At 63.4% G+C, this 115,343-nt stretch carries 101 protein-coding genes, 3 tRNA genes and 1 pseudogene (1 of these 105 running past the window's edge); 75 read left to right on the forward strand and 30 right to left on the reverse strand.

Annotation, left to right across the window (positions count from 1 at the left end; translation table 11 throughout):
• A pseudogene (locus tag JJB74_RS05150) lies at window positions 1-122 on the forward strand (IS5/IS1182 family transposase); the annotation flags it as partial.
• A gap of 4 nt (window positions 123-126) precedes the next feature.
• On the opposite strand, the gene JJB74_RS05155 reads toward JJB74_RS05150, so the two are convergent.
• A complete protein-coding gene (locus tag JJB74_RS05155) occupies window positions 127-1,443 on the reverse strand; it encodes a chloride channel protein (protein ID WP_325170093.1) in 1,317 nt (438 codons plus the stop codon).
• Window positions 1,444-1,633: 190 nt separating this feature from the next.
• Between JJB74_RS05155 and JJB74_RS05160 the strand changes: the two genes are divergently transcribed.
• From JJB74_RS05160 to JJB74_RS05235, 16 genes are all read left to right on the forward strand, one after another.
• On the forward strand, window positions 1,634-2,122 hold the full coding sequence (locus JJB74_RS05160; protein ID WP_200590785.1) for a LapA family protein: 489 nt from the start codon (window positions 1,634-1,636) through the stop codon (window positions 2,120-2,122).
• A 66-nt stretch (window positions 2,123-2,188) separates the two neighbouring features.
• Window positions 2,189-2,701 carry a MarR family winged helix-turn-helix transcriptional regulator gene (locus JJB74_RS05165; protein WP_234483991.1) on the forward strand — a complete coding sequence of 171 codons (513 nt, stop codon included), beginning with the start codon at window positions 2,189-2,191 and terminating at the stop codon, window positions 2,699-2,701.
• 119 nt (window positions 2,702-2,820) lie between these two features.
• Window positions 2,821-3,006, forward strand: coding sequence for a DUF2188 domain-containing protein (locus JJB74_RS05170; protein ID WP_200590786.1), 186 nt, complete (start codon window positions 2,821-2,823; stop codon window positions 3,004-3,006).
• Between the two features lie 19 nt (window positions 3,007-3,025).
• On the forward strand, window positions 3,026-3,874 hold the full coding sequence (locus JJB74_RS05175; protein WP_200590787.1) for a YihY/virulence factor BrkB family protein: 849 nt from the start codon (window positions 3,026-3,028) through the stop codon (window positions 3,872-3,874).
• Between the two features lie 149 nt (window positions 3,875-4,023).
• A complete protein-coding gene (locus JJB74_RS05180; protein ID WP_200590788.1) occupies window positions 4,024-5,640 on the forward strand; it encodes a TolC family protein in 1,617 nt (538 codons plus the stop codon).
• The gene (locus JJB74_RS05185) at window positions 5,637-6,893 is read left to right on the forward strand and encodes an NHLP bacteriocin system secretion protein (RefSeq protein ID WP_200590789.1); all 1,257 of its coding nucleotides are present in this window, start codon (window positions 5,637-5,639) and stop codon (window positions 6,891-6,893) included. Before JJB74_RS05180 ends, JJB74_RS05185 begins: the two co-directional genes overlap by 4 nt.
• 1 nt (window position 6,894) lies before the next feature.
• Complete coding sequence (locus tag JJB74_RS05190; RefSeq protein ID WP_200590790.1) at window positions 6,895-9,096, forward strand: NHLP family bacteriocin export ABC transporter peptidase/permease/ATPase subunit; 2,202 nt, start codon at window positions 6,895-6,897, stop codon at window positions 9,094-9,096.
• Window positions 9,093-11,747 (forward strand): NHLP bacteriocin export ABC transporter permease/ATPase subunit, encoded by a 2,655-nt coding sequence (locus JJB74_RS05195; RefSeq protein ID WP_200590791.1) that lies wholly within the window; start codon window positions 9,093-9,095, stop codon window positions 11,745-11,747. Before JJB74_RS05190 ends, JJB74_RS05195 begins: the two co-directional genes overlap by 4 nt.
• Window positions 11,744-12,313, forward strand: coding sequence for a sigma-70 family RNA polymerase sigma factor (locus tag JJB74_RS05200; RefSeq protein WP_200590792.1), 570 nt, complete (start codon window positions 11,744-11,746; stop codon window positions 12,311-12,313). Before JJB74_RS05195 ends, JJB74_RS05200 begins: the two co-directional genes overlap by 4 nt.
• Before the next feature lie 119 nt (window positions 12,314-12,432).
• Window positions 12,433-12,648, forward strand: coding sequence for a hypothetical protein (locus JJB74_RS05205; protein WP_200590793.1), 216 nt, complete (start codon window positions 12,433-12,435; stop codon window positions 12,646-12,648).
• 222 nt (window positions 12,649-12,870) lie between these two features.
• On the forward strand, window positions 12,871-13,824 hold the full coding sequence (locus JJB74_RS05210; protein ID WP_200590794.1) for a beta-propeller fold lactonase family protein: 954 nt from the start codon (window positions 12,871-12,873) through the stop codon (window positions 13,822-13,824).
• Window positions 13,821-14,405, forward strand: a complete 585-nt coding sequence (locus JJB74_RS05215) for a cytochrome b (RefSeq protein ID WP_200590795.1) — start codon at window positions 13,821-13,823, stop codon at window positions 14,403-14,405. Before JJB74_RS05210 ends, JJB74_RS05215 begins: the two co-directional genes overlap by 4 nt.
• A 522-nt stretch (window positions 14,406-14,927) precedes the next feature.
• Entirely contained in the window at window positions 14,928-16,448 is a 1,521-nt protein-coding gene (gene adh / locus JJB74_RS05220; protein WP_200590796.1) for an aldehyde dehydrogenase, read from the forward strand.
• Between the two features lie 70 nt (window positions 16,449-16,518).
• Window positions 16,519-16,920, forward strand: coding sequence for a DUF779 domain-containing protein (locus JJB74_RS05225; RefSeq protein WP_200590797.1), 402 nt, complete (start codon window positions 16,519-16,521; stop codon window positions 16,918-16,920).
• A gap of 89 nt (window positions 16,921-17,009) precedes the next feature.
• The gene (locus JJB74_RS05230) at window positions 17,010-18,758 is read left to right on the forward strand and encodes a PQQ-dependent methanol/ethanol family dehydrogenase (protein WP_200590798.1); all 1,749 of its coding nucleotides are present in this window, start codon (window positions 17,010-17,012) and stop codon (window positions 18,756-18,758) included.
• A gap of 322 nt (window positions 18,759-19,080) precedes the next feature.
• A tRNA-Met gene (locus JJB74_RS05235) sits at window positions 19,081-19,157 on the forward strand.
• 177 nt (window positions 19,158-19,334) lie between these two features.
• On the opposite strand, the gene JJB74_RS05240 is transcribed toward JJB74_RS05235, so the two are convergent.
• From JJB74_RS05240 to JJB74_RS05260, 5 genes are all read right to left on the reverse strand, one after another.
• Entirely contained in the window at window positions 19,335-20,045 is a 711-nt protein-coding gene (locus JJB74_RS05240; RefSeq protein ID WP_200590799.1) for a hypothetical protein, read from the reverse strand.
• A gap of 2 nt (window positions 20,046-20,047) precedes the next feature.
• Window positions 20,048-20,560 (reverse strand): hypothetical protein, encoded by a 513-nt coding sequence (locus tag JJB74_RS05245; protein ID WP_200590800.1) that lies wholly within the window; start codon window positions 20,558-20,560, stop codon window positions 20,048-20,050.
• A complete protein-coding gene (locus JJB74_RS05250) occupies window positions 20,557-21,168 on the reverse strand; it encodes a hypothetical protein (RefSeq protein WP_200590801.1) in 612 nt (203 codons plus the stop codon). The genes JJB74_RS05245 and JJB74_RS05250 overlap by 4 nt, the downstream gene beginning before the upstream one ends.
• Window positions 21,168-21,869, reverse strand: a complete 702-nt coding sequence (locus tag JJB74_RS05255) for a MotA/TolQ/ExbB proton channel family protein (protein WP_234483992.1) — start codon at window positions 21,867-21,869, stop codon at window positions 21,168-21,170. Before JJB74_RS05255 ends, JJB74_RS05250 begins: the two co-directional genes overlap by 1 nt.
• A gap of 365 nt (window positions 21,870-22,234) precedes the next feature.
• A complete protein-coding gene (locus tag JJB74_RS05260; RefSeq protein WP_407672290.1) occupies window positions 22,235-24,136 on the reverse strand; it encodes a sigma-54-dependent Fis family transcriptional regulator in 1,902 nt (633 codons plus the stop codon).
• 281 nt (window positions 24,137-24,417) lie between these two features.
• Between JJB74_RS05260 and pedF the strand changes: the two genes are divergently transcribed.
• The 5 genes from pedF (at window position 24,418) to JJB74_RS05285 (ending at window position 29,836) form a co-directional block, all read left to right on the forward strand.
• On the forward strand, window positions 24,418-24,885 hold the full coding sequence (gene pedF, locus JJB74_RS05265; RefSeq protein ID WP_200590802.1) for a cytochrome c-550 PedF: 468 nt from the start codon (window positions 24,418-24,420) through the stop codon (window positions 24,883-24,885).
• A gap of 46 nt (window positions 24,886-24,931) precedes the next feature.
• The gene (locus JJB74_RS05270; protein ID WP_234483993.1) at window positions 24,932-25,762 is read left to right on the forward strand and encodes a substrate-binding periplasmic protein; all 831 of its coding nucleotides are present in this window, start codon (window positions 24,932-24,934) and stop codon (window positions 25,760-25,762) included.
• A 209-nt stretch (window positions 25,763-25,971) separates the two neighbouring features.
• A complete protein-coding gene (locus JJB74_RS05275) occupies window positions 25,972-28,092 on the forward strand; it encodes a 4Fe-4S binding protein (protein ID WP_200590803.1) in 2,121 nt (706 codons plus the stop codon).
• Window positions 28,093-28,100: 8 nt separating this feature from the next.
• Window positions 28,101-29,084: an FAD:protein FMN transferase gene (locus tag JJB74_RS05280; protein WP_200590804.1), complete on the forward strand. Its 984-nt coding sequence runs from the start codon at window positions 28,101-28,103 to the stop codon at window positions 29,082-29,084.
• Window positions 29,085-29,176: 92 nt separating this feature from the next.
• Complete coding sequence (locus JJB74_RS05285) at window positions 29,177-29,836, forward strand: MlaC/ttg2D family ABC transporter substrate-binding protein (RefSeq protein ID WP_234483994.1); 660 nt, start codon at window positions 29,177-29,179, stop codon at window positions 29,834-29,836.
• 275 nt (window positions 29,837-30,111) lie between these two features.
• Here the strand turns inward: JJB74_RS05285 and JJB74_RS05290 are convergent, their stop codons facing one another.
• Window positions 30,112-31,059 carry a GAF domain-containing protein gene (locus JJB74_RS05290; RefSeq protein WP_200590805.1) on the reverse strand — a complete coding sequence of 316 codons (948 nt, stop codon included), beginning with the start codon at window positions 31,057-31,059 and terminating at the stop codon, window positions 30,112-30,114.
• Between the two features lie 332 nt (window positions 31,060-31,391).
• Between JJB74_RS05290 and JJB74_RS05295 the strand changes: the two genes are divergently transcribed.
• From JJB74_RS05295 to JJB74_RS05315, 5 genes are all read left to right on the forward strand, one after another.
• A complete protein-coding gene (locus tag JJB74_RS05295) occupies window positions 31,392-32,636 on the forward strand; it encodes a GTP cyclohydrolase II (protein WP_200590806.1) in 1,245 nt (414 codons plus the stop codon).
• Window positions 32,633-33,838: a URC4/urg3 family protein gene (locus JJB74_RS05300; RefSeq protein ID WP_200590807.1), complete on the forward strand. Its 1,206-nt coding sequence runs from the start codon at window positions 32,633-32,635 to the stop codon at window positions 33,836-33,838. The genes JJB74_RS05295 and JJB74_RS05300 overlap by 4 nt, the downstream gene beginning before the upstream one ends.
• A 15-nt stretch (window positions 33,839-33,853) precedes the next feature.
• Entirely contained in the window at window positions 33,854-34,486 is a 633-nt protein-coding gene (gene upp / locus JJB74_RS05305) for a uracil phosphoribosyltransferase (protein WP_200590808.1), read from the forward strand.
• Between the two features lie 17 nt (window positions 34,487-34,503).
• Complete coding sequence (locus JJB74_RS05310) at window positions 34,504-35,166, forward strand: TetR/AcrR family transcriptional regulator (protein WP_200591353.1); 663 nt, start codon at window positions 34,504-34,506, stop codon at window positions 35,164-35,166.
• Window positions 35,167-35,362: 196 nt separating this feature from the next.
• Window positions 35,363-36,634: an amidohydrolase family protein gene (locus tag JJB74_RS05315; protein WP_200590809.1), complete on the forward strand. Its 1,272-nt coding sequence runs from the start codon at window positions 35,363-35,365 to the stop codon at window positions 36,632-36,634.
• A gap of 83 nt (window positions 36,635-36,717) precedes the next feature.
• Here JJB74_RS05315 and JJB74_RS05320 read toward each other — a convergent pair whose 3' ends face one another.
• The 4 genes from JJB74_RS05320 to JJB74_RS33080 form a co-directional block, all read right to left on the reverse strand.
• Entirely contained in the window at window positions 36,718-37,815 is a 1,098-nt protein-coding gene (locus tag JJB74_RS05320; RefSeq protein ID WP_200590810.1) for a PEP-CTERM sorting domain-containing protein, read from the reverse strand.
• 310 nt (window positions 37,816-38,125) lie between these two features.
• The gene (locus JJB74_RS05325) at window positions 38,126-39,610 is read right to left on the reverse strand and encodes a TIGR01777 family oxidoreductase (RefSeq protein ID WP_200590811.1); all 1,485 of its coding nucleotides are present in this window, start codon (window positions 39,608-39,610) and stop codon (window positions 38,126-38,128) included.
• Between the two features lie 60 nt (window positions 39,611-39,670).
• Complete coding sequence (locus JJB74_RS33075) at window positions 39,671-40,144, reverse strand: cell division protein (protein ID WP_234483995.1); 474 nt, start codon at window positions 40,142-40,144, stop codon at window positions 39,671-39,673.
• Window positions 40,141-40,584, reverse strand: coding sequence for a thiol-disulfide oxidoreductase DCC family protein (locus tag JJB74_RS33080; RefSeq protein ID WP_234483996.1), 444 nt, complete (start codon window positions 40,582-40,584; stop codon window positions 40,141-40,143). The genes JJB74_RS33075 and JJB74_RS33080 overlap by 4 nt, the downstream gene beginning before the upstream one ends.
• A gap of 256 nt (window positions 40,585-40,840) precedes the next feature.
• Between JJB74_RS33080 and JJB74_RS05335 the strand changes: the two genes are divergently transcribed.
• From JJB74_RS05335 to JJB74_RS05350, 4 genes are all read left to right on the forward strand, one after another.
• Window positions 40,841-42,073, forward strand: coding sequence for a putative DNA modification/repair radical SAM protein (locus JJB74_RS05335; protein ID WP_200590812.1), 1,233 nt, complete (start codon window positions 40,841-40,843; stop codon window positions 42,071-42,073).
• Entirely contained in the window at window positions 42,073-43,509 is a 1,437-nt protein-coding gene (locus JJB74_RS05340; RefSeq protein WP_200590813.1) for a UdgX family uracil-DNA binding protein, read from the forward strand. Before JJB74_RS05335 ends, JJB74_RS05340 begins: the two co-directional genes overlap by 1 nt.
• Before the next feature lie 219 nt (window positions 43,510-43,728).
• Window positions 43,729-45,945, forward strand: a complete 2,217-nt coding sequence (locus JJB74_RS05345) for a hybrid sensor histidine kinase/response regulator (protein WP_200590814.1) — start codon at window positions 43,729-43,731, stop codon at window positions 45,943-45,945.
• Between the two features lie 56 nt (window positions 45,946-46,001).
• Entirely contained in the window at window positions 46,002-46,202 is a 201-nt protein-coding gene (locus tag JJB74_RS05350) for a DUF1289 domain-containing protein (protein WP_200590815.1), read from the forward strand.
• On the opposite strand, the gene JJB74_RS05355 is transcribed toward JJB74_RS05350, so the two are convergent.
• Window positions 46,129-47,337: an ATP-binding response regulator gene (locus tag JJB74_RS05355; protein ID WP_200590816.1), complete on the reverse strand. Its 1,209-nt coding sequence runs from the start codon at window positions 47,335-47,337 to the stop codon at window positions 46,129-46,131. The genes JJB74_RS05350 and JJB74_RS05355 overlap by 74 nt on opposite strands.
• Between JJB74_RS05355 and JJB74_RS05360 the strand changes: the two genes are divergently transcribed.
• The 3 genes from JJB74_RS05360 (at window position 47,331) to JJB74_RS05370 (ending at window position 50,454) form a co-directional block, all read left to right on the forward strand.
• A complete protein-coding gene (locus tag JJB74_RS05360) occupies window positions 47,331-47,489 on the forward strand; it encodes a hypothetical protein (RefSeq protein ID WP_200590817.1) in 159 nt (52 codons plus the stop codon). The genes JJB74_RS05355 and JJB74_RS05360 overlap by 7 nt on opposite strands.
• Window positions 47,490-47,744: 255 nt before the next feature.
• Window positions 47,745-49,202: a Ppx/GppA phosphatase family protein gene (locus tag JJB74_RS05365; RefSeq protein ID WP_200591354.1), complete on the forward strand. Its 1,458-nt coding sequence runs from the start codon at window positions 47,745-47,747 to the stop codon at window positions 49,200-49,202.
• Window positions 49,203-49,221: 19 nt separating this feature from the next.
• Window positions 49,222-50,454, forward strand: coding sequence for a DUF445 domain-containing protein (locus JJB74_RS05370; protein WP_234483997.1), 1,233 nt, complete (start codon window positions 49,222-49,224; stop codon window positions 50,452-50,454).
• Window positions 50,455-50,585: 131 nt separating this feature from the next.
• On the opposite strand, the gene JJB74_RS05375 is transcribed toward JJB74_RS05370, so the two are convergent.
• From JJB74_RS05375 to ppk1, 4 genes are all read right to left on the reverse strand, one after another.
• Complete coding sequence (locus JJB74_RS05375) at window positions 50,586-53,069, reverse strand: GGDEF domain-containing response regulator (protein ID WP_200590818.1); 2,484 nt, start codon at window positions 53,067-53,069, stop codon at window positions 50,586-50,588.
• 21 nt (window positions 53,070-53,090) lie between these two features.
• Entirely contained in the window at window positions 53,091-56,003 is a 2,913-nt protein-coding gene (locus JJB74_RS05380; RefSeq protein WP_200590819.1) for a PAS domain S-box protein, read from the reverse strand.
• Between the two features lie 227 nt (window positions 56,004-56,230).
• Window positions 56,231-56,689, reverse strand: coding sequence for a SixA phosphatase family protein (locus tag JJB74_RS05385; protein WP_200590820.1), 459 nt, complete (start codon window positions 56,687-56,689; stop codon window positions 56,231-56,233).
• A gap of 31 nt (window positions 56,690-56,720) precedes the next feature.
• Window positions 56,721-58,823 (reverse strand): polyphosphate kinase 1, encoded by a 2,103-nt coding sequence (ppk1, locus tag JJB74_RS05390; protein ID WP_200590821.1) that lies wholly within the window; start codon window positions 58,821-58,823, stop codon window positions 56,721-56,723.
• 199 nt (window positions 58,824-59,022) lie between these two features.
• Here ppk1 and pstS point away from each other — a divergent pair, with 199 nt between their 5' ends.
• From pstS to JJB74_RS05430, 8 genes are all read left to right on the forward strand, one after another.
• Entirely contained in the window at window positions 59,023-60,066 is a 1,044-nt protein-coding gene (pstS, locus tag JJB74_RS05395) for a phosphate ABC transporter substrate-binding protein PstS (RefSeq protein ID WP_200590822.1), read from the forward strand.
• Window positions 60,067-60,123: 57 nt separating this feature from the next.
• Window positions 60,124-61,155: a phosphate ABC transporter permease subunit PstC gene (gene pstC, locus JJB74_RS05400; RefSeq protein ID WP_200590823.1), complete on the forward strand. Its 1,032-nt coding sequence runs from the start codon at window positions 60,124-60,126 to the stop codon at window positions 61,153-61,155.
• The gene (gene pstA, locus JJB74_RS05405) at window positions 61,152-62,009 is read left to right on the forward strand and encodes a phosphate ABC transporter permease PstA (protein WP_200590824.1); all 858 of its coding nucleotides are present in this window, start codon (window positions 61,152-61,154) and stop codon (window positions 62,007-62,009) included. Before pstC ends, pstA begins: the two co-directional genes overlap by 4 nt.
• 78 nt (window positions 62,010-62,087) lie before the next feature.
• Window positions 62,088-62,846, forward strand: coding sequence for a phosphate ABC transporter ATP-binding protein PstB (gene pstB / locus JJB74_RS05410; protein WP_200591356.1), 759 nt, complete (start codon window positions 62,088-62,090; stop codon window positions 62,844-62,846).
• Window positions 62,847-62,873: 27 nt separating this feature from the next.
• Window positions 62,874-63,575 carry a phosphate signaling complex protein PhoU gene (gene phoU / locus JJB74_RS05415; protein ID WP_200590825.1) on the forward strand — a complete coding sequence of 234 codons (702 nt, stop codon included), beginning with the start codon at window positions 62,874-62,876 and terminating at the stop codon, window positions 63,573-63,575.
• A gap of 7 nt (window positions 63,576-63,582) precedes the next feature.
• Window positions 63,583-64,272 carry a response regulator gene (locus JJB74_RS05420; RefSeq protein ID WP_200591357.1) on the forward strand — a complete coding sequence of 230 codons (690 nt, stop codon included), beginning with the start codon at window positions 63,583-63,585 and terminating at the stop codon, window positions 64,270-64,272.
• Between the two features lie 16 nt (window positions 64,273-64,288).
• A complete protein-coding gene (gene phoR / locus JJB74_RS05425) occupies window positions 64,289-65,605 on the forward strand; it encodes a phosphate regulon sensor histidine kinase PhoR (RefSeq protein WP_200590826.1) in 1,317 nt (438 codons plus the stop codon).
• A 130-nt stretch (window positions 65,606-65,735) separates the two neighbouring features.
• The gene (locus JJB74_RS05430; protein ID WP_200590827.1) at window positions 65,736-66,674 is read left to right on the forward strand and encodes a patatin-like phospholipase family protein; all 939 of its coding nucleotides are present in this window, start codon (window positions 65,736-65,738) and stop codon (window positions 66,672-66,674) included.
• On the opposite strand, the gene JJB74_RS05435 is transcribed toward JJB74_RS05430, so the two are convergent.
• Complete coding sequence (locus tag JJB74_RS05435; RefSeq protein WP_200590828.1) at window positions 66,652-67,206, reverse strand: C40 family peptidase; 555 nt, start codon at window positions 67,204-67,206, stop codon at window positions 66,652-66,654. The genes JJB74_RS05430 and JJB74_RS05435 overlap by 23 nt on opposite strands.
• Before the next feature lie 107 nt (window positions 67,207-67,313).
• On the opposite strand from JJB74_RS05435, the gene JJB74_RS05440 reads away from it, so the two are divergent.
• The 5 genes from JJB74_RS05440 to greA all read left to right on the forward strand — a co-directional run bounded on the left by JJB74_RS05440 (window position 67,314) and on the right by greA (window position 73,911).
• A complete protein-coding gene (locus JJB74_RS05440; RefSeq protein WP_200590829.1) occupies window positions 67,314-68,279 on the forward strand; it encodes a response regulator in 966 nt (321 codons plus the stop codon).
• A gap of 42 nt (window positions 68,280-68,321) precedes the next feature.
• Window positions 68,322-68,729 (forward strand): GlcG/HbpS family heme-binding protein, encoded by a 408-nt coding sequence (locus tag JJB74_RS05445; RefSeq protein WP_200590830.1) that lies wholly within the window; start codon window positions 68,322-68,324, stop codon window positions 68,727-68,729.
• Window positions 68,730-68,957: 228 nt separating this feature from the next.
• Window positions 68,958-70,112 carry a glutamine-hydrolyzing carbamoyl-phosphate synthase small subunit gene (gene carA / locus JJB74_RS05450; protein ID WP_200590831.1) on the forward strand — a complete coding sequence of 385 codons (1,155 nt, stop codon included), beginning with the start codon at window positions 68,958-68,960 and terminating at the stop codon, window positions 70,110-70,112.
• Complete coding sequence (carB, locus tag JJB74_RS05455) at window positions 70,105-73,335, forward strand: carbamoyl-phosphate synthase large subunit (RefSeq protein WP_200590832.1); 3,231 nt, start codon at window positions 70,105-70,107, stop codon at window positions 73,333-73,335. The genes carA and carB overlap by 8 nt, the downstream gene beginning before the upstream one ends.
• A gap of 99 nt (window positions 73,336-73,434) precedes the next feature.
• Window positions 73,435-73,911 (forward strand): transcription elongation factor GreA, encoded by a 477-nt coding sequence (gene greA, locus JJB74_RS05460; protein WP_200590833.1) that lies wholly within the window; start codon window positions 73,435-73,437, stop codon window positions 73,909-73,911.
• 125 nt (window positions 73,912-74,036) lie between these two features.
• Here the strand turns inward: greA and JJB74_RS05465 are convergent, their stop codons facing one another.
• Window positions 74,037-74,510 (reverse strand): YhbY family RNA-binding protein, encoded by a 474-nt coding sequence (locus JJB74_RS05465; RefSeq protein WP_200590834.1) that lies wholly within the window; start codon window positions 74,508-74,510, stop codon window positions 74,037-74,039.
• Window positions 74,511-74,541: 31 nt separating this feature from the next.
• Here JJB74_RS05465 and JJB74_RS05470 point away from each other — a divergent pair, with 31 nt between their 5' ends.
• The 7 genes from JJB74_RS05470 (at window position 74,542) to JJB74_RS05500 (ending at window position 80,559) form a co-directional block, all read left to right on the forward strand.
• The gene (locus JJB74_RS05470) at window positions 74,542-75,186 is read left to right on the forward strand and encodes an RlmE family RNA methyltransferase (protein ID WP_200590835.1); all 645 of its coding nucleotides are present in this window, start codon (window positions 74,542-74,544) and stop codon (window positions 75,184-75,186) included.
• Between the two features lie 132 nt (window positions 75,187-75,318).
• Window positions 75,319-77,202 (forward strand): ATP-dependent zinc metalloprotease FtsH, encoded by a 1,884-nt coding sequence (ftsH, locus tag JJB74_RS05475; protein ID WP_200590836.1) that lies wholly within the window; start codon window positions 75,319-75,321, stop codon window positions 77,200-77,202.
• 94 nt (window positions 77,203-77,296) lie between these two features.
• Window positions 77,297-78,136: a dihydropteroate synthase gene (folP, locus tag JJB74_RS05480; RefSeq protein ID WP_200590837.1), complete on the forward strand. Its 840-nt coding sequence runs from the start codon at window positions 77,297-77,299 to the stop codon at window positions 78,134-78,136.
• Between the two features lie 28 nt (window positions 78,137-78,164).
• Complete coding sequence (gene glmM, locus JJB74_RS05485; protein WP_200590838.1) at window positions 78,165-79,505, forward strand: phosphoglucosamine mutase; 1,341 nt, start codon at window positions 78,165-78,167, stop codon at window positions 79,503-79,505.
• A gap of 72 nt (window positions 79,506-79,577) precedes the next feature.
• A tRNA-Pro gene (locus tag JJB74_RS05490) sits at window positions 79,578-79,654 on the forward strand.
• A gap of 64 nt (window positions 79,655-79,718) precedes the next feature.
• Window positions 79,719-79,795: transfer RNA gene (locus tag JJB74_RS05495), tRNA-Arg, on the forward strand.
• Between the two features lie 221 nt (window positions 79,796-80,016).
• On the forward strand, window positions 80,017-80,559 hold the full coding sequence (locus JJB74_RS05500) for an SRPBCC family protein (RefSeq protein ID WP_234483998.1): 543 nt from the start codon (window positions 80,017-80,019) through the stop codon (window positions 80,557-80,559).
• 99 nt (window positions 80,560-80,658) lie between these two features.
• On the opposite strand, the gene JJB74_RS05505 is transcribed toward JJB74_RS05500, so the two are convergent.
• From JJB74_RS05505 to wrbA, 5 genes are all read right to left on the reverse strand, one after another.
• Window positions 80,659-81,921 (reverse strand): glutamate cyclase domain-containing protein, encoded by a 1,263-nt coding sequence (locus JJB74_RS05505; RefSeq protein ID WP_200590839.1) that lies wholly within the window; start codon window positions 81,919-81,921, stop codon window positions 80,659-80,661.
• An 82-nt stretch (window positions 81,922-82,003) separates the two neighbouring features.
• Window positions 82,004-82,450: a CesT family type III secretion system chaperone gene (locus JJB74_RS05510; protein ID WP_200590840.1), complete on the reverse strand. Its 447-nt coding sequence runs from the start codon at window positions 82,448-82,450 to the stop codon at window positions 82,004-82,006.
• Between the two features lie 203 nt (window positions 82,451-82,653).
• Window positions 82,654-84,066, reverse strand: coding sequence for an FAD-binding oxidoreductase (locus JJB74_RS05515; RefSeq protein ID WP_200590841.1), 1,413 nt, complete (start codon window positions 84,064-84,066; stop codon window positions 82,654-82,656).
• Window positions 84,059-84,451: a DUF2069 domain-containing protein gene (locus JJB74_RS05520; protein ID WP_234483999.1), complete on the reverse strand. Its 393-nt coding sequence runs from the start codon at window positions 84,449-84,451 to the stop codon at window positions 84,059-84,061. Before JJB74_RS05520 ends, JJB74_RS05515 begins: the two co-directional genes overlap by 8 nt.
• Window positions 84,452-84,462: 11 nt before the next feature.
• Complete coding sequence (wrbA, locus tag JJB74_RS05525) at window positions 84,463-85,071, reverse strand: NAD(P)H:quinone oxidoreductase (RefSeq protein WP_200590843.1); 609 nt, start codon at window positions 85,069-85,071, stop codon at window positions 84,463-84,465.
• Window positions 85,072-85,127: 56 nt separating this feature from the next.
• On the opposite strand from wrbA, the gene JJB74_RS05530 reads away from it, so the two are divergent.
• On the forward strand, window positions 85,128-86,420 hold the full coding sequence (locus JJB74_RS05530) for a YihY family inner membrane protein (RefSeq protein ID WP_200590844.1): 1,293 nt from the start codon (window positions 85,128-85,130) through the stop codon (window positions 86,418-86,420).
• Here the strand turns inward: JJB74_RS05530 and JJB74_RS05535 are convergent.
• Entirely contained in the window at window positions 86,394-87,203 is an 810-nt protein-coding gene (locus JJB74_RS05535; RefSeq protein WP_200591359.1) for an alpha/beta fold hydrolase, read from the reverse strand. The genes JJB74_RS05530 and JJB74_RS05535 overlap by 27 nt on opposite strands.
• A 2-nt stretch (window positions 87,204-87,205) precedes the next feature.
• On the reverse strand, window positions 87,206-88,516 hold the full coding sequence (locus tag JJB74_RS05540) for an O-acetylhomoserine aminocarboxypropyltransferase (protein ID WP_200590845.1): 1,311 nt from the start codon (window positions 88,514-88,516) through the stop codon (window positions 87,206-87,208).
• Between the two features lie 127 nt (window positions 88,517-88,643).
• Here JJB74_RS05540 and JJB74_RS05545 point away from each other — a divergent pair, with 127 nt between their 5' ends.
• The 20 genes from JJB74_RS05545 (at window position 88,644) to JJB74_RS05640 (ending at window position 112,157) form a co-directional block, all read left to right on the forward strand.
• The gene (locus tag JJB74_RS05545) at window positions 88,644-89,090 is read left to right on the forward strand and encodes a CBS domain-containing protein (protein ID WP_200590846.1); all 447 of its coding nucleotides are present in this window, start codon (window positions 88,644-88,646) and stop codon (window positions 89,088-89,090) included.
• A gap of 124 nt (window positions 89,091-89,214) precedes the next feature.
• A complete protein-coding gene (locus JJB74_RS05550) occupies window positions 89,215-90,210 on the forward strand; it encodes an NAD(P)/FAD-dependent oxidoreductase (RefSeq protein WP_200590847.1) in 996 nt (331 codons plus the stop codon).
• 66 nt (window positions 90,211-90,276) lie between these two features.
• Window positions 90,277-92,166: an MFS transporter gene (locus JJB74_RS05555; protein ID WP_200590848.1), complete on the forward strand. Its 1,890-nt coding sequence runs from the start codon at window positions 90,277-90,279 to the stop codon at window positions 92,164-92,166.
• Window positions 92,167-92,226: 60 nt separating this feature from the next.
• Window positions 92,227-93,333 carry a chorismate synthase gene (gene aroC / locus JJB74_RS05560; protein WP_200590849.1) on the forward strand — a complete coding sequence of 369 codons (1,107 nt, stop codon included), beginning with the start codon at window positions 92,227-92,229 and terminating at the stop codon, window positions 93,331-93,333.
• A gap of 67 nt (window positions 93,334-93,400) precedes the next feature.
• Window positions 93,401-94,234, forward strand: a complete 834-nt coding sequence (locus JJB74_RS05565; protein WP_200590850.1) for a M48 family metallopeptidase — start codon at window positions 93,401-93,403, stop codon at window positions 94,232-94,234.
• A 100-nt stretch (window positions 94,235-94,334) separates the two neighbouring features.
• Window positions 94,335-95,735: a 3-isopropylmalate dehydratase large subunit gene (gene leuC, locus JJB74_RS05570; RefSeq protein WP_200590851.1), complete on the forward strand. Its 1,401-nt coding sequence runs from the start codon at window positions 94,335-94,337 to the stop codon at window positions 95,733-95,735.
• Between the two features lie 16 nt (window positions 95,736-95,751).
• Window positions 95,752-96,399: a 3-isopropylmalate dehydratase small subunit gene (gene leuD, locus JJB74_RS05575; RefSeq protein WP_200590852.1), complete on the forward strand. Its 648-nt coding sequence runs from the start codon at window positions 95,752-95,754 to the stop codon at window positions 96,397-96,399.
• Window positions 96,400-96,418: 19 nt separating this feature from the next.
• On the forward strand, window positions 96,419-97,492 hold the full coding sequence (gene leuB, locus JJB74_RS05580) for a 3-isopropylmalate dehydrogenase (protein WP_200590853.1): 1,074 nt from the start codon (window positions 96,419-96,421) through the stop codon (window positions 97,490-97,492).
• Window positions 97,493-97,527: 35 nt separating this feature from the next.
• On the forward strand, window positions 97,528-98,664 hold the full coding sequence (gene asd / locus JJB74_RS05585; protein ID WP_200590854.1) for an aspartate-semialdehyde dehydrogenase: 1,137 nt from the start codon (window positions 97,528-97,530) through the stop codon (window positions 98,662-98,664).
• A 228-nt stretch (window positions 98,665-98,892) separates the two neighbouring features.
• Complete coding sequence (locus JJB74_RS05590) at window positions 98,893-101,709, forward strand: FimV/HubP family polar landmark protein (protein WP_325170094.1); 2,817 nt, start codon at window positions 98,893-98,895, stop codon at window positions 101,707-101,709.
• 73 nt (window positions 101,710-101,782) lie between these two features.
• The gene (gene truA, locus JJB74_RS05595) at window positions 101,783-102,583 is read left to right on the forward strand and encodes a tRNA pseudouridine(38-40) synthase TruA (RefSeq protein ID WP_200590856.1); all 801 of its coding nucleotides are present in this window, start codon (window positions 101,783-101,785) and stop codon (window positions 102,581-102,583) included.
• 10 nt (window positions 102,584-102,593) lie between these two features.
• Window positions 102,594-103,256 (forward strand): phosphoribosylanthranilate isomerase, encoded by a 663-nt coding sequence (locus JJB74_RS05600; RefSeq protein ID WP_200590857.1) that lies wholly within the window; start codon window positions 102,594-102,596, stop codon window positions 103,254-103,256.
• Window positions 103,257-103,276: 20 nt separating this feature from the next.
• Window positions 103,277-104,506, forward strand: a complete 1,230-nt coding sequence (gene trpB / locus JJB74_RS05605) for a tryptophan synthase subunit beta (RefSeq protein ID WP_200590858.1) — start codon at window positions 103,277-103,279, stop codon at window positions 104,504-104,506.
• A gap of 61 nt (window positions 104,507-104,567) precedes the next feature.
• Window positions 104,568-105,377 (forward strand): tryptophan synthase subunit alpha, encoded by an 810-nt coding sequence (gene trpA / locus JJB74_RS05610; RefSeq protein ID WP_200590859.1) that lies wholly within the window; start codon window positions 104,568-104,570, stop codon window positions 105,375-105,377.
• 127 nt (window positions 105,378-105,504) lie between these two features.
• A complete protein-coding gene (accD, locus tag JJB74_RS05615) occupies window positions 105,505-106,377 on the forward strand; it encodes an acetyl-CoA carboxylase, carboxyltransferase subunit beta (protein ID WP_200590860.1) in 873 nt (290 codons plus the stop codon).
• 82 nt (window positions 106,378-106,459) lie between these two features.
• The gene (gene folC / locus JJB74_RS05620; RefSeq protein ID WP_200590861.1) at window positions 106,460-107,761 is read left to right on the forward strand and encodes a bifunctional tetrahydrofolate synthase/dihydrofolate synthase; all 1,302 of its coding nucleotides are present in this window, start codon (window positions 106,460-106,462) and stop codon (window positions 107,759-107,761) included.
• An 18-nt stretch (window positions 107,762-107,779) separates the two neighbouring features.
• The gene (locus JJB74_RS05625) at window positions 107,780-108,757 is read left to right on the forward strand and encodes an SPOR domain-containing protein (protein WP_200590862.1); all 978 of its coding nucleotides are present in this window, start codon (window positions 107,780-107,782) and stop codon (window positions 108,755-108,757) included.
• A gap of 19 nt (window positions 108,758-108,776) precedes the next feature.
• Window positions 108,777-109,265, forward strand: a complete 489-nt coding sequence (locus tag JJB74_RS05630; protein WP_200590863.1) for a CvpA family protein — start codon at window positions 108,777-108,779, stop codon at window positions 109,263-109,265.
• A gap of 25 nt (window positions 109,266-109,290) precedes the next feature.
• Window positions 109,291-110,811 carry an amidophosphoribosyltransferase gene (gene purF, locus JJB74_RS05635; protein WP_200590864.1) on the forward strand — a complete coding sequence of 507 codons (1,521 nt, stop codon included), beginning with the start codon at window positions 109,291-109,293 and terminating at the stop codon, window positions 110,809-110,811.
• Window positions 110,812-110,918: 107 nt separating this feature from the next.
• A complete protein-coding gene (locus JJB74_RS05640; RefSeq protein WP_200590865.1) occupies window positions 110,919-112,157 on the forward strand; it encodes a cystathionine gamma-synthase family protein in 1,239 nt (412 codons plus the stop codon).
• A gap of 58 nt (window positions 112,158-112,215) precedes the next feature.
• On the opposite strand, the gene JJB74_RS05645 is transcribed toward JJB74_RS05640, so the two are convergent.
• The 5 genes from JJB74_RS05645 to JJB74_RS05665 all read right to left on the reverse strand — a co-directional run.
• A complete protein-coding gene (locus JJB74_RS05645) occupies window positions 112,216-112,812 on the reverse strand; it encodes an LOG family protein (RefSeq protein ID WP_200591360.1) in 597 nt (198 codons plus the stop codon).
• Window positions 112,813-112,817: 5 nt separating this feature from the next.
• Window positions 112,818-113,498, reverse strand: coding sequence for a TetR/AcrR family transcriptional regulator (locus JJB74_RS05650; RefSeq protein WP_200590866.1), 681 nt, complete (start codon window positions 113,496-113,498; stop codon window positions 112,818-112,820).
• A 137-nt stretch (window positions 113,499-113,635) separates the two neighbouring features.
• The gene (locus JJB74_RS05655) at window positions 113,636-114,592 is read right to left on the reverse strand and encodes an esterase/lipase family protein (protein WP_200590867.1); all 957 of its coding nucleotides are present in this window, start codon (window positions 114,590-114,592) and stop codon (window positions 113,636-113,638) included.
• Window positions 114,593-114,615: 23 nt separating this feature from the next.
• Window positions 114,616-115,134: an RDD family protein gene (locus tag JJB74_RS05660; protein WP_200590868.1), complete on the reverse strand. Its 519-nt coding sequence runs from the start codon at window positions 115,132-115,134 to the stop codon at window positions 114,616-114,618.
• A 3-nt stretch (window positions 115,135-115,137) separates the two neighbouring features.
• A protein-coding gene (locus tag JJB74_RS05665) for a DUF3106 domain-containing protein (protein ID WP_200590869.1) crosses the window boundary here: on the reverse strand, window positions 115,138-115,343 show its end. The gene runs 469 nt beyond the window's last position; 206 of the gene's 675 nt are visible here — the last part of the coding sequence; its start codon lies beyond the right edge, outside the window; it ends in the stop codon at window positions 115,138-115,140.

A 115,343-nucleotide genomic window follows, 5' to 3' on the forward strand; every position in this document is an offset into this window, starting at 1 on the left:
GCTGGATGAACCGATTCCGCCGCGTTCTGATTCGTTGGGAAAAGCTGGCGAAAACCTATCTTGCGTTTCTTCATTTGGCGTGCGCTGTTATTACCTGGCGTGCAATTGGCCTACTGGAATAGGCTCTTAGTGCCCCCGCTCCACATCACCCTTCGGCTCTTCCCCTGCGCCCGCACGCAGAAAGCGCGACGCCAGCACATGGTAGAGCGGCGTCGGCGATACGATCTTTGCCGCGCCGGCGGCGATCAGCGCTGTGGCCATCAGCGGCAGCAGCATCGGATGGCTGTCGGTCATCTCCATCATGATCAGGAAGGACGTCAGCGGCGCGCGGGTCACGCCGGCCAGGTACGCGGCCATCATCAGCAGGATGATCGCGCTATGCGGCGCCAGGCCGGGCAGCAGCGCCGACAGGTTGTCGCCCAGGCCGGCGCCGACCGCCAGCGACGGCGCGAAAAAGCCGCCGGCGATGCCCGAAGCCGCCGATAGCCAGGTCGCCGCGAATTTGGCGATGCCGAAGTGCCAGGGCAGGGCGGACACGTTCTGCAGCGTCATGCGCGTGGGGTCATAGCCGGTACCGAAGACGATACCGTCGGTGAACAGGCCGATGGTGGCGATGCCGAAGCCGCAGATCGCGGCCCAGGCGTGCGGCCGGCCGGTTACGAAGGCGGCCGCGCGTTTGGGCAACAACGTGCCAAACCCGATCAGCAGGCGGCTGAACAGGCCGCCGGAAAGACCGCCGATTACGCCGCACAGGAGCACCGCGCCGATGCCGAGCCGCCAGTCGAGGGTTTCGGCGGTTGAGCCGAAATAGGTGTAGTTGCCCAGGAGCGCCAGCGACACCAGGCCGGACAGCACCACGGTGATCATGGTCGAGCTGTTGCCGTTGAAGACGTGCCGGCTGGAGAGTTCTTCGATGGCGAACATGATGCCTGCCAGCGGCGTGTTGAAGGCGCCAGCGATGCCGGCCGCGCCGCCGGCAAGAATCAGCATGCGCCGCTGTCCGTCGCTCATCAGCGGTCCGCGGCCGTGGAAGGCATGCATGATCGATGCGCCGATCTGCACCGTCGGTCCTTCGCGGCCGATCGACGCGCCCGCCGCCAGGCCGCCCAGCGTGAGCAGGATCTTGCCGAACATGATGCGCAGCGACAGCAACGGATGCGGCTGCAGCGGCAGCGGGCCTTCCATCGCGGCGATGGTTTGCGGAATGCCGCTACCCTGTGCGCCCGGAAATACGGTCCGGCACAGCCAGGACAGCAGCGCGAAGGCGGCGGGCATCAGCAGGAAGGGTACGAAGGGCCGGCCGGCCCACAGCGCATGGTTGAAGCGGCCGATATGGTCGCTGGCCAGGGCCAGCCCGGCGGCGGCCAGGCCGACCAGCAGCGGTCCGGCCAGCCATGCCCAGCCGTGATGCCACCAGGTAACGGCATGACTGCGCAGTCTCACGCGGCGGCGAGGAAGGGGTTGCATGAAGGGGAAAGAGACAATGGGCGAAGGCTGAAGTATATTCCAACAAAACTAAAAGGCCGGCCGACTTTGCACTTACCATTCGAACACCGACAATGGTGTTCCCGGAGAAAATTGCTAGATTCTTTCAAAACCGCAGTTGAGCACTAGACCATGGATTGGAGGTTGCATGAGATTTCGCACACCCTTGCTTCTCATCGTGCTCATAGCGATCGCGTTGTTCGCGGCGCTGAACTGGGCAGCTTTCACCGCGCCGGCCGAGTTGAATCTGCTGGTGACGACGGTACAGGCGCCGCTGGGTTTGATCATGCTGGGCGCGGTGCTGCTGCTGACGGCGCTGTTCGTCGTCTTCGCCGCCTATCTGCAGACCACGGCGCTTTTGGCCTCGCGCCAGCATGCAAAGGAGATGGCAACGCAGCGCAAGCTGGCGGACCAGGCCGAGGCATCGCGCATCGCCGAACTGCAGCATCTGCTGACCAGCGGCCTGATGAAGCTCGAGCAGCAATCTCGTGAAGCGCGCGGGGCCACGACAGCGCGCATGGACCAGCTTGAACAAGAGTTGCGCACGGCGCTTACCCATGAATGCGCGGGGCTGGCTGCGCAGATCGGCGAACTTGAAGACCGGATCGGCCGGCAGGGAACGGCGCGCACGGGATAAGCTGCCGCACCCATCGGATGATGCATGAGCAACCTTGACATTCTTGGCTGAAACACGAACCCGACTATGAAAAACAACGAAAACCAGGAGCCGCAAGGCGGTGTGGACACGGACATGGCGGCGCGTCTGGCGTTGCTGCAGAAGTTCAGGATCGTGATACGCGCGGCGCAGCGACACTCGCAATGGGTGGAAAAGCAATGCGGCGTGTCCGGCGCGCAGTTGTGGGTGATGCAGGAGTTGCAGGAGCATCCCGGGCTGCGGGTCGGGGAACTCGCGCGGCGCATGGCGATCCACCAGACGACGGTCAGCAATTTGCTGTATGGGCTGGAAAAGCGCGGACTGATCGGCAAGGAGCGCGACCGCAGCGATCAACGCGTCGTGAAGCTGTCCCTGTCCGCGGATGGCCGCGCCTTGCTGGATGCGGCGCCAAAGCCGGCGCGCGGCCTGCTGCCCGAGGCAATGCGCAAGCTCGATCCGGCGGCAATGACACTGCTGGACCAGGGCCTGCAGGCGCTCATCGATGGCATCGGCCTTCTCGACGAGGATTTTTCCTCGCAGCCGCTGCCCTTCATGATGTAGCGACCCGTCGCCGCCGCGCGCAGGGCCTTTGTGCGCCAGACCACAGACGCGCGCATGGCATGGTCCTACCATGGGCAGTTCATATCTTGCCGGCGCATGCCGGCGCCAAGGAGATTGCAATGTCACAGGGTGCGGGAAGCGAAGCGCTGATCCAGATGCGGCAATGCGACGCCGGTCGCTGGCATGTTCATCAGGTCGGCGCCGACGATGCGCTGGCCTCTTTCGACGACATGGAAGACGCAGTCGACTATGCGAGCGATTACGCGCAAAACAACAACGGCAGGATCGTCCAGTTCGCGGAATGAGATGCCGGCCCGGCGTCGCATGACGGTCCGGGATTTCGCGCAGCTGCTGCGCACGGCGGCGGCAGACTGGCGCGCCGACTATGCGTCGAGCATGGGCGCGGCGCTGTCGTATTACGCTGTCTTCTCAGTGACACCGCTGCTGCTGATCCTGGTGTCGATCGCCGGCCTGGTGTATGGCGCGGACGCGGCCCGCGGTGAACTGTTCGAACAACTGCGCGGCATGATGGGTGACGCCGCAGCCGGCGCACTGCAGGGTTTGCTTGCCAATGCGCACAAGCCGGGGCAGGGCATCATCGCGGCGACTGTGGGCCTCCTGGTGTTGCTGGCTGGCGCTTCCTCGGTTTTCGGCGAATTGCAAAGCGCACTGGACCGCATCTGGCGCGTGCCGCAGACAGCGGGCGGCGTCAGGCTGCTGCTGCGCAATCGTCTGAAGGCTTTCGGTTTGATCCTTGGCGCAGGCGCACTGTTGCTGCTGTCCCTGGTGGCCAGTGCCGCGTTGGAAATCGTCACTACCTGGTGGAGCGGCTGGTTCGGCGGCTGGGAAGGGGCGGCGAAGGCCTTGAATGCGGCGCTGAGCTTTGTCCTGGTTGCCGTGCTGTTCGCCATGATCTACAAACTGCTGCCCCGGGTACGCATTGCATGGAGCGATGTGCGCATCGGCGCGATCGTTACAGCTTTGTTGTTTACCATCGGCAAACACCTGATCGCGCTCTATCTCGGCCGCACCGGCGTCACCTCGCCGTTCGGCGCTGCCGGCTCCCTGGTTGCGGTGCTGGTATGGGTCTACTACTCCGCGCAGATCTTTCTGTACGGCGCCGAATTCACCTGGGCTTACGCCCACCGTTTCGGATCGCTGCGCAAGACCTGAACTTCCGGCCCTCTGCCGTCCTGTTCCTTCTCCTCCGATTCTTTTCCTTGCCTGCCGGGAACTTCCTCCGTCCTTGGGTTACTCAGCGCCTGCTTGTGCGGAAAACATTGCACAAGACATAACAACCGCTGTTTTCAGCAGGAGAGGCGATGCCCGACCACGAGCTGTTTGCCAAGCCACCTGTCATCCGCAGTCTCGCAATTCCATGGAAAACATACCGTCTGACGTCTGAAGCGGCACAATGCGCCGCCGGCATGCTGCTGTGCTCGATATTGACCGGTCTGTTCTGGCCGGCGACCGCCCGGGCGCAGGATTACCACGGCGGTCTGCTCGAAGCGATCATGCTGGCGATCAATCGCGAGCCCGGCATTCTTGCCTCGCGCAGCCAGGTGGAGCTTGAAGCCGGTCTGGAACAGCAGGCGCGCGCGGAATTCGACACGTCGCTGCTCGCCGCCGTGCAGGCCGCCCGCGCACATACACCGCTCGCCGAATTCTCGCGCCGTCCCGGCTTTGAACAAGTCGACACCAGCAACCTGAGCTACAGCCTCGGCAGCGCCACGAAGCTGCGTTCCGGCATCAGCATCGCGCCGGTGCTGTCGGTGGACCGGGTGCGTGACAACGCCACCAACTTTTCCTCGCCCGCCGCCGGCAGCGTCGCGCTGCGGTTCACCGTTCCAGTGCTCAAGGGCAGTGGCCAGGCGGTCACCACCGCCGCCGAGCGCGCCGCGCGCAGCAGGCTCCAGGCCGCGGCCTATAGCTATCGGCATGCGATCGCCAGTGGCATCGCCCGCGTCACCAATGCCTACTGGGACTTGCTTGCCGCGAACCGGTCGCTGGCCCTCGCCTTCGAATCCGAAGAACGCTCACGTACGCTGGTTGAGGATGCGCGGCGCCTGGCCAAGGGCGATGAAATTCCGCCGTCGGACATTCTGCAGTACGAGGCGCAACTCGAGCGGGACCGCGCCACCAGCATCGCGGCGACCCAGGCTCGTGAAGCCGCACGGGCCGCATTTGTCGTAGCCGTCGGACTTGATGTCACTGCCATCGACGGCGCGGACCCGGTCGAAGACTTCCCCGAATGGAGCCGCGCCGCTGCGGCACGCCTACCCGACAAGCCGCCTTCCGGCACGCCGCAGGGCAGAAGCGATCTGCTGGCGCTGCAGCGACAGCTGGAAGCCGCCGACATTCTTTACGATGCCGCTCGCCGCGACAGCAACAGCCAGCTCGATCTCGCCTTCTCGGTGGGTTATAGCGGCCAGGTGGAAAACCGGACGCCTGGGGGAAGCGTGGCAGCGCTCGGCAGGCCGGCATCCGGTCTGAACATTTCGCTGGGGCTCAACTATGTGTTGCCGGTACAGGGCAATGCGCTGAGCGGTGTGCTGCGCCAGCGCGCGGCGCAGGCCGATCAGGCGCGCACTGGCGTCGAGGCGCTCAAGCGCAGTATTGCCGCCAACATCCGCGCTCAGCACGCGGCTCTCAGGAGCGCTGCGCAGCAACTCGAACTGGTGCGCTCCCAGCTGCGGCTGCAGACGCAGGTCTTCGCCAACGAGCGCAAGAAATATGCGCTGGGCCAGACGACTGTACTGGACGTGCTCAACGCCGAAGTGCAGCTCACCAATGATGGACAAAGGGAAATCGCCGCGCGCCAGGAACTGGCGCAGGCTTTGGTCAACTATCGATTCGAAACTGGCACGCTGCTGTCCACTGATGCTGATGTACAGCGACTGAACGTGGAGACGCTGACCACCGTTCCGGAGCCACAATGAGACCCGATTTGTTTCGCAAGACCGCGCTGGAAAGCCTGTCCACTCCCGAACAGCTCGATGCCGCGCTGCAGGTAACCAAGCCGCGCGCCTGGATAGCGCTTTCGGCCATTGCCCTGGTGCTGTTGGCGGTGCTGGTCTGGAGCATCTTCGGCACCCTGCCGGCCAATGTGCATGGCCAGGGCATCATCATGCGCGAAGGCGGTACCTTCAATGTCGTCGCCTTTGGCAATGGCGTCATCACCGAGATGAAGGATTTGCAGATCGGCGACATGGTGAAGAAGGGGCAGGTTCTGGGTCGCATCGCCCAGCCCGAGCTTGAACAGCAGATCGAGGCGCAGCGGACAGTGGTGCGCGAATTGCAGCAGGACGAGGCGCGCGTGGCGGAAAGCGTGCGACTGCTCGAGCCGGTCAGGGACAAATCGGCACGGCTGCAGCAGACTGCGCTGCAGCGCACGATTGCCTCCAAGCGCGACCAGCTGCGCTCGCTGCACCTGATCCAGCAGGGGCAGGAAGAATTGCTGCGCGACGGTCTGATCACCCGGCAGCGCTATGAGCAGACGCGACAGCAGGCGATGGCGGCGGAAAGTGACATCGACACGGCAATGACGCAAATGGAAAGGTTGTCGGTGGACCGCATCGAGACCGAAGCCGTGCAGCAGGCCCGGCTTGCCGAAGCGCGCTCGCGTTTATTACAGGCGCAAAACCGGCTCGAAGATCTGGTGGTGCAGCACCGGCTCGCGTCCACGATCGTCAGCACCTACGATGGCGCCGTCGTCGAAACCATGGCGATGAAGGGAGACGCATTGAGAAACGGTCAGCCGGTGCTGTCGGTTGAGGTCAACGAGGGTCACCTCGAGGCAGTGATCTATCTGCCGCCCGAATCGAATGCCAAGCTGCTCAAGCCCGGCATGCCGGCGCAGATTTCGCCGGCCACGGCGAAGAAGGAACGCTTCGGCTATCTGATCGGCAAGGTCACGGCGGTTTCGCAGTATCCGTCTACCGAGCAGGGCATGCTTTCTTTGTTCAACAATGCGACGCTGGTGCGCGAACTGACCCGAAACGGTCCGCCGCTGGCGGTTGCGGTTCAACTCGAGCGGGATCCGGCGACAAAAAGTGGCTACAAGTGGTCTTCCACCACCGGCACCCGCGTTGAACTCACCAGCGGCACGCTGGCTACCGGCACTTTCGTCGTCGAAAGCAAACGGCCGATCAGCCTGCTGATTCCGTTGCTGCGAGAAATGGTGGGAGTCTGAGATGGGCGCACTCCATGCTCTTCTTGCCTTCCTGCGCCGCGAACCGGCCCACCGCGTGGTCACGCCCACGGTGCTGCAAATGGAAGCGGTGGAATGCGGCGCCGCCGCGCTCGCAATCATCCTGGCCTGGCACGGCCGCCATGTGCCGCTCGAAGAATTGCGTTTGCGCTGCGGCGTCTCGCGCGACGGCAGCAAGGCCAGCAATGTCGTGCGCGCCGCGCGCTCCTATGGCCTGGAAGCGCAGGGCATGCGCCTGGAAATCGACATGCTGCGCGAGCATGGCTTTCCCATGATCCTGTTCTGGAATTTCAACCATTTCCTGGTGCTGGAAGGCCTGGACGAGCGGCGTGTCTGGCTGAACGATCCCGCCACCGGACCGCGCACGGTCAGCATGGAGGAATTCAATCGCAGCTTTACCGGCGTGGCCCTGCTGTTTGCACCCGGCCCGGAATTTACCAAGGGCGGCCGTTCGCCTTCGGTGCTTGCCGCGCTCAAGTCGCGGATGAAGGGCGCCGGCAATGGTCTGGCCTATGTGATCGCGGCCAGCCTGGCCCTGGTGGTGCCAGGCCTGGCGATCCCGGTGTTCTCGCAGGTCTTCATCGACAGTTATCTGATCAGCCGCCTCGATGGCTGGGTCAAGCCGCTGCTGTTTGGCATGGCTTTCACTGCGATCCTGCGCGCCTGCCTGGTGTGGCTGCAGCAAACCTACCTGATGCGCCTGGAAAGCCGGCTGTCGCTGGCGGCGTCGGCACAGTTCTTCTGGCATGTGCTGCGGCTGCCGGTGGAATTCTTCAATCAGCGCTACGCCGGCGACATTGCGCAGCGGGTCGCATCGAACGACAGCATCGCGCAACTGCTCTCGGGGCAGCTTGCCACCAATGCCGTTTCCCTGGTCACGCTGGTGTTCTACGCTACCGTCATGCTCGCCTACGATCCGTGGCTGGCCGCAGCCGGCATGTCGCTGACGACGCTCAACGCCTTTGTGCTGTTGCGCTTTTCGCGGGCGCGGCGCGACGGCTTCATGCTGCTGCAGCAGGATCGCGGCAAGCTGACCTCGGTGCTGCTGTCCGGCCTGCAGACGATGGAAACCATCAAGTCCAACGGCGGCGAAGACGACTTCTTCCAGCGCTGGGCCGGCTGGAAGGCGCGGGTCAATAACACCGAGCAGCGACTCGGCCTGATGCGTAGAAGCATGGCCGCGTTGCCGATGCTGATTTCCGCCGCCAACACCGCGCTCATCTTCGCTGTGGGCGGCCAGCGCGTCATTGCCGGCGACATGAGCGTTGGCATGCTGGTCGCTTTTCAAAGCCTGCTGTCTTCGTTCGCGCAGCCTGTCGACAATCTGATGGGCCTGGCATCCAACCTGCAGCAGGCGCAGGCTGACCTGCGGCGCCTGGACGATGTGCTGGCCTACCCATGCGAAAACGGTCGCGCTACCGGGCCTGACGTCGGCAATCACGCGCCAGCGGCGGACAAGCTCGAGGGTGCGCTCGACATCAGCGAAGTGAGCTTTGGCTACAGCCGCCTGGAACCGCCGCTCCTGGATGGCTTCAGCCTGAAGCTTGCGCCCGGCCAGCGCGTGGCCCTGGTCGGCGGATCGGGCAGCGGCAAATCGACGGTGGCGAAACTGATCATGGGCTTACATCAACCATGGTCCGGAGAGATCCTGTTCGATGGCAAGCCGCGCGAGGCTATCCCGCCCGCAGTGCTGCATGCCAGCCTTGCCAGCGTGGACCAGGATATTTACCTGTTTTCCGGCACCGTGCGCGACAACCTCACGCTCTGGGATGCCAGCCTGCCCGAGCCGGACATGGTCCGGGCCGCGCATGATGCTGCCATACACGGCGCCATCGTCAGCCGCAGCGGCGGCTATGACGCGGAAGTCAGCGAAGCCGGCGCGAACTTCTCCGGCGGCCAGCGACAGCGGCTCGAAATTGCCCGCGCGCTGGCGATCAATCCGCGCGTGCTGGTGCTGGACGAAGCAACCTCGGCGCTGGACCCGACCACCGAGCAGGAAATTGATCGCAACCTGCGCCGGCGCGGCTGCACCTGCGTGATCGTCGCGCACCGGCTGTCCACCATACGCGACTGCGATGAAATCGTCGTGATGGAGCGAGGCCGCATCGTCGAGCGTGGCAGCCACGATGCGCTGCTCAGCAAAGACGGCGCCTATGCGCGCCTGCTCGGGGAGATCGCCGCATGAGCGCGCAACTGCAGGACATCGTGGCCTTGCCGCAGGCGCTGGCCGAGCGCGCCGAACGGCAATTGCCTAAGGCATCGCGGCCGCAGCTGCTCGATGGCCAGGCCATACGCCTGGTGGAAAGCGGCTCGGTGGACCTGTTCCATGTTCTGTTGCGGGATGGGGTGCCATCGGGCGCGCGCGTGCATCTGTGCCGGCTCGAGCCCGGAGATGTGTGGTTCGAATTCCCCGCCGCATCCGACGGTGCATTGCTCGCGGTGGCGCTGCCGGACAGCGCCTGGCTATGCATCCCCGGCGATCCGGAAGCCTGGCTCGCCAGCGCGCAAACCGCGGCGTTGCTGCAGCCTTTGCTGGGGCGCTGGCATGGAACGCTTGAAGCTGCACTACCGGGCTTGCGGCTACGCGATGCTTCGCCTTCCGCCGCGCATGCGCTGATGCTGCAAACCCTGGTTGAGCGCCGCGGGCTAGCGCAGCAACGCGACCGAGTGCATCTGCGTGAGCGCTCAGAAGCGGATACGCAGGCCTTGCGCCGGGCGCTGCACGGCGTGGTGGAGGCCATGGACGGCAGTCTGCCGAAAGCCGGCGCAGGCGTCGGCCATGCGCTTGCCGACGCCTGCACGCTCGTGCTCAAGGCCAGCGGCATCCGTGCGCGGCGCGGTTTTATGGCGCCTGCCGCAAACGCCGATCTCGAAGACTGGCTCGACGCTTTCTGCCAGCGCGGCGCGATTGCCCGGCGCCGCGTTGCGCTGGAAGGCGTGGATTGGTGGCGTCAGGATTTCGGGCCGGTGCTGGCCTTTCGCAAAAGCGACAATGCGCCGCTGGCGCTGCTGCCGCATGCCGGCGGCTACCGCATGATCGATCCGGAGACGGCTGCGGAAAGGCAAGTCGATGCCGACGTGGCCGGCATCCTTGCGCGCAGCGCCGTGATGTTCTTCCGGCGTCTACCCGAACGCCCGATCCGCTTCGTCGACCTGCTGCGTTTCGGACTTGCCGGCACGATGGCGGACCGCATCCGCCTGTTCGCCTTCGGTCTGGCCGGCGGGCTGCTCGGCCTGAGCACGCCTTTCGTTACCGGCCTGCTGATCGATGCCGCGCTGCCGGCGGCGGACCGCGGCATGCTGATGCAGATCGTGACGATGCTCGTCATCACCGCGATTGCCATCACAGGCTTCACCTTCTGCCGCGGCCTGGCCGTGATGCGGCTGCAAACCCGGCTGGGCAACGCCGCGCAGGCGGCGGTGGTGGATCGCCTGCTGCATTTGCCGCCGCCATTCTTCCGTGACTATGAAGCCGGCGACCTGGCGCGTCGCGCGCTGGCCATCGACAGCATCCTGCTCATGCTGGGCAATACTGCAGAAAGCGCGGTGTTCAGCTGGCTGTTCGGTCTGTTCAGTTTCTTTTACCTGTTCTTCATCGACTTCCGGCTGGCCCTGCTCGCGATGGCACTGGTGGCACTGCAACTGACCTGGACGCTGGCTTTCGACTACCTGGCGCTGCTGCAGGAGCGACGCAACGCCAAGATCAGCGGCGAAGTCGCGAGCAAGGTATTGCAGCTCTTGTCCGGCATCGCCAAGCTGCGCGCCAATGGCGCGGAAAGCCGCGCATTCGCGTTGTGGGCCGGCCTGTTTTCGCGCCAGCGCAGCATTGTCCTCGGCGTGCGGCGCAACGGCATCGTGCTGGCCACCATCGAGGCCGCCTATGGTCTGGTATGCACCATTGCGCTGTTTGCCGCGGTCGCCTGGGCAGTGCCCGACATGGCCACCGGCCAGTTCATGGCCTTCTCCAGTGCCTTCGGCCAATTTCTCGGCGCCACGCTGGGTCTGACTTCCGCATTGACGTCGACGCTGTCCGTCATTCCGCAATACGAACGCGCCAAGCCGATCCTGCAGGCCACGCCCGAGATCAGCCGCGCCGGCGCAGCGGCGGGCCGTCTTTCCGGCGCAATCGATATCTGCAAAGTGTGCTTCCGCTACCAGCCGGACAGTCCGCTGATTCTGGACGATGTCTCCATCAATGTACGCGCCGGTGAATTCATTGCGCTGGTCGGGCCCTCGGGCAGCGGCAAGAGCACGCTGTGCCGGCTGCTGCTGGGCTTCGAGCATCCGCAGGCCGGCGCCATCCATTACGACGGCCAGGACCTTGCCGGCCTGGATCTGGTGGCAGTACGGCGCCAGCTCGGCGTGGTGCTGCAGAACGGCAGGCTGATGGCCGGCGACATCTTCACCAACATCGTGGGCAGTGCGCCGCTGTCGCTGCAGGATGCCTGGGAAGCGGCGCGCATGGCTGGACTGGACGCGGACATCGAGGCCATGCCGATGGGCATGCATACCATCATCGCGGAAGGCGCAGGCACGATTTCGGGCGGCCAGAAGCAACGCCTGCTGATCGCGCGCGCCGTCGTGAAGAAGCCGCGCATTCTGCTGTTCGACGAAGCCACCAGCGCACTGGACAACCATACGCAGGCCATCGTCGCGCAAAGTCTCGCGCGTTTGAACGCAACGCGCATTGTTGTTGCGCACCGACTGTCGACCGTCATCGACGCTGATCGCATTTACTACATGGAAGGAGGGCGCATTTTGGAACAGGGAAGCTATCAGGAATTGATGCAACTCGACGGCCGCTTCGCCGCGCTCGCAAAAAGGCAAATCGCATGAAAAAACTCGTAGCAATCGAAGGCGACCGGTGGGTGGAACGGGCGCAAAAAGGGGATCAGCAGGCCTTCTCGCTGCTGGTGGATGCCTACCACACCCGGGTATGGCGCTTCCTGCTCAAATGGGTCAGGAATCGTGACGACGCGGAAGAACTCGTGCAGGAAACCTTCCTGGCGGCCTGGCGCGCGCTGCCGAGCTTTCGCGCCGGCTCGCAGTTCTCGACATGGTTGTTGGGCATTGCGCTGAACCTGGCCCGCAATCATCACAACCGCACGGTAAAGAAGCTCAGCCGCAATGTGGAGCTCGACGAGACCATCTACATGGACACGCCATCCGGCAGCGACATCGAGCCGGACCGGCAGCTCGAGCGCTTGCAGACGATGGAAGCGCTGCAGCAGGCAATCGACAACTTGCCGGAGGACATGCGCCAGGTGCTGATCATGGTGCGGCTCGAAGGCATGCAGCTTGAGGAAGTCGCGGAGATACTCGGCATTCCTTCCGGCACGGTGAAGAGTCGGCTGTCACGCGCAAAAGGGCGGCTACTGGAGCAGATGGGCCACTACCTGTAGCATGCAGCCTGGCGCATCGCCCGGTTCCGGAACGGTTTGCGCTTCGCTGTTGCGTATGCACAGTCGCTGGAAATGACTCCAGCTCATCGAACCGCAGCATTTACCAAAGAGGAAACACCGTGAACGACAAGGAAGCAGGCCTGGACAAGCTCCTCGGCGATCTCGCCGCCCATTACAACAACCAGAACCCACCCGCCGGCGCGCTCGACCGACTGAAGCGCCGCCTGAAAACCGAAAGCCGCTCGCTGTCCGACAACGACCTCGACTGGCTGGCCGCCGCCGGAACGGCCGGCGAGTCACCGCCCCCGGAACCGGACGACGAATTCAAATCCTGATTGTCCTGCTCCGTTTCCTTCTTCGGGATCATCCATGGCTCCATGCTTCATGATCCGGACCGCGCTGGGCGCAGGTCCGGGTTCTGTTGACGCGACGAACCGCGACCATTCCTTCGCAAAGCTATACTGACCGCCCCGCAGCCCGGCATGCGGTTTGCATCAGGACCCCGTCAAGCATGCCGTCGCATGCGTCCCACGCCAAGCACAAGGAAGGAGACATCAATGATCCAGAGGCGCCAGTCCGCCACCCTACGCCGCTATTGCGCCTGCCTGCTGTTCATCCCAGGTATCGCATTGGCCGCACCATTTGCCTACGTGCCGAATGAGAAATCCGGCACGGTATCGGTCATCGACACCGCAAGCGACACCGTCGTTGCCACTGTTCCCGCCGGCTCCAAGCCGCGTGGCGTGGCGATCGCCAGGAACACGCTGTATGTCAGCGACCAGCCGGCCAATGCGCTGGTGATGATCGATCTTGCCACCCGCAAGACCAAGGGCAGCGTGGCGCTGGGCGAGTCGCCCGAGGGCGTGGAAGCCTCGCGCGACGGCAAGTGGATCGCCGCCGCCAGCGAGATCAGCAACGCGGTCAACTTCATCGATACCGCGAGCAACCAGAAGGCTTTCTCGGTGGCGACCCAGGGCAAGAACCCCGAGCATGCGGTGTTCAGTCCCGACGGCAAGCTCGTCATCGTCAGCGCGGAGGAAGCCGATACCGTGGACTTCGTCGATGTCGATGCGAAACGCGAGGTGGCTTCGGTACAGGTCGGCCGCCGGCCGCGCGGCATCGCTTTCACACCGGATGGCAAGATTGCCTATGTCGCCTGCGAGATGGAAAGCCGTGTCTATGCAATCGATGTGCCGAACCGCAAAGTCATCGCCAACATCCAGGCTGGCAACTTCTCCAACGGCGTGACGATGGCGCCGGACGGCAAGCGGGTGTATGTGTCCAACGGCAAGGATGGCTCGGTGTCGGTGATCGATACCGCCAGCAATGCCGTCATCGCCACCATCCCGGTGGGCAAGCGGCCGTGGAACATGGCCATTACGCCGGACGGCGCCAAGCTGTATGTGGCCAATGGCCGTTCCAATTCCGTCTCCGTGATCGACACTGCCGCCAAGCGCGTCAGCAAGGAAATCGAAGTGGGGGCATTGCCATGGGGAGTCGCAATCCAATGAACGCCAAGGATACCGGCGTGGCGCAGTCGCTCGCGCAAGGGCACGCCAGCGAACGCTATACCTGGCAGGCAATGGCGCTGCACTGGATGATCGCGGCGCTGATCCTGTTCATGCTCTGGCTCGGATGGTCTCTGGAAGACATACCGAAGAACACGCCGGCGCGCGGCTTCTACGTCAATCTGCACAAGTCGATCGGCGTGCTGGTGCTGACGCTGGTGGTGCTGCGCCTGCTGTGGCGCTTGCGCCATCGTCCGCCCGCGCTGCCGGCGAGCATGGCTGGCTGGGAGATGCGCGTGGCGCACATCACGCACTGGCTGCTGTACGCCTGCATCCTGATCCAGCCGCTGTCGGGCTATATCGCCTCGGCCTACAGCAAATATGGCGTGAAGTTTTTCGGCATCCCGGTATCACCGCCGGGGCTGCGGGGCGAGGCGGTGAGCGACTTCTTCGGCGAGGTCCATGACGTGAATGCGACCGTACTCGCGGTGCTGGTTGCCTTGCATGTGCTGGCCGCGTTCAAGCACCTGCTGATCGATCGCGACGAGGTGTTCCAGCGCATGCTGCCGCGGCATCGGCGCTGAATGCGCGCATCCGCATACCGGGCCGGCCCAGCGCCGGCCTTTTCTTTGACGGCGTCCGCTGCGATCTGCGGGTTGGGCTGCGTAGCTGCGTAGGTTGGGCTGCCAAGCCCAACATGAAGCCCGATTCCGTGCCGACCCCCGTTGGGCTTCCTGCGTCAGCCCAACCTACGCAAAACGGCCTTCTCGTGGATCAAGTGCGTAGGTTGGGCTGGCAAGCCCAACGACACCCCGATCCCATGCGGTCCCCCGTTGGGCTTGCTTCGTCAGCCCAACCTACGCACCTCCATCGAATCGCATGCCGACCGGCCCCCTGATCCGACGTCACGCTGTATCGCGACGAAACACAGGTGTGCAGAAATTGAGCAATGGCGCAGCCCGTTGCGCATATCGCGGCATGTGCATGGGGTGCGTTATAGCCAAAAGGCCAGTAGTAACGAGGTGGCACAGGGATTGCGTTACCAGGTAGGCGAATACGCGGCTTACACCCGAATAACCCCCAACCATCCTCAAGAGGAAGACACCATGAATCTGGCCGAAATCGATAAGCTGGGCGTCAAGAACCCGTTCAAGCAGCGCTACGACAACTTCATCGGCGGCAAATTCGTCGCTCCGGTGCGCGGCGAATACTTCGAGAACGTCAGCCCCGTGATAGGCAAGTCCTTCTGCGAAGTGGCGCGTTCCACCGCAGAAGACGTGGAGCTGGCGCTGGACGCCGCCCATGCCGCCAAGCGCGCCTGGGGCAAGACCTCGCCGGCCGAGCGCGCCGGCATCCTGAACCGCATTGCCGATCGCATGGAAGCCAACCTGCAATTGCTGGCCACGGCGGAAACCATCGACAACGGCAAGCCGATCCGCGAAACCATGGCCGCCGACATTCCGCTGGCCATCGACCACTTCCGCTACTTCGCCGGCTGCATCCGCGCGCAGGAAGGCTCGATCGCGCCGATCGATTCCGAGACCTATGCCTATCACTTCCATGAGCCGCTCGGCGTGGTCGGCCAGATCATTCCATGGAACTTCCCGATCCTGATGGCGGTGTGGAAGCTGGCGCCGGCGCTGGCCGCGGGCAACTGCGTGGTGCTGAAGCCGGCGGAACAAACCCCGGCCTCGATCATGGTGCTGATCGAATTGATCGCCGACCTGCTGCCGCCGGGCGTGGTCAACATCGTCAACGGCTTCGGCCTCGAAGCAGGCAAGCCGCTGGCTTCGAGCAAGCGCATCGCCAAGATCGCCTTCACCGGCGAAACCGGCACCGGCCGCCTGATCATGCAATACGCATCGCAGAACCTGATCCCGGTCACGCTGGAGCTGGGCGGCAAGTCGCCGAACATCTTCTTCGAAGACGTGATGGACAAGGACGACGCCTTCTTCGACAAGTGCCTCGAGGGCTTCGCGATGTTCGCGTTGAACCAGGGCGAGGTCTGCACCTGCCCGTCGCGCGCGCTGGTGCAGGAATCGATCTACGACCGCTTCATGGAGCGCGCAACCAAGCGCGTCGAGGCGATCCGCCAGGGCAATCCGCTCGACTCCAGCACCATGATCGGCGCGCAGGCCTCGCAGGAACAGCTCGAGAAGATCCTGTCCTATCTCGACATCGGTCGCCAGGAAGGCGCGACGGTGCGCACCGGCGGCGAGCGCAATCCGCTCGGCGGTGACCTCTCGGGCGGCTACTACATCAAGCCGACCATCTTCGAAGGCAACAACAAGATGCGCATCTTCCAGGAAGAGATCTTCGGCCCGGTGGTGTCGGTAGCGAAGTTCAAGGATGAAGCCGAAGCGCTGGAAATCGCCAACGACACGCTGTATGGCCTCGGCGCCGGCTTGTGGACCCGCGACAGCGCGCGCGCCTTCCGCATGGGCCGCGAGATCCAGGCCGGCCGCGTATGGACCAACTGCTACCACCTGTATCCGGCGCATGCGGCTTTCGGCGGCTACAAGCAATCCGGCATCGGTCGCGAGAACCACAAGATGATGCTGGACCACTATCAGCAAACCAAGAACCTGCTGGTGAGCTACAGCCCGAACGCGCTCGGCTTCTTCTGAAGTCGAAGCGGTAAGCAGGAAGCTCCGGCCACTCAGGGCCGGAGCGCAACACAACCGGGATGGATCAAGGATGCAAGCACTCGTACCACGCGTTACCGCAACAAAGGCTGCGCTGGCGCTGCTCGCCGAACTCAGGGACAGGCATGGTCCGCTGATGTTCTTCCAGTCCGGCGGCTGTTGCGACGGCAGCTCGCCGATGTGTTACGCGGCCGGCGACTTCCAGGTTGGCGAGGAAGACGTCTACCTCGGCAACCTCGATGGCGTGCCGTTCTACATCGGCGCCGAGCAATTCGCGTACTGGCAGCACACGCAATTGATCATCGATGTCGTGCCCGGCATGGGCGGCATGTTTTCGCTGGATAACGGCACAGGCAGGCGCTTTCTCACGCGCTCGCGCCTGTACACCGAGGAAGAAGCGGAGCGGCTGGAAGCGCGACGTCGCGCCGGTGACGTCGCAAGAGAAGGGTCCTGAAAGTTTTTCGGAGGAAGGCTGGCCGCGATGCGGATCATGGCCAGCCTGTGAACACACGTAGCCAACCATACCTATACGAGGAGGCAGCAATGCACAAGACAATACTGGCCACGCTGGTGGCGGGCGCGCTCGGCGCATCGACCCTGGCCGGCGCGGCCGGCGTCACCAACGCCATGATCGAATCCAGCGCCAGCAAGGGCGACAACGTCCTGACCTGGGGCGTCAACCAGGAAGGGCAGCGTTTCTCGCCCTTGAACCAGGTGAATACCAAGAACGTCGCCAAGCTGGTGCCGGCATGGTCGTTCTCCTTCGGCGGCGAGAAGCAGCGCGGCCAGGAATCGCAGCCGCTGATCTACAACGGCAAGATGTTCGTTACCGGCTCGTATTCGCGCATCTATGCGCTTGACGCGAAGACCGGCAAGAAGCTGTGGAAGTATGAACACCGCCTGCCCGAAGGCATCATGCCCTGCTGCGACGTGGTCAACCGCGGCGCGGCGCTGTATGACAACCTCGTGATCTTCAGCACGCTGGATGCGCAACTCGTTGCCCTGAACCAGGACACCGGCGAAGTCGTGTGGAAGGAAAAGGTGGATGACTATGCCGCCGGCTATTCCAACACCGCCGCGCCGCTGATCGCGGATGGCTTGCTGCTGACTGGCGTCTCCGGCGGCGAATTCGGCGTGGTCGGCCGCGTTGAAGCGCGCGATCCGAAGACGGGTCAGCTGGTATGGTCGCGTCCGACTGTCGAAGGCCACATGGGCTACAAGTACGATGCCGATGGCAAGGCTACCGATAACGGCATCTCCGGCACCACCAACAAGACCTGGCCGGGCGAACTGTGGAAGACCGGCGGCGCCGCGACCTGGCTGGGCGGCACCTATGATCCGAAGACCCATCTGGCTTACTTCGGCACCGGCAATCCGTCGCCATGGAACAGCCATCTGCGTCCCGGCGACAACCTGTTCTCCTCGTCCACCGTGGCCATCGATGTCAAGACCGGCCAGATCAAGTGGCACTACCAGACCACGCCGCACGACGGCTGGGACTTCGACGGCGTGAACGAGTTCGTTACCTTCGACATGAACGGCAAGCGCTACGGCGGCAAGGCCGACCGCAATGGCTTCTTCTATGTCGTCGACGCGAACAACGGCAAGCTCGAGAACGCTTTCCCATTCGTGAAGAAGATCACCTGGGCCACGGGCATCGACCTCAAGACCGGCCGCCCGAACTACACGCCGGAAGGCCGTCCGGGCGATCCGACCAAGGGCACGGACGGCAAGAAGGGCGAGTCGGTATTCGCTGCGCCGTCGTTCCTGGGTGGCAAGAACCAGATGCCGATGGCCTACAGCCCGAAGACCGGCATGTTCTACGTGCCGGCCAATGAATGGGGCATGGAGATCTGGAACGAGCCGATCAGCTACAAGAAGGGCGCTGCCTATCTCGGCGCGGGCTTCACCATCAAGCCGCTAAACGATGACTACATCGGCGCGTTGCGCGCCATCGACCCGAAGACCGGCAAGATCGCGTGGGAAGCGAAGAACAATGCGCCGCTGTGGGGCGGCGTGCTGACCACCGGCGGCGACCTGGTGTTCTACGGCACCCCGGAAGGCTATCTGAAGGCGCTGGACGCCAAGACCGGCAAGGAGCTGTGGAAGTTCCAGACCGGCTCGGGCGTGGTCGCGCCGCCGATCACCTGGAAGGACGGCAATACGCAGTACGTGGCTGTGGTCTCCGGCTGGGGCGGCGCGGTGCCGCTGTGGGGCGGAGAAGTGGCGAAGAAGGTCAACTTCCTCGAGCAGGGCGGCTCGGTGTGGGTGTTCAAGCTGGCGTCGAACTGAATCGATTGAAGCTGTAGTGTGAAGTTGTAGTGCGGTCTCTCGCTGCCATTGGCAGATTCGGCCGGGGCTTTCGGGCTCCGGCCTTCTTTTTATTACGGCACGAGGAAACGGCTGAAGAGAAGCGCGGGCTGCAGTCCGCGCGGATCCGTAGGGTGGGCGCCAGCCCACGCGGTGTTCATGGATCATCGAGATCAGTGCCGGCGGAATGGCCATTGCGCATCACCCGATGATGCGCAATGGCCATCCGATTCTTGGTCTTGCGCCGCATGCCGTGCTGCCCTTGTATCCCGCAGTCATGCCCTGTACAATGCGAGCCTTCAGACGCGGGGTGGAGCAGTCTGGCAGCTCGTCGGGCTCATAACCCGAAGGTCGTAGGTTCAAATCCTGCCCCCGCAACCAGACACATCGGGATGCCTTCAAGGCATCCCGATTTCATTTGTGGCGTCGGGTTCTTTGCCAAGGTCGTCAAGGCTTAGGTGCGTAGGTTGGGCTGCCAAGCCCAACATAAAGCCCGATCTCGCGCGAACTCCCGTTGGGCTTCCTGCGTCAGCCCAACCTACGCGTTGCTCGCCCCATTCAGCGCGGCGAAAAATCCGTCAATACCATGCTGACCTTGCCACCGCTGTAAAACGCGCCCGATACCTCTTCGCTGCGCTCGAGCTTCACCAGACCGATGCCGCGGCAATACCATTCGGTGCTGGTCACCGGTATCTTCGAGAAGCCGCGCACCGGGTCCACGAACAGCGTCATCTCGGCGCGGCCGACGATGCGCGCGCAATGCGCATAGCTGCCTGCGGGAACCTCGACCCGTTCATCAACGGCCTCTACCGTGTAATTCATCAGCATCCCGCGGCCGTACTTCAGCTCGCGCGGATATTCATGCTTCCTGGTCATCGTGTAGGCCACCGTCGGCACGCGCCAGCTCGTGCCCTGCGCCAAGGGGAACTTCAGCACGGTGCGCGGCTGCTCATCCAGCACCGCACGCTCCTGCAGATCGATGCGTTGCGCGATGCGCTGTATGCCCTGCGGTGTTTCACGCAGCCAGTATTCAATGCCGATGTTGTCGGGCGTTTCGCTGCGCCGGATGTACAGCGGCTTGCCGTCATGGCTGCGCTCGTCCAGCACCGTGATGGTCTGCTCGCCGTGCCTGGTCGCGCCATCCGATTCGGTGTCGACCGCATAGGTCCAGCGCGCGCCGGGCGTGAGCGGAAACCAGGAGTCGCCGATCTTCGCGCCGCAGCCGCACAGCAGCGCAACCAGGGTGATGAGGGCAGGGCGGATGCGCACGTTCATTTCTCCGGCAATTGCGGCGCCGGCGCATCGCTGATGCGGATCTTCACATTCGGGTCCGCCGCAAGCCGGAACCACGCGCCGCCCTTGCCGCCGGCCGGCGCCTCCAGCGTACCGATCTGGCTGATGCCCTGCCGGTTCTTCTTCATCGCCTCGCCCAAGAGCGCATGCAGGTCGCGCGCATACGGCAGGCGATATGCGCGCGGCTCAGCGGCGGGCTTCGTGCCCTGCATCGCATTGACCCAGACATACAGCGCGCCACGCGTGCCGCGTTCCTTGTCCGGCTCTTCCGCGACCACCGCGAGCAGCACGAATTTCTCCGGCGGCGACTTGGCCGCCGGCCAGCCGAGCATGCCCTGGAACGCCGATTGCGCGATGAAGTAGGACGCGGTGACCAGCGCGATCATGCCGATCTTGATCCATGCGCGCCAGCGCGTGGCCAGGCACAGGATCAACAGCAGGAAGGCCAGCGCTACATAAGCAATGGTCAGATGCAGGGAGTAATCGTTCATTCGGTCTTCACGAGGGTTTTCGGAATGGTGTTGATGTCGGAAAGCGCGCCGTCCGCGCTGACGGTGAAGCGCACCGCGGTGCGCTCCGCTCCCTTGGCTGGCAGCTTGACCGTGCCGTAATACGCTACCTCGGCTCGCGGATTGACCTTGACCAGCGACACCGTCACATCCACCGGCTGCCGGTTGCGGCTTTCGTAGTACTGCACGTTGACCGTGTATTCGCCGGGCGCGAAGCCGCGCAGCGTGACGACTTCCTGGTTCAAGGGGTTGACGATTTCGCGGCCGTTGACGATCAGCGTGTCGCCCACGCTGCCGCGGTCGTCGCGGTCCAGGTGCATCAGCCCGGACTCGCGCTCCTTGAACCAGACCAGGTTGCCGCCCGGGTCCTGCACCCAGGTGTCGATATCGTTCGGATCGTTGTCGGGCCAGGTGACGGTGATGATGAACTCGGCCTTGGCTGGCACGTCGCCGGCCTTCTTCGCCTGCGGATTCATTGCCAGCATCGCGATGATGAAGCAGAACACGAAGGCGATCAGGATGTTGAACAGCATGTCATAGAACGGATCGACTTCGGTCTCGCGCCGTCCCCGGCCGCGCCGCAGGGCCATCAGGCGTTCCGTCCATTGCCGCCGGTCTCGGCGAATTGCATCGCATCGGCGATCAGCCCATCGCAGCAGCGGTCGATGCGCGTGAGTTGCAGGCCGAGCAGCATGTTGGCCACCAGGCCGACCGCGGTGGTCAGCAGGGCAATGCCGAGGCCGCCGGTAAGTGTCTTGAGCAGATGCTGGGTCTGGGCCGGATCGAAATTCTCGATGCGCGAGAGCTGCATTGCCAGTATCGAAAAGCCGATCACCTTGCCCAGCAGGCCAAGCTTGATCTGTATGCCGTTGACCCACCACGCGGTGTCGCTCGGGCCGTGCAGGCGTTCGGCCAGTACTTCGGCCAGCGCGGTGCGCGAGGAGGCATCCGCATCGGGTGCGGCAAGGTCGCGCAGATAGGCATCGATGCTGCCGCCGTGCTCGGGCGCGATGGATGCGCGCCGCCAGGCATTGAGCTGCGCGCGTTCACGGCATAGCGCGCGGCAGCGCATGCCGCACCAGGCCGTGCTGCCGGTGAAGACGGCAATGATCAGCAAGGTGATGCCGGTCGGATCGGCATCGGCCAGCATGGCCCACACGCCGGTCTGCCACAGCAAAGCGGCTGCGAACAGCAGCACGCCAGCGAAGGCCAGCCATGCATGGAACAGGGTGTCGGGCGCGGCAGACGCCACGGGCATGGATGGATGCGACAGCGCGGCGGCGCGTCTCATCGCGGCGCCCTGCGGGGAATGGCTTGCGGCATCGTGTGGCGTCTCCGGTGCGTATGCATGTTGTAGACGCCGTTGACGCAAGTTCCATGCCGCGCATGGGCAAGCTGATTGCGCGTGTCGCGCTCCTGGCGCTGTTGCATTCGGCAACAAGGCTGCTCCATAACGCAACAGTGAGGCGGTTGAATGGCGAGGCCGGAGTCTATCTACCGCATGTGCATATGGGGCTGACCATGCGTAGGGTGGGTGCAACCCACGCGTTTCGTCGATCGGACGAAGACCGCGTGGGCTTTTCCCACCCTACGAGTCATCCATCACGCCATGGGTCTGCCGGAGCTCACACGCAAGGTACCGCGCACGAGCCCGAATCAGTGCTGCATCTTGCGATAGATCGTATTGCGCGATACGCCCAATGCGCGCGCGGTGGCGGAGACATTGCCGCCGTGCGCCTCCAGTGATTTGCGGATCACCGAGGCTTCCACATCCTCGAGCCGCGACATGTCGGAGACGATGCGTTCTATCGTGTCGCTGGCGTTCTGTCGCTGCGCATGGCTGATGTCGTCGAGGAAGTCGTCCGGCAGATGCTCAGGCAGGATCTCGGCATCGTCGCCCAGCATCACGATCGCGGTGCGCAGCAGGTTGGTGAGCTGGCGGAAGTTGCCGGGCCACTTGTGCTGACGGAACATGCGCATGACTTCATCCGACACGCGGCAGGGGCGGCCTTCCGCTTCGGTGGCCAGCAGCTTCTCGATCACGGCGTCGAGGTCGCTGCGCTCGCGCAGCGGCGGCAGCTTCACCACCAGGCCGTTGAGGCGGTAGTAGAGGTCTTCGCGAAAGGTGTTCAGCGCAATCATCTCGCGCAGGTTGCGGTTGGTGGCGCAGATCAGCGCCACATTCACCGGAATCGACTTGGTGCTGCCCAGCGGCGTGACCATGCGGTCCTGCAGCACCCGCAACAGCCGCACCTGCAGGCTCATCGGCATGTCGCCGATTTCATCGAGGAATAGCGTGCCGCCGTTGGCTTGCAGGATCTTGCCGATGCTGCCCTTCTTGCGCGCGCCGGTGAAGGCGCCGTCCTCGTAGCCGAAGAGTTCGGATTCAATCAGGGTTTCCGGTATCGATGCGCAATTCACCGCGACGAACGGGCCTTTGGCACGCGGCGAATCGTTGTGGATCGCCTGCGCCAGCAAGTCCTTGCCGGTGCCGGTTTCGCCGGTGACAAGGATGGGAATATCGCGGCCGATGACCTTGCTGAGCTTCTCGATCAGGCGCTCGACCTGCGCATCGCCGGTGTTCAGATAGCGCAGGCTGGACATGCGGCGCGGCTGCGTTTCGCTGGCGGCCGGCTGTGGCGCAACGCGGGGAGCCGCATCGCGCGCCAGCGCTTCGGGCATCGCATGGAAGGTAAGGTTGGTGCGACGCATTTCGGCGCGAACGAAGACGCGCACGCCATTGTGCAGACACAGGTTCAACAGGCCCGGGCAGGCGGTACGGTAGTGATCGAACAGCGCTGACACCGGCAAGCCGAACAGCGAGCTGAAGGTATGCGTCTTCAATGCCGACAGCGGCAGGCCGAGCTGAAACAGGCCGCTGCGGCTGGCAGACAGGAAGCGGCCGCTCGGCGAGAACGAAGCGATGCCTTCCATCAGCGTGCCGATGAATTCGGGCCGGCTGTGAAAGTGCAGCGTGATCGCATCGTCAAAGGCAGCGGAGAACAAGTGGTTCTCGATCATCTGCGCGGACATGCGCACCAGCGCCATCGTGTGCTGGTGATAGCTGCTCTTGTCGCCGGTGACATCGAGCACGCCGATCACATCGCCCTGGTGATTGAAGATGGGCGCGGCCGAGCAGGTGAGGAAGTGATTGGCGCGCAGATAGTGCTGATTCGCATGCACCAGCGTCGGCTTCTTCTCGACGATCGCCGTGCCGATCGCATTCGTGCCCTTGCCTTCCTCGGACCACGACACGCCCGGCTGCAGCGCAACCCGGTTGGCCTTTTCCAGAAAATCGTCATCGCCGAGCGCATGCACGATCAGTCCGTTGGCATCGGTCAGCACCACCATGTTGTGGGTGTTGATGATCTGGTCGTACAGCGTTTCCATCACCGGCAGCGCATGGGTGTAGAGCACCCGGTTCTGCTCGACGATCAGGCTCAGATCGTTTCTCGCAATCGGATCGAAGTCGGGCTTCTCGGTGGTCGATAAGCCGTAGGCGGCGCAGCGCTGGTGGGATTCGTCGAGCATGGTCTCCGTACAGATTGCAGAAAGCATGCCAAGCCGCTTCGCATCCGCGACGGCGCTGCCAGACTGGCCGGCGCCGGTGTTGTCTCCTTCCATGCATCGCTCCTGGACTGATGGTATCGATGGGATGTTTCAGTTTTTATCGCTATTTTTCGGGCAATGGTACACCTGTTTAAAAATGACGCAATCCCGGCGTGGGTTTGACACGCATGGGGCACAGGGGAAGGGGCACAACGGGGAGAACATGCGGGCTGGCATGGCAATTGCGAAGACTGTCGCAATCATTCCAGCAACCATACAGGAGACATCCGATGAAAACCCGTAACCTTCTTTCCGCCCTTGTGCTGGCCGCCTGCGGCACGCTTTCCCTGGCCGCCCATGCCCACGGCGACGTCACGCCGCAAGCCGTGGACACCCATACGCTGCCACCGCTCGGAGAAAAATGGCTCAACGCCAATCCCTACAGCGGCAATGCCGAAGCACAGAAAATCGGCGCCTCGGCCTTTGGCCAGAATTGCGCGCGCTGCCATGGCATCGAAGCGATTTCGGGCGGCATCGCGCCGGATCTGCGCAAGCTTGACCGCGACTGCATGGGTCTGAAGGTCGAAGCGAAGAAGAAGGCCTGCTTCAAGGACAACGAGGATTACTTCGTCACCAGCGTACGTCATGGCAAGGTGCGCAATGGCGCGGTGTACATGCCGCCGTTCGAAGGCATCCTGAACCAGGAAGCGGTGTGGGCAATCAAGTCCTATCTGGAAACCCGGCGCACCACGGAATAGGAAGCGGCGGTATTACGACACGATAAGAACACGAGAGGAGACCCATATGTTCGCAATGACGATGCGGCGCGCGGCGGCCATGCTGGCCGCGGCCTGCGCGATGGCTGCCGCGCTGCCGGCCTGGGCCGACCTTGGCAAGCTGCGTGAATCGGGTACGCTGAAGGTCGCGGTGTACAAGGACATGCCGCCGTTTTACGGCAATGCCGGCGGCATCGATGTCGATCTGGCGCAGGCGCTGGCCGAGAAGCTCGGTCTGAAGCTGTCGCTGCTGCCGTTTCCAGCCGGCGACGACTTGAACGACGACTTGCGCAACATGGTGTGGAAGGGCCATTACCTCGGGTATGGCCCGGCTGACGTGATGCTGCATGTGCCAGTGGATAGGCGTCTGATGGCGCAGAACGACAAGGTCGAGATCTTTGCACCGTATTACCGCGAAACCCTGCGTCTGGTGCGCAGCGTCAAGCGCGTACCGCAATTCGCCGGCCTCGACTCTCTTGCCGGAAAGCGCATAGGCGTCGAACAGGTCTCGATCTCGGGCATGCTGATGCTCGGCGAGCAGAACGGACGCTTTCGCGATGCGGTGAAGATTTATCCGACCGAAGCCGATGCGTTGGCCGCGCTCAAATCAGGTGACGTCGACGCGGTGCTGGCGAATCGCTCGGGCATCGAGGCGGCCCTGCACGGCGACGCGGATTATGCGCTGGAGGAAGTGGCCTTCCAGCGCATGCCATCGCGCGGCTGGGTGGTTGGCATGGCGGTGAAGAAGGAGTCGCGCGATCTGGCCGAGGCCTTGCAGAAGGCGGCGGATGAATTGACGGCTTCGGGCGAGATGGCGCGCATCTTCACCAGGCATGGGGTGCAGCCGGTGACGCCGTGAAGAAGGGCAATGGCGTGGTGTAAGTCCTATCAGCCGCGCCCTTGTTCTGCATCGGCATTGACGACTCGTTGGTTGTTCCAAAATTCAACACATCCTGTCCCGTATCGCCACATTGCGCCGTCATCTACGGCGCTGTGGCCGCGCATTCGTGATGGCATGAAACCTGCCCGGTACCGCTTTTCATTGGCCAGTCCGTTCCACGGCAATTCATGAACCGACCATTGCGCTTCCACTCGCTGCTGCGTCTCTTCCTTGCGTTGCTTGCGCTCACGCTCACGCTGCTATCCACGGCCCATGCCGGCGTGATGACGCGCGATGCGCTGAAGTCGATCTACCCATCGCCTTACCAGGTCGGCGAGAAGGACGCCGCGCTGCCGGTGTGGCCGGTGTTCCGGCAGAACGCCACCGAAACCCAGCTGGTCGGCTATGTCTTCGAATCCATGGACCTCGCGCCGATTCCCGGCTTTTCCGGCGTGCCGGCGAACCTGCTGATCCTGCTCGACGCCAAGGGCAATTTCCTTGATGTGCGTGTGCTGTCGCAGCACGAGCCGGTGTTTCTCGAAGGCCTCGGCCCGGCGCCGCTGGATGCCTTCGTGGCGCAGTACCGCGGCCTGTCGCTCACCGACAGCGTGCGCATCGACACGCCGCCGCGCGCGGGTGGAAAGCGCGAGGGCGGCGCGGTGCATCTGGATGGCGTGGCCAAGGCGACGGCCTCGGTGCGCATCATCAACCAGAGCGTGCTGTCCTCGGCGCTGAAGGTGGCGCGCGCCAAGCTCGGCTTTTCCGGCGCGAGTGATCCGGACCGCGTGGCGCGCGTGAATACGGAGGTATTGGAAACCAGGACGCTGGCGCAACTGGAAGCCGAAGGCATGGTCGCGCACCAGGCGCTGACGAATGCGCAGGTCGAAGCCGCGTATGCCGGCAGCGACGGCGAGGGCTTGGACGCAGTGGCGAAGGCCGAGCCGCAGGCGCTGTTTTCCGAGGCATATATTGCGCTGGCTTCGGTGCCTTCGATCGGCCGCAATCTGCTGACCGAAGCAGCATGGAAACGCCTGTCGGACCGGCTCGAGCCAGGCGACCATGCGCTGCTGGTGTTCTACCGCGGCCGCTATGGCGTGATCGGCGAGGACTTCACTGCCGGCACCGTGCCGGACCGGCTGCTGATCAAGCAGTCCGGGCTGAATATCGAGATGCGCGATCTGGATCTGGAACTGAAGCCGCGCGAGTCGGCATTGGCCGGCATGTCGATGCGGGTGTTCCGCGTGATTGCGCAGGCTGGCCTGGATCCCGCGCAGCCGCTGGATGTGACGCTTCTGGTCAGGCGCAGCAAGGGCGTGATCTATCCCGAGCGCATCGATCGTGCATTCCACACCGCGCTGCGGCTGCCAACGCGCTTCGTCGTGCTGCCGCCCGAGGCCGACGGCGGCTGGAGCGCGCCTTGGCGCGCGCGCTGGCCGGAACTGGCGCTGCTGGCCGCGGGGCTGGCGGTGCTGGCAATTGCACTGGCACGGCAGCGCGCGCTGACTGCCAACGCGCGGCGCTTCGCCTGGTTCCGGCAGGGCTATCTGCTGTTCACCGCGATCTTCATCGGCTGGTATGCACAGGGCCAGCTCTCCATCGTCAACATCACCGGCGCGCTACAGGCGCTGCGCGAAGGGCGCGGCCTGGGCTTTCTGCTGTACGACCCGATGACCGTGTCCCTGTGGGCTTTCGTGCTGGTGTCGCTGGTGGTGTGGGGACGCGGCACCTTTTGCGGCTGGCTGTGTCCGTTCGGCGCGCTGCAGGAATTCGTCGGCAAGGCGGCGCACGCCCTGCGCATTCCGCAGCTGCGCCTCTCGCGCGCCGCGGATGCGCGCTTGAAGCTGATCAAGTACGGCGTGCTCGCCGCCATCATCGGCAGCGTGTTCCTCTCGACCGCGCTCACGGACAGCCTGGTGGAAGCCGAGCCATTCAAGACCGCGATCACGCTCGGCTTCGTGCGCTCGTGGCCGTTCGTGCTGTATGCCGTTTTGCTGCTGGCGGCCAGCGCCTTCGTCTACAAGGCTTTCTGCCGCTACCTGTGCCCCTTCGGCGCAGGGCTGGCGCTGCTCGGCCGGATGCGCCTGTTCAACTGGCTGCCGCGCCGCGCCGAATGCGGCCAGCCGTGCCAGACCTGCCGCCATCGCTGCGACTACGGCGCCATCGAGCGCGATGGCCGGGTGCGCTACGACGAATGCTTTCAATGCATGGATTGCGTGGTCATCTACCACAGCGATGCGCAGTGCGCGCCGCGCATCCTCGAGAAGAAGCGCGCGCGCGTCGTACCGATACGCGCTGTCGAGAAACTTTAGGAGCGAGCATGCAACGACGCCGATTCATGCAAACCGCGATGGGCCTGGGCGCGCTGGCGCTGGCCGCGCCGCTGCCACGCGCGGGCACGCTGTCACGCAGCGAGCTGCCGGGCGGCATGCGGCTTTACGCCGGTGCTGACCTGGCCTTTGGCACCGTGATCGGCGTGAAGCTCCTGCATGCCGATGGGAAAATCGCCGAGCGCGCTATCGCCGAGGCGCTGGCCGAGGCGAAGCGCATCGATGCGCTGATGAGCCTGTACCGACCCGACAGCCAGGTCGCGCGGCTCAACCGCGATGGCGCGCTCGATACGCCTGATCGGCATCTGCTGACAGTGCTCGACACCGCGCGCGACGTTTCCGCGCTCACCGATGGCGCTTTCGACATCACGGTGCAGCCGCTATGGCACCTGGCCTCGCAGGGCAGGGCGACGAAAGACGCATTGCCGCTGCTCGGCTGGCGCCGGGTGCGTTCTGACACGCGCCGCATCGCGCTGGATGCTGGCATGGCGATCACGCTCAACGGCATCGCCCAGGGCTATGCGCTGGATTTGGCGCGCGCGGCGCTGGCGGCACGCGGCATCCGGCATGCGCTGATTGATACCGGCGAATTCGGCAGCCTCGGTCGCGCCGACGGCGGCCGGCCATGGACCCTGGGCGTGCGCGATCCGCGCCGCGAGGACGGCATCCTCGACACGCTGGCGCTGGATGGCCGCAGCATCGCTACTTCCGGGGATTACGCAACCGCGTTTTCCGCCGACTTCGCGCGCCATCACATCTTCGACCCGGCCACCGGCGCATCGCCCCTGGAGCTGGCTGAAACCGTGGTGGCTGCGCCGTACGGCATCCTGGCCGATGCGTTGTCGACGGCGTTCATGGTCACCGGGCACAGGCGCGCGCTCGAGATCGCCGCAACGCTGCCGGGTGTGGATGTGCTGCTGGTCGGCAAGGATGGCCGCATCGCGCGATCAAAGGGCATGATGCATTCGACCTGACGCTTGCAACTTGTTACCTCGCCCGCGGCGCGGTGACGCTAGCATGGTGGCTTTTCCACGAAGGGCGTGGCCCATCCTCGCTCCATTCCATCATGCAAGCTTTCTTCCGATTTTCCGTTCTCCGCTTTCTGCTGCTGATCGGCATGCTGCTGTCCGCGCTGTGCGGCACCGTTCGTGCCGAAGAGGCGAGTGGCAACGAGCCGCCCGATGTGCTGATCAAGCGCGTGAGCGGCGAAGTGATGCAGATCGCGCGCACCGATCCGGCGATACAGGCCGGCGATCGCAAGCGCATCTATGAGGTGGTGCAGAAGCTGATCCTGCCGCACCTAGATTTCCAGCGCGGCACCGCGCTGACCATGGGACGCTACTGGCGCGAAGCCACGCCGCAGCAGCGCGAGCGCGTGTCCGAGGAATTCCGCAACCTGCTGCTGCATACCTATGCCGGCGCGATGTCGCAGATCCGTGACCAGACGCTGCGCTTCAAGCCGATGCGTCTCGATCCTTCCGCGACCAATGCCGAGGTACATTCCGAAGTGATCCTGCCGCGCCGCCCGGAGCCGGTGCAGGTCAGCTATCGGCTGCATCACGATGCCTCGGGCTGGAAGATTTACGACGTCAATGTGATGGGCGCCTGGTTGTCCGAGACCTACAAGGCGACCTTTGCTTCCGAGATCAGCCGTGGCGGCGTCGATGGGCTGATCCGTACTTTGGAGGAAAAGAACCGGCAGCTGGCGGAGAAGGATGGGAAGTAGGCGCGCCTGTTCATGTCTCTTGGAGCGGTCCGTTGGCTCGTAGGTTGGGCTGCCAAGCCCAACATCGGCGCATGCGGACCGCGAACGTTCGTTGGGCTTCCTTCGTCAGCCCAACCTACGCGTTGCTGCAAATTCGTAGGGTGGGCTGCGCCCACCCTACGAACAGGGCGCGCGATTTGTCTGCAGTTGTCTCGCATGCACATGGTAGGAATGGCTGCCCACCCTATGCAGACCCATGCCTCATGAGATCGAAAGGGCTGGTCAGCCCAACGTCCTCATCCCCGCCGCAGCTTCTCGTTATACATCCGGATATCCGCGATCCGGAACGCTTCGGGCAGCGTGCCGCTGGCGCGGCGCAGCGCGCAGCCGATCGCGGCAGTGGCACCGGCGTGGCGCAGCGCCGCGGCTATCTTGTCCAGCATCGCCTGTGCCTGTTCGCCGGACAGATTGCGCAGCAGCAGCGCGAAATGGTTGCGGCCGATGCGGGCCACGCGGTCCTGGTCACGCAGATAGGTCTTCAACAGCGCGCCGTGATGCGCCATTGCCAGTTCGGTCTCGGTGAAGTCCGGGTTCGGGCCTTCATCGACTTCGATCATGATCGCCAGCGCATCCTCGTCCGTCTCGACCAGCGCGGCTTCCTCGTCTTCCATCGCGCTTTGCCAGGCGTGCAGATTCGGCAGACCCGCAAATGGTTCGTTGTCGGGGATGCGCGCCTCGCGCGGCTCTTCGTGGCGCAGGCTGTAGGCGAACAAGGTTGAGAGCGTCCTGGCCAGGCCGACAACCAGTCGGCGTTGCGCCGCGCTGTACGCCGGCTGCGCACGCGTATCCGTCGCGAAAATCGCACCCAGTAGTTCGCCGCGCCGGGAAATCAGCGGACAGATGATGCAGGCGGCGATGCCCGCAGCGGCGAGCGCGGCGGTGTCGGCATTGTCGTCGGCTGCCACCGCATCGGCGATGAAGCGCGGCTTCATATCTTCCGCCAGCCGCAGGCAGACCAGCTCCGGCGTGTTCTGACCTTCACGCACCGCTGCCTCGCGCGCGGCGCTGTCGAGCAGGGTCCAGCCCGCTTCGTCATGGCGCGCGGCGCTCCAGCGCTTGAGCGGCACCATCTCGCGCAGGCTGCCCAGCAGGATGTTCAGGGATTCCCCGAGGCTGGAGAACGGCCTGGTGTTGTCCGGGACGCCGTCGCCAGGCGGCTCAGGTTCGACAGGAGGTACATGCATGAAAAGCGCTTGTGTTGCCGGCGGATTCGCCTGAACCCGATCGGACAGGCAAAAGCCGTAGTGGTTCGCGGCCGCGGGCTGTCATGGACCCTTTTCAGTGTCCAAACAATCGCGTGCATTCACCTCGACAGTGCGGCGCAAGCGTGCGACGCCGCGCATCGCTGGTGCAGCGGCCACGAGCGCTGCTGATTTTCCGCACAAAAATGCGAAAAAACCTTGGCGAAGCGCAGGCACAATTCCTGCAAAGAGGAATAAAGTTGACCACTCGGTCAGGAAACGCACCGGCGTCACACCGAACAACCCAGCGCAGTATTCCCAGAGGAGACCCGATCATGTCCGGTCACATCATGTTGACGTCGCATTCCCGGGGCAGCGGCGCGGCCGCGGCTCATCCCATCCAATGGGGCGCCGCCACGCCCGCACAGCGCGGGCCCATCATCGCCAGCGTCAGCGCGCCGCAGCATCGCAATGCGATCGGCACCCATTCCGGTTCCTATGCGATCTATCGTGCGCTGGCGGTGGCCGCCGGCAATCTCGATCGCGGTCATCGCCCGGATTTCACCGACACCGCGCCGGCCGAAGCGATCGGTCCGCATCCGCAGTGGGCCGACGCGAGAAACATCGTCTCCCTCGATCCGTACGGCCACATGGTGGCGAGCGCCTTTGCCGAGCAGATCGCCGCCGGCGTGGACATCCGCCCGACGATTGCCATTACCAAGGCCCACATCAACATGCCCGAGCTCAAGGCCGCCATCGACGCCGGCCGGCTGCGGCCCGATGGTCAGATCTTGATGGCCAACGGCGACGTGCGCGTGACCAAGGCGGCCATCGATCCGGTCTGGTATTTGCCCGGCGTGGCCGAGCGCTTCGGCATCAAGGAAAGCCTGTTGCGGCGCAACCTGTTCGAGCAGACCGGCGGCATGTTCCCGGAACTCATCACCCGCTCGGATCTGAAGGTCTTCCTGCCGCCGATCGGCGGCATGACGCTCTACTTCTTCGGCGACATCACCCAGCTCGGCAAGCCCGAGACCCGCGTGGCCTGCCGGGTGCATGACGAATGCAATGGCTCGGATGTGTTCGGCTCCGACATTTGCACCTGCCGGCCGTACCTGGCGCACGGCATCGAAGTCTGCATCGAGATGGCGCAGGAAGGCGGCGTTGGCCTGGTGGTCTACAACCGCAAGGAAGGCCGGGCGCTGGGCGAAGTCACCAAGTTCCTGGTGTACAACGCGCGCAAGCGCCAGGTCGGCGGTGACCGCGCCGAAACCTATTTCGCCCGCACCGAGTGCGTGGCCGGCGTGCAGGACATGCGCTTCCAGGAATTGATGCCGGATGTGTTCCACTGGCTCGGCATACGCCGCATCGACCGCTGGGCCTCGATGAGCAACATGAAGCACGGCGCGCTGGTGGAGCAGGGCATCGAAGTGGTGGAGCGGGTGCCGATTCCGGATGAGCTGATCCCGGCCGATGCCCGGGTCGAGATGGATGCCAAGGTCGCCGCCGGCTATTTCGCCACCTACACGCCGGCTGCCAGCGACGAACTGGCGCTGCCCAAGGGCAGGGGACTGGCCGAATGAAGCAGCCCGATGCCGCGGCGCTGCTGCGCGCCGACGCGGTGCGCAGCCATTGCGCCGAGATCATGGCGCTGGCCGAAGACGGCTGCGCGCCGCATTTCCTCTGGCATGCGCAGCGGCTGCCCGAGACCGCGGCCTACGTCGCCGACACCATCCGCCTGCGCTATCCGGATCTGAACGTGCCCTACCACAGCCGCTGGCGCCATTTCGAAGCTGGCGGCGTCGATCGCTGGGGGGCGCTGGCGCAAAGCCATGGCCTGTCGGGCGCGGAACTGGCCCGTGCGCGCATCGACCTCGTCATTCCCAGCGTGCTGCTCGATGCCGGCGCCGGCGCCGAGTGGCGCTATCGCGATGCCGGCAGCGGCATGGAACTCGGGCGTTCCGAAGGCCTGGGCGTGGCCAGCCTGAATTTGTTCGCCAGCGGCGCATTGTCAAGCGACCCGAAGCAGCCCTTGCGCGCGGATGCGGCGGCGCTCCAAGATTTCACCGAAAGCACGCTGGCGCAAACCTTCCAGGCCGGCGTCGGCAATGCACTGGTTGGCCTGTCGGGCCGCGCCGCGCTGCTGCAGCGGCTGGGCGCGGCCATCGCCGCTGCGCCGCAGGTATTCGGAACTCCGGCCCGGCTCGGCAATCTCTTTGACTGGCTGGCCGCGCGCGCGCAGAACGGCACGGTAGCCGCATCGCTGGTGCTGGAAACCCTGCTTGCCACGCTGGGGCCGGTATGGCCGGGGCGCATCGTGCTGGATGGCGTGTCGCTCGGCGATTGCTGGCGCCATTCAGGCAGCAGCGATGGCCTGGTGCCTTTCCACAAGCTCACGCAATGGCTGACGTACTCGCTGCTGGAGCCGCTGGAGCAAGCGGGGCTCGAGGTGACCGGACTCGATGCGCTGACCGGTTTGCCTGAATACCGCAACGGCGGCCTGCTGCTGGACTTCGGCGTGCTCGCGCCGCGCGATCCGTCTTTTCTTTCCCGCCTCTTGACAGTGGAGGAGGAGGCTGTGGTGGAATGGCGCGCCCTGACCGTGATCGCGCTGGATAGGCTGGCCGACGCGGTGCGCGCCGAGCTGGGCGTGGATGCGGCGGGTTTTCCGCTGGCGCGCATCCTGGAAGGCGGCACCTGGGCCGCCGGACGCCGCATCGCGGCCGAGCGCCGTCCTGGCGGCGGCCCGCCGGTGCGCATCGCCAGCGACGGCACCGTGTTTTGAGTAAAGGAAGAATCGATGAGCTCCGAATTCACCGTCATCAGCCATCCGCTGATCCAGCACAAGCTGACCTACATGCGCAGCAAGGAAACCACCACCGACAATTTCCGCCGCCTGCTGCGCGAAATCAGCCAGATGCTGGCCTATGAAGTCACCCGGGACTTGCCGACCGAGACGATACAGATCGAAACGCCCTTGGCAGCGATCGATTCGCCGGTCATCAGCGGCAAGAAGCTGTGCCTGGTGTCGATCCTGCGCGCCGGCAACGGCATGCTCGATGGCATGCTCGACGTGGTGCCGGCCGCGCGCATCGGCCACATCGGCCTGTACCGCGACCCGGAAACGCTGGAGCCGGTCGAGTACTACTTCAAGATGCCGGACGACATCGGCTCGCGCCTGGTGATCGTGGTCGATCCGATGCTCGCCACCGGCAATTCGGCGATCGCCGCCCTGAGCCGCTTGAAGGAAAGCGGCGCTTCCAGCATCAAGTACGTGTGCCTGCTGGCCTCGCCCGAGGGCCTGGCGGCGCTGCAGCGCGCGCATCCGGACGTACCGGTGATGTCGGCCGCGCTGGACGAGCGCCTGAACGAGCACGGCTACATCGTGCCCGGCCTGGGCGACGCTGGCGACAGGATGTTCGGCACGCGCTGACATTGATCGTGGCCGCCATGCCAGCCTGCGCGAGCAGCGTCGATGCGACTGACGCGGTGCGCGGTGATGGACGAGCCAAAGGACGCATCCGCCAGCTCAATGAAGCCGGCATCCTGCGCGCCGCCGAACGTGTCTTCGCCCGCGCCGGTTATGCGGGCGCGACGATGGCCGAGATCGCCACCTGCGCCGGCATGGCGAAGTCGAATCTGCACTATTACTTCGGCACCAAGCGCGAGATCTATCGCGCGGTGCTGACCCACATCCTGGCGCTGTGGCTGGCGCCGACCGACGGCATTTGCGTCGAGCGCGATCCGAAGAGCGCGCTGGGCGAGTACATCGACGCGAAGATGCGGCTGTCGGCCAGTCATCCCGATGCATCGCGTGTCTTCGCCAATGAGATCCTGCATGGCGCGCCCGAAATCGGCGATGTATTGCGTGGCGAGCTGCGCGCGCTGATCGAGGCGAAGGCCGAAGTCATCCGGCACTGGATCGCAATGGGCCGGATGGCGCCGGTGGATCCGCAGCACCTGTTCTTCACGATCTGGGCCGCGACGCAGACCTATGCCGACTTCGATGCGCAAGTCTGCGCGGTGCTGGATGTGCCGGCGCTGGATGGAGAAGGTATGCGTCGGGCGGCCGAACATGTGAAGGGGCTGGTGCTCAGGGGATGCGGGCTTTGACTGTCGTAGGTTGGGCTGCCAAGCCCAACATTGGACGTTCGCGGGCGGAAAGCACGTTGGGCTTGTCAGCCCAACCTACGAGCTGTGGTTTATAGATTTCGAAGTTTCGTAGGGTGGGCGCAGCCCACGCGGTGCTTGCGCACGTCCGCGTGGGCTGCGCCCACCCTACGGGCCTGTTCCTTTTCCCGGAGTTTCCATGCCAGATCTCATCCTGCGCAACTGCGCCTTGCCCGACGGCCGCACCGGCCTCGATATCGCCATCACCGACGGCCGCATCGATGCGCTTGAACCCCGCCTGCATGCCACCGCCGTGCAGGAAATCGACTGCGCCGGCCAGCTCGTCAGCCCGCCCTTCGTCGACGCGCATTTCCACATGGATTCCACGCTGTCCTACGGCCAGCCGCGCATCAATCAATCCGGCACGCTGCTGGAAGGCATTGCGCTGTGGGGCGAACTCAAGCCCGAGCTGACCCAGGAAGCGCTGGCGCAGCGCGCGCTGGCCTATTGCGACTGGGCGGTGGGGCGCGGCCTGCTGGCCATACGCAGCCATGTCGATGTCTGCGATCCGCGCCTGCTGGCGGTGGAAGCGCTGCTCGCGGTCAAGCGCCAGGTCAAGCCCTATCTCGATCTGCAGCTGGTGGCTTTTCCGCAGGACGGCGTGCTGCGCTCGCCCGGCGCCTTCGACAACCTGAGGCGCGCGCTCGACATGGGCGTGGACGTGGTCGGCGGCATACCGCATTTCGAGCGCACGATGGCAGAGGGTGCGGAGTCGGTGCGCATGTTGTGCGAACTGGCCGCCGAGCGCGGCCTCCGCGTGGACATGCATTGCGATGAAACCGACGATCCGCTGTCGCGCCATGTCGAAACCCTGGCCTTCGAGACGCAGCGCCTCGGCCTGCAGGGCCGGGTGACCGGCTCGCACCTGACCTCGATGCACTCGATGGACAACTACTACGTCTCCAAGCTGCTGCCGCTGATGGCCGAATCCGGCATGGCGGCGATTGCCAATCCGCTCATCAACATCACGCTGCAGGGCCGGCACGACACCTATCCGAAGCGGCGCGGCATGACGCGCGTGCCGGAGCTGATCGCCGCTGGCGTGCCGGTGGCCTTCGGTCATGATTGCGTGCTCGATCCGTGGTACGGCATGGGCAGCGGCGACATGCTCGAAGTCGCGCACATGGGCTTGCACGTGGCGCAGATGACGAGCCAGGCGGGTATGCGCGCCTGCTTTGCCGCGGTGACGGAAACACCGGCGCAGATACTCGGACTAGAAGGTTATGGCATCGCGCCCGGCTGCCGCGCCGACCTGGTGCTGCTGGGCGCGCGCGATCCCATCGAGGCGATACGGCTGCGTGCTCCGCGACTGGCGGTGCTTCGCGCCGGGCGGGTGATCGCGGAAAGCGCGCCGGCGACGAGCCGGCTGCATCTGCCGGGGCGGCCGGAGAGGGTGGATTACCGGATTTGAGGGCGTGGCGGCAAAGGGTTCATGGCTGGCCGCCAATGAAAAACCCCGCCACTTGGGCGGGGCTGGTAACGACAGGACTGCGTTCAGCCCTTGCGGCGGCGGCTGGCGGCGATGCCGAGCAGGCCTGCGCCGAGCAGCGCGATGCTGAGCGGCTCGGGGACTGCGACTACCTTGCCGGTCAGGTTCAGCGTCAGCGTCGAATTCTGCCAGGTCGACGAGGCGCCGACGTTGGCGTCGGACAGGTTGAAGGTGTACACCGCGTTGAAGGTGCCGAGGTTCGCGGTGTCGAGCATGGCCGAGAACATCGTCGATGTGCCCTGGGACAGGGCGGTCACGGGGCTGAAAGTGGTCGTCAGCGGCGTGGTGTTGCCAATACCCGAGACCGAATCCAGGTCCAGGCCGTTGCGGTTCGCATTGGCCAGGTTGAAGACGCTGAAGTTCAGTGTCGGATCGATATCGCCCTGGAACACGGTGCCGAAATCCAGGTTGAGGCTGGTTACCTGCGTGTCGCCTTTAAAGGAACCCAGGGCGTGGAGCAGATAGTTGTAGACGACGCTGCCGGTGCCGGAAATGCTGACCGTCGACGTCGTGGAATCGGTGCCATAGAAGGCAGCGGTCGTCTGCGATGCCGACAGGGTGGGCGCGCTCAAGCTGATGCCCGGCGTGCCGCCAACATAGCTGTTCAGGCTGCCGGCGGACACGGCTGCATTGGTCACCGCGAAATTCTGTTTATTCTCCGTCGCCGCGCCGGTGCAGCCGTTCTTGATCTTGTCCGTGCACGAATCTGCCTGCGTCAACACTGAGGTCGTGGTGTTCGGGATGCCGGTGGCCGAGATTTGCACGCTGCTCGAGCCAGTGCCGGAAGCGGTGACATTGTCGTTGCTGCCGGTGCCCGATCCGGCGGTGGCAGTGGTTTGTGTGCTTTGCGTCTGCGTGCCGGACAGGTTCACCGTGACGCCGGTCAACACGCCAGTGCTGCTGCTGAATGCCGTTATCGGAGCGGTACCGAGGGATGCATTGTTGACCGTGGTCGTCGTCGGGGTGCCTTCGGCATCCGTCACAAAGGCGGAACCGCTGAACGTGATGTTCTGGGTTGAGATCAACTCCGCATGCGCCGCTGCCGACCCGCCGAGTATGCCGGCCAGTACCAGCACCTGGACCAGTTGTTTCGTCTTGCTCATTTTCTCTCCCTGTTTGATGTCTGCTGTTGGTGCTCCAACATGCTTGCTTTTCATAAAGCAACTGTTGTGCCAGAGAGAAATATTTCCTTGAAATCAACAAGTTGCAATTTATGACATTAATTTCTGCAGGGTAATGTTAAAAAAATCGACACGGCAGGGAAGAAATAGGGAAAGCCGTTGGATGCCTGCGGCGCGACTGGCGTGCGCCTTGGTTCCACGCTGAGATCGGTTACCGATGGCTGAGGAAGAAAGTGCTGAACCGATGTTCATTGGCTCGGAGATTGGCACGTAATGCGTGCAGCCATCTCGCTCATTTCAAACTTTGCAGCGCAGACTCAACATCGGGATAGCGGAAAACGAAACCTTCGCGCAGCAGCCGCGCCGGAATCACCCGCTGCCCTTCCAGCAGCAGATCGGCTTGTTCCCCGAGCATCAGGCGCAGCGGCCACGCCGGGATGGGAAGCAGGCAGGGCCGGCGCCAGATGCGCGCCGCTGCCTGGCTGAAGCCGAGTTGGGTGACGCATCCGGGGGCAGTGAGGTTGCAGACGCCGACCGCGGCGGCGCTGTCCGGTGCAAGGACTTGCGATCTTTCGGCCGCGCGCCGCCAGAGGTGCGCGATGGCTGCTACCGCGTCGTCCACGTGTATCCAGGAGATCCATTGCCGGCCGCTTCCCAGCCGCACGCCCAGACCCAGCAGGATCGGCAACAGCAGCATCGGCAGCGCGCCCTGCATGCCGAGCACCAATCCGAAACGCAGGCATTCCACCGGCACGCCGTGGCGCGCGGCTGCTTTCGCCGCCGCCTCCCAATCCCGGCACAAGGCTGACATGAACATCGGTTGCGGCGGCGTCGATTCATCCAGGGCTGTTTGCTCGCCGATTTCCTGAATGCCGTAGTAGCCCACCGCGGAAGCGGAAAGCAGCAGCCATGGTTTGCGCCTGGCTTCGTCGATCCAGCGCACCAGGCTTCGCGTCGTTCCGATCCGGCTCTGGCGCAAGGCCTTTTTGCGCTTGCCGGTCCAGCGCCAGCCCAGGATGCGCGTCCCGGCGAGATTGATGATGACGTCGACCTTCACCGTCGGCGGCAGCGCGCTCATCGATGCGATGCATCGCAGTTTTCCGTCGAACAGCCATGCGCAGCGCTTCGGCTGCCGCGTCAGCGCGATGACGTCGTGACCCTCCCGCAGCAGCGCGCGGACCAGACGCTGGCCGATGAATCCGGTTGCGCCTGTCACAAGCACTGTCCGTTTTACGTCATCGAAGGAAATGGGCGCGGCATCGCCGGCGGCCTCGATGCGGCCCAGCCGCCGCGCCGCGCAGGCATCGCGCCATCCCGCGATGCCCACGCCGATGCCGCACAGCGCGAGAAACACGCTCAGCCAGCCGTGCGCATGCCAGCTGAGGCTGCTCGGTCTGGCATGCCAGTCGGGAACATGCAGCGCCAGCAGCGCGATGAATGCGCCGCCATTGATGGCCAGCACCGTGTGCACAACCCGTTCCGTTGCCGGCAGCAGCCGGCTGCCATCCTCCACGACGAAATCCCAGAGGGTGAGGAGAATTTCAACGGCGAATACGCTCATCAGGACAATCGTCCAAACACCGTGCCATTCCCAATAAGCCAGCCCGATGAAGAGCAGCGCATAGATCAGCGCGCGCGTGGCATGAATCGCCAGTTCGCGTTTTGCGCCCGGCCGCTGCGGTAGCGCTTCGCGCAGCTCGTGATGGTAGACGGTATCAAAGGCGCCGAGGCAGCCTTGCGCGGCCATCAACTGCAGGGCCAGGACATGCGTGTTCATGGTGGCGCTTCCCCTTGAAGAGTGTGCTTCGAACTTGGCATGTGGCGGGAGCGGATTGCGTCAGCAGGATGCGATGCCTGCAGCGGAGCGCCAGCAGTGCGCTGCGTCATGCCGCTGCAGCCATAGCAGCGGCGGCAGCATGAGGACGAGAACGAGAGCGTCCAGCCACACATGCGGCCAGCAATCGGCGCGCAGCGATATCAGCACGTCCTGCGGCGCCCAGAGCAACAGGCCGGCAATCAGCCAGCGCCAGAGCCTGGCGTCGCGGTGGCGGTCCGCCTGATGCATCATCAGCAGCATCCATAAGCCGAGGACTTGAAAGGTCGGGCCGCACATGGCGATCCACCAGGCTTGCAACGCCCGCGACTCGGCGGGCGGGGTCGCATGCCAGAATGCCGCGCCGATGCGCCGGTAGTACTCGTCCAGCAGCGGCGCATCGGCAAGCCATGGCAGCAGAGCGCCGACCGCGAGATGGGCCAGTGCAATCGTGTACAGCAAACGGATCATCCAGCGACGCCTTCCATGTGCATTCATTTGCGATCTCCGTGTCGGGCATTCGTGAAGGGATGGCCGATGTCGCAGCGCTTGCCATCGCATTGCACCGGCAGGCCCATGCCGAGACGCTTCGAAATCCGGTACCGATGCCGGGCGAAGCCACGGTAGAGCCACGTGAGAATGGGACGCAGCGGCCGCAATCGCAATGGCCATACCATCCATCCCCGGCCGAGCAGCGTGTAGGCGGCGATCATGCAGTCCAGGCCCGTCAGGACTTCACCGTCGCCGGTTTTGCCATGCAATTCGCGGTGCAGCGCCGCCATCTCCACACCAAGCGTGGAAGGGTCGAAACCGGCTTGTGCAATATCGATGAACGCGACGCGTCGGGCGCCGTTCCAGCGTTTCAGGCGCCGTGCTTGCGCGACGCAGAAAGGACAAAGTCCGTCGAAGTACAGCGTCAGCGCGGGCATGCGCGTCATGAGGGCTCCTTGTCATCCGGTTCGAGGAAGCAGGCGGCGCAAGGCTCGAGGCGAACGAGACGACGCAGACCCGGGGATTGGCATATTCATGCAAGCCGGGAATTAAATGACTGTAAATGATTTGTGTCAACCAAAAGTCACATTTCGCTCGCCCGCATGTCGGCTGCAATGCCGGGTTTCTACAGCGGAGAAGCGCATGAGAGCGCCGCCTTTCAGGTAAAATGCTGTATTCCCATACAGCCCTTTCCCGACGCCGATGGAACTGATCGACAAGCTCGAAATCCTCGCCGACGCTGCCAAGTACGATGCTTCCTGCGCCAGCAGCGGCGCCGCGCCTCGCTCCTCGAAAGGCCGTGACGGCCTCGGCGCTTCCGGTGGCGCTGGCATTTGCCACAGCTACACGCCGGACGGCCGCTGCGTGTCGCTACTGAAAATTCTCCTCACCAATTTCTGCCTGTACGACTGCCAGTACTGCGTGAACCGGCGCAGCAGCGACGTGCCGCGCGCCCGCTTCGCGCCCGAGGAAGTGGTGCGGCTGACGATGGATTTTTATCTGCGCAATTACATCGACGGCCTGTTCCTGAGCTCGGGCATCATCCGCTCGGCCGATTACACGATGGAGCAGCTGGTGCTGGTGGCGAAAACCCTGCGCGAGACGCATGGCTTTCGCGGCTACATCCACCTGAAGACGATTCCGGATGCCGCGCCCGAACTCATCGCCGAAGCGGGGCGCTATGCCGATCGCTTGTCGGTGAACATCGAGCTGCCTTCCGAAGCCGGCATCGCGCGCTTCGCGCCGGAAAAGAATCTGCGCACCATACGCATTGCGATGGGCGGCATCCGGCGAGGCATCGATGAAAAGGCCGAGGAGCCGAAGGCGCCGGCGTTTTCCCCGGCCGGGCAGAGCACGCAGATGATCGTCGGCGCGGATGACAGCGATGACAGCGCGATCCTGTCCACCGCCGAAAACCTGTACAGCGCCTATCGCCTGAAGCGCGTCTACTATTCGGCGTTCTCGCCGATACCGCAAAGCCCGGACGGCCTGCCGCAGAAGCCGCCGCCGCTGATGCGCGAACACCGGCTGTACCAGGCCGATTTCCTGGTGCGCGGCTATGGTTTTGGCGCCAGCGAACTGCTGCCGCAGCCGGGCAATCTGGCCCTAGACATCGATCCGAAACTCGCCTGGGCGCTGGCGCACCGCGAGCATTTTCCGCTGGACCTGAATCGCGCCGAGCTGCGCATGATCGCGCGCGTGCCGGGCATCGGCCTGAAAAGCGCACAGCGCATCGTCGAGCTGCGCCGGCATCGCCGCATCCGTTATGAAGACCTGTCGCGGCTTCGCTGCGCCATGGCCAAGCTGCGCCCCTTCGTGATCACCGCGGATTACCGGCCGCGCCAGGACACGCTGCCGTCCGAACTGCTGCGCCGCGAGCTGGCCGATGCGCCGGCACAGATGAGCCTGTTCCCGGCGCTGCAAGAGGCGGCCTGATGCGCATCGTCAGCGCGGACAGCTTTGCGCAATGGCGCGACGCCGCCCGGGCGCTGCTGGGCGCCGGCGTGGCGCCGCACGAAGTGAGCTGGCAGGCGGCGCATGCGGACAGCCTGTTCGGCGATGACGCCGGGGGCGAGCCGACAAGGCAGGACTTGCCCGCAGGGGCGCCGCTGTCGCTGCCGGCCTCGCTGCTGAAGATGCTGGAAGAGGCCGCTGCCTTTCGCGACGGAGAGCGCTGGGCATTCCTGTACCGGGTGCTGTGGCGCTGGCGGCAAGGCGATTGCGCGGTGCTGTCCCCGGCCGATGCCGATGGCGCGCGACTGGCGGCGATGGTCAAGGCGGTGCGGCGGGAAATGCATCACATGCATGCTTTCCTGCGCTTTCGCGAGCGCCCGCAAGCGCTGGGCGCGCCGCGCTTCGTCGCCTGGTACGAACCCGAGCACGACATCCTGGCCTTGGGCGCGGCGCATTTCATGCACCGCATGGGCCGCGCCAGCTGGCTCATCGCCACGCCCGCAGGCAGCGCCGCCAGCGATGGCGAGCATCTGCGCTTCGGCGCGGCGCCGGCGACAAGGCCGCAGCGGCCGGACGATGTCACCGAAGCACTGTGGCTGACTTACTACCGCAGCATCTGCAATCCGGCGCGCCTGAACACCGCGGCAATGGAAATGCACATGCCAGTGCGCTACTGGAAGAACCTGCCGGAAGCGGCGCTGATTCCGAATCTCGTCAGCCGTGCCGCGACCGGTGCCCGGCGCATCGCCCAGGCCGGCGAGGTTGGGCAGCGCGAAGGCGCGCAGGTGCGGGTGGACGCGGCGCGGGCGCAGCCGCTGCGCGAGCTGCCCAGCGCGCTGGACGCCTGTCGCAATTGCGACTTGTGGCGCCATGCGACGCAGGCCGTGCCGGGCGCTGGACCGGAATCAGCACGGCTGATGATCGTCGGCGAGCAGCCGGGCGACGCCGAGGATATCGCCGGCCTTGCCTTCGTCGGTCCGGCCGGCCGCCTGCTCGGCACGGCGATGAACGAGGCCGGCGTGTCGCGTGACGCAGCCTGGATGACCAATGCGGTCAAGCATTTCAAGTTCGAGCCGCGCGGCAAGCGCCGCATCCACAAGACGCCGGCCCAGGCCGAGGTCGACGCCTGCGGCCATTGGCTGCGCGCGGAAATCGCGGCGGTCAAGCCGCGGGTGATCCTGGCGCTGGGCGCGACAGCCACCCGGGCAGTGCTCGGCGGCGCCCCGGCAAGCATGGCGAACATGCAGGGAAGGGCGATTGCGCAAGGCGATCTCATCGTCATCCCGGCCTGGCATCCGTCCTATGTGCTGCGGCTCGCGGAGCCGCAGGCACAGGAAGCGGCTCGGCGTGAACTGGTCGCGGCGCTGCGCCTGGCAAAAATGCTGAGTGATCAGCGTGAAACTGATGCGATGAATTAACACACTGTTATGATTGGGCCTGTTGCGCGGCGACAGCATTGCCGGCAACGCGCTTTGCGGCGTCGCGGCCCGGACCCGGGCGCACCAGTGCGGCATCCTGAAGTACCGTCCGCCGGGCACGACCCGGCGTTTCCACACCCGCAATACGGCTCCGGAGAGGGCGATGAACCAGCCTGAAGCAGCTGCGGCTGCCGCACCACAATACCGGCCGGAGCGCAGATGAAAGCCCGCGCCTACCTGGCATTGATGGCGCTGGCGGTGCTGGTACCGATCGTCTTGTTTTCCACGATAGGCCTGGACATGCTGCTGCGCGCCGAACGTGCGGCGGCGCTGCGCGGTCTGCAGGAAAGCTCGCGCGCCGTGGCGCTGGCGGTGGATCGCGAGCTTGCGGTTGCCGAATCGCGCGCCCGTACGCTGGCGACATCGACCAGCCTCATCAATGGCAATCTCCCCGAATTCGATCAACGCACGCGCTTGGCCAATGAAGGCGGCGCTTCCTGGACCGTGCTCTTCAACCGCGACGGCCAGCAGCTCGTCAACACCCACGTGCCTTTAGGTACGCCGCTGCCGAAGCGCGACCATCCCGAAATCGGCGTGAAGCTGCTGCAGGAACAGCGCATGCAGGCCACCGACCTGAAGCGCGGCCCGCTGGCCAACGACTATGTGGTCGCCATCGAAGTGCCGGTATTCATCGATGGCCAGCCGCGCTACGTGATCGATCAGGCCTTTCTTGCCGGCGAATTCGACCGGGTATTGGCCGATGCGAAGTTGCCGCAGGGCTGGATCATCGGCATGTTCGACCGCAACGGCATATCGATTGCGCGCGTGCCGGGCGGCCGCGGAATGGCCGGCAAACCGGTCCGGCAGGAACTCTATGACGCTGCCCGAGCCAACGGCGAAGGCATCGTCCGGCACCTGACCCGCGACGGCGTCGACGTCTACGATGCCTATACTCATTCCGCGCTATCCGGCTGGACCATTGCCGTCGGCGTGCCGGTGCGCATCATCGAAGCGGCCGCGCGGCGTGCAGTGAAGATGGCGGCAATCGGACTGGTGGCCGCGGTGCTGTGCGCGGTGATCGTGGCGGTGGCGTTTTCCCGGCGTCTGGTGCGCTCCATCGAACGCGCGGTGTCGTCGGCGGCCATGCTCGGCCGGCGCGAGATGCCGCGGCATTACAGCTCGGGAGTGCTCGAATTCGACCGGCTGCATGCGGCCTTGACCGAAGCCGGTGGCCTGCTGCACGCGGAAACCGAGTCGCGCGCGCGGGCCGAGTCCGAACGTACGCTGCTTCTGGCCAGCGAACGCGCCGCGCGCCGCGAAGCGGAAACGCAAAACCGCGCCAAGGACCAGTTCCTGGCGATGCTCGGCCATGAACTGCGCAATCCGCTGTCGGCCATCAGCAGCGCCATTGGCCTCCTGGACCATCCGCAGGCATCCAAGGAGGCGGGCGAACGCGCCAGGGCGGTGATCCGGCGCCAGAGCATGCACCTGGCGCACATCGTCGACGATCTGCTCGATTTGTCGCGGCTGATGAATGGCAAGGTCGTGCTCGAGCGCAAGCCCTTGGACCTGGCCGAGGCCCTCAACGATTACCTGCAGGGATTGCAGGCCACCGGCCGCGCAAGCGGGCATCAACTGCAGGTGCGATCGATGCCGGCGCCGATTCTTGCCGACCCGACGCGCATCGAGCAGATCCTGGCGAACCTGGTCGGCAACGCGCTGAAATACACGCCGCCGGGCGGATGCGTCGATATCGCCATCAGCGTCGACGGCGCCCATGCGCTGCTGACGGTGCGCGACACCGGCGTGGGCATCGCGCCCGATCTGCTGGATCGGGTCTTCGATGTGTTCGTGCAGGGCGCCGATTCCCTCGACCGCTCGCAGGGCGGGCTAGGCATCGGCCTGGCGCTGGTGCGCCAGCTGGTGCGGCTGCATGGCGGCGAAGTCAGCGCCGACAGCGCGGGCATCGGATGCGGCAGCGTGTTCGTCGTGCGTCTTCCGCTGGCGCGGGAACGCCAAGCCACTTTCGGCCCGGCCCAGCGCGCAGGCGGCGGCGCCAGCGTGCTCGTCGTCGAGGACAATCCCGACGGCCTCGACATGCTCTCGGCGATGCTGTCGGCGATGGAATTCCGGGTGTACGAGGCGGCCAATGGCGATGAAGGCGTGCGGCTTGCGCGGGAACATCAGCCGGACGCCGCCTTGGTCGACATCGGCTTGCCCGGCCTGGACGGTTATGGCGTGGCGCGCAGTCTGCGCGCCGACCCGAGAACCCGCGGCATGCGCCTGATTGCGCTCTCCGGCTACTGCCAGCCCGAGGACAGGCAGCGTGCCCTGGACGCCGGCTTCGACGAGCATCTGTCCAAGCCGGTATCGGGAGCGGTGCTGGCGGCGGCGCTCGGCGCGGCGCAGGAAGTGACAACGCGCCGGGTACAATAGGCAGCTTTTTTCGACCCCATCCGCCCGCTCGCAGCGCTCTTTCGACTCTTCAACTGATGTCTTCCGACAAGAAACTTCCTCCGAATCGGCCGGACACGCCCTGCGTGGCGGTGTGCTCGACCACGTTCGACGACGTCTGCCGCGGCTGCGGCCGCACCGTGGCCGAAGTCGCCAACTGGGTATTCATGAGCCAAACGGAAAAGGATGCGGTGTGGGAGCGCATCCTGAGTCAGGGTTATCCGCGCCGCAATTCCTGAAATTCGGCACTTCACGCTCCGTCGTTTCCAGCGGAATGGCAATGAACAGCGCAGTCCCGGCGCCAGGCGCGCTGTGAACCTCCAGCGTGCCGTTCAGCGTATGCAGACGCTCGCGTATGCCGGGCAGGCCGAAGCTGCGGTTTTTGTCCACGGCCTGCGGCGCGATGCCGACGCCATTGTCGATGATCTGCATCATGAGCTGCTCGGGGTGGCGGCCCAGAAGGATGCGCACCCTGTTGGCCCGCGCATGGCGCAGCACATTGGTCAGCGATTCCTGCAGGATGCGGAACAGGGCGAGCGCACGACATTCGTCCAGGCCGGCGTCGAAGTCGACATCCGCGCCCCCCGTGCCGGAGGGCTTGCCGATTTCAATGCTGCACTCGATGCCGCTGCGGCGGCGAAATTCACTGACCTGCCATTCGATGGCAGCCAACAGACCCAGATCCAGCACCGGCGGACGCAGGTCGTTGATGATGTTGCGCACGCTGCGCATTGTCGCGTCGATCTGCGTCAGCGCCAGCTGCGCCCTGCGGTTCAGGTTGGCATGGCTGCCGGCGGTGCGGGCTTCCAGCAGCGCGGCATCGATGCGCAGCGCCAGCAGATTCTGACCGAGCTCATCATGCACCTCGCGGGCGATGCGCTTGCGCTCCTCTTCCTTTACCCGCTCCTGGTGCAAGGCCAGTTGCCGCAGCATCTGGCGCGACTCCTGCAATTCCCGGGTCTGGCGCAACAGGCGGCGTTGCATGTGATGCAGGTTCACGAACACTCGCACCTTCGCGCGCAGCACTTCGGGAATGATCGGCGAGGCGATATAGTCTGCCGCGCCCGCGGTATAGCCAAGCGAACGATCGGCCTCGGACGCGGCCTCAGCGGTGAGAAAGATGACCGGCGTGTGCGCCGAGCGTGGTCGGGAGTGGATCAGTTCCGCGGTTTCCAGGCCGCTCATGCCCGGCATGCGCACATCCAGCAGGATGACCGCGAAATCTTGCTTGAGCAGCAGGCGTAGGGCATCGCGTCCGGAAGCTGCCGCGGTGGCACGCAGATGCATCGATTCGATCAGGGCGCAGATGGCGCGGCGCTTGATGTCGCTGTCGTCCACCACCAGCACCGATGCCGGATCGTCGTCAAATGGCATTCCGCGATCTGGTGCTGGCCGGTCGAAAGGATGTTCGCGTTGCATGGTCGGTCATTGCGGTTGCGGATCAGGACATCCGCAGCGAGGCGGCCGTTGTGTCACCCACGGGCGGCGCAGGCGTCGGTTCCGGTTTCAATGCGTTTTCCTCTTGAGTGGAGCTTGGAGCTGGGAGCGCGGTGCTGAAACGCGCGGCTTGCCTTGTTAGTTGTGCTGGAGAAAATTTATGGCCGCTCCCGAAGAGTAGGCGAGGCGGGCGCCCCAAGTCAATCGGAATGCAGCGCCCGGTGTCTGCCGCGGCTTTGCGCAGAAGCGATCGTTCTGGAAATTGCAGCGGCGGCAGCACGCGGCGATCCGCTATCATGGCGCAACCGCAGGCGCTTGCCGTGTTTTCAAGAGAACTTTCCATGATGTTTGCAGCCGTTGACCTCGGATCAAACAGTTTCCGCCTGCACATAGGCCATCACGACGGCGACACCATCAGGGTGGTGAAGAGCGCGCGCGATCCGATACGCCTTGGCGCCGGCCTGGATGCCCAGATGCGCCTGACGCCGCAAGCCATGCGCGTGGCGGTCGAGTCGCTGGCGCGCTTTCGCGAACTGCTGGCAGGCTACGACCTCGACGCGGTGCGCGTGGTCGCCACCAACACGCTGCGCATCGCGCAAAATGCCGCCGAATTTCTGCCGCAAGCCGAAGAAGCGATCGGCTATCCGGTGGAAATCATTTCCGGCGAAGAGGAAGGACGGCTGATCTATTTCGGCGTGGCCTGCACCATGGGCACACCCGACCAGCGCCGGCTGGTGCTCGACATTGGCGGCGGCTCGACCGAGATGGTGGTGGGGCAGGGGCAGGACATACGCCTGGTCGAATCCTTCAGCACCGGATCCGTCGCCCACAGCAATGCCTTTTTCGCCGACGGCCGCATCGACGCCGCCATCTTCGACGCCGCCATCGTCTCGGCGCGTGGCTATTTCGAGGATGCCGCGCCGATGTACCGCAACCAGACCTGGGACGCGGCCTACGGCACCTCGGGCACGATACGCGCGATCGCCGATGCGATGGCGAAGAACGGCATCGGCGACGGCAGCATCCGGCTCGATAACCTGGAAGCGCTGAAAAAGCGCCTGATCCGCTTCGGCCATGCCGGCAAGATCCAGCTCGCAGGCTTGAAGCCCGAGCGCGCCGCCGTCATCGCTGGCGGCGTAGCGGTGCTGATCGGCGTGATGCAGGAGGCGGGCATTGCGCAGCTGGCGCCGGTTGAAGCCGGGTTGCGGCTGGGCGTGCTGTGGGATCTGCATCTGCGCGCGATCCGGCGCGACCGCCGCGATGTCTCAGTGCGCAATTTCATGCAGCGCATGGGCGTCGATACGCCGCGCGGACAAGGCACCGCCGATATCGCAAGCAGTCTGTTTGCACGCATGAAGCCAGGCAGCGATGCGCTGGCGCGGCTGCTGTACTGGAGCGGCCTGTTGCACGAAGTCGGCCAGGCGGTGTCGCACAGCGGTTACCACAAGCATGGCGCCTACATGGTCGAGAATGCCGACCTGTCCGGCTTCACCCGGCGCGAACAGCGCATCGTCAGCCAGCTGGTGCTGGCGCAGAAAGGCAATCTGCGCAAGCTCGAGCGCGGCATCGCCGATGCCGACTTCATGCGCGCCACGCTCGCGCTGCGGCTGGCGGTGATTTTCATGCACGGTCGCTCGGTGGGTCCCTTGCATCAGGTCGGCCTGCGCATGAAGAACCGCATCGAGCTCGATCTGCCGCGCGCGTGGCTGGCGGAACATCCGACGCTGTCGTTCTGGCTGGCGCGGGAGCGCGAATACTGGAAAGAGATCGGCAACGAATTGCAGGTTCGTTACAGCGATTGAAAAAGAGGAGGCGAGCACGATGGGGGAAGACAGGCAGCAGTCCCAACTGATCCGGATGCGGCGCCTGGCCACTGGCCTCTTGCTGTTCATGGCTGCTCTGTTCCTGATCGGCCGGTTGCTGCAGCCGCGCTATCCCTGGCTCTCTTTCGTTACCGCCTTCGCCGAAGCAGCGATGGTCGGCGCGCTGGCCGACTGGTTCGCCGTCACCGCGCTGTTCCGCCATCCGCTCGGCTTGCCGATACCGCATACCGCGATCATCCCGAGCAACAAGGATCGCATCGGCGTCTCCGTGGCGGAATTCCTGGAACACAACTTCATGACGCGCGAAGTGCTGGTCGAGGAGCTGAAGCACATCGACTTCGCCGGCTCGGCGGCGCGCTGGCTGGCACAGCCGGACAATAGCCGCGCGGTGGCGCTGCAGCTGACCGGCGGCCTGCCGACCGTCATCCGCATGGCCGAGGACGAGGACATCGCCAACTTCCTGCAGACCACGCTTGCCTCGGGCCTGAAGAATCTGCGCTTCGCGCCCTTGCTGGCCGAGGTGCTGGCGCTGCTGATCGAGGACAGGCGCCATCAATTGCTGTTCGATCACCTGATCGGCATGGCGGCCAAGGCGCTGGACCAGAACAAGGGCTACATCCGGGAGAAAATCCATGAGAAGAGCCCGAAGTGGCTGCCGCGCATCATCGATGAAAAGATTTACGAGAAGCTGGTTGGCGAAACCCAGAACATCCTCGATGAAATGCGCGAGGAGGGCAGCGAATGGCGCGAGCGTTTCCAGCAGAGCGCGGAGGACTTCATCGTGCGGCTGCGCACCGCGCCGGAATACGAGGAACGCATCGCCGGCGTGATCGACCGCTCGCTGAACCATCCGCTGTTTCGCGACTATGTGCAGACCGTGTGGCGCGACGTGCGCAACCGCGTGCTCGCCGATGTCGAAAGCCCCCAGTCGCGCATTGCCGCGCAAGCCGAGCGCGCGCTGGCCGGGCTCGGCGCGCAACTGGCCGCGGACGACACGGTGCAGGCCAAGCTCAATGCCTGGATCCGCGACTTCGCCGCCGACGCCATCGCCAGCCGGCGCCAGGTGATCGCCGGCTTAGTCGAGCGGGTAATCCGCAAATGGGATGCCGAAACGGTATCGCGCAAGTTCGAGCTGTATGTCGGCAAGGACCTGCAGTACATCCGCATCAATGGCACCGTGGTCGGCGGACTGGTGGGACTGGTGCTGCATGTGGTGACGCTAGTGATCTGAATGGCGATTCGCGAAATAAGCAGATACGGCGGTTGGGCTGACAAAGGAAGCCCTGAGACGCGGCCGATGCCTGATCGACCTTTCCGTTGGGCTTATCAGCCCAACCTACCAAGCCGCGAAGCGAAGCGGCATCAATTACCAGCGCTGCGTGCCTTCATCCACGCCAGCATCTGCGCCTGGGGCAGCGGCTTCGAATACAAATAGCCCTGCCCGATGTCGCACCCCTCCGCCTTCAGAAACGCTTCCTGCGCCAAGCTCTCCACGCCTTCGGCCACCACCTGCACCTGCAACTGATGTGCCATCGCGATGGCGGCGCGCACCAGCGCAGCATCGTCCTCGCTCTCGGCCACGTGCTGTATCAGCGAGATATCGATTTTCATCTTCGACGGATGGAATCGGCGGATATAGCTGAGCGAGGAGTAGCCCGAGCCGAAGTCGTCGATGGCGATCGCAATGCCCATCTCGCGCAGTCGTGCCAGCACGTCGAGATTCGCTTCGCTATGTTCCAGCAGCAGCTGTTCGGTGATTTCCAGGCACAGGCGCTTCGGCGGCAGGCCGCTCTCGGACAGCGCATTGCGTACCACCGCCAGCAAATCGCCATGGCTGAACTGACGCGGCGACACGTTCACCGCTACCACCAAGTCTGTTCCGGCATCCCAGCCTGCGGCCTGACGGCAGGCTTCATGCAGCATCCAGTCGCCGATCGACACCGACAGACCGGTTTCTTCAGCAAGCGCAATGAATTCATTCGGATGCAGCAGGCCCATCTGCGGATGGCGCCAGCGGATCAGCGCTTCGACCGACTCCGGCTTGCCATCGGCCAGCCTGATTTGCGGCTGGTAGCAGATCTCGAATTCGTCGCGGCGCAGCGCCAGACGCAGGCCGGCGCCCAGCTTCATGCGCTGCTCGACGCGTGCCGTCAACTCGGGTTGATAAAAACGTAGCGTGTTGCGGCCCTCAGCCTTCGCATGGTAAAGCGCGCTGTCGGCATAGCGCAGCAGGGTGCGCGCATCCTGAGCGTCATCCGGGAACAGCGATACGCCGACGCTGATGCCGATGCTGATCTCCTGGCCCGACAGCATCAACGGCTTCGCGCATTCGACCTGCACCTTGTCGGTGACGACCAGCACATCTTCCGGACCGCGTATCTCAGGTAGCAGCATCACAAATTCATCGCCACCGAGGCGCGCCACCGAGTCGGTCTCGCGCAGCGCCGTGCGCAGCTTGGCGGCGATGAGCTTGAGCAATTCATCGCCGGCTTCATGCCCGAGACTGTCATTGACGCTCTTGAAGTGATCGAGATCGATGAACACCACGGCGAAGCGCTGGCCGCGGCGCCGCGCTACGGCGATCTGGCGCTCGATTTCGTCATTGAGCCAGGTGCGATTGGCCAGTCCCGTCAGCGGATCGAAATGCGCCAGCCGGGCCAGCCGCCATTCCGCGTTCTTGCGCTCGGTCAGGTCATGCGCCTGCCACAGCCAGCACAGCGGTTCCTGTTCCTTGCGCAGCAGCGACACGCTCACCAGCGCCCAGAGCGCGCTGCCATCGCGTCTTCGGTAGCGCTTCTCGAATTGCGCCGAGATAGTGTGGCCGGACAGCACTTCGTTGAGCAACCGGTTCTCCCCGGCCAGCTCGGACGGCATCGAATACGCATCTTGGTTCGAGGCGAGCAGCTCGCCTTCGGTCGTTCCCAGCATTGCACAGATCGCGGCATTGACCTGCAGGAAGCGCTTGTCCAGCCCGACCAGCGCCATGCCCACCGGCGCGAAGTCGAAGGCATTGCGAAAGCGCTCCTCGCTCTGGCGCAGTCTTTCCTCGAAGGCCAACCGTTCGCTCACATCGCGAAACACCATCACTGCGCCCAGCATATGGCCATTGTCGTCGCGGATAGGCGCGGCCGAATCGTCGATGCGCACCTCGGCGCCGGCATGGTTGAGCAGCGCGCTGCCAAAATCGATGCCGACGGCCGCGCCTTCGCGCAGCGCCCGGTGCGCCGGGCATTCGAGAGGCGCGCCGCTGCGGCCATCTTTCAACTGCAGCAGCTCGGCCACATCGCGGCCGAGCGCGCTAGTCGATGTGCAGCCGACCAGGGCTTCCGCCGCCGGGTTCATGAAGCGCACTGCGCCGGCTTCATTGGTCGCGACCACGCCGTCGCCAACGCAGCGCAGCGTCGCGGCGAACCATTGCTCGGATTCGCGCAACTGCCGCTCCAGCGCGGCTTTGTACAAGGCGACTTCGATCGCGGCGCGCAGCTCGCGTGGTTGAAACGGCTTGGTCAGGTAGCCGTAGGAGGCGGTGCGTGCGGCTCTGGCCACGGTGTTGTCGTCGCTGTAGGCGGTGAGAAAGACCACCGGGATATGCAGCGCGCGGCTGATGTGGCCTGCAGCTTCGATGCCGTCGACCTTCCCCTTGATGACGATATCCATCAGGATCAGGTTCGGGCGCCGGCTGTTGGCGAACGCGATCGCATCCTCGCCGTTGTCGGCTACGCCGCAGACATCGTAGTGCATGTCCTGCAGCTGGCCTTGCAGATCGAGCGCGACCACGGCTTCGTCTTCCACCACCAGGATGCGGGCCGGGGGCCGATTGTTTGCCATGCTGACTTCGGTGTTCATGATCTCGGCTGCTCCGTGGGTTCATGCGGCCAGCCGCGACGCGGCATCCTGGCGCTTTTCGCCGACCAGGCGAAATTGCAGGCGCGCCACCGTGCCGTCGCGGCTTTCCAGGCTGAAGCTGCCGTCGAGCTGCGACGCCAGCGCCTGCACCAGTTTCAGGCCGAGCGTGCGGCTGGTCGCGATGTTCATGCCTGGCGGCAGGCCGACGCCATCGTCCGTCACGGTGAGCGACAGCGCATGGTCCGCGCCGCATGCGAGATGCACCGCGATATGTCCGCGCCGGCCTTCGGGAAAACCGTGGCGCAGGCTGTTGGCCAGCAGCTCGTTGAGCACCAGCCCCAACGGCACCGCGACCTGCAGTCCGACTTCCACCGGCTGCGCGCTGGCTTCGAGCGCGATGCCGCGCTCGGCTGCGCCTGCGGCATTGCCGAGCTGATGGCACAAATCGCCGATATAGTCGTCCAGCGCGATCGAAGACAGGTTCTTCGACTGGTACAGCTTTTCATGCACCAGCGCCATCGCGCGCACCCGGTCGGCGCTTTCCTGCAGCGCCAGGCGCGCTTCTCCATCCGGCAGCGTGCGCAGCTGCAGGCTGAACAGGCTGCTGATGACTTGCAGATTGTTCTTCACCCGGTGATAGAGCTCACGCAGCAGCGTGTCCTTTTCCTGCAGCGCGGCCGATAGCGCGGCTTCACGCTGGCGCGTCTCGGTGATGTCCCAATTGATGCCGGTCATGGTCAGCGGCCGGCCCGCATCGTCGCGCGTGGGCATGGCATCGGCGCGCAGGATGCGCTGCCGGCCGTCGGGCCAGCGGATCGTGAATTCGGTTGAAACCGCGACGAGGCCGGTTCGGGCTTCATCGAATTCGCGCGCAACGCGTTCCCGGTCCTGCGGCAGCACGCGGCTTTCCCAGACCGCATGCGGATCGTCGCCGTCACTTGCGCCATACAGCGCGAACATGCGCTCATCCCACCAGATAGCACCGCCTTGCAGATCCAGTTCCCACACCGCAATGCCGCCGGCCTGTGTGGCGAGGGCAAGGCGGCGATTCAGCGCGGTCAGCCGCTCGCGGGCGCGCCTGCTTTCGCTGATGTCCTCGATCTGCGCGATGAAGTACAAGGGCTTTCCGGCGTCGTCGCACAGCAGCGAGCGCGTCAGCAGCACATGAACCGATGCGCCGTCCTTGCGGATGTAGCGCTTTTCGAGCTGGGAAGCATGGGAGCTGCCTTCCATCATCTGGCGCGACAGCGCCAGGTCGTGCGCGAGGTCATCGGGATGGGTGATGTCGCGGATGTTCTTCTGCAGCAGTTCGTCGGCATCAAAGCCGAGCAGCTCGCACAACGCGCGGTTGACGATCAGGAAGCGTCCTTCGGGCGACACCACCGACATGCCGATCGGCGCGTATTCGAGCATGCTGCGAAAGCGGCTTTCGCTATCGCGCAAGGCGCTCTCGTTGCGCAGTCTCTCGCTGGCGTCACGGATGGTGACGATCACCAGGCGGCCCTGAGCCGCGCGCAGCGGACTGAGCATGATGTCGACCGGGAAGGCGCTGCCGTCGGCACGCTGCGCATGCAGCTGGCGGCCGCTGCCCATGCTGCGCCTGGTCGGCGCATCGAAGTAGCCAGCGCACAACTGGCAATGACGCTCGCGCGCTTCCCGAGGCACCAGTTCTTCCACCGCCATGCCGACGAGATCGGCGCGGCTGCGGCCGAACAGCATGCTGGCCTGTTCATTGGCGCGCAGGATGCGGCCGTCGGGAGCCACCAGCAGCAGGCCGTCCGGCGCTTCCTCGAAGATGGCACGCAGCAGCGCTTCGCTGGCTTCGAGCCGGCTTTGCACCTCGATCAATTCCGCCTTGCGACGCTCGGCAGAATCACGCTGCTCGGTGCGCTGCTGCAGCAGTTGCGCGGCCTTGCGCAGGGCGCCGGCAACATTTTCGGCTTCGTGCAAGGGCAGCGGCGGCAGGCTGAACGCTTCACCATAGCCGAGCGCCATCGCTGGCGCGGCCAACGCGCGGATCGAACGGGTGATGTGCTCGGCAACGACGCGCACCAGCATCAGGCAGCAGGCGAGCAGCAGCACACTGCCGAGCACGGTCCAGGCGATCGAGCGCCATAGCGCCGCGGTCAATGCCGTGCGCGGCGCGCCGATGGCCACCGTCCATGGCGAGCCGGGTCCGCGGCTGTAGGCAATCAATGCGGCGATGCCTTCCAGCGTCGAAGTCGCCAGGCTGCCTTCATCCAGATGGCGCATGCGGCGCAGCAGCTCTGGCGTGGCAAGGCCGCCGACGAAATTCTCGGCCTGCATGCTGCGCGCGAGGATGATGCCTTCACCATCGATGACTGCGGCCGGCCATCCGGCGGGCAGTTGCTGCTGCTTGAGAATGCTATCGATGCGCTGCGCCGGCAGCGTCATCGACAGCGCGTAGGCGACTGCTCCGCCAAGATGCACAGGAACGGTAACGGTGAATTGCATGCGGCGCGCCTGCGGCGGCTGCTGCAGGCTGGAGATGGTGACGGCGCCGGCGAACACGGCTTCCGGTTGCGCCGCCGGCATGGCATCGTCGGGCTTGCGGCCATACGGAAAGTCGGTGTCGATCAGGCGTTCGCCATGCGCATTGGCCAGGCTGATGCGCGCACCGGGCCAGGCGCGCAGCGCATCGCGGGTCTGGGCATCGAATTCGCGCATGTGGCCGGAAGCAAGCTGGGTCGACGTGGCGAGCGCCTGCAGCGAATTCTGTATGCCATACAGATCGTGGTTGACCGCCAGCATCAGCGCATGCGCGGTCTGCGTAGTGATTTGCTCGAAACGTTCGCGCTCGCGCTGATAGGAGCTGATGACCAGCAGCAGCGTGACTGCGCAGGCCGGCAGTACGCAGGCCAGCACCAGCAGGGCGAACCATTGCCTGAGCGTGCTGCAGCCTTTCCAGAGCATGACGTAAGCCTCGCGGAAACAAGCGCCGATGGCGCGGGCATCCGACATTCTATGGAGCGGTGCTCAAAGCGCAAGGAAAGCAGGGGATGGTTTGCGCCGGCGCTGCCTGTGCCTTGCCTGTTCCTTGCTGCAGGGCGAGTCTGCGATCCTGATCTATTGCGAAAGCCCAACGGCGTGGCTCCATGCCGATGCGCCGGCAGGCAAATGCCGTGATGCCGGCAGGCTTCTTACTTCCCGCAAAGCTCCGGTGACATGACTGCCTTGATGAAGGTTTCAGCGCCATCTTCCCGGTCGCGCCGGGCCAGCCACCATGCGCAAGCCTTGCGGATGCGCCAGTCGTCGGCGCTGCCGGCGAGCACCAGCGCCGCGACCTGCCCGAGCAGCGGCTGATGACCCACCACCAGCGCCGGCTCGCGCGCATGCGGCCAGTTGATCAGTTGCAGGATGCGTTCCGGACTGCTGTCGATGGCCAGATCCGCATGGACCTTGAACTTGCGGCCCAGCGCTTCGGCTGTTGCCACCGTGCGGCTTGCCGGGCTGCACCAGATCCTGCAACCGGATGGCAGGTTGCGGTCGAGCCAGGCGCCCATCTTGGCCGCCTGCTTGCGGCCTTTCGGCGTGAGCATGCGGTTCGCATCCGGCATGCCTGGCTCGGCTTCGGCATGACGCCACAGGATCAGTTCCATCGCGCTTTCCTTTCCGGCGCATGTGTCCGGTTCAAGTGTTGCCGCCCAGTTTCTGCATCAGATACTGCTGCGCGCAGAACGGCGCCTGGCCCTTGCGCGGCCGGCGCCGGCGATACGCGCCATCGGCGCCGAGCTCCCAGGCATTGTTGTTGTCGCGCAGATAGGGCTCCAGTCCTTCCTGCAGCACTCGGCGCTTGAGCTTGACATCCCGCACCGGGAAAGCCACCTCGATGCGGCGCAGCAGGTTGCGGTTCATCCAGTCGGCGCTGGAAAGATAGACGTTGTGCGCGCGGTCGTTGCGGAAATAGAAGATGCGGCTATGTTCGAGAAAGCGGCCGATGATGGAGCGCACGCGGATATTTTCGGAAAGTCCCGGCACGCCGGGCCGCAGCGTGCAGGCGCCGCGCACGATCAACTCGATCTTCACGCCGTCGTTCGACGCCGCATACAGCGCCTGGATCACCGCATCATCGACCAGCGCATTCATCTTCGCGATGATGTGACCGCGGCGGCCGCTGCGCGCGATCGCGGCCTCCCTGGCGATCGCACCGAGCAGTTGGCTCTGCAGATCGAAGGGCGCCAGCCACAGATGCTTCAGTTGCCGCGGCTTGGTCAGGCTGGTCAGGTGGATGAAGATTTCATTGACTTCGGCGGAGAGCTCCGCGTCGGCGGTCAGGAGGCCGAAATCGGTGTAGAGCTTGGTGGTGCTCGGATGGTAATTGCCTGTGCCCATGTGCGCATACAGCCGTAATCGGCCTTCCTCGCGCCGGATCACCAGCGCCAGCTTTGCATGAGTCTTCAGGCCGACCACGCCATACACCACTTGCGCGCCGGCGCGCTCCAGGCGTTCGGCCCAGTTGATGTTCGCTTCCTCGTCGAAGCGGGCCATGAGCTCGACGATGACAGTCACCTCCTTGCCGTGCTGGGCGGCAAGGATCAGCGATTCCATCAGTACCGAATTCATGCCGGTGCGGTATATCGTCTGCTTGATTGCCACCACATTCGGATCCATCGCGGCGCTGCGAATGAATTCCACCACCGGCAAAAAGGACTGGTAGGGATGGTGCAGCAGGAGGTCGCGCTGGCGCAGCACCGCATACAAGTCCACATGATGCAAGCCGGCCGGATAGCCCGGCGTGAACGGCGAGAAGCGCAGGGCCGGCTGATCGACGGCATCGACCAGCGCCATCAGGCGGTTCATGTTCACCGGACCATCGACCGCGTACAGCCTGGCTCTCGGTATCGAGAACTGGTCGAGCAGAAAATCGGCCAGCGCGCCTGGGCAATTCTTCGCGACCTCGAGCCGCACCGCGAAGCCGAAATGGCGTGTCTGCAATTCGGACTGCAGCGCCTGGCGCAGATCCTTCACATCTTCCTCATCGACCCACAGGTCGCTGTCGCGGGTAACGCGGAACTGCGAATAGGCCAGCACCTCGCGGTCGGTGAACAGGTCTTCGACGTGCGCATGGATTACCGAAGACAGCAGGCAGAAGGAAACGCCTCCCGTGTCAGACAGGTGGTCGGGCAAGCGGATCACGCGCGGCAATACCCGCGGCGCCTTGACGATGGCAATCGCATTGCCGCGGCCGAAGGCATCCTTGCCGGAAAGCTGCACGATGAAGTTCAGGCTCTTGTTGATGACCTGCGGGAAAGGGTGCGCCGGATCGAGCCCGATCGGCGTCAGCAGCGGCCGCACCTCGCGATCGAAATAGGCTTTCACCCAGGCGCGCTGCGCGTCGTTGCGGTCCTGGTTGCGCAGCAGGTGGATGCCGTTGCGCGAGAGCTCGGGCAGGATTTCCTGGTTCAGGATCGCGTATTGCCGTTCCACCAGATCATGGGACACCGCATAGGCCTCCTCGAACCTGGCACTGGAAGCCAGCGAATTTGCCGCACGCGCATCGATGCGGTCGCGGGCGAGCAGGCTGGCGATTCTGACTTCGAAGAATTCATCGAGATTGCTGCTGACGATGCACAGATAGCGCAGGCGTTCGAGCAGCGGCACCGCGCTGTCCTCGGCCTGCGCCAGCACGCGGCGGTTGAAGGCAAGCTGGGAAAGTTCGCGGTCGATGCGGTCTGTCGGCGCTGATCCGGTTTCGGCAAGTTCGCCCGCAGGGGTGTCTTCTCGATGGCTCATAAGCTGCTGTTCTTTTTCTCGTTCCGGTGTTTACAAGGACTTGCGGCAGGGTAGGCGACAAATATGACAGTCTCATGACGCATTTTCCCATCCTTGTCATATTTCGCACCGGCGGCGGCGCAAGTCATAAACCTGTCACATTGCTTCGATACAGTGCGCGCAGTTCTGAGTTCTTACCTCTTCAACATTAGGAGTGTCCATGCGCATCCCCCATTTTCTGAAGGCGGCGACCATAGCCGCAGCCACCGTCATGTCGTTCCATTCGGCGCTGGCTGCCGACATCACTGGCGCCGGTGCGACCTTTCCGTATCCGATCTACGCGAAGTGGGCCGAGGCCTACAAGAAGGCCACTGGCGTAGGCATGAACTATCAATCGATAGGTTCGGGCGGCGGCATCAAGCAGATCAAGGCCAAGACCGTGGACTTCGGCGCTTCCGACATGCCGCTGCCGGAAAAGGAGCTCGAGCAGGATGGGCTGATGCAATTCCCGGCGATCATGGGCGGCGTGGTGCCGGTGGTGAATCTCGAAGGCATCAAGGCTGGCCAATTGAAGCTGAGCGGTCCGGTGATTGCAGGCATCTATCTCGGCAAGATCACCAAGTGGAATGCGCCGGAGATCGCGGCGCTCAACCCCGGCATGAAGCTGCCGGCCGAGGACATCACCGTCGTGCACCGCGCCGACGGCTCCGGCACTTCCTTCCTGTGGACCAACTACCTGTCCCAGACCAGCCCGGAGTTCAAGAGCACGGTCGGCGCCGGCACCGCGGTGAAATGGCCCACAGGCGTGGGCGGCAAGGGTAACGAGGGCGTGGCGGCGAACGTGCAGCGCGTCAAGGGCGCCATCGGCTATGTCGAATATGCCTATGCCAAGCGCAACAACATCGCCCATACCCAGCTGCAGAATCGCGATGGCCAGTTCGTGCAGCCCGACGATGAAACCTTCAAGGCCGCAGCCGCCGGCGCCGACTGGGCCAAGACCCCGGGCATGGCCGTGGTGCTGACCAACGAGGCAGGCAAGAACAGCTGGCCGATTACGGGCGCGTCCTTCATCCTGATGCACAAGTCGCAGGCCGATGCTGCCAAGGGCAAGGAAGTGCTGAAGTTCTTCGACTGGGCCTACAAGAATGGCGGTGAGATGGCGACCGAGCTGGATTACGTGGCCATGCCGGCGCCGGTGGTCAAGATGGTGCAGGACAGCTGGAAGGCGCAGCTGAAGGATGCATCGGGCAAGCCGGTCTGGTAATCCGATAGCGGCGGCATCGCGCACGCATGCCGCCGCGCCTCTCTGATGAATGTTCCCATGAGCTCACACTCCACCACCGCCGAAGCCGAGCCTGCCGTGCTGCCGCGCAAGAGCGATGCCGAGACAGCGCTGTCCGAGGAAACGCTGGCGCGCGCAATGCGGCGCCAGCGCCTGCAGGACTTCTTCTTCCACAAGATCACCTTCAGCTTTGCCTTGCTGGTGCTGCTGGTGCTGGCGGGCATCATCGTTTCCCTGATCATCGGATCGATACCGGCGTTCAAGGCCTTCGGCCTCGGCTTCATCACCACGGTGGAATGGGATCCGGTCAATGATGTGTACGGGGCGGCAATTGCGATCGCCGGCACCCTGATCACCTCGGCGATTGCATTGCTGATCGCATTTCCGGTCAGCTTCGGCATCGCGCTGTTCCTTACCGAAATCTGTCCGGGCTGGCTCAGGCGCCCGCTCGGCACCGCGGTCGAGCTGCTGGCCGGCGTGCCCAGCATCATTTACGGCATGTGGGGCCTGTTCGTGTTCGCGCCGTGGTTCGGCGACCATGTGCAGCCGCTGCTGAAATCCACGCTCGGCGCGCTGCCTTATGTCGGCAAGCTGTTTTCAGGCCCAACGATGGGCATCGGCATGCTGACCGCCGGCGTGATCCTGTCGGTAATGATCATTCCCTTCATCTCTTCGGTGATGCGCGATGTGTTCGAAGTGGTGCCGGCGGTGCTGAAGGAGTCGGCTTATGCGCTCGGCTGCACCCAATGGGAAGTCGTACGCAAGGTGGTGCTGCCCTATACCCGCGTCGGCGTGGTCGGCGGCGTGATGCTGGGCCTGGGTCGCGCGCTCGGTGAAACGATGGCAGTGACCTTCGTGATCGGCAATGCGCAGCAGTTGTCGGCCTCGCTGTTCATGCCAGGCAACAGCATTGCGTCGACGCTGGCCAATGAATTCGCCGAAGCCACGCCGGGCCTGCATGTCTCCTCGCTGTATGCGCTCGGCCTGATTCTCTTCATGATCACCTTCATCGTGCTGGCAGCAGCCAAGCTGCTGCTGGTCGCAGTGCAGAAGCGCGAGGGCGCCAAATGACCAATCCGAACAATGCGGTGTATCGCCGCCGGCTGCTTGCGCACCGCATCGGCATCTCGCTGTCCTTTCTGGCGATGGTGGCCGGCATCTTCTTCCTGCTGTGGATTCTGGCAACGCTGGCCATCAAGGGCTTTTCCGCGCTGAGCCTGTCCATGCTCACCGAGACCACGCCTTCGCCCGGCAGCGACGGCGGCGGTTTGATGAACGCCATCGTCGGCAGCCTGTTGATGGTCGGCGTGGCGACCGCGGTCAGCACGCCGATCGGCATCTTCGCGGGCGTCTATCTTGCCGAATACGGCCAGCAGAGCCGCTTTGCGCAGATCACGCGCTTTGTCACCGACATCATGCTGTCAGCGCCATCCATCGTCATCGGCCTGTTCGTGTATGCGATCTTCGTTGCTCACGCCGGGCATTTCTCAGGTTGGGCCGGCAGCTTCGCGATCTCGCTCATCGCCATTCCCGTGGTGGTGCGCACCACCGACAACATGCTGAACCTGGTGCCGACCGCGCTGCGCGAGGCCGCGTTTGCGCTCGGCGCACCGCGCTGGAAGGTGGCGACCCTGGTGCGGCTGCGCGCGGTCAAGGCTGGCGTGATCACCGGTGTGCTGCTGGCTGTGGCCCGCATTTCGGGTGAGACTGCGCCGCTCTTGTTCACCGCGCTCAACAACCAGTTCTACAGCGCCAACATGAACGCGCCGATGGCCAATCTGCCGGTGGTGATCTACCAGTTCGCGATGAGCCCCTACGACAACTGGCGCGCGCTGGCCTGGGGCGGCGCGCTGCTGGTGACCTTCAGCGTGCTGGGCCTGAATATCCTGTCGCGCACCCTGTTCCGCCAGAAAGTGCAGCGCTGAACCTTGACGACTCCAACCATGATGATGAACAACGCTATCGCCACCGCAGTGAAGACCGATGCGAGGCCAGATGCCGGCATGCCGCCGCCGGCGCTGCAGATCTCGAAACTGAACTTCTTCTATGGCGCCTTCCAGGGCCTGAAGAACATCAATCTGGATATCCACGAAAGGAAGGTGACGGCCTTCATCGGCCCGTCCGGCTGCGGTAAATCGACGCTGCTGCGCACGCTCAACCGCATGTACGACCTGTATCCGGGGCAGCGCGCTGAAGGCGACATCCTGTACCGCGGCCGCAATATCCTCGAGCCCGGCCTGGATGTGAACATGCTGCGCGCCCGCATCGGCATGGTGTTCCAGAAGCCGACGCCGTTTCCAATGTCGATCTACGACAACATCGCCTTTGGCGTCAGGCTGTACGAAAACCTGCCGAAAGGCGCGATGGATGAGCGCGTCGAATGGGCGCTGAACAAGGCGGCGCTGTGGAACGAGGTCAAGGACAAGCTCAACAAGAGCGGCCTGTCTTTGTCCGGCGGTCAGCAGCAGCGGCTGTGCATCGCCCGCGGCGTCGCGGTCAAGCCGGATGTGCTGCTGCTGGACGAGCCAACCTCGGCGCTCGATCCGATCTCGACCGCGAAGATCGAAGAGCTCATCAGCGAGCTCAAGCCCGACTACACGATCGCCATCGTCACGCACAACATGCAGCAGGCGGCGCGCTGTTCCGACTACACTGCCTACATGTATCTCGGCGAGCTGGTCGAGTTCGGCGAGACCGACCAGATCTTCATGAACCCGAAGCGCCGCGAGACCCAGGACTACATCACCGGCCGCTTCGGCTAAAACCCGATACAGCGAAGGAAAGACAGCATGCCAAGCGAGCATTCATCCAGGCAATACGACCTGGACCTCGAAGAGATCCGGTCCAAGGTCCTCCTGATGGGCGGCCTGGTGGAAAGCCAGTTCCACGCCGCCCTCGAAACCTTCCGCACCGGCGATGCCGCGCGCGCCGACGCGGTGATCAAGGGCGACGAGCAGGTCAACCGGCTCGAGGTCAGCCTCGACGATGCCTGCAGCCACCTGATCGTGCGCCGGCAGCCGGCGGCCAACGATCTGCGCACCGTGATGGCCACGATCAAGGTCATCACCGACCTCGAGCGCATCGGCGATGAGTCGACCAAGATCGCCCGCGCCGCGCGCAATCTGCAGGAGCGCGCCGTATCGACCATCAATCATTACGAGACCGTGCGCACCATCGCGGAAAACGCCACCAGCCTGCTGCATGACGCGCTGGATGCCTTCGCCCGCCTGGATGCGGCGCAGGCCGCCAGCCTGATTGCGAAGGATGAGCTGATCGATTATGAATTCCGCGTCATCATGCGTACCCTGATCACCTTCATGATGGAAGATCCGCGCACGATCTCGGTTGCGCTCGATACGCTGTGGGTGGCCAAGGCGGTGGAGCGCATCGGCGACCATGCGAAGAACATCGCGGAATATGTGATCTATGTGGTGGAGGGGCGGGATATCCGCCATACCGAGTACGCCCCGAAGGCGTCTCAGCAGGCTTGAGGTGAAGATGACCGTGGAAGCGCCCGACATTCTGATCGTTGAAGATGAACCAGCCATCGTCGAGCTGGTGCGTTACACCCTGAAGGAAGGCGGCTGGAAAGCCGACGCCGTCGACAGTGTCGGCGCCGCCTGGGAATACCTGCAGCGCAAAACGCCGCAACTGGTGCTGCTGGACTGGATGCTGCCGGACCAGTCCGGCCTGCGCTTTTTGTCGCGCCTGCGCGGCGACCGCAATTTTTCCGGCATGCCGGTCATCATGCTGACCGCCAAGAGCATGGAAGAAGACAAGATCGCCGGCCTGAACCAGGGCGCGGACGATTACATCACCAAGCCGTTTTCGCCGCGCGAGCTGTCCGCGCGCATCAAGGCGGTGCTGCGGCGTAAGGCGCCTGAGCATGCGCAAACCGCGATGCGCGCCGGGCCGGTGACGCTGGATCCGATCAGCTGCAGCGTTTCCATCGATGACCGGCGCATTGACATCGGTCATGCCGAGTACAAGCTGCTGAAGTTCTTCATGGCGCATCCGGAGCGGGTGTTTTCGCGCAGCCAGTTGCTCGACAAGGTGTGGGGCGACCATGCGGTGATCGAGGAGCGTACCGTCGATGTCCATGTGCTGCGGCTGCGCAAGGCCTTGAAGGAAGCGGAATCGCTGATACGCACGGTGCGCAGCGTCGGTTACATGTTGTCCGAGAAATGAGGCGCGCCGCGACGCGATGAGTCCCAAGCTCCTGTTCTGGGTGCCGGCGCTGCTGCGCATCCTGCTGATCTTCGCCGGCGCGGCGCTGCTCGGCTATTTCTTCGGGCCGGTCTATGGCCTGGTCGCCGGCATGCTCGCCGCCTGTGCGATGGTGCTGCTGCAGCTCGCTTACCTGTGGCAGCTGTCGGACTGGCTGGACCGGCCCGAAAGCGGTCGTCTGCCCGATGGCTGGGGCGCATGGACCGAAATCTTTTCGCGGCTGTACAAGCTGCGCCGCGAGGATGAGAACAATCGCGCCGAACTGACCGAATGGCTGGCACGCTTTCGCCAGGCAATGAGTCTGCTGCCGGACGGCGTGGTGATCATGGACGATGTGCTGTTCATGGAATGGTGCAATCCAGTGGCGGAAAAGCACCTGGGCCTGTCCAACGAGCGCGACAAGGGCATGCGCGTGACCAACCTGATCCGCAGCCCGCACTTCATCGATTACCTGATCCTTGGTCGCTACGAGCAGCCGCTGACGCTGTCGCTGCGCGAACGCAAGCTGATCGTGCACATCATTCCCTTCGAAAATCGCAGGCAGATCCTGGTCACGCACGACATCACCGAAACCGAGCGCATCGAGATGATGCGGCGCGACTTCATCGCCAATGCCTCGCATGAATTACGCACGCCGCTGACGGTAATCAACGGCTTCCTCGAAATCGCGCTGGGCCAGCCGGACATGGATCGCGAGACCCGTTGCGCTCACCTGAAACTGATGGCCGAGCAGGGGCAGCGCATGCAGAACCTGGTGGAAGACATGCTGTCCCTGACGCGGTTGGAATCGGTCGAATATCCGCTGCGCCCGGAACCGGTGCGCATGGGTTCGCTGCTGGAAGGGGTGAGAAAGGAGGGCGAGGCGCTGTCATCGGGCCGGCACGAGATCACGCTGGAGCTCGATGGCCCGGATATTCGCGGCAGCGCGGAAGAGCTGCGCAGTGCCTTTGGCAATTTGGTGTCCAATGCGGTGCGCTACACGCCGGACGGCGGCCAGATCTGGATCAGTTGGAAGGCGAGCGCTGCCGGTCCGTGCTTCTCGGTGCGCGATACCGGCATTGGCATCCGTCCCGAACATATTTCCCGGCTCACCGAGCGTTTCTACCGGGTCGACAAGGGCCGCTCGCGCGAAACCCGTGGCACCGGGCTGGGCCTGGCCATCGTCAAGCATGTGCTGCTACGTCATGGCGCGCAGCTGCATATCGAATCGCGGCCGGAGGTCGGCAGCACCTTCACCGTCTGCTTTCCGCCGCAATTGGCAGTGGAACAGGAGGCGAGCGCGCTCAGCGTTTGAGCTGCAGCTCCGCGGCGCCCGATTGCGCTTTGCCGCGCAGCCTTTGCGCGACGCCTGGCCACGGCCTGCCGGGCGCTGCCGGCGTTTGGGCTACAATCGCCGACTCGTTTCCCTCCGGATGCATTTCTTCATGTCCCCGCTGCGCCGTTCCCTCTTCATTGCTTCCCTGTTGATCCTCGCCGGCTGCTCGGCATTGCCGGGCAGGCATGCCAGCGTGCCGCAAAGTCCGCCGCAAAACGCAGTCGCACCCAAACCGGTACGCATCGGCCTGGCACTGGGCGGCGGCGCGGCGCGTGGCTTTGCGCATATCGGCGTGATCAAGGCGCTGGAGGCGCAGGGCATCAAGCCCGACCTGGTGGTTGGCACCAGCGCCGGCAGCGTCGTCGGCGCGCTCTATGCCGCCGGTAACAATGGCTTCGCGCTGAACCGCATGGCGCTGGAAATGGACGAGGCGGAGATCTCCGACTGGGCCGTGCCGCTGTTCGCCAAGACTTCCGGCGTGCTCAAGGGCGAAGCGATCCAGACCTATGTGAACCGAGCGGTGCACAACCAGCCGATGGAAAAGTTTCCGATTCCGTTCGGCGCGGTGGCTACCGACCTGGCCAGCGGCAAGCCTATCCTGTTCCGCAGGGGAAATGCCGGCATGGCGGTGCGTGCCTCATCGGCGGTGCCGGGCGTGTTCCAGCCGGTGAAGATCGGCGATCGTACTTATGTCGATGGCGGCCTGGTGGCGCCGGTGCCGGTGCGCTTCGCCCGGGAGATGGGCGCGGATGTGGTCATTGCAGTGAATATTTCCAGCCAGCCCGAGGCACAGATCGGCACCGGCAGCCTGGATGTGATGCTGCAGACGTTCTCGATCATGGGGCAAAGCATCAACCGGACCGAAATGGCCGATGCCGACGTGGTGATCACGCCGAAGCTGGGAGCGATGAAGGGGAGTGATTTCAACGGCCGCAACCTGGCGATTCTGGCCGGAGAGCAGGCGGCGTCCGAGGCGATGCCGCAGATTCGCGCGAAGCTCAAGGCCGCGCGCGAAGGGGAAGCGCTCAGTTCTGCTCGGAGCCGTTGATGCGACGCGCGCCGTTGAAGCGCTTCTTCCAGTACGACAGGTCCATGCTTTCGACGCGGACTGCGCTGCCTGCGGAAGGCGAATGGATGAACTTGTTGTCGCCGAGATAAATGCCGACATGCGAGAAACCGCGGCGCAGCGTGTTGTAGAACACCAAGTCGCCGGGACGCAGATCCTGCGTGTCGACCTTGGCGCCGACGCGGCTGATTTCCTCGCTGGTGCGCGGCAGGTCGGCGCCCCAGGTTTGCTTGAACACGTAACGCACCAGGCCGCTGCAATCGAGGCCGCTTTCCGGCGTATTGCCGCCGTATTTGTAGCGGATGCCGATCAGTCCGAGCGCGCGCATGGCAAGTTCATTGGCGCGGTCGCTGAAGGCGTGGAATGCGCGGTGCACGATGCCATGCTGCGGCGCAGGCTCGTCAGCGGCCATCGCCAGATCCGCGCTCGATGCGAGCGGGGCTGCCGTCAGCATCGCTGCAAACAGGCAAGATCCCAGCAGGATCGACGGAATTCGGTGGCGTTTGACTGTCATTCTTTCTCGCTTGTACCATGCAAGGTCCGAAATGTAAGCGAAGTCCTTGCGGATTGTCAAAGTGTTTTTTGCTTTACGGCAATTCTCTCAAGACGAAAGGTTGGTCTATGGCTGGCGAGATTGGCGCTCACAAAGATGGCATTCGCAGTGCATCCGATAAGCCGGTGCTGCTGATTGCGGACGACTCGCGTATCGTGCGGGCGACTCTGATGAAGCATGTGCAGCACATGTTCGAATTTCGCGAAGCCCCGGATGGTGAGGACGCTTGGGAACAGCTGCTGCGCGATCCCGATATTCAGCTCGTGATCACGGACCTGACCATGCCACGCCTCGACGGCTATGGCTTGTTGCAACGCATGCGCGCCTCGCCGATGCGGCGGCTGAAGGAAATGCCGGTTGTGGTGGTGTCCGGCAGCGACGATCCCGAAGAGCGCGAACGCGCCCGCGCGTGCGGCGCCACCGATCTGATCACCAAGGGCATGCCGACCGAGCAACTGGTGTCGCGGCTGGACATTCTGGCCCAACTGGTACGCAGCCAGGATCAATTTGAGCGCGCCGAGAGTGGCGACTTCCATGCGGCGACGCAATCCCTGACTTCCCCTTACGTGTTCCATTCCGAAGCCGAAGCGATGCTGCGCCACACGGTGCGGCACCGGCAGGATTTCACGCTCTTGTGCCTGGCATTGGCAGCCACGGGCGGCGATATGCCGGAATCAGTACTGGAAGCCGTCAGCCTGGCGCTCAAGCGCACCATACGCCAGACCGATACGCTGGCGCGTACCGGCGCCACGGAATTCACCATCACCACCGCCAGCCTGGATGCACAGGCGTCGCGCGGTTTCGGCGACCGCCTTTGTCGGCTCGCGGTACAGGTCGGCGCGGAAACGGATCAGTCCCTCGGTCTGATCGCTTCCTGTGGTGTCGTCTCTGTCGAGGAATTTCCCGGCGGCAGGGCGGTGCTGCACGATTTGTGGGACTTGGCGCGGCGTCGCTGCCTGGTCGGCCTGGGCAAGAGCAGATCGGGTGCCGTCGGTGCGACCGAGGAGCTTGCGCTGAAGTCAAATGCAACCTAGTGCGCTTATCGTACAATCCCGCTTTCTTATCAAGGAGTAATGATGCAATCGAAGCAAGTATTGGGCCTCGCCGAAGCCAAGAAAATCGCTGCTGCTGCAGAAGCCGAAGCCATCGCCAACAACTGGGCTGTGACGATTTCCATCGTCGATGACGGCGGCCACCTGCTGTGGCTGCAGCGCCTGGATGGCGCTGCGCCGATTTCCGCGCACATCGCGCCGGCCAAAGCTCGTACGGCCGCGCTCGGCCGTCGTGAAACCAAGGTTTACGAAGACATGATCAACAACGGTCGCTTTTCCTTCATCACCGCGCCGGAACTGGAAGGCATGCTCGAAGGCGGCGTGCCGGTGATGATCGGCGGCCAGTGCGTCGGCGCGGTCGGCGTTTCCGGCGTCAAATCTTCCGAAGACGTGCAGATTGCCAAGGCTGGCATCGCCGCACTGAATTCCTGACGACAACGCTGATGGCGGTAACTCTGCAGGCAAAGCAATTTGCCTGCAGAGTGTCGGTGCGGCTATAATTCTGCGGTTTAGCCAAATATCACCCGCCGTAGCGCAATTCTTCCTTTCCAGTCCCGAGATAACCCGGCAGCTCCATCGATCGCGCGATCGCGTCGGGCGAGAGTTGTTGACAAGTTGTTCCGGCCCAGCGCGCGGCGGTAACCACACCAGGAGTTACCCTTGCCGCCATTCTTCCAGGGCCAACCAGTTCCGGCCATACTCGCGCTCGCGGATGGCTCGATTTTCCACGGGGTCTCGATCGGCGCTTCCGGTCAGACCATCGGCGAAGTCGTGTTCAACACTGCGATGACGGGCTACCAGGAAATCCTCACCGACCCCAGCTACAACAGCCAGATCGTCACGCTGACCTATCCGCACATCGGCAACACCGGCGTCAATGCCGAAGACGTCGAAGCCTCACGCATCCATGCCGCCGGACTGATCATTCGCGATCTGCCGCTGCGCGTATCGAATTTCCGAGCACAGCAATCGCTGTCCGACTATCTGAAATCGCAGAACGTGGTTGGCATCGCCAACATCGACACCCGCCGCCTGACGCGCCTGCTGCGCGAAAAGGGCGCGCAGAACGGTGCGATTCTCGCCGGCGCGGATGCCACGGTCGAAGATGCGCTGGCCCTGGCGCGTTCCTTCCCCGGCCTGTCGGGCATGGACCTGGCAAAAGTCGTTTCCACGAAAGAGCCGTATGTCTGGACCGAAACCGAGTGGAAACTCGGCGCCGGCGTCGGCAAGCAGGAAGCGCCGAAATTCCACGTGGTCGCGTACGACTACGGCGTGAAGTACAACATCCTGCGCATGCTGGCCGAGCGCGGCTGCAAGATCACCGTTCTGCCGGCGCAGGCCAGCGCCGAAGACGCGCTGAAGCTCAATCCGGACGGCATCTTCCTGTCCAACGGCCCGGGCGATCCGGAGCCCTGCGATTACGCCATCCGCGCCTCGCAGGAATTGATCGAGCGCGGCATCCCGACCTTCGGCATCTGCCTTGGCCACCAGCTGATGGCGCTGGCTTCCGGCGCGCGCACGCTGAAAATGAAGTTCGGCCACCACGGCGCCAACCACCCGGTGCAGGACCTGGACAGCAAGCGGGTGATGATCACCTCGCAGAACCACGGCTTTGCAGTGGACGCCGCAACGCTGCCGGCCAACTGCCGCGTCACCCATGTGTCGCTGTTCGACAATTCCCTGCAGGGCTTCGAGCGCACCGACCGCCCGGCCTTCTGCTTCCAGGGTCATCCGGAGGCGTCTCCGGGCCCGACCGATATCGCCCCCCTGTTCGATCGCTTCGTGGCGATGATGGAGAAACACAAACATGCCTAAGCGCAACGACATTAAAAGCATATTGATCATCGGCGCTGGCCCGATCGTGATCGGCCAGGCCTGCGAATTCGACTATTCCGGCGCCCAGGCCTGCAAGGCGCTGCGCCAGGAAGGCTATCGCGTCATCCTGGTCAACAGCAATCCGGCGACCATCATGACCGACCCGGAAATGGCCGATGTCACCTACATCGAGCCGATCACCTGGCAGATGGTGGAGCGCATCATCGACAAGGAACGCCCGGACGCGATCCTGCCGACCATGGGCGGCCAGACCGCGCTGAACTGCGCGCTCGATCTGTGGCGCAACGGCGTGCTCGACAAATACAAGTGCGAGCTGATCGGCGCGACGCCGGAAGCCATCGACAAGGCCGAGGACCGCTCCAAGTTCAAGGATGCGATGACCAAGATCGGCCTCGGTTCGGCCCGTTCCGGCATTGCGCACAGCCTGGACGAAGCATGGACAGTGCAGAAGACCGTCGGCTTTCCGGTCATCATCCGTCCGTCGTTCACGATGGGCGGCAGCGGCGGCGGCATCGCCTACAACGCCGAGGAATTCGAAGCCATCTGCAAGCGCGGCCTGGAAGCCTCGCCGACGAATGAGCTGCTGATCGAGGAATCGCTGATCGGCTGGAAAGAATTCGAGATGGAAGTCGTCCGCGACAAGAAGGACAACTGCATCATCGTCTGCTCGATCGAAAACCTGGATCCGATGGGCGTGCATACCGGTGACTCGATCACCGTCGCGCCGGCCCAGACGCTGACCGACAAGGAATACCAGATCATGCGCAACGCCTCGCTGGCGGTGCTGCGCGAGATCGGCGTCGACACCGGCGGCTCGAACGTGCAGTTCGCGATCAATCCGAAGGACGGCCGCATGATCGTTATCGAGATGAATCCGCGCGTGTCGCGTTCCTCGGCGCTGGCGTCGAAGGCCACCGGTTTCCCGATCGCGAAGATCGCGGCCAAGCTGGCGGTCGGCTTCACGCTGGACGAGCTGCGCAACGAGATCACCGGCGGCGCGACCCCGGCCTCGTTCGAGCCGAGCATCGACTATGTCGTCACCAAGATCCCGCGCTTCGCGTTCGAGAAATTCCCGCAGGCCGACAGCCACCTGACCACGCAGATGAAATCGGTGGGCGAGGTGATGGCGATCGGCCGTACCTTCCAGGAATCCTTTCAGAAAGCGCTGCGCGGACTGGAAGTCGGCGTCGACGGCATGAACGAAAAGACGGTCGACCGCGAGGTGATCGAGGAAGAACTCGGCGAGCCGGGTCCGGAGCGGATCTGGTACGTCGGCGATGCGTTCGCCCAGGGCTTCACGCTGGAAGAAGTCCAGGCGCTGACCCATATCGATCCGTGGTTCCTGGCGCAGATCAAGGAAATCGTCGACATCGAACTGTGGCTGGAAACCCAGACGCTGGAAGGCCTGAGCAAGGACGTGCTGCTGCAGTTGAAGCGCAAGGGCTACGCCGACCGTCGCCTCGCCAAGCTGCTGAAGACCACCGACAAGGCCGTGCGCGAGCGTCGCCGCGCGCTGAATGTGCGCCCGGTCTACAAGCGCGTCGACACCTGCGCCGGCGAATTCGACACCGGCACCGCCTACATGTATTCGACCTACGAGGAAGAGTGCGAGTCGCGCCCGACCGACCGCAAGAAGATCATGGTGCTGGGCGGCGGTCCGAACCGCATCGGCCAGGGCATCGAGTTCGACTACTGCTGCGTGCATGCGGCGCTGGCAATGCGGGATGACGGCTATGAAACCATCATGGTCAACTGCAACCCGGAGACTGTGTCCACCGACTACGACACTTCCGACCGCCTGTACTTCGAGCCGCTGACGCTGGAAGACGTGCTGGAAATCGTCGACAAGGAAAAGCCTTACGGCGTGATCGTGCAGTACGGCGGTCAGACCCCGCTGAAGCTGGCGCTGGATCTTGAAGCCAATGGCGTGCCCATCGTCGGCACCTCGCCGGACATGATCGACGCCGCCGAAGACCGCGAGCGTTTCCAGAAGCTGCTGCAGGACCTGGAACTGCGCCAGCCGCCGAACCGCACCGCGCGCACCGAGGAAGAAGCGCTGCGCCTGGCGCAGGAAATCGGCTATCCGCTGGTGGTGCGTCCGTCCTATGTGCTGGGCGGCCGCGCGATGGAAATCGTGCACGAGCAGCGCGATCTCGAGCGCTACATGCGTGAAGCGGTGAAGGTGTCCAACGATTCGCCGGTGCTGCTGGACCGCTTCCTGAACGATGCGATCGAAGTCGACGTCGACTGCCTGTCCGACGGTAAGCGCACCTTCATCGGCGGCGTGATGGAACATATCGAACAGGCTGGCGTGCACTCGGGCGATTCGGCCTGCTCGCTGCCGCCGTATTCCTTATCGCAGGCGACCATCGATGAACTCAAGCGCCAGACCGCGCTGATGGCCAAGGGCCTGAACGTGGTCGGCCTGATGAATGTGCAGTTCGCCATTCAGCAGCAGCAAGTCGATGGCGAAACCCGCGACGTGGTGTATGTGCTTGAGGTAAACCCGCGTGCATCGCGCACCGTGCCGTATGTATCGAAGGCGACCGGCCTGCAACTGGCCAAGATCGCGGCGCGCTGCATGGTCGGCCAGTCGCTGGATAGCCAGGGCGTCATCAATGAAGTCGTGCCGCCTTACTACAGCGTGAAGGAAGCGGTGTTCCCGTTCGTGAAATTCCCAGGCGTGGATACCATCCTCGGACCGGAAATGAAGTCGACCGGCGAAGTCATGGGTGTGGGCCGTACCTTCGGCGAAGCGTTCGTGAAGTCGCAGATGGGCGCCGGCGTGCGTCTGCCGAGCTCGGGCAAGGTGTTCCTGTCGGTGAAGGCCAGCGACAAGCCGCGCGCGGTGCAGGTGGCGCGCGATTTGGTAGCGATCGGCTTCTCGGTAGTGGCGACGAAGGGGACTGCTGCTGCGATCAGCGCGGCGGGCATCCCGGTCGAAACCGTCAACAAGGTTGCCGAAGGCCGGCCGCACATCGTGGACATGATCAAGAACAATGAAATTGCCCTGGTCATCAACACGGTGGAAGAAAAGCGCAATGCGATCGTCGATTCGCGTGCGATCCGTACGTCGGCACTTGCGGCGCGGGTGACAACCTACACCACGATCGCTGGCGCCGAGGCCGCGGTCGAGGGCATGGCCCACCTCAACGAACTGCATGCCTACGATTTACAAGGCCTGCACAAAACCTTAAACTAGCCCATCACTTTTATAGCCACAGAGGCTGCAATGAATTCCCCGGTACGCCGGGGAATTCTTCTTGCGGCCTCTGTGGTTTTCATTTAGGCGGATAAAAATATGAGTTCTGTTCCCATCACCAAGCACGGCGCGGAATTGCTGAAGCAGGAATTGGCGCGCCTGAAATCGAAGGATCGTCCGGCCGTCATCAGCGCCATCGCCGAAGCGCGCGCGCAGGGTGATCTGTCCGAAAACGCTGAATACGATGCCGCCAAGGAGCGCCAGAGCTTCATCGAGGGTCGGATCGCAGAACTCGAAGGCAAGCTGAGCGCTGCGCAAATCATCGATCCGTCATTGCTGGACAAGGATGGGCGCGTCGTATTCGGCTCGACGGTGGTGCTGGAAGACTTGGAGAGCGGCGACGAGGTCACTTATCAGATCGTCGGCGTCGACGAAGCTGACCTGAAGGAAAACAAAGTATCCATCACGTCGCCGATCGCGCGCGCCTTGATTGGCAAGTCGGCGGGTGATGTCGCGGAAGTTCAGGCGCCGGCGGGCATACGCGAATACGAAGTCCTGGAAGTGCGTTACGTCTAGAAAGAGGGCTGAAGAGAAAGCCGGTATTTCGATTTTCTCTGCTCAGCCATTTGGCCGGCGGGCTGCGTCTGCGTCTCGCGGATGGGGACGAAGGCAAGCGCTGCCGGAAATGCGTCCGCCACGCGTCAACCGCGGCCGAGAGCTGATTTCTTTTGACTGGTCTGGCGCCGTTTCGCGCGCTTGATATTGCCGCCCGCGGTGACCCGTTCATTTCCCTTGACCAGCACGCGGGTAACTGAAGGACGCTTGGTGCCGCTCGCGCTCGGCTTGACGATGGTGACTTCGCGCAAGCCGCCTGCCTTTCTGGTGCCGCGCGCTTTCTTCTCTTCCTGCTTCGGTCGGTACACCACCAGCAGTTTGCCGATATGCTGAATCGGCGCTGCGCCCAATTCATTGCAAATCTTGTCGTAGATGGCGATGCGTTCATCGCGGTCGTCGCCAAAGACGCGTACCTTGATCAGGCCGTGGGCATTGAGGCCGGCATCGATTTCCTTCATGACCGCCGGCGTCAGGCCGGCATCGCCGATCAGGACGATGGGATTGAGGCCGTGAGCTTCGGAACGCAAAGCGCTGCGCTCTGCGGGTGTGAGTTTAAGCATGACTATCCTTTAAAAGCGGTATTTTAAGCGAATGGCCAAGAACAAATTGAACAAAAACTGGCTTCACGATCATGTCAACGATCCCTATGTGAAGCTGGCGCAGAAGGAAGGTTTCCGGGCCCGTGCGGCCTACAAGCTTAAGGAAATCGACGAAGCCGAGAAGCTGATACGACCGGGCCAGATCATTGTCGACCTGGGTAGTACGCCCGGCAGCTGGTCACAATATGCGCGCCAGAAGCTGGCCGGAAAGCCGGGCGGCGGCATAGACGGCATCATCATCGGACTGGACATGCTGCCGATGGAGCCGATTGCCGATGTGCACTTCATTCTTGGCGACTTTCGCGAGGACGATGTGCTGACTCAGCTGGAACAAGTCGTCGGCGATCGGAAGGTGGACTTGGTGCTGTCGGACATGGCGCCGAATCTGTCCGGCATCGCCGTCACCGATGCCGCGCGGGTCGAGCACATCATTGACCTGGCGCTTGATTTTGCACGTGCCCATCTGAAACCTTCGGGCAGTCTTCTCGTCAAATGTTTCAACGGAACCGGTTTTAATGAGATTCTTGCGAAATTCCGGAGCGAATTCAAAACCGTGATTCAGAAAAAACCGAAGGCAAGCAGGGACAAATCTTCCGAAGTCTTTTTGTTGGGCAAAGTGTTAAAAAACCCCGGTTGAGTCAATTTTTCGCACTTTTTGCTCTTGATTCAGCCCGGATTCGGCCCGATATCGTGCCTAGTAAGCGGGTTCTATTGCGGGTAGAATCAATTCGTCCGTGAGAGGGGCCTTTCCTGAGCCTAAGGAGTTCTAGTGAACAACATGTTTTCCAAAGCCGCCATATGGGTGGTGATTGCCTTGGTCCTCTTTACTGTTTTTAAACAGTTCGATGACCGCGGCCTGTCCGGTGGCGCAACGCCCATAGCGTATTCGGACTTCCTGGACGAGGTGAAGGCCAAGCATATCAAGGAGGCTACCATTGAGGATCGCAGCATTATTGCGACCACGGTGGATGGCAAGAAGATCAAGGCGACGGTCACCAATCTCGACCGCGGCCTGATCGGCGACCTGGTCAATAACGACGTGAAGTTCGACGTCAAGCAACCGGAACCGCCATCCTTCCTTTCCCAAGTTTTCATTTCCTGGTTCCCGATGCTGCTGCTGATCGGCGTCTGGGTGTTTTTCATGCGTCAGATGCAGGGCGGCGGCAAGGGAGGCGCATTCTCCTTTGGCAAATCCAAGGCGCGCATGCTGGATGAGAACAGCAATGCGATTACCTTCGCCGACGTGGCGGGTTGCGATGAAGCCAAGGAAGAGGTGCAGGAGCTGGTCGACTTCCTGCGCGATCCGACCAAGTTCCAGAAGCTGGGTGGTCGCATCCCGCGTGGCGTGCTGATGGTTGGCCCGCCGGGTACCGGTAAAACCTTGCTCGCCCGCGCAATCGCCGGCGAAGCGAAAGTCCCGTTCTTCACCATCTCCGGTTCGGACTTTGTCGAGATGTTTGTCGGCGTGGGTGCTTCCCGCGTCCGCGACATGTTCGAGAATGCGAAAAAGCATTCGCCCTGCATTATCTTCATCGACGAGATCGACGCGGTCGGTCGCCATCGTGGCGCCGGCATGGGCGGCGGTAACGATGAACGCGAGCAGACGCTGAACCAGTTGCTGGTCGAGATGGATGGTTTCGAAGCCAACACCGGTGTCATCGTCATTGCTGCAACCAACCGCGCTGACGTGCTGGACAAGGCGCTGCTGCGTCCCGGCCGTTTCGATCGACAGGTGATCGTCGGTTTGCCGGATATTCGCGGTCGCGAGCAGATTCTTTACGTGCATATGCGCAAGGTGCCGATTGCTCCGGACGTCAAGGCGGATGTGCTGGCGCGCGGTACGCCGGGTTTCTCTGGCGCCGATCTTGCGAACCTGGTCAATGAAGCGGCTCTGTTTGCTGCCCGACGCAACAAGCGTCTGGTGGAAATGCAGGATTTTGAAGATGCGAAGGACAAGATCGTCATGGGTCCGGAGCGCAAGTCCGCCGTCATGCGCGAGGAAGAGCGCCGCAATACCGCTTACCATGAGTCTGGTCACGCAGTGGTTGCCAAGCTGTTGCCCAAAGCGGATCCGGTGCACAAGGTAACGATCATGCCGCGCGGTTTTGCCTTGGGTCTGACGTGGCAACTGCCCGAGCATGACCGCGTCAATATGTACAAGGACAAGATGCTCGAGGAAATCGCGATCCTGTTCGCCGGACGTATTGCTGAAGAAGTGTTCATGCATCAGATGTCCACCGGCGCTTCAAACGACTTCGAGCGCGCGACCAAACTGGCACGTGCCATGGTGACGCGTTACGGCATGTCGGAAACCTTGGGCACGATGGTCTACGAAGATGCCGAGCAGGATAACTATTTCGGACGCATGTCCGCAAAGACCGTATCCGAGGCGACGCAGCAAAAGGTCGATCAGGAAATTCGCAGCATTCTGGATACGCAATATGCGCTGTCGCGCCGCCTGATTGAGGAGAACAAGGCCAAGGTGGATTTGATGGCCAATACGCTGCTCGAATGGGAGACCATCGATGCGGACCAGATCAACGACATCATGGAAGGCCGCGAACCGCGTCCGCCGAAATCCGGTGTGCCGCCACGGCGCACGCCGGATAGCAACAGCGGCGGATTGACTCCGACGGCGCCGGCACCGGCCTAACGCAAACGCGCCATCGAGCTAGAAACTTGTAATTCCATCAGCAACAAGAAAGGCGAGGAGTAAAATCCTCGCCTTTCTTGTTTTGGAATTCGGCATGCAATCCACCATGATTTGCGGTCGCTACAGGCTACCGCTGAATGGCCCGGGGTCACGCCCCTTGGTAATGGGCATACTCAATGTCACGCCCGATTCCTTCTCCGATGGCGGTCGTTATCAAGCCTTGGAGAGTGCCATCGACCGTGCCGAGCAAATGATCGCTGAGGGCGCGGATATTGTCGATATCGGTGCCGAGTCGACTCGTCCAGGCATCGATCCCTTGCCAGTGGCGGAAGAATTGGAACGTTTGCTTCCAGTGTTATATGCGCTGCGAGATTGCGGCAAACCTATATCCGTGGATACTCGCAATCCGCTGGTAATGCGCGAAGCGCTTGTGGCCGGCGCGGACATGATCAATGACGTCAATGGATTTCGTGCGACGGGCGCATTAGAGGCGCTGGAAGGTAGTGATTGCGGTATTTGCGTGATGCACATGCAAAACGACCCGGCAACGATGCAGGTCCAGCCGCATTACGACGATGTATGCGCTGAAGTCCAAAGCTTTCTGCACGAGCGGACGCAGGAGCTGTTGAATGCCGGTGTTGCTCGAGGCCGACTTTGTATCGATCCAGGAATTGGCTTCGGGAAAACTACAGCGCATAATATTGCTCTATTGAAATACATTGCATTGTTGCGACAGCAACTTGATTTCCCTCTACTAGTGGGAGTGTCGCGCAAGTCCATAATTGGCACCATCACCGGGAAACCCGTTGATGATCGTGTTGTCGGGAGCGTCGCTGCGGCAATCATGTGCGCACAGCAAGGTGCCGATATTGTGCGGGTGCATGATGTCGGTGCCACTGTGGATGCATTAAAGGTATGGCAGGCGCTTCGCTAAGCCAACCCGGTACAAACGGAAATGATTTATGAAAAGAAAATATTTTGGCACCGACGGTGTTCGAGGAACGGTGGGTGAAGCTCCTATCACCCCAGACTTTGTGATGCGACTCGGTTTCGCTGCTGGCAAAGTTCTCGTGCGTGGTGAACAACATGGCAATGCGCGACCGGTTGTACTCATAGGCAAGGACACCCGTATTTCCGGCTACATGCTCGAAGCCGCGTTGGAAGCCGGTTTTTCTGCCGCTGGTGTCGATACCATGCTGGCAGGCCCGCTTCCTACGCCGGCGGTTGCCTATCTGACTCGCGCATTGCGTCTCTCTGCAGGCGTGGTGATTTCCGCTTCGCACAACCCCTTCCACGATAACGGCATCAAATTCTTTTCGGCTACCGGCAACAAGTTGCCTGATGAAACTGAATCGGCCATCGAAGACGCGCTCGAGGCACCGCTGGAATGCGTGCCTTCTGAGAAACTGGGTCGCGCCAAACGACTGGAAGATGCGCGCGGGCGCTATATCGAATTTTGCAAGAGTACGTTTCCGAACGAGCTTGACCTGCGCGGCCTGAAGTTGGTCGTGGATTGTGCGCACGGCGCGGCTTACCACATCGCCCCGGATGTGTTTCATGAGCTTGGCGCCGAAGTGTTCGCCATTGGCAACCAGCCGAATGGGATGAACATCAACGATGCTCATGGTGCGACCGCGCCGGACAACCTGATTGCCGCGGTGCGTGAGCGAGGTGCTGATATCGGCATCGCGTTGGACGGCGATGCGGATCGGCTGCTGATGGTTGACAGTAATGGACGTCTGTACAACGGCGATGAGCTGCTCTACATCATGGTCCGAGACCGGCAAAAGCTGGGGGCCGTGCCCGGCGTGGTCGGGACCCTGATGACCAATATGGCGCTCGAAGTTGCCTTCCGCGAAATGGGAATCGGCTTCGCTCGGGCAAAGGTCGGTGATCGTTACGTACTGGAAGTGCTGCAGGAACGTGGGTGGCAATTGGGCGGAGAGGGATCGGGCCACTTGCTGTGCCTGGACAAGCATACGACCGGCGATGGCATCGTCTCGGCGCTACAGGTACTGTCCGCACTGCGTCGCTGTGGCGATTCCCTGGCGAAGTGTACCGAGGATCTGGCGCTGTATCCGCAAACCCTGGTCAATGTAAGGGTGACGCCAGGCTACGACTGGCAAGCGAGCATGGCGGTGCTGCATGAAAAAGAAAAGGTGGAACAGGAACTGGGCAATGAAGGACGGTTACTCATTCGTCCGTCCGGCACCGAGCCGCTGATCCGCGTGATGGTTGAGGCAAAGAATGCGGAAACCGCTGAACGCATGGCAAACAGGATTGCTGACAAGATCCGCGCCTAATCTGCACTGCGCTCGAGCCGGTACATCATCAAATTGACCGACCAGTAGGCTTGCTGTATAGTCTGGTTCCTTCGGAGTGTGGCGCAGCCCGGTAGCGCACCTGCTTTGGGAGCAGGGGGTCCAAGGTTCGAATCCTTGTACTCCGACCAGCATCACAGCGGGCTGTCTTTGACAGCCCGTTTTCATTCCAGCGCCTGTTTCAGGCGAAACACGCTGCCCATAGCTCAGTTGGATAGAGCATCGGCCTTCTAAGCCGAGGGTCAGAGGTTCGAATCCTCTTGGGCAGGCCAGATTTCTTCTTCTCTTCTTCTCGATCTTCTCTCTGTGTCTTGGCAGACCGGCACGCGGCGGACGTTGCTACGCAAACCGGCGTCATGCTCCACGAACTAAATTGCGGATGTCATTGTCAGTAAGGCATATGTACTCGGCATGCTTGCCTGCGCACTCAGCGCGATGCGCCGGCGCCAGAAGCCTTCATGAACACCAACCCAATCCGGAGGAAATGCAAATCATGAATCGACTATTGACGATTGCCGCGCTCGCCGTTGGCGGCATGCTACTTTCCAAGCAACTCGGGAAATCCCGCGCATCGGGAATGATGTCTTCGACGATGGATAGTATCGATGTGAACGTTCCGGTCAGCACTGCCTACAACCAGTGGACGCAATTTGAGGAACTGCCGAAATTCATGGACTCGGTGCACGAAATCCGGCAGATCGACGATACCCATCTGCACTGGCGTGCCTCCGTGGCAGGCAAGGAAGAAGAGTGGGATGCCGAAATCACCGAGCAGATTCCGGACAAGCGCATCGCATGGCGCAGCACTGGCGGGGTGAAGAATGCCGGCGTTGTCACCTTCCACAAGATCACCGACAACACTACCCGCGTGACGCTGCAAATGGACTACGATCCGCAATCCTTCGAAGAGAAGGTGGGTGATGCGTTGGGCATGGTAAAGCTCCAGTTGAAGAACAATCTGAAGAGCTACAAGGAACTACTGGAAGGCAAAGGGCAGGAAACCGGTGCCTGGCGCGGTACTGTACCGCAGCACTGATAAAAACCTCTATTTCCAACGCTCGGCCCGGCATGGAATCGACGCGTGTTCATGCCGGGTCAAGCTTGCGTTGGAATGCGAACGATTAGTAGCGACCGGTCAGCAGGTAGGCGTGCCTGAGCAGATGCAATTGAGTGTATGCATCAAATCGACGATCGAATGCAACGCTTCAAGATCGGCGACATGACGCGAAGACGGATGTCCATCGACTGCCGTGTATGCAGGTTGGCCCTTCCGATCCACACCTTTCTCATCGAGCTTCGATCCACGCGTAACGCCGTCCACAGCGCCACCCTTAAGCAACGCGCTGATGATTTCCACGAGCTGAACACCCGTGCAGGCGCGATGCTTTGACGACGCTCCCTCATTGAATGCGATCAGAAGCTCTGCCGGAGCGATGGCGCCGAGATTCGAGTTCCACGCGAATATCTGATGCATTGCAGGTACGACTGCCTGCATCTCATTGCCATTGATCGCGGTCGGTACGTTCAATGCGCCTCCCATTCCGGACTCGTTGCCACCGTCGCCTACGCCTATCGTTGGAATGCCTTCACAATTCGCCACGTTCATCAGCTCATCGTGGGGCTTGTTATAGTCGTCGATCGAAACCCCAACCATGTTGCTGTAGATATCTTTGCTATTGCGACCCGGAACCTCGATATGCATCACAACGTCAGGTCGGATGCCTTGCAGCATCTGATGCGCCTGTGCCGCGCGGTCCTCATGCGTGCCAGGCATTCTCTCGATCTGAACCTTGGCCGCAAATGCAGGATCCAGCACACGCAGCGCTTCACGCATCAAAGGCTCATTCAATTCATCGACAACAACGACTGGTGTCTTGCCGCAGCGTGCCAACGCATAGGCGAGTATCGCCGTGCCCACCGGGCCATCGGTTTCCGGCATCCCGGGTGCGACATTAAATCCAGTGCACAGCAGAACCTTCTGCGCGCTTTGCAGGGAAGCAAGCGCGGTCAGAAGATTGCCCGCGCCCTCCCGGCGTCCGATCTTGTCGATGCCGCGTGAAGTCATGGACAGCAGCAACGTATCGATGACGGGCATGAAAGCGGGCAGTGATTGCGCTCCCTGCGGCAGTGCCTGATCGAAATGCTTGAGCGTCGCGGCTACATCGAGCTGGGCTGGCACTGCAATCGCCGAAGCCACGTCTGGTATGGGTTTGCGATCGTGATAAGCACGCTTGCCCTGGCGGTAATGCGACGGGTCGACATTGCCCGTATTGGCCTGCCATGCATTGGGAGTTTGCCGCTGCTCGAATGTGCGCCTGGAGCAGTTGTTGCTCAGCGTCGGCCGTGAAACCGAGTGGATAAGTTGTCGACGTGTCTGCGAGCCAATGACAGAGTGCATGGATCACCTCTCTTTGTGAGGACATCGAAGGAAAGCGCATTGCGCTGTGCAGGCATCGCGGCGCATAGCCGCACGCCAGTTCTCATGCAAGCTGCATGACTGACATCCGCGATCGAGAGTCTTCCGTTGGCGTTTGATCGAGGAAATGATGTTGGCGCCATTCTCTGGCCTGCGTCGCGCAGGCCTCAAAGGCAGCGGCGAGATCTTCAGCGCTCATCTCGCTGATGGGGAGATTCAGCACATACACGACATGACCTGTGCCGGGCGCGATCGTGAAGCAGGCGCCGTGCGGGGCCTGCAGATAATTCAGCTCAAGCAGGGAGGAGAGAGTGGCAGTCATCCTTTCGGATGGCGGTAGGCCGAAGTCCACCTGGCAGCTCAGCGTGTTGTTTGCGCCATCCCGTCCCGCGAGCATTGCGCATTCGACGCCGTCTACCGTGAAAGACCCACCATGGCGCAGATGCTCGGCATCCAGATCGGTGAGCGCAGCAAATGCAATGAATAAATCATCATTGAAGGCTTGTGTCATCGGTCACCTCAGACATCGTGGTGCTTGCGAAGAACCGCGCAAGCAATGGACACTGAGTGGTAGAAGTGTGAAATCAGTTCAATTTTCCGGGTTTACATTCTTGACTGGACGATTACCCGAAGACCGGGCTGAGAAGGCCGCAGGCAAATAGCCAAAGGCCGCGCTGCCTTGCGGCGGCGCGGCCTCGTCGCATTGGAAGAAAATCAGGCTGGCAGAACCTTGCCCGGGTTCATCAGATTGTCCGGATCGAGCGCCCGCTTGATGGTGGCCATCAGCACGAGTTCGACGTCGGACTTGTACTGCCGGATCTCATCACGCTTCAGGGCGCCCAATCCATGCTCGGCCGAGATCGAACCGAGATGCCGGTGCACGCTGTCGTGAACGACCTGGTTGACTTCGTGCTGCCGCCCGATGAATTCCACGTCGGACACGCCCAGCGGCGGCGAAACGTTGTAATGCAGATTGCCGTCGCCAAGATGCCCGAAGGTGACCATGCGGATGCCGGGAAAGGCCTGCTGCAGCAGGGCATCGGTTTCACGTATGAAGTCGCCGATGCGCGAAATCGGCACCGACACATCATGCTTGATGTTCTTGCCCTCATTGGCCTGGGCCAGCGGGATATGCTCGCGCAGGTCCCACAGCGCGCGCGACTGGGCCAGTGATCCGGCCACCACCGCGTCCTGAATTCTGTTGGTCTCGAGCGCCTCGGTGATCAGGCTCTCAAACAGGCTCATCGCATGTTCCTCGGACTCGCTGTCCGACAGCTCCAGCAGCACATACTGCGCATATGGTTGCGGGAAGGGCGGCTGCATCTGCGGGTAATGCTTGGCAACCAGTTCCAGGCAAAAGCGCGACATCAGTTCGAAGCCGGTCAGCGTGGCGCCGCATCGATCCTGCGCCAGCGTCAGCAGGGCCAGCGCATCGTCAGGCGAAGACATCGCCGCCAGCGCGGTGACCTTGGCCTTTGGTTGCGGGAACAACTTCAGCACCGCGCCGGTGATGATGCCGAGCGTGCCTTCCGAGCCGATGTACAGGTCGCGCAGGTCGTAGCCGGTATTGTCCTTGCGCAGTCCTCGCAGGCCATCCCAGATTTCGCCCTGCGCCGTCACGACTTCAAGCCCCAGGCAGAGCTCGCGCGCATTACCGTAGCGCAGCACGCCGGTGCCCCCAGCATTGCTGGCGAGATTGCCGCCGATAGTGCAGCTGCCTTCAGCGGCGAGGGACAGCGGAAACAGGCGCTCGGCTTCGGCCGCCGTGTTCTGTATCGTCGCCAGCACGCAGCCAGCATCGACAGTCATCGTGTTATTGACCGTATCGACCGCGCGGATGCGGTTCATGCGGCCGAGCGACAGCACGACTTCATTGCCTGTGTCGTCTGGCACGCTGCCCAGCACCAGACCGGTGTTGCCGCCCTGCGGCACCATCGGCACGCCGAACTGCCGGCACAGACGCACCAGCGCCGCCACTTCCTCGGTGCTTCCTGGCCGCAGCACTGCCAGCGCGCGGCCGGTGAAGCGACGGCGCCAATCCGTCAGATAGCCGGCCATGTCAGCCGCGTCGGTGATCACATGCGAGGCGCCGATGGTCTCGCGGCAAAGGTCGAGAAAATTATTCATTGACGGATTCCGAAGCTTTCTTGATGACTTGCCGCGCCAGCATCTTCGCCGCCCGCTTGTATGGGCGCAGATACAGCAGCGAGCAGACGAAGAAGATGCATACCAGCGCTACTTCGATCCAGGCCAGGATCGCCGACATGTCGCGGTCGGTGAGGCCGCGCACGACGCCTTCGGCCAGATAAAGCAGGATCAGCATCGACGACCATTGCAGCGTGTAGATGTCGCGTTTGAGGATGCCGCGCAATGGCAGCAGCAGGGGCAGCACCTTCAGCGCCAGCCAGGAGCCGCCCGGACGCAGCGGCGCGAGCACGGTTTCCCAGGCGATGCACAGGGCGATCAGCGCGGCGAGGCTGGTCACTGCCCCAGCGTAGCAGAATCGTTGCATGCGGTTTTCCATCATAAGCCTCGCAGTTTCAAGGCGGTTTGCGCCAAACGCTTGCCGAGCGCGATCGTGAGGTTGCGACTGTCTTCCGATAACTGCCGATCGCCGTTCAGACCGGCCCAATGGCTTGCGCCGTAGGGCGAGCCGCCGCTGGCAGTGGTCATCAGTTCCGGATGGGTATAGGGCAGACCGAGCAGCAGCATGCCATGATGCAGCAGTGGCAGCATCATCGACAGCAGCGTCGATTCCTGGCCACCGTGCAGGCTGCCGGTGGAGGTGAATACGCAGGCCGGTTTGCCGGCGAGGGTGCCGGCCAGCCATTCGGCGCTGGTGCCGTCCCAGAAATATTTCATTGCCGCAGCCATGTTGCCGAATCGGGTTGGCGAGCCTAGCGCCAGGCCATCGCATTCGGCCAGATCTTCCCTTTCCACATAGGGCGGTCCGTCACCGGGTATGGCCGGCGCGCTGGCTTCGGTCACTGTCGATACCGCGGGAACGGTGCGCAGACGGGCTTCGCAACCGGGCACGCCATCGATTCCCTGACAGATCAGGTCTGCCATTTTGCGGGTAGCTCCATGCCGGGAGTAGTAGAGGACAAGCAGGGTGAGCGGGCGCTGAGTCATGCTTGGTATTATAGGGGCTTTGTGTAGACCAAACCCCGAGGCTGCCCGGATCAAGCATGCGCTTTGTCGAATCTCCTTTGCCGGCGGACCAGCCGCATCTGCGCATGCGCGACCTGCTCCTTTTCGCGATGCGGCGACTGCGCGAGGAACGATTGCCGCAGGTGGCGGGCAGCCTGACCTTCACGATGGTGCTGGCGCTGGTGCCGCTGTTGACGATTGCGTTTGCGATCTTCACTACCTTCCCGCTGTTCAACGCCTTCCGTGATGCGCTCGAATCCTATCTGTTGCGCAACCTGATGCCGCCCGGCATTGCCAACACCATCCTGAATTACCTGAACCAGTTCGCCCGCCAGGCGACCAAGCTGTCCGCGGTCGGCGCGGTGGCACTGATACTGACGGCAGTGGCCATGATCGGCACGGTTGACCGTACCTTGAACCGCATCTGGCGTGTGCGCGCCGAGCGGCCTTTCGTGCAGCGCATCCTGATGTACTGGGCCGTGATCACGCTCGGCCCCTTGCTGATCGGTGTCTCCTTTAGCCTCACCGGCTATCTGTTCACCGCGACCAATGGCATGGTCAAGCGTATTCCGCTGCTTGGCGAACTGGCCTACGGCTTGCTGTCGCTGGGCCTGTCCTGCGGCGCGTTCACGCTGTTGTACCTGGTGGTGCCGAACCGCCTGGTGCGACCTACGGATGCGGCTTGGGGCGGATTGTTCGCGGCGCTGGCATTCGAAGTGACGAAGCGGCTCTTTGCCCTGTTCATCGGCCGCTTTCCAACCTACACGGTGCTTTATGGCACGCTGGCCGCGGTGCCGCTGTTCCTGGTCTGGGTGTACCTCGGCTGGTTGATTACGCTGGTCGGCGCAGTGATCTCGGCCGCGCTTCCCGTGGTGCGGCACGAACGGTGGTGGCATCAACCCACGCCCGGAGGCGTGTTTCTCGACGCGGTGGCGCTGCTCGAAGTGCTATATCAGGCGCGGCACGATGCGTTTGCTGCGGTGGACGCCAACACACTGCGTCAACGCACCCGCATCGGCTTCGACGAAAGCGAGCAGTTGCTGCAGCAGATGCTGGATGCCGGCTGGGTCGCGCGGCTGCACACGGAAGCGCCTGCGCGTCTGCCGCTTGGCCGCCGTCGCGACCAAGGCCAGGATCGCTGGACGCTGCTGGTTAATCCCGAGCAACTGCGCCTTGCCGACGTGTATCGCCTGTTCGCCTTTGCTGCCATCGACACGCCGATGGCACAGCGCGTCGAGGCAGCGGTGGAGGCGGGACTCGCTGCGACGCTGGCGGAAGCGTTTTCCCCGTTGCCTGCAAACGCGTCAGTCTTCCCGCGCAAAGCCGTATAGCGCCTCCAGCACCGCATCCGGCTGTTCGGCCATCAACGCATGTCCGCTGCCTTCGATGCGGCAGGTGCGCGCGCCGGCGATAGCTTTGCCCAGCCCGGCTGCGGCGCGCGGCGGCGTCATCATGTCGCGGCTGCCGAGCAGCAGCAGCGTCGGACAACGCACGGCTGCTGCGGCTGCCTCGCCGTTGCCGTAGGCATTGCAAACGCTGAAGTCGGTATGGAACAGATGGTCGGGCCCGCGCTGCGATACCTGCTGCATCAGTCGCCGCGAAGCGCCGATGACGTTGAAGCCCGGGGCAGGGCAGGACGGCTTGGGCGACATCGTCGAATGCGACCAGATGTTGACCATGTCGATCGCGCGCGCTTCGTCGTGCAGGGCCGCATCGAGCAGCGCTTCGGAGACGCGCATCGGATAGGCAGTGCCAACCAGGGCCAGCCGCGCGACACGCTGGGGCGCAGAAGCCGCGGTTTCGAGCGCTGCCAGCGATCCCATGCTGTGTCCGATCAACATCGCACGTTCAACGCCAACGGCATCGAGCAGGCTTTGCAGCCAGGCGCTCATTGCCTCGATGCTCGTCAGCGCCGGTCCGGCACTTCTGCCATGCCCGGGAAAGTCCACGGCCAGCACGCCATAACCATGATGGGCGAAATAACGGGTCTGCAAGGCCCAGACCGAATGATCATTTTGCGCGCCATGCACGAACACCACGGTCGGCAGGGAAGCATCGAAGCGTTTGCCGCCGGTGTAGCAATAGGCCTCGTTTCCATCGATACGCAGCAGCATGCTCATGCTCCCTTGCCGGCCGCCTTCAGGCCGCGCGCCAGGTCTTCGATCAGGTCGTCCGCATCTTCCAGTCCAACCGACAAGCGCATCGTGCCTTCGGTGATGCCGGCCGCGCGCAATTGCTCGGCGGGCACGCGGAAATGCGTGGTGGAGGCTGGATGAATCACCAGCGACTTCGCATCGCCGACATTGGCCAAGTGCGAGAACAATTGCAGTGCCTCGACGAAGCGCCGGCCCGCGGCGCGGTCGCCGCGCAGGCTGAAGGAAAACACTGCGCCGCAGCCGCGCGGCAACAGGCGCTGCGCCAGCGCATGGTCCGGATGCTCGGGCAGCTCGGGATAAGACACCGACTCGATCATGGCATGCGCGGCCAGGAACTCGACCACGCGGCGGGTATTGGCCACATGCCGCTCCATGCGCAGCGGCAGCGTTTCGATGCCCTGCAGGATGGCGAAGGCATTGTGCGGGCTCATCACTGCGCCAAAGTCGCGCAGGCCTTCGCGGCGGGCGCGCAACGCGAAGGGCGCAACGCTCGACTCCTCGGAGAACACCATGCCGTGAAAGCCGTCATACGGTTCGCACAGTTCGCCGAAACGGCCGCTGGCCGCATGCGCTCGCTCCCAATCGAAAGTGCCGCCATCGACCAGCAAGCCGCCAACCGCGGTGCCGTGTCCGCACAGGAACTTGGTGGCCGAGTGAAACACCAGGTCCGCACCCAGTTCCAGCGGCTTCATCAGCCATGGCGTGGTGAAGGTGGAGTCGACCATCAATGGCAAATGATGCTCATGCGCGATCGCAGCCACCGTCGGCACGTCGAGCACATCGAGCCCTGGGTTGCCAAGCGTCTCGGCGAACAGGACCTTCGTTTCAGGACGGATCGCGGCGCGCCAGGCATCGGGATCGCGCGGATCGACAAACGTCGTTTCGATGCCGAAGCGCTTCATGGTGTAGGCCAGCAGATTCTGCGAGCCGCCATACAGCGCGCGCGAGGCGACCACGTGTGATCCGGCGCCGGCAATCGTTGCCAGTCCGAGATGCAGCGCCGCCTGGCCGCTGGCTACCGCGATGCCGGCTGCGCCGCCTTCGAGTGCGGCGATGCGTTCCTCCAGTACCGCGTTGGTCGGATTCGAGATGCGCGAATACACATGGCCCGAACGTTCCATGTTGAAAAGCGAGGCCGCATGATCCGAATCCTGGAATACATAGGAAGTGGTGAAATGAATGGGAGTGGCGCGCGCGCCGGTGGCGGGATCGGGCGCGGCGCCGGCATGCAGCGCCAGCGTGTCGAAGCCCGGATAGCGGGGTTGGCTCATGGCAGGGTTTGTCTCCTCATTGATTGCGCTACATTCTAGAGCGGATCGTTGCCGGCTTCGCGCTGGATTTTTGATAACGCATCAGCTACATTGCGCGGAGGCAGAACAACAACGGCTAGGGTGGGACATGAAAGTATCTGAAATCCTCAAGGTCAAGGGAGACATCCTGTACACGGTGACTCCGGAGACGCCGATCAGCGAAGCGGTCGCGACGATGGCCGAAAGGGATATCGGTTCGGTAGTCGTGATGGAATTCGGCGAGCTGGTCGGCATGCTGACCTTCCGTGAGGTCGTCAAGGCAGTGCATACAAATGGCGGCCAGATCGGCGCCGGCACGGTACGCAGGTACATGGACGACCATCCGATCACGATTACGCCCGAAACCGACATCAATGAAGTGCGCCGCCTGATGCTGGAACGTCATGCGCGTTATGTGCCGGTGGTGGATGCGAAGACGCTGTTCGGCGTGATCTCCTTCTACGACGTGGCCAAGGCGGTGTTCGAGGCGCAGAGTTTTGAGAACCGCATGCTCAAGGCTTATATCCGCGACTGGCCCGAGGCCGCAGAGGAATAAGGGATAGGCGAGCGCACCCCGATGCGGCAAGCGAAGAGCCGTTCATGGCGATAAGGCCATGAACGGCTTTTTCATGTCCGCGCATTTTTCAGCGTAGGTCATCATTCAAACGAGTCCGATCACCATGCACATTGCCATCATCGGCGCCGGCCTTGCCGGCCTTTCCTGCGCGCGCGAACTCCTGGTTGCGCGCCACACCGTCACCGTTTACGAAAAACATGAAGACGCCGGCGGCCGCACCCGCACCTGCCAGACCGAGCTCGGCGGCTTCGACTTCGGGGCGCAGTACTTCACCGCGCAAAGCGAGGCCTTCAGCAAGCGGGTGAATGCCTGGCGCAAGGCCGGCTGGGCCGCGCCGTGGAGCGGCAAGCTGGTGGCTATCGGCGCTGACGGCACGCAGCCCGCCGGGCGTGGTCAGCAGCGCCTGGTGGCGGTGCCCGGCATGGGCGCGCTGGCGCAGCAGCTTGCGCTGGCAGTCGATGTGCGCAAGGGGCAGCGGGTGAATGCGATCCGTCCGCATGGCAATCAATGGCTGCTGAAGATCGAGTCCGATACCGTGGCTATCGAAGCCAGCGCCGGTCCTTTCGATGCGGTGATCCTGGCCATGCCTGCAGACCAGGCCGCGTTGCTGACGAACGAGCCGGCGCCGGAACTTGCGGCACAGGCGGCCCAGATCCGCATGGCGCCGTGCTGGTCGCTGATGCTGGCGTTCTCCGAGCCGCTGGGCTTGCGTTACGATGGCGCCTGGCTCGAAGGCGGGCGGTTGTCCTGGATCGCGCAGGACGCTTCCAAGCCGCAGCGACGCCCCGGTGAACACTGGGTCGCCCATGCCAGCGCGGCATGGAGCGAGGAACATCTGATGGAAGACCCGGAACGGGCGAAGGAAAAGCTGCTGCGCGCCTTTCATGACGCCACCGGCACGGCGGTGCAGCCGGTGCATGCGGCAGTGCATCGCTGGCCGTATGCGCAGGCGCAGCAGACCTTGCCGGGGTCCTTCCTGTGGGACCGCGCGCGCCGCATCGGCGCCTGCGGCGACTGGTTCGATTGTGGCCTCGAGGGCGCGGGGAGAATAGAAAACGCCTGTCTGTCGGGGGTGGCGCTCGCGGGCGCCATCGATTGAGCGCATAGCAGTTGTCTTATGGCGCCCTGTCCCGCAAGCGCGGGGCAGGGCGCTATCCATATCGACATGAAAAAACACACCAGCCAGTTTGCCCTGCTGCGTCAGCGCCGCTTCGCGCCATTCTTCTGGACGCAGTTCCTCGGCGCCTTCAATGACAATGTCTTCAAGACCGCGCTGCTGACCATCCTCACCTTTGACGCCGCGCGCTGGACCTCGGCCGACCCCAGTCTGCTCAACAACCTGATCCCCGGCCTGTTCATCCTGCCCTTCCTGCTGTTCTCGGCCACCGCCGGGCAATTGGCCGACAAGTTCGAAAAAGCAGGCCTTACCCGCGCAGTGAAGCTGCTGGAAATCGCGATCATGGTGGTGGCGGCGTTCGGCTGGATGAGCCATCAGTTGTGGCTGCTGGTTGCGGCCGTGGTCGGCATGGGCCTGCACTCGACGATCTTCGGGCCGGTGAAGTATGCGTATCTGCCACAGCAGTTGCGGCCCGAGGAACTGGTCGGCGGCAATGGCGTCATCGAGATGGGCACCTTTGTCGGCATCCTGCTCGGCGAGGTGCTGGGCGCGATGCTGGTGCTGCATGAACCCTGGGGCGTACAGCTGGTAGCTGGCGGCACCATCGCCATCGCCGTGCTTGGCTGGCTCTGCAGCCGCGGCGTGCCGATCACGCCGGCGCCTGCGCCGCTGCTCAGGATCGACTGGAATCCGCTGACCGAGACCCTGCGCAACATCTCGGAGGTGCGGCGCAACCGCACCGTGTTCCTGTCCGTGCTCGGCAATTCCTGGTTCTGGTTCTATGGCGCGCTGCTGCTGGCGCAGTTCCCGCTGTATGCGAAGCGGGTGCTGCACGGAGACCATGGCGTATTCGTGCTGCTCCTGACCGTGTTCTCGCTCGGCATCGGCGCCGGCTCGCTGCTGTGCGAGCGCATGTCCGGGCGCAAGATCGAGATCGGCCTGGTGCCATTTGGTTCGATCGGCCTCACCGTGTTCGGCATCGACCTGTTCCTGGCCAGCCTCGGCTATGTCGATGCGGGCGAGGTCGGCGTGTCGGGTTTTCTCGCGCGGCATGGCAGCCTGCGCATTCTGTTCGACTGCGTGATGATCGGCATGTTTGGCGGCTTCTACATCGTGCCGCTGTTTGCGCTGATCCAGACGCGCAGCGATCCGGCCCATCTGTCGCGCACCATCGCCGGGATGAACATCCTGAACGCGCTGTTCATGGTCGCCGCGGCACTGGTGGCGATGCTGCTGCTCGGCGCGGGTCTGACGATTCCGCAGCTGTTCCTGGTGACCGCGCTGATGAATGCCGCGGTCACGGTCTACATCTTCCTGCTGGTGCCGGAATTCCTGCTGCGCTTTGTCGCATGGATGCTGATCCACACGGTGCACCGGGTAGAGGCCATCGATGCCGAGCGCATACCGGAAGAGGGCGCGGCGGTGCTGGTCTGCAATCATGTGTCCTATGTCGATGCGCTGGTGATCATGGCGGCAAGTCCGCGACCGATCCGTTTCGTGATGGACCATCGCATCTTCAAGACGCCGGTCGTGTCCTGGCTGTTTCGCGCGGGCGGCGCGATTCCGATTGCGCCGGCGAAGGAAGATCCACAGCTGATGGAACGGGCGTATGAACGCATCGCGCAAGCGCTGGCGGCCGAAGAGCTTGTCTGCATTTTCCCGGAGGGCAAGCTCACGCGTGATGGCGAGGTTGATGTTTTCCGTAGCGGCGTGCAGAAAATCCTCGTACGTACACCGGTGCCGGTGATACCGATGGCGCTGCGCGGCCTGTGGGGCAGCCTGTGGAGCCGCAGTCCGGGGAATCCGTTTGAACGCGCTTTCCGCCGCGGACCATGGTCGCGGCTGGCGCTGGCGGTCGGCGAACCCTTGTCGCCGGCACAGGCAACGCCCGAGCTGCTGCGCCAGATGGTGCTACGCCTGCGCGGCGACTGGAAATAAACAAGGCGGAGCGCGCTGGTAGAATGTCCGCCTTTCGCGCACTCTCCTTCCTCCGACATCATGGCTGGCAATACCTTCGGCACTCTCTTCACCGTCACCACCTTCGGCGAATCGCATGGCCCCGCGATCGGCTGCGTGATCGATGGCTGCCCGCCGGGCTTGAGCCTGTCCGAGGCCGATATCCAGCCCGAGCTCGATCGCAGAAAGCCGGGCACCTCGCGCCATGTGACCCAGCGCAAGGAGCCGGACACGGTGGAAATCCTGTCCGGCGTCTATGAAGGCAAGACCACCGGCACGCCGATCGCGCTGATGATCAGGAACCAGGACCAGCGCAGCCACGATTACGGCAATATCCTCGACACCTTCCGCCCCGGCCATGCCGATTACACCTATTGGCAGAAATACGGCATCCGCGATCCGCGCGGCGGCGGACGCTCTTCCGCGCGGCTGACCGCGCCGGTCGTCGGCGCCGCGGCGATCGCGAAGAAATGGCTGAAGGAAAAGTACGGCACCGAATTCATCGGTTGCATGAGCCAGCTCGGCGAGATCGCGATTCCCTTCGTCGGCTGGGAGCATGTGCCGAACAATCCGTTCTTCGCTGCCAATCCGGACATCATTCCCGAACTGGAAGCCTACATGGACGGGCTGCGCAAGGCCGGCGATTCCTGCGGCGCGCGCATCGACGTGGTGGCCCGCAATGTGCCGGTCGGATTGGGCGAGCCGCTGTACGACAAGCTCGACGCCGACATCGCCTACGCAATGATGGGCATCAATGCGGTCAAGGGCGTGGAGATCGGCGCCGGTTTCCGCTCGGTGGCGCAAAAGGGCACCGAGCATGGCGACGAACTCACGCCGCAGGGCTTCTCCAGCAACAATGCCGGCGGCGTGCTCGGCGGCATCTCCACCGGGCAGGACATCACGGTATCGATCGCCATCAAGCCGACGTCGAGCATACGCACGCCGCGCCAGTCCATCGACCGTGCCGGCAATCCGGCCACCGTGGAAACCTTCGGCCGCCACGATCCCTGCGTCGGCATCCGTGCCACGCCGATCGCCGAGGCGATGCTGGCGCTGGTGCTGATGGACCATGCGCTGCGCCACCGGGCGCAATGCGGCGACGTGCATGTCGATACGCCGCAGATTCCCGCGCGCGCGGCGCAAGGCTGAGCCGAGAGCTTGCGACGCAAATCGCGCTGAAGCTATGCTGTGGGCCCGTTCATTCCACGAGCTCACGATGCGTTCCATCCCGTTCCGGCGCGGCCTGCGCGCCGCCTTCCTCGCCATGCTGCTGCCGGCGCTGTTCGCCTGCGAAACCGTCAACACCACGCAGGGCGGCGCCATCGGCCTGAACCGTCCCCAGCGCATGCTGATTTCCTCGCAGGAGATGGTGCAGGCGGCCAATACCGAATATGCGCAGCTGATTCAGCAGGCGCGGCAGAAGGGCGAGCTGAACCGCAATCCGGCGCAGCTGGCGCGCATACGCAGCATTTCCGAACGACTCATTCCACAGACTGCGGTGTTCCGCCCCGATGCCCGCGGCTGGAATTGGGAGGTCAATGTCCTGAGCGCGCAGGAGGTCAACGCCTGGTGCATGCCGGGCGGCAAGATCGCGGTCTATACCGGCCTGCTCGACAAGATCCAGCCCACGGATGACGAGCTTGCCGCGGTGCTCGGCCACGAGATCGCGCATGCGCTGCGCGAGCATGCGCGCGAGCGCGCGTCCGAGCAGGCGGTCGCGGGCATGGGCATTTCCATTCTTGCCGCGGTCGTCGGCGCCGGCGATGCCGGCCAGAAGGGCATGGAGTACGCCTATCAGGGCCTGCGCGGACTGCCGAATTCACGCTCGCAGGAAACCGAGGCCGACCGCATCGGCGTCGAACTTGCGGCGCGCGCCGGCTACGATCCGCGCGCGGCAATCAGCCTGTGGCAGAAGATGGCGAACGTCGGCGGCGGCGAGCCGATTGCCTTTCTTTCCACCCACCCGAGCGCCGGCGATCGGATGCAGGACTTGTCGGCCTACAGCCAACGGGTGATGCCGCAATACGAGGCGGCGCGGCAGCGGCGTTGAAAGCGGCGGAAGTCCGGAAATCGAACCGCTGCGGTCTATGGCATAATCTACGGCTTCTTTTCGTTGAACCCCTCCGCGCTGCGCGCGCCCCTACCGGATCATGGCAAAGACCCTCTACGACAAACTCTGGGATGCCCACGTCGTTGACACCAGCGACGACGGCACCACGCTCCTCTACATCGATCGCCACCTGCTGCATGAAGTCACCAGCCCGCAGGCGTTCGAGGGTCTGAAACTGGCCGGTCGCGATCCCTGGCGCCGTTCCGCCAACCTGATGGTGGCGGACCACAATGTGCCGACCGCGAACCGCGCCAATGGCATCGACGACCCGATTTCCCGGCTCCAGGTGGAAACCCTGGACGAGAACGCCAAGACCTTCAACCTCACCTATTTCAGCATGCGCGACAAGCGCCAGGGCATCGTCCACGTGATCGGCCCCGAGCAGGGCGCGACGCTGCCGGGCATGACCGTGGTCTGCGGCGACTCGCATACCTCGACCCACGGCGCCTTCGGCTGCCTGGCGCACGGCATCGGCACTTCCGAGGTTGAGCATGTGCTGGCCACGCAGACGCTGCTGCAGAAGAAATCGAAGGCGATGCTGGTGCAGGTCGACGGCGCGTTGCCGGCCGGCGTGACCGCGAAGGATATCGTGCTCGCCGTGATCGGCAAGATCGGCACCGCGGGCGGCACCGGCTATGCGATCGAATTCGCCGGCTCGACCATCCGCGGCCTGTCGATGGAAGGCCGCATGACCATCTGCAACATGGCCATCGAAGCCGGCGCACGCGCCGGCATGATCGGCGTCGACGATGTGACCATCAACTATGTGAAGGGCCGCCCGTTCGCGCCGGTCGGTCCGCACTGGGACCGTGCCGTCGAATACTGGCGCACGTTGCATTCGGATCCGGGCGCGAAGTTCGACCTGGTCGTCACGCTCAATGCCGCCGAGATCAAGCCGCAGGTGACCTGGGGCACGTCGCCGGAGATGGTGGTGCCGGTCGACGCCCGCATTCCGGATCCGGACAAGGAAAAGGATCCGGTGCGCCGCGATGCGATGGAAAAGGCGCTGGCCTACATGGGCCTGGAGCCGAACACCGCGATGCAGGACATCCGCATCGACAAGGTCTTCATCGGCTCCTGCACCAATTCCCGTATCGAGGACCTGCGCGCCGCCGCAGCGGTCGTGCGCGGCAAGCAGCGCGCTTCGAATGTGAAGGTGGCGATGGTGGTGCCGGGTTCTGGCCTGGTGAAGGAGCAGGCCGAACGCGAAGGCCTGGACCGTATCTTCCGCGATGCCGGTTTCGAATGGCGCGAGCCGGGCTGCTCGATGTGCCTGGCGATGAATGCCGACCGGCTGGAGCCGGGCGAGCGCTGCGCATCGACCTCGAACCGCAACTTCGAGGGCCGGCAGGGCGCTGGCGGACGTACCCATCTGGTCAGCCCGGCAATGGCGGCTGCCGCGGGCATTGCCGGCCATTTCGTCGACGTGCGTGCCCTCTGATTCGGAAGCTGAAACCATGGATAAATTTACCCTGCTCGACGGCGTCGTCGCTCCGCTGGACCGGGCCAATGTCGACACCGATGCGATCATCCCGAAGCAATTCCTGAAGTCGATCAAGCGTAGCGGCTTCGGCCCGAACCTGTTCGACGAATGGCGCTATCTCGACCATGGCGAACCGGGTATGGACAATTCGAACCGTCCGCTGAACCCGAACTTCGTGCTGAACGAGCCGCGCTACCATGGCGCGACCATCCTTCTGGCGCGCAAGAACTTCGGCTGCGGTTCCTCCCGTGAGCATGCGCCCTGGGCACTGCAGCAGTACGGTTTCCGCGCCATCATCGCGCCTAGCTTCGCCGACATCTTCTTCAACAACTGCTTCAAGAACGGCCTGCTGCCCATCGTGCTGACCGAAGCGCAGATCGACCGTCTGTTTGACGAAGTCAAAGCGTTTCCAGGCTTCCGCCTGGTCGTGGACCTGGAGCGCCAGGTCGTGACCACGCCGAACGGCAGCGAAGCCTATCCGTTCGAAGTCGATGCCTTCCGCAAGTACTGCCTGCTGAACGGTCTGGACGATATCGGCCTGACGCTGCAGAAATCCGACGCGATCCGCGCTTTTGAAGAACGCCATCTGCGCGAGCAGCCCTGGCTGGCCAATACCATCTGACCGAAACCGAAAGACAAGAATGAAAATCGCAATCCTGCCGGGCGACGGCATCGGCCCGGAGATCGTCGACCAGGCGATCAAGGTGCTCAACGCACTGGATGAAAAATTCGAGATGGAAAGCGCGCCGGTTGGCGGCGCGGGCTATGAAGCGCACGGTCATCCGCTGCCGGAAGGCACGCTGAAACTGGCCAAGGAAGCCGATGCGGTGCTGTTCGGCGCGGTCGGCGACTGGAAATACGACACGCTCGATCGGCCGCTGCGCCCGGAGCAGGCGATTCTCGGCCTGCGCAAGAACCTGCAGCTGTTTGCGAATCTGCGTCCGGCGATCCTGTATCCGGAACTGGCCGGCGCCTCGACGCTGAAGCCGGAAGTCGTGTCCGGCCTGGACATCCTGATCATCCGTGAACTCACCGGCGATATTTACTTCGGCCAGCCGCGCGGCGTGCGCGCCGCACCGGACGGCCCGTTCCAGGGCGCGCGCGAAGGCTTCGACACGATGCGCTATTCCGAGCCGGAAATCCGCCGCATCGCGCATGTCGCCTTCCAGACCGCGCGCAAGCGCGGCAAGCGCCTGACCAGCGTCGACAAGGCCAATGTGCTGGAAACCTTCCAGTTCTGGAAGGACATCGTCACCGACGTGCACAAGGAATACCAGGACGTCGCGCTCGAGCATATGTACGTCGACAACGCGGCGATGCAGCTGGTGCGCGCGCCGAAGAAGTTCGACGTCATCGTCACAGGCAACATGTTCGGCGACATCCTGTCTGACGCCGCCGCGATGCTGACCGGCTCGATCGGCATGCTGCCGTCGGCCTCGCTGGATGCGAACAACAAAGGGCTGTATGAGCCGTCGCACGGCTCGGCGCCAGACATCGCCGGCAAGGGCGTGGCCAATCCGCTGGCCACCATTTTGTCGGCCGCGATGATGCTGCGCTACTCGCTGAATCGCGCCGAACAGGCCGACCGTATCGAAAACGCCGTCAAGAAAGTGCTCGCTTCCGGCCTGCGCACTCCTGACATTCATGAAGAAGGCACGCAGCGCGTAGGCACCACGGAGATGGGCGACGCGGTGGTGCGCGCGCTGGCTTCCTGAGAAGTCGGCTTGTTTAGTTGAACTGGGAAAACAAAATGAAACTCGTGGGATTGGTAGGCTGGCGTGGCATGGTGGGTTCGGTGCTGATGCAGCGCATGCAGCAGGAAGGCGATTTCGCCGAGATCGAACCGGTGTTTTTCTCGACCTCGAACGCGGGCGGCAAGGCCCCGGCGATGGCCAAGAATGAGAGCACGCTGAAAGATGCGAACGACATTGAGGCACTGAAGCGCTGCGACATCATCCTGACCTGCCAGGGCGGCGATTACACCAGCGAGATCTTTCCGAAGCTGCGCGCGGCCGGCTGGAACGGCTACTGGATCGACGCGGCCTCGACGCTGCGCATGAAGGATGACGCCATCATCGTGCTCGATCCGGTCAACCTGGACGTGATCAAGAATGCGCTGTCGCGCGGCGTGAAGAATTACATCGGCGGCAACTGCACCGTGTCCTGCATGCTGATGGGCCTGGGCGGGCTGTTCCAGCACGACCTGGTGGACTGGCTGACCTCGATGACCTACCAGGCCGCATCCGGCGGCGGCGCGCAGCACATGCGCGAGCTGCTGACCCAGTTCGGTTCGATCAACGCGGAAGTCAAGTCGCTGCTCGACGATCCGGCGTCGGCCATCCTCGAAATCGACCGCAAGGTGCTGGCCAAGCAGCACAGCTTCAGCGAAGAGGAAACGAAGCAGTTCGGCGTGCCACTGGCCGGCAACCTGATTCCCTGGATCGACAAGGACCTCGGCAATGGCCAATCGCGCGAAGAGTGGAAGGGCGGCGCCGAGACCAACAAGATTCTCGGTCGCGGTGAAGGCTTTGGCGTGAGCGCCAAGCCGGCGATCGCGGTGGACGGCCTGTGCGTGCGCATCGGCGCCATGCGCTGCCATTCCCAGGCGCTGACCATCAAGCTGAGGAAGGATGTGCCGCTGGACGAAATCAACGACATCCTGGCCAGCAACAACCAATGGGCCAAGGTCGTGCCGAACACCCGTGAAGCATCGATGAAGGATTTGACGCCGGCCGCGGTCACCGGCAGCCTGACGATCCCGGTCGGCCGCCTGCGCAAGATGCAGATGGGTGGCGAGTATCTATCGGCATTCACCGTCGGCGACCAGTTGTTGTGGGGCGCCGCCGAACCGCTGCGCCGCATGCTGCGCATCGTGCTCGATGCTTGACACGCAGCAACTCAGGTCGTAGATTACGTTGCACTGATGCAACGTCAGCCCGCCATGATTTCCCGTCTATCGGAAGCTTGGCGGGCTTGTCACATCCGGGCCCGCCGCTCTTGCTTGCGAGCGTCAGCTTCGTGATGTTAAGGTGAAATTCTCTGTCCAAATGTGAACCGCGCGTTCATGCCTTCCGAAAAGCGCGTCGGAACGCCAACCATGCCGATGAAAAAGACCGTGAAAGCCCATAAGAATCCGCGTTCCCCCGCCTGGAAAGTCCTCGGCGCCGCCGCGGTATCCGCCGCGATCCTGACACAGGCGCATGCCGTCGGACTGGGTCAACTCAATGTTCTTTCCGCGCTCGGACAGCCGCTGCAGGCCGAAATCGAGCTGACATCGATCAGCCGCGACGAGGCAGGTTCACTGGCAGTGAAGCTCGCGTCTCCGGAAGCATTTCGGCAAGCCAATATCGAATACAACCCGGCGCTGCAAAACCTGCGGTTCTCCATCGATCAGCGCGGCAGTCGCGCCGTCGTTAAGGTCACCTCCAGCCAGGCAATCAATGAGCCTTTCGTCGATCTGCTGATTGAAGTCAGCAGCCGCGACAGCCGCCTGGTGCGCGAGTATGTCGTGCTGCTCGATCCGGTCGGCAGCCGCCGTATCCAGTCCGCGGAATCGACGCCTGCGCCGTCGGCCACGACGCCGGCCCAGAACGGGGCGCAGCGGCAAAACCGTTCGGCCTCGTCGCCGGCTCCGGCTCCGGCCCAGGCTGCTTCAGCGCCGGCCGGGCAGGGCGGCGACAGCTACACCGTCAAGCGCGGCGATACCCTGGCCACCATTGCCGGGCAGTTCCGTCGCGAAGGCGTGTCGCTGGACCAAATGCTGGTGGCGATGCAGCGCGCCAATCCGGACGCCTTCCTCGGCAACAACATGAACCGGCTGCGCAGCGGCCAGATCCTGAGCGTGCCTTCGTCCGAATCTGCCCGCGGTGTCGACAATGCCGAAGCGCGTCGCATCGTCGTGGCGCAATCGGCCGATTTCAATGCCTATCGCAACCGCCTCGCGGGCCAGGTCGCCGCCGACGCTGGCGCCAAGGGCGGCGAAAACGGTCAGCTGGCTTCCGGCCGCATCGGCGCGCGCGTGGAAGAGCAACAGAATCCGAATGGCGAAGCACGCGACCGCCTGCAGGTGACCCGTTCCGGCGCCGCACCGTCCGCGGCCGAAACCGAGGACCGCATTGCCAAGGACAAGGCACTCGCGGAAGCGAATTCCCGCGTTGCCGAACTTGAAAAAACCGTCAACGAGTTGCAAAAGCTGCTTGAAATTCGCAACCGTGACCTGGCGGCCCGGCAAAACAACGCAGCGGGTGCCGCTGCATCGGCTGCTCCGGCCGCATCAACGGCGTCCTCCGCATCTCCTGCTCCGGCGGCCCCGGCCGCAACTTCGGCAAACACTGCCGCAGCCGCCGGCGCCGCAGCCTCCGCTGCTCCCGCGGCAACGCCAACGCCGCCAGCCTCCAGCGAAGCGGCCCCGGCTGCGTCCGCGGAGAAGCCGGCTCCTGCCGAGAAGCCCGCGCCTGCCGAAGTGAAACCCAAGCCGGTCGCCAAGCCAGCACCGACGCCAACACCCGCGCCCGAGCCGAGTGTGATGGACAGCCTCGCCGGCAATCCAACCGCTCTTGGCGGCGGCGCGCTGATTCTCGCGCTGTTGGCCGGTCTCGGTATAAGCCGGTCGCGCGCGGCGAAAAAGAAAAAGTTGGCGCTGGCTGCTGCCGAAGCCAAGCAGGAGCGTCAGAATTCCACGCTCAAGGCGAATTCGCTGTTCGGCGCCCCGGGCGCACAGAGCGTTGACACCAGCAACAGCGTGTTCAATTCGCATTTCTCTCCGTCCGCCAGTCAGCTTGATACGAATGAAGTCGATCCGGTGGCGGAAGCCGATGTCTACATCGCTTACGGCCGTGATGCGCAGGCCGAAGAAATCCTGAAGGAAGCGCTGCGCAACCAGCCGGACCGCACCGCGGTGCGTGTCAAGCTGCTCGAGATCTATGCGAACCGCAAGGATCTGCGCGCCTTCGAAAGCATCGCCACCGAGCTGCATGCGATGACGAACGGGCAGGGCGAGGACTGGCAGCAGGCGGCCACGCTCGGCGCCGGGCTCGATCCGACCAACCCCTTGTATGCGTCCGGCAGGCCGGCGCAAGACGAGGCCGCGGCAAGTGGCCTGGCAGGCGCCGCGATTGCAGGAGCGGCGCTGGCTGCAGCGGCCACGGAAGCAAAGAAGCCGGAAGACGATGAATTCAACCTGGATGCGCTGTTGAATACGACGCAGGGCCCGATCGAGCCGGAAGCCCTGGAGCCGCCGCCGGCACAGGAGACGTCCGACCCGACAGACCTTGCGTTGCCTCCATCCTCTGAATTGCCTGAAGTCCCTGAAACGCCGGTGAACGACGCTGCCGATGCGCCGACGACCGATGCTGCGAACGATGTGCCAGCGCATCACGCCGAGGAAGACCAAGCTCAGCAAGCGTCCGAAAAATCTGAACAGGATGGCGAAAACCTGCTCGACTTCGATTTCGACCTCAGCAGCTTTGGCAAGACGCCGCCCGAGGTGCCCGAGTCGGTGGCTGCCGAGGCTGACGAGAACCTGATGGACTTTGATCTCGGCGAGTCAAAGGGAACCGAGAACGAAACCGGGTCGCAGGAGCAGCCGAAAGCCGAAGACGAAGCTGACGCCGATTTCCCGTCGCTCGATGCGAACCCACCGCCGCCCGCCGCGCCGCAGCCGGAAGGCCTCGGCCCGGGCGATTTCGATCTGTCCGACATCAGTCTGGACCTGGATCCGGCCACCGCCAACGGCGCCTCGCTCGACGATGTGCCGGAACTGGGTTCCAGCTACCCGAACGCCGCTGAAATGGCGACCAAGCTCGATCTGGCTTCCGCCTATCAGGAGATCGGTGACCGCGAAGGTGCCCGTGAATTGCTGGAGGAAGTCATCAAGGGCGGTACTGCCGACCAGAGCGAGAAGGCCAAGGCCATGCTGGAAAAGCTGACCTGAGCCGGACAGCGCATTCTTGAACGGGCGGCGGCTGTCGCCCGTTTTCTTTTTTATCAGGACAAAGGCAAACGGTTTGAAACGCATCGCGATCGGCATTCAATATGACGGCGCCTCCTGGCAGGGCTGGCAGACGCAGCCGCACGGCAATACGGTGCAGGACCGCCTGCAGGCGGCGTTGCGTGAATTCGGCCAGCGCGACATCCTCGTCCACTGCGCCGGCCGCACCGATGCCGGCGTGCATGCGCTTGAACAGGTTGCGCATTTCGATACCGATCTGGAGCGGCCGATGCAGTCCTGGGTGCGCGGCGTCAATACCTACCTGCCGCCATCGATTGCGATCAGTTGGGCGCATCCGGTCGGTACGGCTGCCGAAGACGGTTTCCATGCCCGCTTCTCGGCAGTGGCGCGCACTTACCATTACTACCTGTACAACAACCCGGTGCGTTCGCCGCTGTTGCGCGGCCGCGCCGGCTGGGTGTTCCGGCAGCTGGATACAGAGGCGATGCACCGCGCCGCGCAGCACCTGATCGGCGACCATGATTTCTCCGCCTTCCGTGCCGCCGAATGCCAGGCTCTGTCACCGGTGCGCACGATGGAAGCGATACGCATCACGCGCAGCGGCGATCTGCTCCGGGTGTCGCTGACCGCGAACGCTTTTCTGCATCACATGGTGCGCAACATCGTTGGCTCGCTGGTGTATGTCGGCACTGGCAACCGACCGGAATCCTGGATCGCCGAATTGCTGGCCGGACGCGACCGCAGGCAGGCGGCGCCGACCTTCATGCCGGACGGCCTGTATCTGGCAAAAATCGAATACGACCCGATATGGAATCTCCCGCAGCCGGCGATCGCCACGCCGATTCCTTTCTCCTGAGCATGCCGTCATGAATCAACGCACACGAATCAAGCTTTGCGGACTGTCGCAGCCGCAGGACGTTACCGACGCGGTTGCCGCGGGCGCGGATGCGATCGGCCTGGTGTTCTATCCGCCGAGCCCGCGCAGCGTCCCACCGCAGCGGGCGGCCGAGCTGATGCGCGGCCTGTCGCCTTTCGTTGCGGCAGTCGGCCTGTTCGTCAACCCGAGTATCGACGAGGTAAAGGCTGCAGTTGACGCGGCCAACCTGTCGCTGCTGCAATTCCATGGCGACGAAACGCCCGAGCAATGCCACGCGCTTGCGAGTGCGGTGGGCCGGCCGTTTTTGAAGGCTTTCCGGGTGCGCCCGGATACCGCACCCGATGATTTGCTAGAATACGACCGCATTTGCCGCGCCCACGGCCCGCTGTATTCGGCGCTACTGCTGGATACCTGGGTCGACGCCTACGGCGGCGGCGGAAAGGTTTTCGATTGGTCTCTCATCCCAGAAGAACTCGCGCCTCGGGTCGTTTTGAGTGGTGGCTTGAGCGCGCAAAACGTCACTGAGGCGGTGCGTCGCATCCGCCCGTACGCGGTCGATGTCAGCAGCGGCATCGAACGCGCAAAGGGCGTCAAGGACGGCGCAATGATGCGCGCTTTTGTCGACGCGGTGCGCCGCGGCGACGGCTTCTGAACCCGAAAGCAAGGAATCCCATGACTATCCAGACCACCCCGGCCAGCGGCGCGGGTCAATACAATCTGCCCGATGCGCGCGGTCACTTCGGCCCCTACGGCGGCAGCTTCGTGTCGGAAACCCTGACCCATGCATTGAACGAGTTGCGCGCAGCCTATGCGCATTATCAGAACGACCCGGAATTCATGGCCGAATTCCACTATGAGCTCAAGCATTTCGTCGGCCGTCCGAGCCCGGTCTACCATGCCAAGCGCTGGTCCGAGATGCTCGGCGGCGCGCAGATCTACTTCAAGCGCGAAGACCTGAACCACACTGGCGCGCACAAGATCAACAACGTCATTGGCCAGGCACTCCTGGCCAAGCGCATGGGCAAGCCGCGCGTGATCGCCGAAACCGGCGCTGGCCAGCATGGCGTGGCGACCGCGACCATCGCCGCCCGCTTCGGCATGGAGTGCGTGGTCTACATGGGCAGCGAGGATACCCGCCGCCAGGTGCAGAACCTGTACCGCATGGAGCTGCTCGGCGCGAAAGTGGTGCCGGTGGAATCCGGCTCCAAGACCCTGAAGGATGCGCTCAACGAAGCCATGCGCGACTGGGTCACCAACGTCGAAAACACCTTCTACATCATCGGCACCGTCGCCGGCCCGCACCCGTATCCGATGATGGTGCGCGACTTCCAGTCCGTGATCGGTGAAGAGTGCCTGGTGCAAATGCCGGAAATGGTCGGCCGCCAGCCGGATTACGTGCTCGCCTGCATCGGCGGTGGCTCGAATGCGATGGGCATCTTCCATCCGTACATCACGCATGAAGAAGTGCAGCTGATCGGCGTGGAAGCCGCCGGCAATGGCATCGAGACCGGCAAACATTCGGCATCGCTTCTGGCCGGCACGCCGGGCGTGCTGCATGGCAACCGCACCTATCTGCTGCAGGACGAGAATGGCCAGATCATCGAGACGCATTCGGTCTCGGCCGGCCTCGATTACCCGGGTGTGGGCCCGGAGCATGCGTGGCTGAAGGACATCGGTCGGGCGCAGTATGTATCGATCACCGACGACGAGGCGATTGCGGCATTCCATGACAGCTGCCGCATCGAGGGCATCATCCCGGCGCTGGAATCCAGCCACGCGCTGGCCTATGCGGCCAAGCTGGCGCCGACGCTGCCGAAGGACAAGGTCATCCTGGTGAACCTGTCCGGCCGCGGTGACAAGGATATGCACACCGTCGCCGAACGCACCCGCCGCGCGTTGTAATACCAACCCCTTCTTATCCAACGCCGCCGGCAGGACGCCGGCGGCATGACAAGAGACAGCCATGTCCCGTATTCAGTCCCGTTTTGAAACCTTGGCGCAACAGAAGCGCAAGGCGCTGATCGCCTTCGTCACTGCCGGCGATCCCGCGCCCGAACTGACCGTGCCGCTGATGCATGCGCTGGTGGCCGGCGGTGTCGACATCATCGAACTCGGTGTGCCGTTTTCCGATCCGATGGCCGAAGGCCCGGTCATTCAACGCGCCAGCGAACGCGCGCTAGCCCAGGGCATCGGCACCCGCCACGTGCTCGACTTCGTGCGCCAGTTCCGCCTTACTGATACCGAAACCCCAATCGTGCTGATGGGCTATGCGAATCCGATCGAGCGCATGGGGCAGGCGGCCTTTGTCGCGGCGGCGCGCGAGGTCGGCGTCGACGGCACCATCGTGGTCGACTATCCGCCCGAAGAATGCGAGGAATTCGCGCAACTGATGCACGAGGCCGGCATGGATACCATCTTCCTGCTCGCGCCGACGTCGACGCCGGAACGCATCCGGCAGGTGGCGAAGGTCGGCGCCGGCTTCTGCTACTACGTGTCGCTCAAGGGCGTCACCGGCGCCGGGCATATCGATATCGAGGATGTCAGCCGCCGCATCGCCGCGATCCGCGAGCATGTGAAGCTGCCGGTCGGCGTGGGCTTTGGCATCCGCGATGCGCAAACCGCGCAAGCGGTCGCCTCGGTCGCCGACGGCGTGGTCATCGGCAGCCGCATCATCCAGGAAATGGAAGGCGCACCGCGCGAGGAAGCCATCGCCGTCGCGCACACCTTCGTGTCCAGCATTCGACAGGCGCTGGACAGCAAGTTCCAAGCGTAAGCATGTCAAGCCGGTGTAACATGGCGCCTGTCGTCCGCGGCCCACGGCCGCGTTCCCGCAGCGCCGCGCGTTGCACCGCATTCCCGTGCCACCGTAAGCACAACCAAAAACAGGAAAAACAATCGCCATGAGCTGGCTCGAAAAACTGCTGCCGCCGCGCATCCAGCGTTCCGCCGCCGCCAATCGCAAGTCGATCCCGGAAGGGCTCTGGGTCAAATGCCCGTCCTGCGAAGCGGTTCTCTACCGTACCGATCTCGAATCCAACCTCCACGTCTGCCCGAAGTGCAGCCATCACATGCGCATCCGCGCGCGCGAGCGTCTCGATACGCTGCTCGATCCGGAAGGCCGTTATGAAATCGGCCACGAAGCGCTGCCGGTGGATTCGCTGAAATTCAAGGACAGCAAGAAGTATCCGGAGCGCCTGAAGGCAGCAATGGAAGGCACCGGCGAAACCGACGCGCTCATCGTCATGGGCGGCGCGATCATGACGCTGCCGGTCGTGGTGGCCTGCTTCGAATTCGAATTCATGGGCGGCTCGATGGGTTCGGTCGTCGGCGAGCGTTTCGTGCGCGGCGCGCAGGCGGCGCTGGACCAGAAAGTGCCGTTCATCTGCATCACCGCCACCGGCGGCGCGCGCATGCAGGAAGGCTTGCTGTCGCTGATGCAGATGGCCAAGACCACTGCAATGCTGACCAAGCTGTCGGAAAAGAAACTGCCGTTCATCTCGGTGCTGACCGATCCGACCATGGGCGGCGTGTCCGCCTCCTTCGCCTTCATGGGTGACGTGGTGCTTGCCGAGCCGAAGGCGCTGATCGGCTTTGCCGGTCCACGCGTGATCGAGAACACGGTGCGCGAGAAATTGCCGGAAGGCTTCCAGCGCGCCGAATTCCTGCTGCAGAAGGGCGCGATCGACATGATCGTCGACCGCCGCAAGATGCGCGAGGAAATTGCGCGCCTGCTGGCGCTGCTGCAGGACCAGTCGGCCGACGTCCTCGCCTGAGTCTTCCACCGGCAACGGCCCGGATCTGTTTTCAGGTCCGGGCCTTTTCCTTTCCGGATCCATCTCCAGATACCCCTGCGTCATGCAAGCACATCCGACCACATTGAACGAATGGCTGTCCCGCCTGGAAGCCATGCACCCGAAAGCCATCGACATGGGCCTGGAGCGCGTGGCGCGCGTGCGCGATGCGCTCGGCCTGCGCTTTGACTGCCCGGTCATCACCGTCGGCGGCACCAACGGCAAGGGCTCGACCTGCGCGATGCTGGAATCGATCCTGTTGCAGGGCGGCTATCGTGTCGGCCTGTACACCTCGCCGCACCTGATCCACTTCAATGAGCGTGCGCGCATCGATGGCGAAATCGTCGGCGATGCGCAATTGGTCGCGCAGTTCGAAGCGGTCGAGGCCGCGCGCGGCGAGGTGTCGCTGACGTATTTCGAATTCACTACGCTGGCGATCATGAGATTGTTCATGGAAGCGGGGCTGGATGCGGTAATCCTGGAGGTCGGCCTGGGCGGACGTTTGGATGCGGTCAATGTCATCGATGCCGACGTGGCGGTGGTGACCAGCGTCGATATCGACCACACCGAATTCCTGGGCTCGACCCGCGAGGAGATCGGCTTCGAAAAGGCAGGCATCTTCCGTCCGGGCCGGCCGGCGATCGTCGGCGATCCTCTGCCACCGCGCTCGCTGGTCGAACACGCTGAAAAGATCGGCGCCGACCTCTGGCTGATGAGCCGTGACTTCAATTATTCCGGCGACAAGCAGCAATGGAACTATGGCGGTCGCAACATGCGCCGTAATGCGCTCGGCTATCCGGGTTTGCGCGGCGCGAACCAGCTGCTCAACGCCTGCGCCGCACTGGCCGCGCTGGAAGCGCTGCGAGACCGCCTGCCGCTCGGCGCGCAGGAAGTGCGCAGCGGTCTGGCCCTGGTCGAGCTGCCGGGTCGTTTCCAGGTCTTGCCTGGAAGGCCAGCGGTGATCCTGGATGTTGCACACAATCCACATGCCGCTGCAACGCTGTCACAGAACCTCGGCAACATGGGTTTCTTTCCGTACACCTATGCGATATTCGGCGCGATGGCCGATAAAGATATTGCTGGCATCATCGCGCAGCTCAAGGATCACGTGGATCACTGGTGCCTGACCGATCTGCCGCTGCCGCGTGCAGCGAAAGCCGCCGATATTGCCGAGATGCTCGAAGATGCCGGTGTCACGCCGCGCAACGAGCCGGATGCCGAGCGCAGCATACGCTGCTTCGCGAACCCGGCCGAGGCCTATGCAAATGCGCGAAGCCGTGCCGGTGAGAATGATAGAATTGCGGTCTTTGGATCTTTCCTGACCGTTGCTGGCGTGATGGAAGCGCGCAAATCCGAATACCACTGACCACATCAGCAGACACGCATGGGCTTGCTCTCTTCCTTTCGAAAAAACAAGCGGGAAACCGCTCCGACTGGCGCCTTTCAGACCCGCGCCGAGGATGAGTCGGATTCGGTGCGCAAGAGTCGCGCAAGACGTACTCCCGCAAAGGAGCGCAACAAGGCCAACGATCCGGTCCTCCCCGAAAAAAAGCGCGCGCGGCGGCGTCTGGTCGGTGCGGTTGCCTTAGTGCTGGCTGCGGTGATCGGTTTGCCGATGATCCTCGATTCGGAACCGAAACCGGTTGCCGACGACATCGCCATCGATATTCCTTCCAAGAACAAACACGAAAAGGCTGGCCAGGTGCCGACTGCGCCAGCTCCGGCGCCGTCCGCGTCCGCGCCGCCAGCAGCGGCATCAGTGCCACCGCCCGCCACGGCAGCCTTGGACAAGGACGAGGAAGTCATCGATCCAGCCACATTGCCCGCACAGGGAACACCCGCGCCGTCCACGGCTTCGAAGTCGGAAATGCCGCGGCTGGTGAAGCCCGAGCCGAAAGCGGAAGCCAGGCAGGAAACGAAAGCGTCCAAAGCCGAGTCGAAGACCGACAAGCGTTCCGACGCCGAGCGCAAAACGGAAACGGCGCATGCGAAGGCGGAGGCGAAATCCGCGCATGCCGAGAAGATTGATGAGCTGGCGCGCGCAAACGCCATCCTGGAAGGCAAGCCGGAACCCAAAGCCGAAGCCAGGGAAACGAAGGAAACCAGGCGCGAGACCGACAAGAAGGGTGGTGCGAACCATTACGTGTTGCAGGTTGCCGCGTTGGCGACGCAGGACAAGGTCGATGAATTGCGCGACAAGCTGCGTTCCGCCGGCATTTCCTCATACACGCAAAAGGTTTCCACCGGCGACGGCAGCCGGACCCGGGTGCGGGTCGGTCCGTTCAGCAGCAAGGAAGAAGCTGATCGGGTACGCGCGAAGCTGAGCAAGCTGGGTTTGAACGGCACGCTGGTGCCGACCTGAGAACGGACAAGCGCGCGCAGTGACGCTGTTTGATTACCTCGTGCTGTTCGTGCTGATCGCCTCCATCGTGATCAGCACCCTGCGCGGCCTGGTGCGAGAAATTCTGTCCCTGGCGAGCTGGATTGCCGCCTTCGTCATCGCCAACGCCTGGGGCGGTGAACTGGCGCGGTTGCTGCCCGAAGCGGTGCCCGGCGACCTGGTCCGACTGATCGTGGCCTTCGTGATCCTGTTCATCGGTGTACGCATCCTGATGGGCTTGCTCATGGTGATGGTCGAAGCCCTGATCAAGGCCAGCGGGCTGACCGTGGTGGACCGCGGACTCGGTAGCCTGTTCGGCTTGGCGCGCGGCCTGCTGATCGTCATGACAGCGGTGTTGCTGTGTGGAATGACCGCGATCCCGCAGCAACGATTCTGGAAAGAGGCTATGCTGAGCCCCCTGGCAGAAACCGCAGCGCAAACCCTGATTCCCTATTTGCCGGGCGAATTTTCCCGGCGCGTGCAGTTCTGATCATTCCAAGTGTAGGAGTACCACCATGTGTGGCATTGTAGGCGTCGTCTCCCATAGTCCCGTCAACCAGCTCATCTACGATGCGCTGCTCCTGTTGCAGCACCGCGGCCAGGATGCCGCCGGCATCGCAACCAGCCAGGGCAGCACCTTCTCGATGCACAAGGCCAACGGCCTGGTGCGCGACGTATTCCGTACCCGCAACATGCGCTCGCTGCCGGGCACCATGGGCATCGGCCAATGCCGTTATCCGACCGCCGGCTCCTCGAGCGAGGAAGAAGCGCAGCCGTTCTACGTGAATGCGCCGTTCGGCATCGTGCTGGCGCACAACGGCAACCTGACGAACTGGGAACAGCTGAAGATCGAGATGTTCCGCAACGACCGCCGGCACATCAATACCACCTCGGATTCCGAAGTCCTGCTCAATGTGCTGGCGCACGAAATCCAGCAAGCCACCACCGGCTATTCGCTGGATCCGTCGACGGTGTTCCAGGCGGTCGCCTCGGTGCATCGCCGGGTGCGCGGTTCCTACGCGGTCGTAGCCCAGATCGCCGGCTACGGCATGTTGGCCTTCCGCGATCCGCATGGCATCCGTCCGCTGTGCATCGGCATCAATGAAACTCCTGACGGCAAGGAATACCTGCTCGCCAGCGAATCGGTGGCGCTGGAAGGCCTGGGCTTCCGTTTCCTGCGCGATGTCGCACCGGGCGAAGCCATCTTCATCGACCTCGACCGCAATCTGTACAGCCAGCAATGCGCGGAGACGCCGGAACTCGCGCCCTGCGCCTTTGAATTCGTGTACCTGGCGCGCCCGGACTCGGTCATCGACGGCGCCTCGGTCTACCATGCGCGTCTGAAGATGGGCGAGTATCTGGCGGAAAAGATTCGCCGCGAAATCCCGGCTGGCGACATCGACGTCGTCATGCCGATCCCGGATTCCTCGCGTCCGTCGGCGATCGAGCTGGCGCTGAAGCTCAACCTCGACTATCGCGAAGGCTTCATCAAGAACCGCTACATCGGCCGCACCTTCCTGATGCCGGGACAGGCGATTCGCAGAAAGTCGGTGCGCCAGAAGCTCAATGCGATCGGATCCGAATTCAAGGGCAAGAGCGTGCTGCTGGTCGACGACTCGATCGTGCGCGGCACCACCAGCCTGGAAATCGTGCAGATGGCGCGCGACTCGGGCGCCAAGCGCGTAATCTTCGCCTCGGCCGCGCCGCCGGTGAAATATCCGAACGTCTACGGCATCGACATGCCGACGCGCGGCGAACTGATCGCCCACGGCCGTACCGTCGAAGAGGTATGCCGTGAAATCACCGCGGATCGTTTGGTCTACCAGGATCTCGACGCGCTGAAACGCTCGATCTCCGACGCCAACCCGGCGCTGAAGGACTTCGAAGCGTCGTGCTTCGACGGCAAGTACATCACCGGCGATATCTCGCGCGACTACCTCGACCATATCGAAAACGTGCGCGGCAATCCGGCGCCGATGAACGAAGACATGGTGCGCTCGCCGCTGGCATTGAAAAAGCTGGCCTCGGTCGAATAACCCGGCGCGGCGCCATGTCATCAGACTGACTGGCGCCGTTTTTCCGTCCGGACCGCGCTCGGGCGCGAGTCGCCGCGCCAGTCCGGCTTCCTCTTTCCTCCGCTCCCATGGACGACAAACAATACGGTTTCACCACCACCATCCTGCACAGCGACCGGCAGAAGAATATCGAGCACGGCTCGCTGCACAAGCCCATTCATACCTCGGTCGCCTTCGGCTACAAGGATGCGCACCAGCTCGCCGCAGTATTCCAGGGTCGCGAGCCCGGTTATCGCTACGGCCGCCAGGGCAATCCGACGGTATCGGCGCTGGAAGACAAGATCAACCGCATGGAAGGCGGCTTGTCCACGATCTGCTTCGCCACCGGCATGGCCGCGATCGGCGCGATCGCGCAAGCGCTGTTGCGGCGGGGCGATCACGTGGTGTCTTCGGCCTTCCTGTTCGGCAATACCAACAGCCTGTGGCAGACAGTGGCGGCGCAGGGCGTCGATGTGAGCATGGTGGATGCGACCGATGTCGCCAATGTGGAAGCGGCACTGACGCCGGCCACGCGCGTGGTCTTCGTCGAAACCATCGCCAATCCGCGCACGCAGATCGCCGACCTCGAGCGTATTGGCAAGCTATGCGCCGAGCGCGGCATCCTGTACGTGGTCGACAACACGATGACTTCGCCCTACCTGTTCCAGCCGAAGGCGGTGGGCGCGGGCCTGGTGGTGAATGCGCTGACCAAGTCAATCGCCGGCCACGGCAATGCGCTGGGTGGCAGCCTGACCGATACCGGCCTGTACGACTGGAGCCGTTATCCGCATATCGTCGACAACTACAAGAAATACTCGACGCCGCAATGGGGCATGGCGCAGGTGCGGGCGAAGGCGCTGCGTGACTTCGGCGCGTCGCTCGGTCCCGAGGCCGCGCACCACATCGCGGTCGGTTCGGAAACCATGGCCTTGCGCATCGAGCGCGAATGCGCGAATGCGCTGGCACTGGCGCGCATGCTGTCGGCCGACGAACGTGTCTCGGCAGTGCATTACCCCGGCCTGGAGAATCATCCGCAGCATGACTTGGCGACGAAACTGTTCCGCGCCTACGGCGGCTTGTTCAGCTTCGAGCTGCGCGAGGACGTGGATTGCTTCGATTACCTGAACCGGTTGCGCCTGGCGATCCCGGCCAGCAATCTCGGTGACACCCGCACGCTGGTGATTCCGGTCGCGCATACGATCTTCTACGAGATGGGAGCGCAGCGACGCGCAAGCATGGGCATTGCAGAGTCGCTGATTCGAGTGTCGGTGGGGATTGAGGATACGGCGGATTTGCTCGAAGACTTCCGGCAGGCACTCGGCGGTTGAGATCGGGAAAGGCGGCAATGCATCGTCAACGAAGCCGATGCGTTGCCGCCCAGTGTGTTCAAGGCACGATTTTCTTCGCTTCTCCACGCTCCAGCCATTTCACGGCGTGCGTGGGTTCATAGCTGTCGAACTGGTCCAGCAGATCAGCAGCATGCGGCGCATGCATCAGCAGCGCTGCATGCTCGCCGCGCACGAAAGCCTGCTGCACCATGTGATCGCGGAATGTGATCAGACCATCGTAAAAGCCGTCGATGTTCAACAGGCCGATCGGCTTGGCATGCAGGCCGAGCTGACACCAGGTCGTCACCTCAAACAATTCCTCCAGCGTGCCAAAGCCGCCGGGCATGGCAATGAAGCCGTCCGACAGCTCGGCCATCAGCGCCTTGCGCTCATGCATGTCCTTCACCACGTGCAGCTCGGTCAAGCCATGGTGGCCGACTTCGCGCTGCATCAGCGCTTGCGGTATGACGCCGGTGGCGCGGCCGCCGAGGCGCATTACTTCATCAGCGATCACGCCCATCAGGCCGACATTGCCGCCGCCATAGACCAGCGCGACATCGCGCCGGACCATCTCGGCGGCGAGTTCGCGCGCGCCGGCAGCATAAGTTTCGGAAGCTCCCATCGAGGAGCCGCAATAAACGCAAAGGGATCGAATGGATTTCATGTTGCAGGGATGGTTTGGAAACGGGTCGTATATTCTTCCGCAAGCCGCTTGAACAACGCATGGGTATCGCCGCGCAGGTAGGGACCGATCAATGACAGCACCTGGTAACAGCCGCGGGTCAGCGCATCGGCCATGGCTTGCTGTTCAGTGTAGTGACGCGGATTGAGCACGTATTCATACGAGAGCCAGTAGGTGGCGACGACGACGATATTGGCCGCAAGCGCATCGATTTCCCTGTCCGTCGCCTCAAGCTGGCCATCGCCACGCAAGCCCTGGCACAGTTGCCGCGCAACCTTCACCTTGTGGTCATAGATTTGCTTGAACTGCAGTTCGAGACGGCGGTTGCGCGACAGCAGGTCCGAGAGATCGCGATAGAAGAAGCGATAGCGCCAGTGCAGCTCGAAGATCAGATGCAGATACAGCCAGACATCCTCGATATTGGGACGACGGTCTTCCGGTACCGACAGCATGCGCAAGATCTCGCTTTCAAACTGCGCAAAGATGGAATCGACGATGTCTTCCTTGTTGCGGAAGTGATAGTACAAATTGCCCGGCGAGATGCCCATCTGCTCGGCAATGATCGTGGTGGTGATGCTCGGTTCGCCGAACTCGTTGAACAGGCGCAGTGCCAGTTCAAGTATGCGTTCACGAGTGCGGCGCGGGGCTTTGGCTTGCATGGATGCGGTGTCGGTGGTGGCGTGAAAGCCGCTGGTGGCTGGGTTCCACGATGCCCGGGTGCGGAACAGGGCGCTAGCATACCATCCATTCGAACGGGCAACGGCGATGCAACCGCGGTGCAGCACCAGGCAGTGCATCAAGCCATAGTCGGATTGAGTTTGCCCGCGGCTGCACGTATCTCTTCGATTACCCGTGATTGCACCGATGGATGCAATGCCAGCGCCACATGGCCAATACCGTGCAGCTCCACGTTGGTGGCGCCGGGCAAATGCGAGGATAGCTGCGGCGAGACGATATTGTCGTGATGCGAGTACAGCGATATGAAAAGCTTGCGCAGCGAGACATCTTCATCGCTGTCGAGTTCGCGCAGCCAGGCGCTGCACTGGCCGTCGGCCGCCGACCCGGTCCAGCGCATCTGTGCCGAATTCGGGCCGAGTCCGAAATTGGCAAGCCCGGTGCCGCGATGCGGCGTGCCCAGCGTGATCACCTTCAGGATCCGGCCGGCGCCGTGCCGGCGCAGATAGGCCCGCGCCACCAGCCCGCCCATGCTGTGCGCAACGATGATCAGCCTGTCACGGCCGCTGCTGCCGCAAATCGCTTCGATTGCCAGGTGCACCTGCGGCACGAATTCATCGATGCCGGCGAATACTGGCTCCAGGTCCAGTGCGTGATGGGAAATGCCGGCGCGGCGCAGCGCGCGGCTCATCGAATGCCAGTAGCCGCTGTTGCAGCCGTAGCCGTGGATCAGCAGTACCGGCGGTAGATCCGGGTCGCCCTCGGTCCAGTGTTCGAAACCGCAGAAAGCCATGGTCCAGGACGAGCTCGCCATGCTGGCCCAGAACTCCTCGAAGAACAGTCGCAGCGCTGCTGTCCATTGGAGTCGATGCGCATGCGGCGTGGCACTGCGGTACAGCCAGGCGATACCGAAGTTGTTCGCCGCGATGGCCAGGCGCACGGCCACGATGGTGAATAACGCGAAGGCTGTGGCAGCCAGCGGTGAGGCAAAGCCGAGCCAGTGGCGTGCGGCAAGGTAGAGCAGCATCGCAATGGCCAGTTGCAGCAACAGGAGCAGGCGTGTGGCGCGGCTTACCATGCGTTGCGTTCCGATGCGTTAATTCAGACGGCTACGCCTTTTCCGCGCTTGCCGAGCAGCAGCGGTGTACGCACCAGGCGGGTCCGGGCGAGGCGGTCATGCAGGAATTGTCTCTGCGGATCAAGCCATACCAGCGCGGCCCATGCCGCCATATTCACTGCGGGAAAAAGCAACAGCATCCAGCCGCTTGCGCCGCTGAGTCGGGCCAGCACCAGGCCGGGCACGAACCAGAGCCAGGCAAGCGCATATCGCAGCAGCGCATGGACGAAGCCGAGGTTGCCGCCGTCTGCGCGTTCCACACGCACGCGCCAGGTTCGCATCGCCAGGGTCTGGCCGCCATGGCTCCAGAACCAGGCGAAATACAGAGCGAGCACCAGCAGCAGCCAGACCTGCAGCGCGTCGCGCAGATATAGGGCATTACGCTGTTCGAGCAAGGTAGAAAACAACCAGCCAGCAACGAAGAGCACGCCGAACAGCAGCATGGCTTCATAGACCATGCAGGCAAAACGCACACGCAGCGAAGGAGTAACGGTGGCGTTCAACGCTTAATTCGCCGCCGAGGGCGCTGGTTGTGGCTGCGCGGTCGGCGGCATCGACGATTGCTGCGCCGGCTGCGTGGGAGCAGGAACAGGTGCGCGCACGGCTGGAGGTGAACTTGGTGCAGGTACCGGCTGCAATTCCTTTTTCAGCACCGATTTCGGCGGAGGCACCAGTTTGGCTCGGTCCTGAAAAGCGGGGGGAGGTAGCGAAG

This window comes from Noviherbaspirillum pedocola (assembly GCF_016632335.1).
GTDB classification, from domain to species: domain Bacteria; phylum Pseudomonadota; class Gammaproteobacteria; order Burkholderiales; family Burkholderiaceae_D; genus Noviherbaspirillum_A; species Noviherbaspirillum_A pedocola.

Coding starts and splice junctions, on each gene's coding strand:
- JJB74_RS05160 (WP_200590785.1), top strand. CDS start 1,634: ATGAGATTTCGCACACCCTTGCTTCTCATCGTGCTCATAGCGATCGCG.
- JJB74_RS05165 (WP_234483991.1), top strand. CDS start 2,189: ATGAAAAACAACGAAAACCAGGAGCCGCAAGGCGGTGTGGACACGGAC.
- JJB74_RS05170 (WP_200590786.1), top strand. CDS start 2,821: ATGTCACAGGGTGCGGGAAGCGAAGCGCTGATCCAGATGCGGCAATGC.
- JJB74_RS05175 (WP_200590787.1), top strand. CDS start 3,026: ATGACGGTCCGGGATTTCGCGCAGCTGCTGCGCACGGCGGCGGCAGAC.
- JJB74_RS05180 (WP_200590788.1), top strand. CDS start 4,024: ATGCCCGACCACGAGCTGTTTGCCAAGCCACCTGTCATCCGCAGTCTC.
- JJB74_RS05185 (WP_200590789.1), top strand. CDS start 5,637: ATGAGACCCGATTTGTTTCGCAAGACCGCGCTGGAAAGCCTGTCCACT.
- JJB74_RS05190 (WP_200590790.1), top strand. CDS start 6,895: ATGGGCGCACTCCATGCTCTTCTTGCCTTCCTGCGCCGCGAACCGGCC.
- JJB74_RS05195 (WP_200590791.1), top strand. CDS start 9,093: ATGAGCGCGCAACTGCAGGACATCGTGGCCTTGCCGCAGGCGCTGGCC.
- JJB74_RS05200 (WP_200590792.1), top strand. CDS start 11,744: ATGAAAAAACTCGTAGCAATCGAAGGCGACCGGTGGGTGGAACGGGCG.
- JJB74_RS05210 (WP_200590794.1), top strand. CDS start 12,871: ATGATCCAGAGGCGCCAGTCCGCCACCCTACGCCGCTATTGCGCCTGC.
- JJB74_RS05215 (WP_200590795.1), top strand. CDS start 13,821: ATGAACGCCAAGGATACCGGCGTGGCGCAGTCGCTCGCGCAAGGGCAC.
- adh (WP_200590796.1), top strand. CDS start 14,928: ATGAATCTGGCCGAAATCGATAAGCTGGGCGTCAAGAACCCGTTCAAG.
- JJB74_RS05225 (WP_200590797.1), top strand. CDS start 16,519: ATGCAAGCACTCGTACCACGCGTTACCGCAACAAAGGCTGCGCTGGCG.
- JJB74_RS05230 (WP_200590798.1), top strand. CDS start 17,010: ATGCACAAGACAATACTGGCCACGCTGGTGGCGGGCGCGCTCGGCGCA.
- JJB74_RS05245 (WP_200590800.1), bottom strand. CDS start 20,560: ATGAACGATTACTCCCTGCATCTGACCATTGCTTATGTAGCGCTGGCC.
- JJB74_RS05250 (WP_200590801.1), bottom strand. CDS start 21,168: ATGGCCCTGCGGCGCGGCCGGGGACGGCGCGAGACCGAAGTCGATCCG.
- JJB74_RS05255 (WP_234483992.1), bottom strand. CDS start 21,869: ATGAGACGCGCCGCCGCGCTGTCGCATCCATCCATGCCCGTGGCGTCT.
- JJB74_RS05260 (WP_407672290.1), bottom strand. CDS start 24,136: ATGCTTTCTGCAATCTGTACGGAGACCATGCTCGACGAATCCCACCAG.
- pedF (WP_200590802.1), top strand. CDS start 24,418: ATGAAAACCCGTAACCTTCTTTCCGCCCTTGTGCTGGCCGCCTGCGGC.
- JJB74_RS05270 (WP_234483993.1), top strand. CDS start 24,932: ATGTTCGCAATGACGATGCGGCGCGCGGCGGCCATGCTGGCCGCGGCC.
- JJB74_RS05275 (WP_200590803.1), top strand. CDS start 25,972: ATGAACCGACCATTGCGCTTCCACTCGCTGCTGCGTCTCTTCCTTGCG.
- JJB74_RS05280 (WP_200590804.1), top strand. CDS start 28,101: ATGCAACGACGCCGATTCATGCAAACCGCGATGGGCCTGGGCGCGCTG.
- JJB74_RS05285 (WP_234483994.1), top strand. CDS start 29,177: ATGCAAGCTTTCTTCCGATTTTCCGTTCTCCGCTTTCTGCTGCTGATC.
- JJB74_RS05290 (WP_200590805.1), bottom strand. CDS start 31,059: ATGCATGTACCTCCTGTCGAACCTGAGCCGCCTGGCGACGGCGTCCCG.
- JJB74_RS05295 (WP_200590806.1), top strand. CDS start 31,392: ATGTCCGGTCACATCATGTTGACGTCGCATTCCCGGGGCAGCGGCGCG.
- JJB74_RS05300 (WP_200590807.1), top strand. CDS start 32,633: ATGAAGCAGCCCGATGCCGCGGCGCTGCTGCGCGCCGACGCGGTGCGC.
- upp (WP_200590808.1), top strand. CDS start 33,854: ATGAGCTCCGAATTCACCGTCATCAGCCATCCGCTGATCCAGCACAAG.
- JJB74_RS05310 (WP_200591353.1), top strand. CDS start 34,504: ATGCCAGCCTGCGCGAGCAGCGTCGATGCGACTGACGCGGTGCGCGGT.
- JJB74_RS05315 (WP_200590809.1), top strand. CDS start 35,363: ATGCCAGATCTCATCCTGCGCAACTGCGCCTTGCCCGACGGCCGCACC.
- JJB74_RS05320 (WP_200590810.1), bottom strand. CDS start 37,815: ATGAGCAAGACGAAACAACTGGTCCAGGTGCTGGTACTGGCCGGCATA.
- JJB74_RS05325 (WP_200590811.1), bottom strand. CDS start 39,610: ATGAACACGCATGTCCTGGCCCTGCAGTTGATGGCCGCGCAAGGCTGC.
- JJB74_RS33075 (WP_234483995.1), bottom strand. CDS start 40,144: ATGAATGCACATGGAAGGCGTCGCTGGATGATCCGTTTGCTGTACACG.
- JJB74_RS33080 (WP_234483996.1), bottom strand. CDS start 40,584: ATGACGCGCATGCCCGCGCTGACGCTGTACTTCGACGGACTTTGTCCT.
- JJB74_RS05335 (WP_200590812.1), top strand. CDS start 40,841: ATGGAACTGATCGACAAGCTCGAAATCCTCGCCGACGCTGCCAAGTAC.
- JJB74_RS05340 (WP_200590813.1), top strand. CDS start 42,073: ATGCGCATCGTCAGCGCGGACAGCTTTGCGCAATGGCGCGACGCCGCC.
- JJB74_RS05345 (WP_200590814.1), top strand. CDS start 43,729: ATGAAAGCCCGCGCCTACCTGGCATTGATGGCGCTGGCGGTGCTGGTA.
- JJB74_RS05350 (WP_200590815.1), top strand. CDS start 46,002: ATGTCTTCCGACAAGAAACTTCCTCCGAATCGGCCGGACACGCCCTGC.
- JJB74_RS05360 (WP_200590817.1), top strand. CDS start 47,331: ATGGCATTCCGCGATCTGGTGCTGGCCGGTCGAAAGGATGTTCGCGTT.
- JJB74_RS05355 (WP_200590816.1), bottom strand. CDS start 47,337: ATGCCATTTGACGACGATCCGGCATCGGTGCTGGTGGTGGACGACAGC.
- JJB74_RS05365 (WP_200591354.1), top strand. CDS start 47,745: ATGTTTGCAGCCGTTGACCTCGGATCAAACAGTTTCCGCCTGCACATA.
- JJB74_RS05370 (WP_234483997.1), top strand. CDS start 49,222: ATGGGGGAAGACAGGCAGCAGTCCCAACTGATCCGGATGCGGCGCCTG.
- JJB74_RS05375 (WP_200590818.1), bottom strand. CDS start 53,069: ATGAACACCGAAGTCAGCATGGCAAACAATCGGCCCCCGGCCCGCATC.
- JJB74_RS05380 (WP_200590819.1), bottom strand. CDS start 56,003: ATGCTCTGGAAAGGCTGCAGCACGCTCAGGCAATGGTTCGCCCTGCTG.
- JJB74_RS05385 (WP_200590820.1), bottom strand. CDS start 56,689: ATGGAACTGATCCTGTGGCGTCATGCCGAAGCCGAGCCAGGCATGCCG.
- ppk1 (WP_200590821.1), bottom strand. CDS start 58,823: ATGAGCCATCGAGAAGACACCCCTGCGGGCGAACTTGCCGAAACCGGA.
- pstS (WP_200590822.1), top strand. CDS start 59,023: ATGCGCATCCCCCATTTTCTGAAGGCGGCGACCATAGCCGCAGCCACC.
- pstC (WP_200590823.1), top strand. CDS start 60,124: ATGAGCTCACACTCCACCACCGCCGAAGCCGAGCCTGCCGTGCTGCCG.
- pstA (WP_200590824.1), top strand. CDS start 61,152: ATGACCAATCCGAACAATGCGGTGTATCGCCGCCGGCTGCTTGCGCAC.
- pstB (WP_200591356.1), top strand. CDS start 62,088: ATGCCGCCGCCGGCGCTGCAGATCTCGAAACTGAACTTCTTCTATGGC.
- phoU (WP_200590825.1), top strand. CDS start 62,874: ATGCCAAGCGAGCATTCATCCAGGCAATACGACCTGGACCTCGAAGAG.
- JJB74_RS05420 (WP_200591357.1), top strand. CDS start 63,583: ATGACCGTGGAAGCGCCCGACATTCTGATCGTTGAAGATGAACCAGCC.
- phoR (WP_200590826.1), top strand. CDS start 64,289: ATGAGTCCCAAGCTCCTGTTCTGGGTGCCGGCGCTGCTGCGCATCCTG.
- JJB74_RS05430 (WP_200590827.1), top strand. CDS start 65,736: ATGTCCCCGCTGCGCCGTTCCCTCTTCATTGCTTCCCTGTTGATCCTC.
- JJB74_RS05435 (WP_200590828.1), bottom strand. CDS start 67,206: ATGACAGTCAAACGCCACCGAATTCCGTCGATCCTGCTGGGATCTTGC.
- JJB74_RS05440 (WP_200590829.1), top strand. CDS start 67,314: ATGGCTGGCGAGATTGGCGCTCACAAAGATGGCATTCGCAGTGCATCC.
- JJB74_RS05445 (WP_200590830.1), top strand. CDS start 68,322: ATGCAATCGAAGCAAGTATTGGGCCTCGCCGAAGCCAAGAAAATCGCT.
- carB (WP_200590832.1), top strand. CDS start 70,105: ATGCCTAAGCGCAACGACATTAAAAGCATATTGATCATCGGCGCTGGC.
- greA (WP_200590833.1), top strand. CDS start 73,435: ATGAGTTCTGTTCCCATCACCAAGCACGGCGCGGAATTGCTGAAGCAG.
- JJB74_RS05465 (WP_200590834.1), bottom strand. CDS start 74,510: ATGCTTAAACTCACACCCGCAGAGCGCAGCGCTTTGCGTTCCGAAGCT.
- JJB74_RS05470 (WP_200590835.1), top strand. CDS start 74,542: ATGGCCAAGAACAAATTGAACAAAAACTGGCTTCACGATCATGTCAAC.
- folP (WP_200590837.1), top strand. CDS start 77,297: ATGCAATCCACCATGATTTGCGGTCGCTACAGGCTACCGCTGAATGGC.
- glmM (WP_200590838.1), top strand. CDS start 78,165: ATGAAAAGAAAATATTTTGGCACCGACGGTGTTCGAGGAACGGTGGGT.
- JJB74_RS05500 (WP_234483998.1), top strand. CDS start 80,017: ATGAATCGACTATTGACGATTGCCGCGCTCGCCGTTGGCGGCATGCTA.
- JJB74_RS05505 (WP_200590839.1), bottom strand. CDS start 81,921: ATGCACTCTGTCATTGGCTCGCAGACACGTCGACAACTTATCCACTCG.
- JJB74_RS05510 (WP_200590840.1), bottom strand. CDS start 82,450: ATGACACAAGCCTTCAATGATGATTTATTCATTGCATTTGCTGCGCTC.
- JJB74_RS05515 (WP_200590841.1), bottom strand. CDS start 84,066: ATGAATAATTTTCTCGACCTTTGCCGCGAGACCATCGGCGCCTCGCAT.
- JJB74_RS05520 (WP_234483999.1), bottom strand. CDS start 84,451: ATGCAACGATTCTGCTACGCTGGGGCAGTGACCAGCCTCGCCGCGCTG.
- wrbA (WP_200590843.1), bottom strand. CDS start 85,071: ATGACTCAGCGCCCGCTCACCCTGCTTGTCCTCTACTACTCCCGGCAT.
- JJB74_RS05530 (WP_200590844.1), top strand. CDS start 85,128: ATGCGCTTTGTCGAATCTCCTTTGCCGGCGGACCAGCCGCATCTGCGC.
- JJB74_RS05535 (WP_200591359.1), bottom strand. CDS start 87,203: ATGCTGCTGCGTATCGATGGAAACGAGGCCTATTGCTACACCGGCGGC.
- JJB74_RS05540 (WP_200590845.1), bottom strand. CDS start 88,516: ATGAGCCAACCCCGCTATCCGGGCTTCGACACGCTGGCGCTGCATGCC.
- JJB74_RS05545 (WP_200590846.1), top strand. CDS start 88,644: ATGAAAGTATCTGAAATCCTCAAGGTCAAGGGAGACATCCTGTACACG.
- JJB74_RS05550 (WP_200590847.1), top strand. CDS start 89,215: ATGCACATTGCCATCATCGGCGCCGGCCTTGCCGGCCTTTCCTGCGCG.
- JJB74_RS05555 (WP_200590848.1), top strand. CDS start 90,277: ATGAAAAAACACACCAGCCAGTTTGCCCTGCTGCGTCAGCGCCGCTTC.
- aroC (WP_200590849.1), top strand. CDS start 92,227: ATGGCTGGCAATACCTTCGGCACTCTCTTCACCGTCACCACCTTCGGC.
- JJB74_RS05565 (WP_200590850.1), top strand. CDS start 93,401: ATGCGTTCCATCCCGTTCCGGCGCGGCCTGCGCGCCGCCTTCCTCGCC.
- leuC (WP_200590851.1), top strand. CDS start 94,335: ATGGCAAAGACCCTCTACGACAAACTCTGGGATGCCCACGTCGTTGAC.
- leuD (WP_200590852.1), top strand. CDS start 95,752: ATGGATAAATTTACCCTGCTCGACGGCGTCGTCGCTCCGCTGGACCGG.
- leuB (WP_200590853.1), top strand. CDS start 96,419: ATGAAAATCGCAATCCTGCCGGGCGACGGCATCGGCCCGGAGATCGTC.
- asd (WP_200590854.1), top strand. CDS start 97,528: ATGAAACTCGTGGGATTGGTAGGCTGGCGTGGCATGGTGGGTTCGGTG.
- JJB74_RS05600 (WP_200590857.1), top strand. CDS start 102,594: ATGAATCAACGCACACGAATCAAGCTTTGCGGACTGTCGCAGCCGCAG.
- trpB (WP_200590858.1), top strand. CDS start 103,277: ATGACTATCCAGACCACCCCGGCCAGCGGCGCGGGTCAATACAATCTG.
- trpA (WP_200590859.1), top strand. CDS start 104,568: ATGTCCCGTATTCAGTCCCGTTTTGAAACCTTGGCGCAACAGAAGCGC.
- accD (WP_200590860.1), top strand. CDS start 105,505: ATGAGCTGGCTCGAAAAACTGCTGCCGCCGCGCATCCAGCGTTCCGCC.
- folC (WP_200590861.1), top strand. CDS start 106,460: ATGCAAGCACATCCGACCACATTGAACGAATGGCTGTCCCGCCTGGAA.
- JJB74_RS05625 (WP_200590862.1), top strand. CDS start 107,780: ATGGGCTTGCTCTCTTCCTTTCGAAAAAACAAGCGGGAAACCGCTCCG.
- purF (WP_200590864.1), top strand. CDS start 109,291: ATGTGTGGCATTGTAGGCGTCGTCTCCCATAGTCCCGTCAACCAGCTC.
- JJB74_RS05640 (WP_200590865.1), top strand. CDS start 110,919: ATGGACGACAAACAATACGGTTTCACCACCACCATCCTGCACAGCGAC.
- JJB74_RS05650 (WP_200590866.1), bottom strand. CDS start 113,498: ATGCAAGCCAAAGCCCCGCGCCGCACTCGTGAACGCATACTTGAACTG.
- JJB74_RS05655 (WP_200590867.1), bottom strand. CDS start 114,592: ATGGTAAGCCGCGCCACACGCCTGCTCCTGTTGCTGCAACTGGCCATT.